Genomic DNA, 115,343 nt, shown 5'->3' with positions numbered 1-115,343 from the left:
CCGGCCCTGATCCGGTGCCCGAACAGCCGCCACGCCCATATCTGTCCCGTCACGATCGGGAGGGTGAGCGCGAGGATCGCCGGCACGAGCCATTCCAGTGTCGATACCGCCGCGACGGCCCCGCGCACCGGCATCTGCGTGCCGGTGGCGACTACCAGGCCCGCCATCACGCCTGATGTGAGCGCGAACGTCCGCGCCTCCCCGGCCATGCCGAACCACCCGATCGCGCGCCGCCGCAGCTCGCCGTCGAGACGCAAGGCGGCGAAGGCGAGCCCGTGCAGGGCGAACAGTGTCAACACGGCGGCGATCGCGACCAGCACCACCGGATCCGTTACCACGCGGTCCGTGACGCCCGCGATCGCGCTCGCGAAGATCCATGCCCAGCTGCCGGCGACGAGCCAGCTTCCGGCCGTGACAGCCACGTCACACCCGGACAGCCACCCGCGAGCACCGCGGCCGTCGCCGTCGACGCGCCCCCGGAGCCACACTCCGGCATCGCGGGCGACCCATCCGCTCACCAAAGCGACGATCAATGGAAACCAGCCACTGAAGAGCTCGCCCTCCAGCGCGGGGAACAGGCCGATGATGACGCCGGCGGTGGCGATCAGCCACACTTCGCTGGTGAGGAAGAACGGCACGATGGCGGCCACGACCAGCCGCCGCTCCCCGCGAGCGCGCGCGAGCACCGGCAGGATCATGCCGGTTCCGATGTCCGCTCCACCCAGGACGAAGTAGCCGATCGCGTAGAACGCCAGAATGACGACGGCCAGTGTTTCCACGGACCTCACCTCCCCACGAACGTCAGCACCGCGCCGGACGTGTCCTCCGGCGCGGTGCGTCATCGGGTGCCTAGCGGGGTCCGCGCCGGCGCCGCCGGATCAGCCCGAATTCCACGAGCACGGCTACCCCTGCGCCGGCAGCGACGACGAACAGCTCGTCCATCCCGAGACCCGTATCCCGGTCGAAGAGCGGTGTGGCGACGATGTTGGCGACAACGATTCCCGCAACGATCAAGATCGCCAACCGGACGTTCGCTCGTCCTCCCGGGGACCGCCAGCCGTCCCCGGAACCCGTTTCCTGCTGCTCCCAGCTCATCGCGTTTACTCCGTTCCGGACGCGGCTGCCGGCTCCGGCGATTCCCGGGAGTCGGCACGCTCCAGCGGCACGACCGGCAAGACGCGATCCATCCAGCGCGGCAGCCACCACGCCTTGGCGCCGAACAGCCGCATCGTCGCGGGGACGACGAGACAGCGCACGACGACGGCGTCCAGGAACACGGCGACGGCCAGGCCGAGACCGAACTGCTGCAGCATCCGGTCGGGGCTCAACATGAACGCGCCGAACACCACGATCATGATGGCGGCAGCGGCCGTGATGACGCCGCCGGTGGCGGCCAGCCCTTCCCGCATCGCGCGGATGGCGTCGCCGCTGCGGTGCCATTCCTCGTGCATCCGGGAGACGAGAAAGACCTCGTAATCCATCGACAACCCGAAGACGATCGCGAAGATCATCACGGGGATGAAGGCCTCGACCGGACCCGCGGGCACGCCGAACATGCCCTCGCCGAAGACGAGTGTCACGACGCCGAGCGAGGCACCGATGCTCAGCAGGTTGAGGATCGCCGCCTTGACCGGGATGAGCACGGAGCGGAACACCGCCATGAGGAGGATCGACGAGAGTCCCACCACGACGAGGAGAAACAGCGGCAACCGGTCACTGACCGCCCCGGAGAAGTCGTCGGCTGCCGCCGTGCTGCCGCCGACGAGATACCGCCCGCCCGTCTGGTCGGCCAGGCCGGGCAGCGTGTCGTCGCGCAGGGTGTCGACCAGCTCGCTGGTGTCCTCGTCCTGCGGTGCACTACCCGGGAACACCATGGACATCGCCAGCTCGTCGGCCCCCAGGGGCTGTGGCGGTGTGGCGTCCGCGACTCCGGGAGCCGACATCAGCGCCTGGTGCAGCCGTTCCCCGGCCGGTTCTCCGGTCCCGTCGGCCACCACGATCAGCGGCCCGTTGACGCCCGGCCCGAAGCCTTCGGCCAGCAGGTCATACGCCTGTCGGCTGGTGGTGTCTTCCGGATCGTTGCCAGCGTCGGCGAAGCCGAGCCGCATCCCGAACGCGGGAATCGCCAGAACCGCGATGAGCAGTACGGAGATCGTCAGCGGCGCCCACGGCCGGCGCGCCACACCGTCGGCGAGCCGGCGCCACCGCTGGCCGTGCTCCCTGCCCGTTCGCCCGGCGTGCCGGGTGATCCGGCGCTCGATCCGCCCGCCGAACACGGTGAGCAGCGACGGTAGCAAGGTCAACGACGCGACCATCGTGACCAGCACCGTCAATGCCACGGCCAGGGCGACACCCTGCAACGCCCCGAGCCCCAGAACGAACAGGCCGAGCAGGGCGACGACGACGGTGAAGCCGGCGAAGATGACCGAGCGGCCGGCCGTGTCCAGCGCGGTTCGGGCGGCTTGCTGCCGGTCGTGGCCCGAGAGCAGTTCGGATCGGTACCGGGCGAAGATCAGCAACGCGTAGTCGATGCCGACGCCCAGGCCGACCATCATCATCAACGGGGGCGTGTAGCTGGCGATGGTCGCGACGTTGGACATCACGACGATGACGCCGAGCGTGCTGCCCACAGCGAAAATCGCGGTGATGATGGGAAGGCTCGCGCTCAGGAACGAGCCGAACATGAACACGAGAATGACCAGGGCAGCCAGCAGGCCCGCGGCCTCGGCCGGGAACCCCTCGGCCTCCTCCACGGCACGGATCGATTCACCGCCCAGCTCGACCTGCAGGCCATCTCCATCGGCTTCCTGCGCGGTGTCGATGAGCTCCTCCACGGCCTCCGATGGCACGTCGGTGGCGGAGGCGTCCAGTGTGATCGTCGCGTAGCCGATGGTGCCGTCGTCGGAGACCGCCTGCGCATCGTCGTACGGGCTGGTCACGTCCGCGACATGCGGCAGTTCGGCGACATCGCCGAGCATGTCCTCCACGCGCTGCCGCGTCGCGGAGTCCGCGACACCCCCGGCGTCGTGGAGCACGATCCGGACCGTGTCACCGGAGCGTGCGGGCACGTGCTCGGCGAGCAGATCGTTCAGCTCCTGAGACTCCGTTCCGGGCAGCGTGTGATCATCGTGGTACTCGTCGCCGATCGCCTGCGCTGCGGCGGTCACGCCGACCAGCACCAGGACCCACACGATGAGGGCCAGCCACCGGTGCCGCTGCGACCACGCGGCCAGCCGGTGCATCCGGCTCGGCCGTACCGCCACCGGCGGCGGCATCGTCATCGTCACTGTCGATCAACCTCCTGAACGCTTCGATACAGCCAGGCACGAGTCGCCTGGACATGCGACCGTCGTTCAGGATCGCTCACCGCCTGCCCCGGTGTCGTCGGCTTGGCGATGACACCTGGCGTACATCGTGTACATCCCCGGTTGTGGGCCGGCATCGCGCTCTACAACCGCAGTTGCGGGTCTCCGCGCTGCCCTACCGGCCGGTCAAATCACGGGCCGGTCAGTCACGGGGCGGATCAGTCGAGCCAGCCCGGTGCGATCAATCCCGATTCGTATGCCTGCACCACCAGCTGGGCGCGGTCACGCGCCCCGAGTTTGGTCATGATGCGGCTCACGTGTGTCTTGGCGGTGGCCGGACTCACGACGAGCCGCTCGGCGATCTCGTCGTTCGACAGCCCCGTGGCCACGAGGACCAGCACTTCGCGCTCGCGTTCGGTCAGCTCCCCGAGGTGGATGTCGGGGGCGGGCCGGGACGCCTGGCTGGCGATCTGGGCGATCAGGCGCCGGGTCACCGACGGCGCGATCAGCCCGTCGCCGCGGGCCACCACCCGTACCGCGTGAATCAGCTCCACCGGTTCGGTGTCCTTGACCAGGAACCCGCTCGCTCCGGCCCGCAGCGCCTTGTAGACGTAATCGTCGAGGTCGAAGGTCGTGAGGATGACGACTTTGACGCTGGCCAGTTTCCCATCCCGAGCGATCCGCGTCGTCGCTTCGAGCCCGTCCATTTCAGGCATGCGGATGTCCATCAAGATGACGTCCGGCCGCAGCTCCTCGGTGAGCCGGAGAGCCTCGACGCCGTCCGCTGCCTCCCCAACCACCGAGATCCCGTCTTCACCGGCAAGGATCGAGGCGAATCCGGCACGGATCAGACGCTGATCGTCGGCCAGCACCACGCGTATCATTCCCGCTCCACCGAGCCGCGTCCCGTCTCATCGCGACGCAGCGGCAGCCGCGCGCTCACCCGGAATCCACCATCGGGGCGGGGCCCGGCGACGAGCTCGCCACCCAGCGTCCGGGCACGCTCGCGCATACCGAACACGCCACTGCCGTGCCCGCCAGCATCGCCCGCGGGATCCGGCGGGCCGTCGATGGGTTCCGTGCCGGGATCGTCGTTGACGATCTCCAGCCGGACCTCATCCTCGTAGCGGATGCGTACCGTGGCAGACGTTGCCCGGGAATGTCCCGAGTGCCGGGTCACGTTGGTCAATGCCTCCTGCACGATCCGGTATCCTGCCAGATCCACGGCCGGAGGAAGCGGGTTCTCCGGATAGTCGTCGATCTCCGAGTACACCGTCACTCCCGCCGCCTCACAGCCGGCGATCAGCTCGTCGACATGGGCCAAGCTCGGCGGTGGCCCGGTCGGTGCCTCGTCGTCGACCTGCCGGAGAACACCGAGCGTCGCCCGCATCTCGCGTAGCGCCTGCCGGCTGTTTTCCTTGATGGTCCGCAACGCCGCGCTGGCCTGCTCCTGGTCGTGATCGATCCGGTGCACGGCGGCGCCTGCCTGGACGTTGATCAGCGACAGGTGGTGGCCGAGGACGTCATGCAACTCGCGGGCGATCCGCAGCCGCTCCTCCGTCGTCCGCCGCCGCACTTCCTCCTCCCGGCCCCGCTCGACATCCCGGAGCCGCCGGGCAGCCTCGCGCAGGTAGCTGCGCCGGTTGTACACGGCGCCGCCCACCGCCATGATCGCGATGAGCCACCCGGCGAAGAACAGCACGCCCAGATCACCGAGGTGTTCGGCATCCGTGCTGTATTCCCCGTAGAAGGAGCCGATCACGGCGACGGCGCCGAGAATCATCGCGGGAGCGAAGAAACCCTGCGCCATCGCCGTGTACAGGGCGATGGCGAACGAGGCGATGATCGGCCCATCGGGATCGAGCGCGATGAGATAGGTGATCGATGCCGCGAGGGTGACGGCGGCCACGAGCACCGGGTACGAGCGCCGGAAGTACACCGCCCCGACACCGACGATCAGAATCAGGATCCCCACCGGGGAGAGGCTGTCCGCGTCGCCGCCGACGGCTACCGCGATACTCCATCCAAACACCAGCGCCGCCACGAGACCGGTCAGGACGGCGTCCGCCGCCCGTCCACGCGGCCACCAGCTCCGTTCGCTCCGCCCGTCGTCCATGCTGTTGCACAGCATATGCCGTCTCGCGTGCTGTCTCGGAGATCAACCCGCCTCTAGACAGCACGGGCATTCCGGCCATTAGATGACCAGATGCCGCAGACGGACTTCGGCGAGCTGCTCCGCCAGCACCGATTCGCCGCAGGCCTGTCTCAGGAGGAGCTCGCCCGGCGTGCCGGGCTCAGTGGCGACGCGATCGCCGCATTGGAGCGCGGCCGTCGGCGCACTCCCCGCCCTCTCACCGTCCGGCTGCTCGCCGAGGCGCTCGCGCTCCCCGACCACGAGCGCGCACATTTCATCGACACCGCCCGGGGTCTCCCACGCCGTACCACCGCAGGCGACCGTCCCATCCCCGCGGCCACTCCGGTTCCGGCCGGCCAGCTCATCGGCCGGCGTGCCGAACTCGCCGCTGCGGCACAGGTGCTTACCGCGACTCCGGTCCGCCTGCTGACGCTCAGCGGCCCCGGCGGCGTCGGCAAGAGCAGGCTTGCCATCGCCGCGGCCGACGCCGTGGGAGACAGCTTTCCCGGTGGGCACTTCTGGATCTCCCTCTCGCCCCCGGACCGCGCACCCGCCGCCGGCGTCGCCGCGGCCACAGGGCTGCCGCGGCCGTCCGCGCACCGGGACCTCACCGACGTGCTCGACCTCGTGGCCGAGCAGCTCGGCGACCGCCGGGCACTCCTGGTCCTCGACGATTGCGAGCGCGTGGTCCACGACGCCGCCACGATCTGCGAAGAGCTCCTGCAACGCTGCCCACACCTGCACGTGCTCGCCACGAGCCGGGAACCGCTGCACGTCTCCGGGGAACGAGTCACCCCGATACGGCCGCTGCCCATCGACGATGCCGTCACGATGTTCCACACCCGGGCCATCGCCCACGGCGTGCAACCGACCGCGGATGAACACGGCGACGTCCGCCAGATCTGCCGGCACGTCGACGGCATACCCCTGGCCGTCGAACTCGCCGCGAGCCGGCTCAACATCCTCACCGTGAAGCAGGTCGTCATGGAGCTGGCGCGGTCATCGGCGATACTCGCCGGCACGGATCGCACCGCGCCGCACCGGCACCAGACGTGGCACGCCAGCCTGCAATGGAGCTACGACCTGCTCACGGCCGACGAGCGGACCTTCTTCGCAGCGATGTCGATCTTCTCGGGCGGGTGGACCATCGCCGCGGCACGGGCGGTGAGCGCCGGACTTGCCATGACGACAGAGCGCCACGACGTCGTCGTCGAGCTGACCAGCAAGCTCGTCGACGCCTCCCTGTGCCTCGTGCGCCGCGAGCGGGGATTCGCCCGCTACGACATGCTGGGCCTCGTCCGGGAATATGCCGCCCGCCAGCTCACCCGCCACCCGGCCCGCGCCCACGTGGAGCGCGAGCACCTGCGCCATTTCACGGCGCTGGCCGCTGCCGCCGAGCCGCACCTGCTCGGACCGGACGGCGCGCGATGGATCTCCATGCTCGATGCCGAGCTCGCCAACCTGCGCGCCGCCATGCTCCGCGCTCTCACCCGCGGATACATCACCGCTGCACTGAGATTGCTCGACTCCCTCGCCACCTACTGCCACCTGCGCGGTTTGGACACCGAATGGCAGGCCTGGCGCGAGTCGCTGTGGACCTGAGGACGTCAAGGCCGGCTCGTTCGGCCCGGTCCCTCGCCGGTCCAGCCGATGTTCGCCGGTGAGTCGAGCGCGTGTATTCACCGGCCGGTCGCGCCCATGCCCCCCGAATGGGCGCGGCCGACCGGGCTCGGCGCTGGAATCGGATCATCCGACTGAGGACAAACCCTGACCGGAACCAGACTCGTGCGCCTCGTTCCCCGCGCACCCAAGGTTGCTTCATGATCGCTTCACAGCCCAGCGACAGCTCCCTGACGAATCCCTGACATCGCCCTGACAGCCCGCGCGCGGGCCGCCGGTGTGCCCGGGATCGGCCAGATCATCGGTGGACCTCCACCGGTACCGGAACCCGGATCGTCCACTCGTCCGCACGAACCTCCACGGACAGCGGATGGGTCGCGTCCGCCGCGTCGTCCGGCACGTTCACGGTGAACTCGGCCGTGGCCGAGCCGCGCGGCGGGACGGCTCGCATCCGGACCGACTCCGGCTCGGCGCTCCACCCGTCGGGTACCTCCACGGATGCCCCGGTTGCCGGCACCGCACGCCGATCCGGCGCGCTCAGCTCGACGGACACGGGGACGGACGAGCCCGGGCGCCGCGCGTCGTCCGGCCGCTCGATGTCGACCCGCACCTGGGGCACGATCCGGTAGTTCGCCCCGGCACTGGTGGCGAACGTCAGCACGTCGCCGTCGGTGGAATGCTCCACCGGGCGGCCGTTCTCGCGGTACACGCGCACCGGCGCGGTGAACATCTCGCTGCGCAAGCTGACCTCGCCGGACTCGTCGGACGAGAGCCGCACCTCCGTCGGCATGCCCGCACGCCAGCTCGCACCCACGGTGAACCCGCCGCGCGCCCGCAGCCCGTCCACGGAGCCGCCGGCCCAGGCCGAGGGCAGGGCAGGCAAGACGTCGATCACGCCCACGTGGCTTTGCACGAGCATCTCCCCGACGCCCGCGGTTCCCCCGAAGTTGCCGTCGATCTGGAACGGCGGGTGCGTGTCCCACAGGTTCGGCAAGGTGGAGCCGGTCAATTGCTCCCGGAGCATCGTGTGCGCGCGGTCACCGTCCAACAGCCGCGCCCAGAAGTTGATCTTCCATGCCTTGCTCCACCCGGTGCCGCCGTCGCCGCGGGCGTTCAGCGACACCTCCGCCGCCTCGGCGTACTCCGGGGTGGTCTCCGGCGCGATCTGGTTACCGGGATGCAGCGCGTACAGATGCGACACGTGGCGGTGCCGGTCGCCCGGATCGTCGATGTCTTCCTTCCACTCCTGCAGTTGCCCCCACGAGCCGATGCGCAGCCCCGGGTCGAGCTGGTCGAGCGTTTCCCGCAGCGTCGCCCGGAACTCCTCGTCGACGTCCAGCTCCTCGGCGGCCGCGGTCGTCGTCGTCAGGAGATCCCAGACGACCTGCTGCGACATCGCCGCACCGGCGGTGTAGGGGCCGTGCTCCGGCGAATAGCTGGGGCTGACCACCAGCGTGCCGTCACGCGGATCCTCCACCAGGAAATCGAGCCAGAATTCGGATGCCCCTTTCATGATCGGATACGCGGTGTCCGCGAGGAACTCGTCATCCTGGGTGAAGAGGTAGTGTTCCCACAGGTGCCGGCTCAGCCAGCCGTTGGCCTCGGGAAACCAGAAGGCCGTGGGCCAGTCGTGCACGCCGGTGTAGCCGTACGGGTTCGTCTCGTTGTGCACCACCCAGCCGGACGCGTCGAACATCTCGCCGGCACTGACCCGCCCGGGCGCGCGCAGGGCGTCGATGAACTCGTGCAGTGGTCCGGCGGTCTCGGCCAGGTTCATCACCTCGGCCGGCCAGTAGTTCATCTGCAGGTTGATGTTCACGTGGTAATCGGCGCTCCACGGGTTGGACGTACCCTCGGCCCAGACGCCTTGCAAGTTGGCCGGCAGCGAACCGGGGCGTGACGACGCGACGAGCAGGTACCGGCCGTACTGCGTGTACAGCGTTTCCAGATAGCGGGCGTGCGGCGCCTCAAGCGTGCCGGATGCGTAGCCGTCCAGCAGCTGATCCGTGGGGATGCCCGGCAGTTCCTGGCCGATGTCCAGGGCGACCCGGTCGAACAGGTCCCGGTGATCGGCGACGTGTGCGTCACGCAGCTGCTGATACGACGAGTCCGCGGCCGCATCGACGACGTCCGTGACCCGCTCGTGTGGATCGTCACCCCGATACTCCGGATACTCGTCCGAATAGTCCGTGCCCGCTCCCAGCACGATGGTGACGGCGTCGGCGTTCTCGACCATCACCGCCTCCTCGCCCGCACCGACCGTGCCACCGTCCGCCGTGACATGCACCTGGGACTCGAAGCGCAAACCGTTGTCGTCGAGATTGCCGGCCACGGTCAGCCGCGCGCCGTCGACGGTGACTTCGGTGTTGGAACGCCCGTCCGGGATCGTCTGTGATACGTCCACGGAGAGCGCGCCGGGCTCGTCGGCGCTGAGCCGCGCGACGAGAACGCCATCGGGGTAGCTGGCGAAGAACTCGCGGGTGTAGCGGACGCCATCGGCGGTATAGGCGACGGAGGCCACGCCGTCGTCGATGTCGAGATCCCGGACGTAATCGTCGACAGCTCCGACGTCACCGACGTCGAGCCGCAGCTCCCCGAACGTAGAGTACGAGCCGTAACCGGTCTTGCTCTGACCGAGCAGCTCCGCGATCGCTTCCGGCTCGACCTCGCCGTTCTCCTCGATCAGCCGGCGAGCGTCTGCCAACGCGTCCGGGCGGGGGCTCGTCCAGTTGCCGTTGGTGTAATCGCGCCCGGGTGCCGGGCCACCCGTCCATAGGGTTTTCTCGTTGAACTGGACCCGCTCGACGTCCACCGTACCGAAGACCACACCGCCGAGATGGCCGTTGCCGATGGGCAACCCTTCGTCTTCCCAGCTGGTTGCCGGTTCCTCGTACCACAAGCGGTGTGGTGGCAGTTCCCGCTCGTGTGCAGGCGTAGCTGAAACGGGATCGTCGGCTGAAGCCGGCACCATCCCGGACAGCCCGAGCGCTGCGCACAAGACCGCGACACCGGCATACGCACGAGTTCGACGAGCCATGACGCCCTCCCATGCCAGGGGATACATCGGATGTGTTAACGGACACTATCGGCATGCGACGCACCTGACAAGATCAATGGCGCCTTGAGATCCGATGTCTATGCGGACAGCCGCCATCCACGCTCGCCTACATGGACATGCACACAGCCGTCGACGATCACACCGGCAGCTCAACGTGGCCGCGCAAGCTGGGGAGATCACTCCAGCAGGCCCCGGGCCGTTGCCGTATCGATCACGAGAGTGGTGACGAAGCCGCTGCGTACGGCCGCACGCACGGCATCCGCCCGCGGTACGCCGTACCCGATCGCCACCACCTCCGGCGTCGCCCGCAAGCGATCGAGGGTGACGCCGACGACGCGGTCGTCGAACCCGCCAGCAACGTCGCGGCCTTCCGCGTCGAACAGCCGGCCGCTGCACTCACCGAGCGCGCCGTGTGCCAGGCCAGCTTCGCGCTCGCTCTCACCGACCACGTCCCAGACCGTCGACAAACCCGGCGCCCAGCGCCCGAGCGCCACCACGGCGACGTCGAGCGACTCGGCCTGCTGCAACGCGCGCGCGATCTCCGGCTGGCGACGCAACGCGGCCGCCGTCGCCGCGTCCTCGACCACGAGGGGTGCATAGATCGGCAGCGACTCGCCGCCCGCGACCGCCGCCACCGATCGCACCAGCTCGACCGTCCCGGCCGAGGCACCCGGCAGGGCGATCGATCCGGCCAGCTGTACCACCGTGCACGGTGCCAGGCGGTCGAGCCTCTCGACCATGCGCGTGATGGTGCGACTCCACGTCAGGCCCACCACATTCCCCGGCCGGATCTGCTCGGTCAGCAACTCGGCCGTCACCGCGGCGAGCTCCTCACGTACCGCTGCATCCGACTGCTCGGGCACGTCCACGACGATGGCCCGGCCCACCCCAAGCTGGCGCTGCACCGCGAGCGAGGCCTCGTCGTCGATGTTGCCGGGAAGGGAGATCTCCACCCGGACCCAGCCGTTGCGCCGGGCATCGGCCAGGATCCGGGCCACCTGGAACCGGGATAGCCCGAACTCCTCGGCGAGCTCCACCTTCGACCAGCCGTCGACATAGTGCCGGCGCGCTATCGCGCCGGCGAGCACGAGCTGCGACGGACCCTGGCGGTGGCCCTCCTTCGGTGGCCGCCCCCGTTGCGCCACGACTCCTCCCCTCGCGTCTGGCCCCGGCGAAATCTTGTCACGGCTCCACGCTTGACGCGATAGCCAGATCGACCATACTCGTAATGTACACATCTGAGAAAAAATCTCGCTCATTTGAGCACAGGAGGAGATGTGAAGGCCGTCGTCATCGAGCAGCCCGGGTCGCTGTCCGTCCAGGACGTCCCCGAACCGGTTCCCGGTCCCGGCCAGGTCGTCGTCGCCGTCGGCGCGTGCGGCATCTGCGGCACCGACGTGCACATCGCCGCGGGCGAGTTTCCACCCAGCCCGTACCCGCTCGTCCCCGGCCACGAGTTCGCCGGCACCGTCACAGCCGTAGGGCCACAGGTCGCTCCGGGCATCGACGTCGGGGACCGCGTGGCCGTCGACCCGTCGCTGTTTTGCGGGCATTGCCGCCAGTGCCGCCGCGGCCGGGGAAACCTCTGCGCGAACTGGGGCGCCATCGGCGACACCGTCGACGGCGCCTTCGCCGAGCGCGTCGCCGTACCCGCCGCAACCTGCTACCTGCTTCCCGAGCACCTGAGCTTCGCCGCTGGCGCCCTCGCCGAGCCCGTTTCATGTGCGGTGCACGGCGTCCGGCGGCTCGGCGTGGAGGCAGGTGAGCGGATTCTCGTCCTGGGTGCCGGGACGATGGGCCTGATCATGCTCCAGTTGCTCACCCGCGCCGGCGCCCGCGTCAGCGTGGTCGACCGGATGCCGGGCAAGCTGCCCCTGGCCGAGCGTCTCGGCGCCGCCGAGGTCGCGACCGGCGTCGACGAGCTCCCACGACGCGCCTTCGACGCCGCCGTCGACGTCACCGGCTCGCCCGCCGCTATCGAAGGCGCTTTCCGGTCCCTCGACCGGGGCGGCCGGCTCGAGATCTTCGGCGTGGCCGCCGAGGACGCTCTCGTGCGGCTGTCCCCGTTTCGCATCTACAACGACGAGATCACCCTTGTCGGATCGATGGCCGTGCTGCACAGCTACGGCGCTGCCCTGGATCTCATCTCCGCCGGGCAGATCGACGTCGAACCTCTCGTCTCGCACACCGTCGGTCTGGACGATTTCGCCCAGGCGCTCGACCTGGTGCGAGCGAGCGAAGCGGTGAAGATCCACGTGACACCCGCCGGCGACGCCACGGCCCTCGAGGCCCCACACGTCTCAGGAGCGCACGCATGACGCGGGCGGTGGTGCGCTGCGCGTGGAGCCTGATCGGGGCCGCCACCCTCACCGCCTGCGCGGGCTTCGGCGGATTCTCCCTGGACTCGTCCGAGCGCACCACGATCGTCGTCGCGGTCGTCTCCAACCCGCAGATGAACGACGCGGTCGCCCTGTCGCACTACTTCCAGGAGGCCAACCCGGACATCGACGTGCAGTTCGTGTCACTGCCGGAGAACGAGGCCCGGGCGAAGATCACCGCGTCGGTAGCCACCGGTGGGGGCGAGTTCGACGTCGTGATGATCAGCAACTACGAGACGGCCATGTGGGCGGAGAACGGGTGGCTGGTCAACCTGCAGCCCTACGCGGACGCCACGGACAACTACGACACCGGGGACTTCATCGAGCCCGTCCGCGAGTCGCTGTCCGTGGACGGAGACATGTACTCGGTGCCGTTCTACGGCGAATCGTCGTTCCTGGTTTATCGCACCGACCTGTTCGACGAGGCGGGCCTCGAAATGCCCGAGCAGCCGACCTGGGAGGACGTGCGCGAGTTCGCCGCCACGATCGACGCCGAGTACGACGACGTCGACGGAATCTGCCTGCGCGGCCTGGCCGGCTGGGGCGAGAACCTCGCACCGCTGAACACGGTGATCCACACCTTTGGCGGCCGCTGGTTCGACAAGGACTGGAACGCCCAGCTCACCTCGCCGGAGGTGAGCCGCGCCGTCGAGTTCTACGTCGACCTGCTCCGTGACCACGGCCAGGCCGGTGCTGCCACCAGCGGCTACGCCGACTGCGGCACCCGATACGCGCAGGGACGCGCGGGCATGTGGTACGACGCGACGGCCATGGTCAACATCGTGGAGAATCCCACCGACTCCAACGTCGTCGGCGACAACGGATACGCGCCCGCACCCGTCATGGAGACCGAATCCGCCGGCTGGCTCTACGCCTGGTCCCTGGGCATTCCGGCCAGCTCCGAGCACCCGGAAGAGGCCTGGCGGTTCATCGCGTGGATGACCGACAAGGAGTATCCGCATCTGGTCGGCGCCGAGCTCGGATGGGATCAGGTGCCGCCGGGCAGCCGGACCTCCACGTACGCCATTCCCGAGTACGCCGAGGTAGCCGAGGCCTACGCGGAGCCGACGCTGCGCGCGATGGAGAGGGCCGACCAGGACCTCACCATCGCCGCTCCGGTCCCCTACGACGGCATCCAGTTCCTCGCCATTCCCGAGTTCCAGGACCTCGGCACCCGGGTCGCCCAGCAGGTCTCCGCCGCCGTGGCCGATCAGATCAGTGTCGGAGAGGCGCTCGAGCAGGCGCAGCGCTTCGCCGAAACCGTCGGCGAGTCCTACCAGTCCGAGGAGGAAGGCCGATGACCACCGACGTCATACCGGCACCGGGAGGGCAACGGCCGAGCCGGCCGTTGGCGCCATCCTTCCCCGCGGCCAGGAACACTCGCCGGGAAGGATGGCGGCGGCGCGCTCCCCTGCTGCCTGCGCTCATATTCACGATCATCGTCACCCAGGTCCCGTTCCTCGTGACGATCTGGTACTCGCTGAACTCGTGGAATCTGGTCCGGCCCGGTTCCGAACGGTTCGTCGGCCTGGCCAACTACGCCGACGTGTTCGCCGATCGCGTCTTCCGCCAGGCTGCCCTGAACACCGTTGCCATCACAGCCGGATGCGTCATCGCGTCGATGATCCTCGGAGTCGCGCTGGCGCTGCTGCTCGACCGCACCTTCGTCGGCCGATCCGTGGTGCGCACGCTGATCATCACGCCGTTCCTCGTCATGCCCGTCGCCGGAGCCCTGGTGTGGAAGACCACCATGCTGGACCCGCTGTTCGGGGTCGTGAACGCCGTCCTCTCCCCGTTCGGCGTCGGCGACATGGACTGGGCCAGCTCGTTGCCGCTGCTGTCGGTCATCACCGCGCTCGTGTGGCAGTGGACACCGTTCATGGCCCTGCTCGTGCTAGCCGGGCTGCAGAGTCAGGAACGCGAGGTGATCGAGGCCGCCCAGGTCGACGGCGCGAGCCCGAGCCGCATCTTCCGCTCGATGACGCTGCCGCACTTGCGCCGCTACATCGAACTCGGCGTCCTGCTCGGCGCCATCTACGTGGTGAACACGTTCGACCAGATCTACATCATGACCCAGGGCGGCCCGGGAACGGCCAGCGCCAACCTGCCCTTCTACATCTACCAGCGCGCCTTCCTCGGCTTCGACGTCGGCCAGGCCGCCGCCATGGGCGTCCTGGTCGTCGCCGGGACGATCGTCGTCGCGCTGTTCGCCCTGCGCATGTTGTTCCGCACCTTCGCAGAGGAGAGCTGATGGCCGCCCGCTTCCTGACCACCCTCACCTGGTTCGCCGGCCTGCTGTTTTTCTTCCCCGTGTTCTGGATGATCATCACCGGGTTCAAACACGAAGGCGACGCCCAGACCGACCCGCCGTCGCTGGTGTTCACGCCCACGCTCGACCAGTTCCGGACCTTGTTCGACGCCGGGGCCGGGCCGTACTTCCTGAACTCGCTCCTTGCCGCGGGCATGTCCACCCTTCTCGTCCTCGGCCTGGCCGTCCCCGCCGCGTACGCGCTGGCCATCCGGTCCTTGCCACGCGCCAAAGACGTCCTGTTCTTCTTCATCTCGACGAAGATGCTGCCGGTCGTGGCGGTGATCGTGCCGATCTATGTCATTGCGGGCCGGCTCGGGGTACTCGACAACGTCTGGACGCTGGTGGTGCTCTACACGGCGATGAACCTGCCCATCGCGGTGTGGATGATGCGCTCGTTCCTGATGGAGGTGCCGCGCGAGGTCCTCGAGGCCGCCGCCATGGACGGCGCATCGCTCGTTCAGACGATGCGGCGGGTCCTGCTGCCCATGGTGGCGCCGGGCCTGGCCGCGACGGCGCTGATCTGCCTGATCTTCGCCTGGAACGAGTTCTTCTTCTCCATCAACGTCACCGCCTCGCAGGCGGCGACCGTGCCCGTGTTCCTCGTCGGGTTCATGACCAGTGAGGGCCTGTTCTGGGCCCAGATGTCCGCAGCCGCGACCCTGGCCTCACTGCCGGTCGTGCTCGCCGGCTGGGCGGCGCAGAAACAGCTGGTCCGCGGGCTGTCCATGGGGGCGGTCAAGTAGGCGGTGACCTACCCCCACGGCGGGGCGAACGTCACGCCCCGGCCAGACTCGAACGGTGCTCGCTCGTCGGCGGATTCAGACACACACTGACTCACGCCAGCGGGTGCTACCCCACTAGACTCGTCGTACCTACTATGCGAGTCCCCGATTCCGGCGCCACCACCCCGCCAGACCGTGAGCCCGAGTCCCTGGCCACGCTGCTTGGCGGGCGTCGTGGTGCCATCGATGCGAGCCTGCCTCCCGTGGCGTTCGCCGCGGGATGGGCGCTGGCCGGACGGTCGATTCCCCTCGGTGTCGTCGCCGCGCTGGTGGCGGCAGCCGCGATCGCCGCATGGCGGCTGTGGCGTGGCGCCCGCCCGCGCGCCGCTCTCGTCGGCGTGCTCGGCGTCGGGGTCGCTGCCTTGATCGTGCTCCACACCGGACGCGCCGCCGACTTCTTCCTCGTCCAGTTGCTCAGCAACGCCACGAGCGCACTGGCCTGGACGGTCAGCATCATCGTGCGCTGGCCGCTGCTGGGCGTCGTCGTCGGGACCGTGCTCGGGCAGAAGGCCCGATGGCGGCGCGATCCCGCCCTGTTGCGCGCCTACAGCCTGGGCAGCATCATCTGGGTCTTCCAGTACCTCGTCCGGCTGGCCGTCTTCACCCCGCTGTGGGCGGCCGGTAGCGTCGTCGCGCTCGGCACCATGCGCGCCCTGCTCAGCTGGCCACTCGTCGCGGCGTGCCTGGCGGTGTCGTGGTGGGTGATCCGCCGCTCGCTGCCCGCCGGGCACCCTGGCCTGCGCCACCCCTCCCCCGGCACCCCACCTTCCGCTCCTCCCGCTGATCATGAACACTAGCCGGCCACGTGTGGCCGGCTAGTGTTCATGATCAGCGGGAGGAGCGGAAGGAGCGGGAGGTGGTGAGGTGTTCGATCACGCTCGTGAGTTCGTGCACGATTCCGGGAGCCGCGGCCACCACCATGCTCTGGCTCGCCGCGGCGCCGTGCAGCCCGGTGACCACGCCGCCCGCCTCCTCGGCGATCAACGCGCCGGCGGCGCTATCCCACAGCTTCAGCCCGCTCTCGTAAAACGCATCCAGCCGCCCGCATGCCACCGCGCACAGGTCGAGCGACGCCACGCCGGCGCGGCGGATATCGCGCACCTGCGGCAACAGGCCCGCCACGATCTCTGCCTGCTGAGCTCGCTGCTGCGAATCGTACGAGAACCCGGTGCCGACGAGTGCCAGTGAAAGGTCCGTGCACTGCGACGTGCGGATCGGCTCGTCGTCGAGCATAGCCCCCGAGCCCCGGATGGCCGCCCATGTCTCTCCGGTCGCCGGATTGTGCACCACGCCACCTTCGACCGTGCCCTCGACCTGGATACCTATGGACACGGCGTAGTGCGGGAAACCGTAGAGATAGTTCACGGTGCCGTCGATCGGATCGACCACCCACACGACCCCGGACTCACCGTCGCTGTGCCCGCCTTCCTCGCCGTGAATCGCGTCGCCCGGCCGGGCCTGCAAGACACGTTCACGGATCAACCGTTCGGCCGCGGTGTCGGACTCGGTAACGATGTCCGTGGGTGTCGATTTGGTCGACGCGACGGCCATCTGTTCCACCGCACCCCGGCGCTCGCGGGCCAATGCCCCGGCCTCGTGAGCCACACTCACGGCGAGCTCGACGAGACCAGCGAGGCTCCACGTGTCCGCATCTCGGGTCACGTTTCCGGTCATGGCAGGTCAGCTCCAGGGTTCGTTGGGTCGTCCCGGCCGCACAGGGCTGGAAGCGGGCCACGCGGATTGGGGCAGCAGTGTGCGGGACACGTGTCCCAGCTCGGTCCCGGCGCGCCGATGCTTGCCCGGGTCACCGACTCGCCACGTTCGGCGGCGGCACGCTCGAACAGCAGGCCCACGATCGCCGAGACGAAGTCCGGATGGGTCCCCACGGTTGCCGCGCGAGCCGCGGGCAGCCCCAGCCGCTTCGTGGTGGCCAGCGCCTCGGTGTCGAGGTCGTAGGCGACCTCCATGTGGTCCGACAGGAAGCCGATGGGGGCCAGCACCACGGCGGGCGCCCCCTCCGCGGCGAGCGTCTCGAGATGATCGTTGACATCCGGCTCGAGCCAGGGCACCTCCGGGGGTCCGCTGCGCGAGCAGAAGACGAGGTCGTGGTCGTACGAGACACCCGTGCGCTCGGCCACCTGCTGCACCACCGAGCTGGCGACGGCCTCGTGCTGGGCGACGTAGGCATCGCCGTGCGGACCGGACTCGCGCGCCATGGTGACCGGGATCGAATGCGTGACGAACACCAGCCGGGCGCCGTCCGCGGCCGCCCGGGGAAGTTCTCCGAGCGCTCCCACCACGCTGTCGGTGTTCGCCGAGATGAAACCGGGATGGTCGAAGCAATGGCGCAGGCGATCGATGCGCGGGGCACTCGCACCCACGTCGGTGACCGCGCGCGCGAGATCTTCGCGGTACTGCCGGCAGCCCGAGTACGACGAGTAGGCGCTCGTGACGAATGCGGCCGCACGGCGGATCCCGTCCGCGGCCATGCGGTTCACTTCATCGGTCAGGTAGGGATGCCAGTTGCGATTACCCCAGTAGACGGGGACGGACACACCGACCCTCGCGAGCTCGTCTCGCACCCGGGCAATCAGCTCCCGGTTCTGATCGTTGATCGGGCTCTTGCCCCCGAAGGCACGGTAATGCTCACCGACCTCTTCGAGCCGCTCACGTGGCACGCCCTTGCCTCGGGTGACGTTCTCCAGAAACGGGATGACGTCTTCCTGGCCTTCCGGGCCTCCGAAAGACACCACCAGCAAGGCGTCGTATGGCTCCACCTGGGAACCGGTGGTCAACGAACTACTCACGTCCTTCATCCTCCCAAGCACCGGCTCGCCACCGGCACGGAGGGTGGTGCTGTCCGGGATTCCGCACCTTCGCGACGTGCCCGGCGACGTCTCGGACTCCGGCTGGATCCGGCGTTGCTACGCTCGCTACCCGCCGACCATCATCCGATCAGCAGAGGGAACGCACACGTGTACCGCGAGATCATCTGGATCCCCGTCGCTGCGCTCCTCGTGACGGCGGCCGCATGCAGCAGTTCCGGCGACGGCCAGGCCGACGAGCGCGCGGCATCCGGGGACTGCCCGGACACGTGGGGTGTCACCGTGAACGATCCTGGCGACGAGCCCCACGAGGTGATCGAATTCACACCTTCCGCGGGCGACAGCGTCGAGTTCGACATCCGCATGTCCATCGACGAGGAGCTGGTTGTCGACGGCGCGGACGAGAACATCGTCTCCCCGCCCGAACGGTATTTCGGGTTGGTCGTCACCGTCGACGAGGTCGGCGACGACGAGATCGCCATGTCATTTCGCTACGACGACGCCAGCCACGCCGGCGGCACGCACGTGGCGATGGACGAGGCGATCAGCAATACGGCCGGGCTCGAAGGCACCGTGACAACCTCGCGGCACGGAACTGTCGTCGATGCCGAGATAGCCGGGCGGGATCAGATCGAAGCGGATGCCGGCCACGAGGTGCAGGTCGTGCTCGGCGAGCTCGAATGGCAGCTGCGCGAGATGGCCGTGCCGTTCCCGGAGGAACCCATCGGGGTCGGCGCCGAGTGGAGCACCACCGGCCCCATCGAGCAAGCCGGGACCGAGTACTGCGACGACACCTCCTACACGCTGACCTCCTTCGACGGGCAGTCCTACGAGGTCGATGTCGCGTGGCAGAACCACATCCAGGAGAGCGACGAACCCGGGAGCGAAAACGTCGACGAAACCACCGTGTCCAGTGCGACCGCGAGCGGAACCGTCACCTTTCCGCTTCCGCGCTCGTCCGACATCGAGATCACCACCGAGTCCGTTCGCCGAGTCGAGGAGGATGGCACGACCGAGAGGCGCGAGTACACCGGCCGCCGGGAATGGGAAGTGAAACCACGTGGCGAGATCGACCCCATGCCCTGACCCGGATTCCGTGGCATACTCAAGATCACTCGTGCTTTATTGGCGTGTCCGGTAACTACGCCTTTCCTGCGGCGTGGCGGCTTGGTAGGGAGGGGTTCAGGCGCGACCATGGGTGAGAGTCACTTGTGGGGAGGTGAGCGATGCGTGAGCTTCGCCTGACCGCGGTCAGTGCGGACGGGGCGCATCTGATCCTCACCGACGGTGATCAACAGTTCGCGCTGCGGGCCGATGAGCGCTTGCAGGCCGCGATCCAGGGCGACCGAGCGAGGTTGGGACAGTTGGAGATTCAGCTCGAGAACCAACTGCGTCCGCGGGACATCCAGGCCCGGGTCCGGGCCGGCGAGTCGGTGGAGTCCGTTGCCGCGGACGCGACCATCCCGGTGGAGAAGATCCGCCGGTTCGCGGAACCCGTGCTCGCCGAGCGTCAGCATGTCGCCGATCGTGCCCGGGAAGCCACCGTACGCCGGCTCGCCGGCGAAGGTCCCGTCCGCACGCTCGAAACCGCCGCGGCCGACTACGCCGTCTCGATCGGTGTCCAGCCGGACACGGTGGCCTGGGACGCCTGGCGCGCCGACGACGGCCGCTGGCGAGTCCAGTGTTCCTGGCCCTCCGGCCACGGCGCCGGCACCAACGATGCCGCGTTCTCGGCGGTGTTCACGTTCGATCCGAGCGGCCGCTCCGCGACACCCGTCGACCCGACCGCGCGTATCGTCGCCGGCGAGCCACGCTCCGAGGTCGAGCCCGAGCCCGAGCCCGCACCGCAAGAGCCCGAGGCCGGCCCGGCGCGGCTGTCGGTGGTGCCGCCGCCAGAAGAGCCGGAACCCGAGGCACCAGCAGCGCGAGACCGGCACGATACCGAGCAGGAGCCGCACGCACCGGTCACGGCGCTGGTCCCTCCCGAGCATCCGGCCCAGCCTGCTGACGATGACGATGCGGCGCAGGTCGAGCCCATGGAACCGGCGGCCCGGCGATCCCGGCGCTCCAACCGGTACTCCCGGCCCGAGCGCCGCCGCCGCGATCCGGAATTGTGGTCCCACGAGCCGGCCGAGCAAGAGACCACGTCGTCGGCGGACGAGTCCGCCGACGACACCGCGACCGACCGGCTGCGGCTCAGCGACATCGCCAACCATGTCGAGACCGAGGACGCGTCCGAGAAGTCCACGAAGGACGACGATCTGGCTCCCACGGCCCAGGACGCGCCCCCGGCGTCCAAGCCTCGCTCGTCACGTTCGCGCCGCCCCAGCGTGCCCAGCTGGGACGAGATCATGTTCGGCCGCAAGCGCAACGAGTAAGCCCCGGGTGAGCAGGTCGCCACGAACGTGGGTGAGCCGCTCAGAAAAAAGTTCGCCTGCGGATGTATCAGGGCTGCGGCTACGTGCTCTGTATGGGTGAAGCGCCGTTGGCCACCTTGCGGCGCTTCGCGGTCCGATTCCCCGGACACGCCCTGATTTAGCAGGGCTGGACACCATCGGACCATCGGCAGCCGGGATCGAGCTGGTCATGAAGGCTGCCGCACCGTCGGGATCCTGACGATCGAACGGCGCGTTTGGTGGGGACGGCCAACCGCCGTCCGGAGGGGGCGAAGCGCGGGGGGCTTTGCTCGCAGGATCGAGATTCACGGGGGTGACGGGCGCGTGGGTGTCGCGCGATCTGATGTGCCTGGGGCACGCGCCCGTCACCGGCGGTGTGTCATAAGCGAGCGCGTCCACGCGATAATGTCGATCCGCACGTTCCCGGATGAACCCGGGACAGCAGACCGACACACCCGGGGGCACGAATGGCCGACCGCTCGATCAGCGAGCTCGTGCGTGCGGCATGTGCCGGAGACGAACAGGCGTGGCACGAGATCGTCGATCGTCATGCCCGCCTGGTCTGGTCGATCGCACGCAGCCATCGGCTGGATGATGCCGACGCCGGCGACGTCTTCCAGTCAACCTGGCTCCGGCTCGTCGAGAATCTGCACCGCCTCGAGCAACCCGACCAGCTCGCGTCCTGGCTGGTCACCACGGCACGCCGGGAGTGTCTGCGGCTCATCAAGCGGCGCGATCGCGAAATACCGGGAGCGGACGCCACCCAGGGCGAGGACCGTATCGATCCGACGGCGACGCCACCCGATGCGGCCGTCGTGCGGCAGGAAGAGCACGCGCAGGTCGCCGCCGCTTACCATCGCCTTCCACCGCGCTGCCAGTCCCTGCTGCGGCTGTGCCTCGCCGATCCGCCCCTGCCCTACGCGCAGATCGCGGAGATCCTCGAAATACCTCTCGGCAGCATCGGGCCACAACGTCAACGTTGCCTTGCGCGCCTGCGCCAGCTGCTTTCTTCGGATGACCACACGGACATACGGGCGGGAGACGTGTGATGGCTGACGAGACCGGTGCCGACGACGCCCTGCTCGCCGAGCTGCGGACGGTGATCGACATGGATGATCCGCCGCCACCCGCGCTCGTCGAGGCGATCAAGAACAGTCTCGACTGGCTCGACGCGGACCATCAGATCGCCGAGCTGGTCTCCGATTCCCATCTGGCCGGCGCCGCCGCGTTGCGAGCGGCGCACGAACCCCGCGTCCTCACCTTCACCGCTGACGAGTCCACCCTCGTCGTCGAGGTGGTGGAACCGCCGGCAGCCGCACCTCCGGACGGCAGACGCGTGATCGGCCAGATCGTTCCGCCCGCGCCCGCGGGCGTCGACGTACGCACGGCAGATGGCGTCACCACCCACGTGCGAGCCGACGAGCACGGCCGGTTCCGGGCCACCGGCGTGTCGCCCGGCCCGGTCACCATCTCCGTGCGGTACGACGACGCGTCCCGCCCGCCCTTCGTCACCACGTGGATCAGCTAGCGACGGCCGGCACGGCCTACGACGGAAGCAGCAGGGGCACGAGCATCTCATCCTCGCTGCCACCACCGTGCAGCCCCACCAGCTTCTTCTCCATGGGGAACGCGCTGCCATGCTCCACCGCGCCGGGCCCGTGAAAGCTGACCAGGACGTCGCCGATCCGGTCGAGCACCCGGTTCTCCACGGCCCCGAACCATCCCGCCTCGATGGCATCCGACCGGCGCAGCACGGCCGCGCGATGCTCGCCGAGCATCTCCTGCCATGCCGCCGCGACATCGTCCGCGGCGCCGTCGATGGTGTAGACGTGCCGGAACCGGGCCTCGCCCGCGATCAGGGACACCCCGTCTCGCAGCCGTGGATGCTCGTCCACATCGATCCGGTCCTGGGAAGGCACATCCACCATGCCGTGATCTCCGGTCACCACGAGCTCGGTGCCCTCCGGCAGCGCCTCGTAGAGTTCCTCGGCGAACCGGTCCACCATGACCAGCTGATGCCGCCACGCGGCCGACCCGCAGCCATGCACGTGGCCGGTCATGTCGAGGTCGGGGTCGTAGACATACACCAGCGCGGACTCGCCCTCGCCGGCCCGCCCGGCAGCGGCCGCCACGCGTTCACCGAAGGTGTCGACCGCGTGGAACGGACCCCGCAACGCGGCGTTTGTCAATCCGGTGTCGCGGAAGCGCCGCATGCCGAGCACGCAGGCAGCGATCCCGTCACGGTGCGCTCGTTCGAAGAGTGTGGGGTGCGGCTGGTAGGTCACTGGATCGATCGCGGGTTCCCACTTCAACGCGTTGAAGATCTCGTTTCCGCCCGGAACTCGCGTGGTGTAGCCGAGCACGCCGTGCCGGCCCGGCGCCAGCCCGGTGCCCAGGCTCGTGATGCTCGTGGCGGTGGTGCTCGGTGTCGCGCAGGTGATCGCGCGTCCCGGTAACGACGACAGAAACGGCGCATACGCCCGGTGCGCGCGCAACAGGTTCCAGCCGAGACCGTCGATCAGCAGGATGCAGTAGCGCCGGGCGTCCGGCAGCCCGAGCGGATTCTGCTCGCCGGGGACGCCGAGTGCCCCCAGAATCGACGGGACGATATCGGGCAGGGAGTTGTGGCCGTACTCGGGGACGAGTGTCAATCCGTCACCGTTCCCTGGCCCGGACGGTAGCCGCCGACAGGGAACGGGCGAACTCCAGCATGTGATCCACCCGGTTGGTGCCGTCGCCGGCCTCGCTCACCCGCAGCGTGAAGTCATCCGACGTCACGGTTCCGGTGTAGCCGTGGTCGGCCTCGCACTCCGGGTCGCCGCACGTGGCCGGTTCCACGTCCACTCGGCTCATGGCACCCCAGCCGATGGTGAGCACGACCTCCAGCGGGCGATCGCCCATCTGGTGCGCCGCAGGGGTGGGCACCGTACGGCTCACCACGACCGACGACACACCCGTCAGCGGTACCGACTCCGTTGACGTCGTGGCATACGGGACCTCGTGAGTATCGTCAGCCGGGTAGTCGTCGGAGTGGCCGACGATCAGCCTCGTCGGCGTCACCACCAGCACACTGATGTGGCGGCGCAGCTCGTCGCGATCGAAGTGCGGCTCGTGGTGGACGAAGAACGACTCCACCGGTTCCCCGGCTAGCGCGGTCTCCAGAGTGTCCGCTACGAGATCCGGATAGTATCCGGCCTGCTGGATCGCGAGCCGGAGCCCTTCACGCGTTCCTGTCTCCACCATGGTTCCATCCTTACATGCCGGACGAGCTTCCTGCGTGCAGGCAGGGTCGCGGCATCACAACCTGCGGGCGTACCAGTCCGACCGGAGGGCAGGCCGTGCCAGGCGCGCTGTGGCGTTGACCACGGACAAGCCCTGTTCGCCCACGAGTACCGGGTCGAGCTCGAGCAGTTCGAGCTCCGGGAGATCATCCGACATCCGCGAGACTCGATGCAACAGGTCCTCGACAGCAGTCACGTCGACCATCATGCCGCCGCGATAGCCGAACAGCAACGGAGCGGCCTTCACCGCGCGCACCATTTCCGCGGCGTCCACGTCAGTGAGCGGCGGGATCCGGTACGCGCGATCGTCCAGCAGCTCGGTGGCCAGCCCCGAAACACCGAAGGAGAGCACCGGACCGAACATGGCGTCCTCCCGTGCCCACACGCCCACCGGAACTCCTCCCGGGGCCATCGGCTGCACGACGAACGCCGCTTCGGCCGGGTTGGCCAGGGTTTGCGACATCGTCTCCCACGCGTCCCGCAGTTCCCCTTCGGTGTCGATGTTGCGCCAGACATCTGCCAGGTCGGGCCGGTGCCGCAGGTGCATCGCGGTGGCTTTCAACACGACTTCGGTGCCGAACCGCTCCATCGCCGCGATCGCCTCGTCCAGCGTGCGCGCGGGCGCCATGGGCAGCAGGTCGATGCCGTACTCCGCGACCAGCTCCGTCACCTGGGCATGGGTGAGCTCGACCGACGCGCCGCCGCCGAGGAACCGCTCGGCGCGTTCCCGGGCCGCGTTCGAGCGCACGTTCGCCAGTTCGGGCACCTGGCCGTGGCGCCGGCGCTGCCACCTGGCATGCCACGTGGCGTGCGTGAGGGCCCGGACGGCCTCTTCCACCGACGGGTACGAGGGGACCGAGCCTCGCTGCGGCACTCCCTGCTCGTCGAGGCTGCGCATCGCTTCGGGGACGCCGCGGCTGCCCAGAAACGTGGTCACGATCGGTTTGGCGCCGCTGGCCGACACGCCGGCCAGGACCCGGGCGACGTCCTCCGTGCTCGACGATTCGACTGCCGGGGCGAACAGCACCAGCAGCGAGTCCACCCCGGGATCGTCTCGCAGGTCGGCCAGCGCCTCCGCGTAGGCCTCGGCGGAGGCGGCACTTCCCAGATCCACCGGTTCCCTTCCGAGGTCGAGCCCGGCAGCCACCACCGCGTCGTTGGCCAGCAGGCACAACGCGCTGGAATTGCCGACGACGCCGACCCGGCCGCCAGCCGGCGGCGGCTGATACGCCAGCACCTGACCGGCGTCGAGCATCTCCGACACCGTTTCCACCTGGATCACGCCGGACTGCTGGAACATCGCATCCAGGGCCGCCTGCGGCACGCCGATGGGCCGCACCGCGTGCCCCAACGGCACGCTCTGCGTCGTGCGGCCACTCTTGACCACCACCACCGGTTTCACCTCGGCCACCCGGCGGGATATCCGGGAGAACTTGCGCGGATTGCCCAGCGACTCCAGGTACAGCAGCACCACCTCCGTCGCCGGGTCGTCGCGCCAGTACTGCAGCAGGTCGTTGCCGGAGACGTCGGCCCGGTTTCCGGCGGAGACGAACGTCGACAGTCCCAGCCCGCGGGCGGCCGCGTCGCCGAGTATCGCCGTGCCCAGCGCCCCGGACTGCGCGAACAGCCCCACCCGGCCGGGCGGCGGCAGCACACCGGCGAGCGAGGCGTTCAGCCGATAGGCGGGGTCGGTATTGACGATGCCCAGGCAATTCGGGCCGACCACACGCATACCGTTGGCGCGCGCGGCTCGTACCAGTTCTGCCTGCCGCTCCCGGCCTTCCTCATCGCCCCGCTCGGCGAATCCCTCGGCCACCACGACCAGGGCGTGCACCCCCTTGGCCGCGCAGTCCGAGACCACCTCGTTCACCGCTCGCGCCGGTACGGCGAGCACCGCGAGATCGACGTCGCCGGGGATGTCGCGTACCGACGGGTAGGCCGGGACCCCGCACACGCTGCTCGCCTCGGGATGCACGGCATAGATCGCTCCGCTGAATCCGTCGCCCGTACCACCGGCCTGGATGTTCCGGATGAGCTCCTGGCCCGCCTTGCCTGCCGTCCGGCTGGCCCCGACGACGGCGACCGAGCCCGGCGTGAGCAGCCGCTCGATGGATCGTGCCTCGGCCCGGTGCTCGCGGGCCGTCATGACCCGCAGCGAGTGATCCGTCGGCAGGATCTCGAATTCGACGTGCACCACGCCATCCTCGAATCGATCGTCCACCGAGTACCCGGCCTCCGCGAAGACGCCAATCATCTTGCGGTTGTCAGGCAGCACGTCGGCGACGAACCGGTACACGCCGCGCTCCCGGGCAGCCTGAGCGAGGTGTTCGAGCAGGATGGTCGCCACACCGCGTCCCTGGTGACCGTCCTCGACGAGGAACGACACTTCGGCCTCGCCCGTCGTGATCCGGTCATAGCGTGCCACGGCGATCATCGCGTCGCCGACCGTCATGATCAACGCTACCCGCTGGTCGTGGTCGACCCTGGTGAAACGGTCGACGTCACGCTCGCTGAGGCGCGGGTACGGCGCGAAGAAGCGGAAGTACTTGGATTCGTCGCTGACCCGGGAGTAGAAGTCGACCAGGAGTTCGGCATCGCCGGGCTGGATCGGGCGCACATGGGCCGTGGCGCCGTCCGAGAGCACCACGTCGGCTTCCCAATGGGCCGGATACGTCGGATCGGACTGCACGCTTCGAGGCTAGCGCGCCAGCCCTGGCCGAGTTGGCCCAACACGTCGAACCAGACACGGCGCGGAAATCTTGACAAGTCAGCCACATTCCCGCAAGAGTCCAACTGCACGATTTGCCCGTAAAGGGTACGAGGGGTCGCGCGATCGTTGCGCGGAGGCTCGCCGACCGTGAGCATCCGGGCGGGGGACGCGGCCACTCAGCCGCTCACGACGTGCCGCGCGCGGGAGCGCCGTCCGCGATCCGGACGGAGCCGTTCGTTGCGCTTCGAGAGCGGGCGTGTTAATGCCAAGCAAACTCAAGGGGAATTCATGCGTGTGAAACGCCTCGTGACCGCATCCGCAATCGGCGGGCTGTTCGCCCTCGGCATCGCCGCACCTTCACAAGCCAGCCTGACAACTTTCTGTGACGGCGTCGCAGAAGACGTCTCCGTACCCGGCGATCTCGTCGTCGCGTCCGGGGACAACTGCGAACTCACCAACGTCACCATCGACGGCGACGTCACCGTACGCGCCGATGCCACCATCCTCCTCGAGGATTCCTCCGTTGCCGGCGCGCTGCGCGTGCGCGACAACGGCTTTGCCAACGTAGTCGAAACGGATATCCAGGGCGCCACCCGCCTCAACGAGGCTTTCGGTGTCTACTCGGAGAACAGCGCGCACGAGCGCAACGTCGTGGGAAATGATTCCGAGTTCTACTACACGCTCGGCTCGTCGCACAGCCGCAACGTCAACGTCACCAACGTCGAGACCTTCCTCGAAACCAGCTGGGTCGAGCGCGGTGTCGAGGCGGACGGCGGCCTGCTCGTCGATGTCTACGACTCGGTGATCGAAGGCGCGGTGTCCATTGCCGGCACGGAGATGGGCAGCGTCTTCTGCCTCTCCGAGGTCGACGGCGACGCCACGTTCACGGGCAACGACGAGCTGCTGCAGATCGGCGGCGATTCGCCGGTTAGCGATTGCGGGTTCAACGTGTTCGGCGGCTCGCTCACCATGACGGGCAACACCGCCGACGCGAGTATCACCGGCAACGTGATCCGTGGTGATCTCGTATGCAGCGACAACTCGCCCGCGCCGATCATCGAGGACAACCGGGTCCGGGGCGAGCGGAACTGCGAAACGGGCAATCCGGTCGTTCTGAGCTCGCCCATGCGCTCCGGCGACGTCGAAGCCTTCGAGACGCGCAAGGACGAGGTGCTCGACGAGATCGACGATCGTATCGCCGACGGCGAGAAGTCGGCGGCCGCCGCCGGCCACGCCTTCGACTGACCGTCGAGATTCGTCACGAACGAGTGGTGCGAGCAGGGGCCCTCATCGCGGCCCCTACTCGCACTCCTTTCTCGCCCTCGATCATCGAGCGGCGGCAGCCTTTTCGAGGGTCTCCAGGCTGACCGCTCCCGCCAGGAGCCGGCCGTCGTCGACGTACAGCACCGACCACAGCCGGGTCTCGAAGGCGAGGCCTTCCCCGTAAGGGCCGGAGACCTCCTCCATCTCGTCCATGGCATCCGCCAGATCGCCAACCTCGTGGGGCGTCCCGGCCACGCTGTCCTCGAACGCGGCCAGCAGCTCGTCGAAATCTACACCCGAGACGACCAGGACCGAGCTCCACCCGGACCCGGCGACGTCGGCGTCCAGGTCTGCTCCCAGCTTCTCGTCGAACCCGTCTCCGAGATGCCAGTGCCCGAGGCCCGGGCTCGTGGCTTCCCACGCCAGCCAACTGCCAGCCCCCATCTCCTCGACCTCGGCATCGGGCGGGGGGCTGAACTCGAATGCGGAACGGTCGGGTTCGTCGAACGAGATCGACGTGTATCCCACTTCGGCAGCCGGGTCGCCGCCAGCGGTGTCGTGGAGCTGGACACGCAACGGCACACCGTGGGCAGCATCGATCGCCACCCGCACCGAGTCCACCAGCGACGTGTCGTCCCGTGGGCGGAACACCAGCTCGTATGCAGCGCGCCCGGCGACCGTGACCGTCCCGTCGGCTTCGACCTCCGTGGACGGTTCGAGTAGCTGGAGCACGTATTCGGCCAGCATGTCAGCCGATGCCTCGGGCATCGGCGACGTCGACTCGGCGCCCTTCCCCTCGGGCGCGTCCCCGGCCGCACCCTCGCCCGAATCCTGCCCGGACGATTCCGGCGCTGTTTGCGAGCCGGCCCCGGAACCGGCCGCTGCCGCGGTGTCCGACATGGCGTAGTGCAGGACCCGGTTCTCCTCGCTGTTCCAGTACCAGATGTCCTCGCCATCCCGGACGAGATCCGTCTCGGACAGCTCGCCATACACCGCCACCCGATATGTATCCGGCGCCGCGTACCACACCCGCGCCGTCGTCGCACCGGTCAGCAACGACAGCGGCGATCCCGACTGGGCGGTCAGGTCGGGAGCCTCGGGCAGGCCGAGGTCGGCGGAATGGACGATCGTTCCGGCCAGGGGCACGTCATCTGCCCGCGTCAACGCCGCGATCAGCTCGCTGGCGTCGCGTTCGGGCAGCTCGGCATCGGCGTCCGCCATCAGCGCCACGCCGACGGCCGTCACGGTTGCCAGCACCGCCACGGAGGCCGGAACCGCCCACATCATCGTCCTCGAACTGAAGACACCCGCTCTCGTGCGTCTCATGCGTTCTCTCCTTTGCACGCCGACCCCGCTACCCCCGACTGTGCGCTCCGGGCACTGTGAAAAGTCTGAGAGGTCCACCACGCTCGCCCGCTGACACGAGAGACTGGGCGCGTGCGGATCCTGGTAGTCGAGGACGAACGCGGGCTGGCGCGAGCCTTGCGCCGCGGCCTGTCCGCCGAGGGCTTCTCCGTCGAGCTGGCCTACGACGGCCTCGAGGGCCTGCACATGGCCCGCGAGAAGACCTACGATGCCGTCGTCCTCGACATCATGCTGCCATCGCTGTCGGGGTATCGCATCTGCCGGGCACTGCGGGAGGAGGGCAATTGGGTGCCGATCCTCATGCTCACGGCCAAGGACGGCGAGTACGACGAGGCCGACGGGCTCGACGTCGGCGCCGACGACTACCTCACCAAGCCCTTCTCGTACGTCGTGCTCGTCGCCCGCTTGCGCGCCCTGATCCGGCGTGGTGCGCCCGAGCGCCCCTCCGTCCTCAGCACCGGCGATCTGTCCCTCGATCCGGCGACCCGTACGGTACGCCGGGGCGAGCACCCAATCGATCTCACGCCTCGCGAGTTCGGCCTGCTGCAGTACCTGATGCACCGGCGCGACGAGGTGGTGTCGAAGATGGAGCTGCTCGAACACGTGTGGGACCCGCACTACGACGGCGATCCCAACATCGTCGAGGTCTACGTCGGTTACCTGCGCCGCAAGATCGATATCCCGTTCGACCGGCACAGCCTGCGCACGATCCGCGGTGCGGGTTACCGGCTAGTGGATGATCAAGAATCATGAATGCGCCGGGACGGTGGGCGCGCCGGCTGTGGACGCACCGCCGCAGACGTACCCTCTCGTTGCGGGCCCGGCTGACGCTCGTGGCCACGGTCGTCGCCACGCTCGGGCTCGGCGTCGGTGGCCTCGTCACCCAGACACTGCTCGAGCGGACACTGCTCAACGCGCTCGACGAATCGGCGCGCAGCCACGCCACCGACATCGCCGCCCTCGTCGAAGCGGACCGGCTCACCAACCCGCTGCCGAGTTCCGGCGCGGCGATCGCCCAGGTCGTCGACGCCGAGAACCGGGTACTCGCCTCCACACCCGGCGGTGACCAGCTGGCACCGATCGTCACCGGGGCCAACATGGCGGCCGCGCGCGCCGGCGAGGCGATCGAGATGCCCGGCACCCGGCTGGGCCAGACGCACACGTTCCGGGTCGTCGCCGCGCGGGCCGATTCGCCGGACGGGCCGCACACCGTCATCGTCGCCGTCTCCCTGGCCGAACAGCGGCGCACGGCCGACCTGCTCAAGCTCGCCGCCGTCAGCGTCACGGCCGGATGCGCCGTCGCCGTAGGAGGGTTGACGTGGTTCATCACCGGCCGGACACTGCGCCCCGTCGAGGAACTGCGGCACGGTGCCGCGGAGATCACCGGCACTGGTGAGGGCCGGCTCCTGCCCGTTCCGGCTGCCCGTGACGAGCTGCACCGGCTCGCTGTCACCCTGAACGACATGCTCCGCCGGCTCGGAGCGGCTTCCGCTCGCCAGCGCGCCTTCGTCGCCGACGCCGCTCACGAGCTGCGCAGCCCGCTCGCGACACTGCGCACCGAGCTGGAGGTCGCCCTCGCCCACCCGGACCGGATCGACCCGCACGAGACCGCCAGCGAAGCGCTTGAGGAGGTCGAACGCATGGCGCGGCTGGTCGACGATCTGCTGATGCTCGCCCGCCTCGACGAGCGCACGGTCGAGGCCACCGGTACAGGTGACCTGCGCGAGATCGCCGACAGCGCGGCGCGGTCAATCCCCGAGCCCCGCGTCCCGGTCACCGTCGAGACCGGTGACCCCGTGACGGTCCGCGGCGATCCGGAGGCACTCCACCGGATGATCCGCAATCTCGTCGACAACGGCGTCCGCCACGCGTCCACCCGGGTACGCGTCGCGGTCTGGCCGGGCGACGACCAGGACGGGCTGGCCGAGCTGCGCGTCTCCAACGACGGGCCGCCCGTTCCCGCGGGCGATCGGGAACGGATCTTCGAGCGGTTCACCCGGCTCGACGACGCCCGCAGCCGGGACGCCGGAGGCGCGGGACTGGGACTGGCTATCGTCCGGGAGATCGCGCGGGCGCACGGCGGGGACGTCAGCGTGGAGAACGCCGATCGGGACGTATGCTTCGCCGTCCGGCTGCCGCGCGCCCGGATATAACCTCACGGCTGGCTCCCGCCGGCATCGATACCGTCCCGTCCTCGCGATGGCGATGATGCTCGGACGCGGGTCGCTGTCCGCTCCCGTCGGGGCGAGGCGTAAGAATAGGCGGCATGGCACGCCGAACCACTACTCCCCCGCCCGAGGATTTCGAAGAGACGATCACCGACGTCGACGTCTCCGAGGAGATGCGCGGAAGCTTCCTCGAGTACGCCTACTCGGTCATATACTCCCGCGCCATTCCCGATGCCCGTGACGGCCTCAAGCCGGTGCAGCGGCGCATCATGTTCCAGATGCACGAGATGGGCCTGCGGCCCGACCGCGCCCACGTCAAGTGCGGGCGCGTGGTCGGCGACGTCATGGGGAAGCTACACCCGCACGGCGACACCGCCATCTACGACACGCTGGTTCGCATGGCCCAGCCGTGGGCGATGCGTGTCCCGCTCGTGGACGGGCACGGCAACTTCGGGTCCCTGGACGCCGGCCCCGCGGCATATCGATACACCGAATGCCGGATGGCGGAGCCGGCGACACTGCTCACGAGCACGCTCGACGAGAACGTCGTCGACATGGTGCCGAACTACGACGGCCAGTTCGAGCAGCCCGAAGTGCTACCGGCGGCATTCCCGAACTTGCTGGTCAACGGGGCAAGCGGGATCGCGGTTGGTATGGCTACCAACATGGCGCCGCACAACCTCGGTGAAGTGATCGAGGCCACCCGGCACCTGATCGCCCATCCCGACGCCACCCTGGACGACCTCATGCGCTTCGTGCCGGGGCCGGACCTGCCCACGGGCGGTCGCATCGTGGGCCTGGACGGCATCCGCGACGCCTACGAGACCGGCCGCGGTGCCTTCAAGACACGGGCGACGGCGCGCATCGAGAACATCACCGCACGCCGCAAGGGAATCGTCATCACCGAGCTTCCGTACATGGTGGGACCCGAGCGGATCCGCGAGCGCATCGTCGACCTGGTGAAGAACAAGAAGCTGTCCGGCGTGGCCGACGTCGTCGACTACACCGACCGCAACACCAGCCTGCGGCTGGTCGTCGAGCTCAAGAGCGGCTTCGTGCCCGAGGCGGTACTGGAGGAGCTCTACCGGCTCACGCCGCTGGAGGACTCGTTCTCCATGAACAACGTCGCGCTGGTCAACGGCCAGCCGCGGACCATGGGCCTCAGAGAGCTGCTCCAAGTCTTCATCGACCATCGTCTCGACGTCGTGCGGCGACGCAGCGAGTTCCGGCGAAAGAAGGCCGCCGACCGGCTGCATCTCGTCGACGGCCTGCTCGTCGCGCTGCTCGACATCGACGAAGTCATCGCCGTCATCCGCTCGTCGGACGACTCCACCGCCGCGCGTGACCGGCTGATGCAGATCTTCGATCTCTCCGAGATCCAGGCCCGGTACATCCTGGACACCCCGCTTCGCCGGCTTACCAAGTACGATCGCCTGGAACTCGACAAGGAAGCCGAGGACCTGCGCCGCACCATCGCCGAGCTCACCGAGATGCTCGACGACCCGCAGCGGATGCGCGAGGTCGTGTCGAACGAGCTCGCCGAGGTCGCCGCGGCACACGCCACGCCCCGCCGCACGGTCCTGCTGGAAGACTCCGGCACGCCCGCCACCCGCCAGCCCGCCTCGGCGCTGGAAGTCGCGGACGACCCGTGCCAGGTGCTGCTCTCCTCCACCGGCCTGCTGGCCCGCACCGCCGGGGACGATCCGCTGGTGCCGGGCGACAAACGAGCCAAGCACGACCTCATCGTTTCCAGCGTTCCCGGGACCGCTCGTGGCGAGGTCGCCGCCGTGACGAACGCGGGACGGGTCATCCGGATCTCCGCGCTCGAACTGCCGGCGCTGCCACCCACCGCGTCACCCACGCTGGCCGGAGGCGCGCCGGTGAAGGAGTTCATCGAGCTGGACGAAGGCGAACGCATCTTGTGCCTGGCCACGCTCGACCCCGACTCCCCCGGCCTGGCCCTGGGTACCGAACGTGGTGTGGTCAAGCGGGTGGCACCGGAACACCCGTCCAACAAGGACTCCTGGGACGTCATCCGCCTGGATGACGGCGACCGCGTCGTCGGCGCCGTGCAGTTGCGCACCGGCGAGGAAGATCTCGTGTTCATCTCGTCCGAGGCGCAGCTGCTGCATTTCTCCGCCAGCCTGGTGCGCGCGCAGGGGCGCTCCGGTGCGGGTGTGGCCGGCATCAAGCTCAACCAGGAGGCGCGGGTCGTGTACTTCGGAGCCGTGGATCCGCAGGTCGAGGCCAGCGTGGTGACGGTGGCTGGTTCGTCGTCGGCGTTGCCCGGCACGCAGACCGGAACGGTCAAGGTCACTCCCTATTCGGAGTACCCGGCGAAGGGCCGCGCCACCGGCGGCGTACGCTGCCATCGGTTCCTCAAAGGTGAGGACTCTCTGATCGTCGCGTGGGCCGGTCCGGCCCCGCCACGAGCCGCCGCCCCGAGTGGCGTTCCCGTCGACCTGCCGGACGAGCCAGGCCGCCGGGACGGTTCGGGGACACCGGCGGCGCAACCGATCGCCTGCATCAGTGGTCCCGTCACGCCGTCTGGAGGGTCCGGTGAATAACGAGCACACATCGTTCGACGACGTCCTTGCCGCCAACGACGCCTACGCGCAAACATTCGATCTGCACGGCCTCCAGGCGCGTGCCGCGCGCGGCCTGGCGGTCGTGACGTGCATGGATTCGCGCATCGATCCGCTGGCCATGCTGGGACTGAATCCTGGCGACGCCAAGATCATCCGCAATGCGGGCGCGCGTGTCACCGAGGACGTGCTGCGCACCCTGGTGCTCGGAGCCCATCTCCTCGGCGTGGAGCGGATCATGGTGGTGGCACACACCAACTGCAAGATGGCCAGCGCGACCCGTGATCAGGTGATCGAGACCATCGAAACCGCGTCCGGCGTCGATGTCCGCAGCCTCGATTTCGGCCTGGTTGCCGACCAACGTCAGACACTGGAGAACGACACGCAGAAGATCCGGTCATGGCCGTTCCTGCCGCCCGGAATCGCCGTTGGCGGGTTCATCTACGATGTCGCCACGGGTCGGCTGGAACCTGCGGCCTGACCACGATCGAGGGGGCGAGCACGGGCTCGTCTCGCGCGCCCTGCGCTCGCCCCTCGGTCACCTGGGCGAGCGCAGGGGCCTCCGCCACCTGGCGAGGTCAAGGATCACCGCGACGCGGCCACACGCTCCAGCGCTGCTGCGACGTCGCCGGGCCGGCGCACGATGTCCAGATGAAGGCCCGGCAGCTTCGTCACGGTCCAGCCGCGTTCGGCCGCCATCGCCGCGTCCTCGTCGTACGCGGGACTGAGCTGCACGTAATGGACGTCGCTACCCCACTCGTCGGGCACGGGCACGTCCTCGTCATAGAAGTTCGCCGGCAGCCGCACCTGTTCGGCCTCGATCGCCTGGCGGGTGTCCTGGTCCGGTACGAGCTCTTCCATCACGCCCCGGCCCCACCACCGCGACCATGGCGGCAGCTGGCCGTCCCCGGCTGCCAGCGAACGGATGAGCTCGCGCATCTGCTCCGACGGCCGCGTCACGCCGGACTCGGCGGGGATCGCCGCATCGGCGAACACCACCCGACGCGCGCCCGCCCGGTGAGCGACGAGTGGCAGCACGGTGCCCGCGCCCGAGTGACCGACGACGACGTCGGGAGGCTCCGGCACGTCGCGCACGGCCGCATCCGCGGCCCGATCCCACCATCCCTGCGGCGGAATCAGGCACCCGCGCAGGTCCGGGACCACCACCGTGTGACCCGCCCGGCCGAGCTCGCGGCGAACGAGTTCCCACGTGGCCGGGCCGAGCAGCGGCGCGTGCACGAGCAGGAAGATCTTCGACACCATCGGGGTCAGCTTAACTGAACCCTCGCTCGACGAAGCCGCCCTGCCTATGCGTCGATGCGATCGCGGTCGAGCTCGGCCGCCCCGGCGATGATGAACTCCTTGCGCGGCGCCACATCGTTACCCATCAGCAGCTCGAACATCCGCTCCGCGGCTTCAGCGTCCGTCGCCGTGATCCGGCGCAACCGCCGGTGGCGCGGATCCATCGTCGTCTCGGCCAGCTGATCCGGATCCATCTCACCCAGCCCCTTGTAGCGTTGCGGCGGTTCCTTCCACCGTACGCCCTTGCGCTGCAGGTCGAGCGTGACCCGGTGCAGCTCGGCATCGGTGTAGGTGTAGATGTACTTCTCCTGGCCCTTCTTCGGGTTGATCAGCTCGATCCGGTGCAGTGGTGGCACGGCGGCGAACAACCGCCCTGCCTCGACGAAGGGCCGCATGTACCGGAAGAACAGCGTGATCAACAAGGTACGGATGTGCGCGCCGTCGACGTCGGCATCCACCATCAAGATCACCTTGCCGTAACGGGCCTGTTCGATATCGAACGTGCGGCCCGAACCCGCGCCGACCACCTGGATGATCGAGGCACACTCGGCGTTCTTGAGCATGTCGCCGACCGACGCCTTCTGCACGTTCAGGATCTTGCCCCGGATCGGCAGCAGCGCCTGATACTCCGCGTCCCGCGCGGACCGGCCAGTACCGAGCGCCGAATCACCCTCGACGATGAAAAGCTCGGACCGATCGAGGCTAGTGGACCGGCAATCGACCAGCTTGGTGGGCATGGTGCTCGTTTCGAGGGCATTCTTGCGGCGCACGGTCTCCTTGTGCAGCCGCGCGGCCACCCTCGCCTTGGCGGCGGAGACCACCTTCTCCAGCACGGCCGACGCCTGCGGCTTCGTCGCGCGTTTGGTGGACGTGAGAAAGGCCTTCATCTCCCGCTCCACCACACCGGCCACGATCGTGCGCACCGCCGAGGTCCCCAAGACCTCCTTCGTCTGGCCCTCGAACTGTGGCTCGTCCAGCCGTACGGTGACGACGGAAGTCAGCCCTTCGAGGACGTCATCCTTTTCGATCTTGTCATTGCCCGCCTTCAACCGCCGCGCGTTGGCCTTCACCTGCTCCCGCAGCGCCTTGACCAGACCCTGCTCGAAGCCCGTGACATGCGTGCCGCCCTTGGGCGTGGCGATGACATTGACGAACGATCGCGAGACGGTGTCGTAGCCGCCATCCCAGCGCAAAGCGATGTCGACCTCGCAGGTGCGCTCGGTGTCCTTGGAGATAAGCTGACCGTCCTCGTCCAGCACCGGCACCGTCTCACGAAACGTGTCCTGCCCGGTCAACCGCAAGACGTCCGTGACGGGAGCGCCCGGACTCAAGTACTCCACGAACTCGCTGATGCCGCCGTCGTGGCGGAACTTCTCCTCCACGGCGGCCTCGCCACGCTCGTCGCGGATCACCAGCTCCAGACCCGGGATCAGGTACGACGTCTGCCGGGCCCGCGAGAGCAGCTCGTCCCAGGCATATTCGGCCTCGTCGAGGAAGATCTGCGGATCGGCCCAGAACTTCACACGCGTGCCCGACGCGCGCTTCGCCGTCTTGCCGATCACGCGCAGTTCGGAATGGTCGGTGAACGGTTCGAAGCCGGCGTCCGGGCCGTCACCGGAGAACGTTCCCGGTTCACCGCGACGAAACGACATCGCGTGGGTCCGGCCGTCCCGGTCCACCTCGACGTCGAGCCGTGCCGAGAGCGCGTTGACCACGCTGGCCCCGACACCGTGCAGGCCGCCAGTGGCCGCGTAGGAGCCGCCGCCGAACTTGCCGCCGGCATGCAGCTTGGTGAAGACCACCTCGACGCCCGACAGGCCAGAACGGCTGTGCCGGTCGATCGGAATGCCGCGCCCGTTGTCGCGGATCTCCGCGGCGCCGTCGGCGCGCAAGAGCACCTCGACCCGGTCACAATGACCAGCCAGCGCCTCGTCCACCGCGTTGTCGATGATCTCCCAGAGGCAATGCATCAGCCCACGTGAGTCGGTGGACCCGATGTACATACCCGGCCGCTTGCGCACCGCCTCCAAGCCTTCCAGGACCGATAGGTGGCGTGCGGTGTAATCACTGCCCTGGCTACGGGTACCGGCTGGTTGAGCCGTCACTGCGTGAGCCCTCCTCACCTGGACTGTTCCGGATGCATCCGACCATGCATCAGCGCCGCCAGCATAGTCGGCCACACCGACGAGGTTCACGTGCCACGCCCGATCCGACGGAGGCATAACGTGATCGACGTGCCATATCAGACGAACGATGTCACAATGCGGGGCGCCGGGATTCTCGTTGATCCCGGCCTCGGCTCGGCAATGACGCCTGATCCGTGTGACCAGAGTCACCGGGCATCCTGTACGCGTAGAGCGAACCCGGCCCGTTGCGTGATGGCGGGAACGGATTCCGATGGTGAGATGTTTGTACGGATGCACGACATGACCATCGCTCGGCGGTGGCCCATCGATCAGGAAGGTGCGCGAAAGTGACAGCTAGTCTCGCGACCAAGCCGTTGAACGTTGCTGACCGCTGCGACAGCTGCGGCGCCCAGGCCTACATCCGTGCGGTTCTCGATCAAGGTGAGCTGTTGTTCTGTGGTCACCATGGCCGGAAGCACGAGCCCAAGCTCCGGCCGATGGCCATCGAGTGGCACGACGAGACGGCCCGCCTCAACGAGACCGAGCCGCCCGGGTGACAGCCTCGCCGTGAGGCGGGCCGCCAGCTGGAGGTGTCAGCTGGCGGTCGGCTCCCCGGTTCTCCGGCAGCTGCCCGGCGGAACGACGCGGGACGAGCTGGCTCCCACAGCCGAGAAGCGCACGCACCCACACTCCACAGCTGAGAAGTGGACGCATCACCCAGACGGGACTTATATCCCTGACGGGCTCACACCCGTATCCGTCGACGGGCCCTACACCCGTCGTGCCACGGCGGCCGTACCGTGGCGCTGGCGCATGACGTACGCCATCACCACACCAGCCACCGCTCCGAACAGGTGGCCCTGCCACGAGATTCCGGGCTGGCCGGGTAACAAACCCACAACGATGCCGCCGTACATGATCACCACGACGACGGCCACCAGGATGTTCACGACCTTGCGTGTCAGCAGGCCCCAGGCCACGAGGAACGCGGCGAAACCGTAAACCAGCCCGCTGGCACCGATGTGGTTCGTATTCGACGCCGCCGTCAACCACGTGGCCAGGCCCCCGAGCAGCGTCACGCCGATCGTTACCGGCCAGAACATCCTCGTCGTCACCGCGACGAGCGATCCCAGCAGCAGGAACGCACCCGTGTTCGCGATCAGATGATCGAAGCCGCCGTGCAGCACGGGCGCGGCAACCACGCCCACCAGACCCTCGGCGCTGCGTGGCTGGATGCCATATCGATCGAGATCCAGCCCGGGTAACGCGTCGACGATCTCGAGGACCCACATCGACGCGGCAAGCACCAGCACCGGGATCACCAAACCGATGAGACCGGGCGTCCGTCGCCGCTCGATGTCACCAGGCGAACTCATCCTCACCACCTACGGCCGTGCCGGCCATGACGGCGTCCCGAGCACGCCCCGTCCCGTCTCGTCGGCTCCGATCAGCCCAGGTAGTCGCGCAAGACCTGCGAACGCGACGGGTGCCGAAGCTTGCTCATCGTCTTGCTCTCGATCTGGCGGATCCGCTCCCGGGTCACGCCGTAAACCTTGCCAATCTCGTCCAGCGTCTTCGGCTGTCCGTCGGTGAGCCCAAACCTCATCGACACCACACCGGCCTCGCGCTCGGACAGCGTGTCCAGCACCGCGTGCAGCTGCTCTTGCAGCAACGTGAACGACACGGCCTCTGCCGGCACGATCGCTTCGGAGTCTTCGATGAGATCCCCGAACTCGCTGTCGCCGTCCTCGCCCAGCGGCGTGTGCAAGGAGATCGGTTCCCGGCCGTACTTTTGAACCTCGACGACCTTCTCCGGGGTCATGTCGAGCTCTTTCGCCAGCTCCTCAGGCGTCGGTTCGCGGCCTAGGTCCTGCAGCATCTGCCGCTGCACCCGGGCGAGCTTGTTGATGACCTCGACCATGTGCACCGGAATCCGGATGGTGCGCGCCTGATCCGCCATCGCCCGCGTGATCGCCTGGCGAATCCACCACGTCGCATACGTGGAGAACTTGTAGCCCTTGGTGTAGTCGAACTTCTCGACCGCCCGGATCAAGCCGAGGTTTCCCTCTTGGATCAGGTCCAGGAACAACATGCCCCGGCCGGTGTAGCGCTTCGCCAGCGACACCACCAGCCGCAGGTTCGCCTCGAGGAGGTGACTCTTGGCTCGCCGGCCGTCCTCGGCGATCCACTTCATCTCGCTCTTGAGCTTGCCGTCCATGTCCGAGGACTCGTTGGCCAGCTTCTCTTCGGCGAACAGCCCCGCCTCGATTCGCTTGGCGAGCTCCACCTCCTGCTCGGCGTTGAGCAGCGGGACCTTACCGATCTGCTTGAGGTAATCCTTGACCGGATCCGCCGTGGCGCCCGCGACGGCCACCTGCTGCTCGGGCTCGTCCGTGTCGTCTTCCTCGGACAGGACGAAGCCCTCGTCCGTGAGCTCGCTGGGCTCCGGGCCGTCGGGGAGCGCGGGAGAAACGGTCAGCTCGACCTCGTCCTCTACCTCGTCGTCTTCGGCGACGACCTCCGGATCCGGATCTTCCACGTCTTCGTCGGGAACCACGAGATCCTCTGCCTCGACCTCGGCAACCGGATCCGGGTCCTTCTTGCGGGCCGACTTCTTCGCGGTGCCTGCGTCCTTCGGCGCGGCGACCGCTTCGTCCAGCACATCGGCCTCCGCCGCGTCAGAGGGCTCGTCATCAACTGCTGCCGTCGGGGTATTCTTCACCGCAGTCTTCACAGATCCCTCGCTCTTCTTCGCTGGCTGCTTGGGTTCCTTGTCCGCTGGTGCGGTCGCCGTCGTCGACACTCGCCGAGACGCAGCAGCCATGACCCGCTTGCCATTGCCCCGCGAATCCTCGGCCGCTATCTCGACAGTAATACCTGAAGTCTTCAAATGCTCAACGACGAGGCGGCTCTCCTTCATCGGAAGGTTCGCCGCCTCGCATGCGGCACGTACCTCCTGTGCATGCACCGAGCCGGTTTCACGACCTCGCATCACAAGCTCTTGTACGGGCGGCAGCTCGAAGATCCGGGCGTACTTGGAACGGGACGAGCTTCGCGACACGAACAACCTCTCGCTAACTGGCTTCGACTGGCTTCAGGGACATTCAGGATGGGGCAACACATCATTCTGACATGGCGCAGGCTCTCCGCACTCCTCCCGGACCGTGAGAAATGAAACGTGGCGTGGCTCACGACGGCCGTCTCCACCGTAGCGCGAGAATGGTGAGATCGTCGGATGGGCCCACCGTGCGTAGTCGCTCGACCACCGCGTCGAGCATAGGTTCCAAGGGGTCCTTGCGGTGATCCTCGAGGCACGAAAGGAGCTCACCCACACCTTCCTCAACACCACGGCTGCGATTCTCCACCAATCCGTCGGTGAACGCGACGAGAACCTCGCCGGGAGTCAGGTCGATCCTGCGCGTGTGCCGCGGCTCGGCTACACCGATGGGCGTGGTGTCGGTCCCGCTGTCGATCAACTCCAGACGGCCCTCCGGCGGTATACGCACCAGCGGAAGATGGCCGGCGTCGCCGAGACGGACCACGCCTTCGGCCGGATCGAGCAGCAGATACACGACCGTCGCCATCTCGACCGATCCCCCGCCCTCGACCAGCCGGTCTAGACCGGACAGCACCGCGCTCGGCTCCGGATTCGCCAGGGCTAGCGCGCGCAGGGCAGCGCGCAGCTGACCCATGCCGGACGCCGCCGGCAGCCCGTGCCCCATCACGTCACCGACGACGACGGTCACCTGTCCATCCGGCAGCTCGATCGCGTCGTACCAATCACCGCCGACGGTCTGTACCACTCCCCCCGGCACGTTGCGGGCGCGCAGGTCGAGCCCGTCGATACGGGGCAGTACCGGCGGTTTCAGGCTCTCTGTCAGCGACTCGGTGGCACTGCGCTCCTGCTCGAACATCCGGGCACGCTCGAGCGCCACCGAACATTGCTGGGCGACCGCCCGCAGGAAGCGGCAGGCCTCGGACTGGAACTCCTGTTCATGATCGAATGCGAACCGGATGGCTCCGATCCGGCCGGAATCCGTCGACAAGGGCAGCACGGCCCAGGACCGTTCATCGGTCGTGTCGAGGAATTCCTGGAAACGGCCGTCCGGAAAATCCTGGCGTGCCCGCTCGCGGTTGGGCAGGAAGAGCGGCCACCCGGTCCGCACCACCTCGGTCATGGGCGTCACGGCATCGTCCGGCCAGCGCGAGACGAACGGGCCCTGACCACTCTCGCGGTCCTCACCCACCAGCGTGATCGCCGTCCAGCGTGCGCCCACCGTCGCCCGGCCGATCACCGATGCGGCCGCGATGACCTCGCTGACCGTCATCGCATCGGCGAGCTCCTCGGCGACTTCCAGCAACCGGGCGTTGCGGGCCCGGCTGTGCCGAAGCGCCGAGAGAGCACTGCGCTGCGACGTGTCGTCCACGACGAACATCGCGACCTCTTGGCGCGGCCCCTCGTCGACGAGATACCAGGTTGACCGCAGATAGGCCACCGAGCCGTCGGCGGCAGGCGACGGCGGCTCGTCCGCCTTCACCGTCTCGCCGGTGCGCAGCACCCGGTCCACCATCGTCTCGGTGTGCCTGGCCAGTTCCGGCGGCAGCACATCGCCCGGCCGCCGGCCCAGGTGCTCGGCGACCGTCTTACCCGATCTGTCGGCGAGAAAAGCATTGACGGCCAGGTAGCGGCACTCGTCGTCGAAGACAGCGAACCCGACGGGTGCGTCGGCGCCGGCTAGCGCTCCCAGTAGCCGCTGCGCATCCGCTGGCCGCACGGCACCTACCCCTTCGCCGCGCGCTTGGCTTGCCGCTTGAATTCGCGGACTTCGAGCAGCGAATCGGCATCGACGACGTCGGCGACGGACCGCTTGGCGCCCTGCTCACCATAGGGGCCAGCGGCCTCGCGCCACCCCTCCGGCTGCACGCCGAACTGCTTGCCCAAGAGCGCCAGGAGAATACGAGCCTTCTGTTCGCCGTATCCGGGCAGCGCTCGCAGCCGGGCCAGAAGCTTCTCGCCCGTCTCGGCGTCCCGCCAGATCGCTCCGGCATCGCCACCCCAGTTCTCCGTGACATAGGCAGCGAGTTTCTGCACCTTTCCGGCCATCGAGCCGGGAAACCGGTGCACGGCGGGTTTCTCCGCCAGCACGCTCGCGAACTCCTCGGGATCGTACGCCGCGATCGCACCGGGATCCAGCGACCTGGTGCCCAGCCGGGCCGCGATCGTCGCCGGACCCGCGAACGCGCGTTCCATCGGCACCTGCTGGTCCAGCAGCATCCCCACCAACAACGCGAAAGGATCGCGGGCCAGCAGCTCGTCGGCGGCCGGCTCCCCGACCAGGTGTAGTTCGACCATCACGTTGCGCCTTCCACCTTCGTGGCATCCTCTGCCTTAACGGCCAGCACCGGGCACGGCGCGTCCAGAAGGATACGCTGCGCGTTGCTACCCAGGATCAACTTTCCCACAGGACTGCGCTTGCGTAGCCCGATGACGATGAAATCCGCCGACGACTCTTCGGCGACCGCGATTAGATCGTCAGCGACATCCATGCCGCGCACCAGCTGCCGCACGTCGGCCTCCACGCCGGCCTCGGCAAGCTGCGTACGCACATCTTCCAGTTCCGCGTCATGCTGGAGGCTCTCCTCGGGCTCGAGGTCCCGTCCGCCCCGCTCCGAGTGGATGACCACCAGGCGCGCACCGCGGAGCTTCGCCTCTTCGGCAGCACGGCGCAACGCGGCGCGTCCCTCTGGCTTGGCAACATAGCCCACAACGATCGCCGTCATCGCATCCAGCCTTCTCTCGCTCGTTTCTCGTCGGCGCTGGTCTCGGCGTCACCCGAGACTAGCGTGTGCGCGTTCGCCACCGACATCCTCCATCCCGCCCCGTATAGCGGATCGTCAACGAGTCTTCCCGGGTTCTGACAGGATATGGTGCATCGATGACCGCCCGGACCGACCCGAGCGTGCTCCATCTCGACCTCGACGCCTTCTTCGCCGCGGTCGAACAGCGCGACAAGCCGTCCCTGCGTGGCCGGCCGGTCATCGTCGGAGGACTCGGCCCCCGCGGCGTCGTGTCCACTGCATCCTACGAGGCCCGTGATTTCGGCGTCCGCTCCGCGATGCCCATGTCGGAAGCCCGATCGCGATGCCCGAACGCCGCCTTCCTGGCTGGCCGGTTCGGCGCATACCGTGCGGTGAGCCGCACCGTGATGGAGCAGTTGCACACACTCTCCCCGCTGGTGGAGCCCCTGTCGCTGGACGAGGCCTTCGTCGATCTCGCCGCCGGTGAGCACGACGATCTCTCCGCCACTGCGGTGCGTGGCATCGGCGAGCGGTTGCGCTCCAACATCCACGCGGCCACCAGCGTCACCGCCAGTGTCGGCGCCGCGACATCTAAAACGCTCGCCAAGATCGCGTCGGAGAAGGCCAAGCCCGACGGCCTCGTCGTCATCGAGCCGGGAACGGAGCTCGATGTCTTGCATCCCATGTCGGTCCGGGTGCTGCCGGGCGTCGGGCCCGCCACAGCCGATCGCGTCGCCCGCCTCGGCATCAAGACCGTGGGCGATCTGGCGACCATGTCCGAACACGAACTCGTCGATCTCCTGGGCGAAGCGCACGGGCGCTCGCTGTCCCGTCTCGCCCGAGGATACGACGATCGGCCGGTCAGCTCGGAGCGCGCGTCGAAATCCATCAGTGTCGAGGACACGTTCGACCACGACATCACCGAGCCGGCGCTGCTCACCGCCCTGGTGAACCGCATGGCAAGCAAGGTGGCCGAGCGACTCGCCGCGTCGGGCCACTCCGGCCGGACCGTCACGCTGAAGGCGCGGCTGCACGATTTCACCACCCTGTCCCGTTCGGTCACGTTGCCCGGACCCACCGACGCCGCCCGCGAGATCTCGCGGCTGGCGGTACAACTCCTCGACGAGATCGACACCTCGAGCGGAATCCGGCTCCTCGGTGTCGGCGTGTCCGGCCTGTCGGACTGGGTGCAGCATGACCTGCTCAGCTCCGTCGACACGGATGACGCCGGCCGTTCGGATGACGTGAGCGGTAACGGTGAGGCGGGCGAGCGCGAACCCGGCGAGCATGTGGCCGGTGAACGTCGGCCGGGCGTGGGTGAACCCGGCGTGGGTGGGTCCGGCGAGCGTGGCGCCCGTGAACGTGACATCGACATCGACGCGGCGCTGCACCGCCAGCACCCGTGGGTGCCCGGAATGGACGTCGTTCACACGCAGTATGGCCCCGGTTGGGTGTGGGGCAGCGGCCTCGGCCGCGTCACGGTGCGCTTCGAGACTGCCGACACCCCTCCTGGGCCGGTCCGTACCTTCGCCGCCGACGACCCCGACCTCGCCGCCCCCGACAACTCCACCACGTCAGAATGATCATGTTTGGTACGTTTCCTCGGGCCGTAACACGGCTGTAGACGTGTTACGGCCCGAGGAAACGTACCAAACATGATCATTCTGAATCTGGGGTGGGGCTGGTGGGCACGTCTCAGGCGTTTTTCACGTCGACGCGGCACACTGAGCGTCATGGACGTTCTCGTCGTCGACGACGACCCCGCAGTACGGGAGTCACTACGCCGATCGCTAGCGTTCAACGGCTACGGCGTGGAGCTCGCCAGCGACGGCGAAGAGGCGCTGCGATATGTCAGCCAGGCACAACCTGACGCCGTCGTCCTCGACGTCATGATGCCCCGCCTCGACGGCTTGGCCACCTGCCGCGCCCTGCGCGCCGCTGGCAACGACGTGCCGATCCTCATGCTGACCGCACGAGACGAGGTATCCGACCGGGTCTCTGGACTCGATGCCGGCGCCGACGATTACCTTCCCAAGCCGTTCGCCCTCGAAGAGCTCCTGGCCCGCCTGCGGGCGCTGCTGCGCCGATCCGCGCCGGCCGGATCGCCAGAATCCGAGAGACTCCAGCTCGCCGACCTCACCCTCGATCCCGCCACCCGCGAGGTCACCCGCGGTGACCGGCATCTGCGGCTCACGCGCACCGAATTCTCCCTGCTGGAGCTGTTGATGCGGCATCCCCGGCACGTACTCACGCGCGAGCGCATCCTCGAAGAGGTCTGGGGCTACGACTTCCCCACCACGGCGAACTCTCTGGAGGTGTACATCGGCTATCTCCGACGCAAGACCGAGGCCGAAGGCGAACCGCGGTTGATCCACACCGTCCGGGGTGTCGGCTACGTCGCCCGGGAGGATCCACCGTGAGTGGCCACACACCCGCGCCTTCCCCACCGCCACCTCCGCAGCATCCACCGCCACCTCCGCAGCCGAGCAACTCGCACGCGTCGCGGGCATGGCAGGCGTTGCAACGACGGCTGCGCCGGCTGTCGCTGCGGGTACGTATCGGGGCGCTCGCAGCGCTCAGCGTCGGGCTGGCCGTCACGCTCACCGCACTCGCGACATACCTCACCGTCTCCAGCCAGCTCACCCAGAGCGTCGACGATAACCTGATCGAACGTGCGCAAGAGGCGGTGTCCACACCTCTAGGGGAGCCGTCCACCCTGGTGCAGGTACCCGCCGAGGCCATCCTCGCTGCCGACCTGCGGATCGCGATCGTCGGTTTCGACGACACGGGCTCCAACGCCTGGAGCGCCCAGGGAGAGGAGAGCGCGCCACCACTGGGCGAGCCAGAACTCGCTGTCGCACGCGGCTCGACCCCGCACAGCGTACGTACGGCAGAACTGCAGGGCGATTCCTATCGCGTCGTCGCCGTCCCCGCAGGACCCGGGCTCGCCCTGGTGCTCGCACAGTCCACCGAGCCGACCGAGCGTACTCTCGACCGTCTGCAGGTCGTCTCGTTCGTCGTCGGTGGTCTCGGCATCCTCGTCGCCGCCTGGGCCGGTGTCTCCATCACCCAAGCCGGCCTGCGGCCCGTCCGGAGGCTCACCGACGCCGCCGAGCACGTAGCCCGCACGCAGCGTCTCGACCCCATCGACGTCGACGGCAACGACGAGATAGCCCGCCTGGCGCACGCGTTCAACGCCATGCTCGCCGCACTCAACGACGCGCGGTTGCGTCAGGCACGCCTGGTTGCCGACGCTGGGCACGAGCTGCGCACGCCGCTGACCAGCATGCGCACCAACCTCGATCTGCTGGAACAAAGTGATCGCCAAGGCGGGCTCGACGCCGACGAGCGGGCACAGCTCATCGCCGACGTCCGGGCACAAGCCGAAGAGCTGTCCCAGCTCATGGGAGATCTTGTCGAACTCTCCCGGGAAGATCGTCCGCAGTCGGCATCGAGCCGCGTCGATCTGGCCGACGTCGTCCGCGATGCCCTGTCCCGGGTGCAGCGACGCGCTCCCGGCGTGACCTTCTCGGCGGATCTGCACTCGTGGATGGTCGACGGTGACGCTCAACTGCTCGGCCGGGCCATCACGAACCTCCTGGACAATGCCGCCAAGTACAGTCCGGCCAATGGCACCGTGACGGTCACCTTGCGCGATGGGACCATCGACGTCTGTGACGAAGGGCCCGGCATCGCCGATGAGGACCTCCCACACGTTTTCGAACGCTTCTATCGTTCGTCCGAAGCCCGCGGTCGTCCCGGTTCGGGGCTGGGACTCGCGATCGTGCGTACCGCCGCCGAGCGTCATGGAGGGCACGTCTATGCCGGCCGCGCACCCTCGGGAGGTGCCCGCCTCACCATGTCGCTACCATCGCCTTCTTCGCGTTCTTTAGCCTGAATCTCAGCAGGATTTCAGAGTTTCGGGTAACGGTTGGAACTATGAACGAGTCGCGTCACCAAGAATCCAGTCAACATGACTCCGCCGAGCAGCACGGCTCCTCGCCGCCGCCTCCTCCGGTGCCCGGGGCGGGCTGGTCCGGGCCGTCGGGTACGCAGGATCGACCCGACCCGTGGAACGTCACCGGCGGGGCCCAGGGCCACCAAACCCACTCCGGCAACTCATCCGCGTCTCAGCCTGGCGCCGCACCCCACGGGGCGGGTTCCGGGCCGCATGCCACTCCCGCTGCCTCCACGGCCAACGCCGGGTCAGGGGCAGCAGACACGACCGTGCTGGCCGCACCCGGTTCCGCACCCCAGCAGCCGAAGAAGAACCGGGGGCGGGTGCTCGTTGCCGGGCTCGTCATCGGCGCACTCATCGGTGGTGGCGCGGGCGCCGCGGTGTACGGCGTGCTCGACGCATCGGACGAGCAGCAGTCGACACGAGAGCCTGTCGAGAGCAGCTTGGCAAGCAACGACAACACGGCCGCCGACACCTCCGCACCGTCCGGATCCGTGGAAGACGTGGCCAACGAGATCCTGCCGAGCGTCGTATCGATCACGGTGCCCGGACAGTTCGGGCAAGACAATGCCACCGGTTCCGGCGTGATCATCTCCTCTGACGGTCAGATCCTCACCAACAACCACGTCGTCGAGGCCGCCGGTGCTCGCGGGCAGCTCCAGGTAACCTTCGAGGACGGCACCTCCACCGACGTGGTAGTCGTCGGGACCGATCCGATGACCGACCTGGCCGTGATCGAGGCACAAGGCGTCTCCGATCTGCCTGCCGCACCGTTCGGCAGCTCCGGGGAGCTCAGTGTCGGCGAGCAGGTCATCGCGATCGGCTCGCCGCTGGGCCTCCAGGGGACGGTCACGACGGGCATCGTGTCCGCGCTGCAACGGCCGGTAGCCGTCGGCGAGGAGCGTACTGCGCAGACGGTGATCGACGCCGTGCAGACGGACGCGCCGATCAACCAGGGCAACTCCGGCGGTCCGCTGGTGAACATGTCGGGTGAGGTCATCGGGATCAACAGCGCGATCGCGACCTTGGGGCCGCAATCCGGCTCGATCGGGCTGGGCTTCTCCATCCCCATCGACCAGGCGAGCCGTATCGCCGAGGAGCTGATCCAGAACGGCAACGCGACACACGCCCAGATCGGGATCGGTGTCGACACCCCGCAGGACACCCAGGGTGCTCGCGTCGTGGAGGTCGCCCGGGACGGCGCCGCTGCTGATTCTGACCTGCAGCAAGGTGACGTCATCACCCAGATCGATGATCGCGTGATTCAGGACCACATCACGCTCATCGCCGCTGTTCGTTCCTACGATCCCGGCGACGAGGTCACACTCACGGTCGTGCGCGACGGTGAGGAGACCACCGTCGACGTGGTCCTCGGCAGCGACGCGCAGACCACCTGAGGCCCCTCCCCAGGTCGCAGGTCCAGCTCCGGGTCCCCGGTCCGGTCCCTGGTCCCACGACTCCGGAGCCTACGGCCCGGCACACCCGACGAGGCGGGTTCGTGCCGGGCTCGTTGTCGGTAGCACCCGGCAGACTGGGCAGTATGCGCTTCGTCGACGTTGCCGAAACCTCGCGTGCCGTGGCGGGCACCAGCGCCCGCTCAGAGAAGATCCGGCTGCTCTCGAACTGCCTGCGCCGTGCCAGCGCGGGCGAGGCCGACGTGGTCGCCAGCTATCTTGCGGGTGAGCTACGGCAGCGACGTACCGGGCTGGGCTATGCGGCGTTGCGGTCCATACCCCCGGCAGCCGGCCATCCGGAACTCACACTCTCCGAGGTCGACGCCGAGTTCGCGCGTATCGCCGAGCTGTCCGGAAAGGGTTCGACGACGGCGAAGCGCGCGGCCTTTCACGAGCTGCTCGCCCGGGTCACGGAGCCCGAGCAGCGGCTGCTGGCCGGGCTCGTCACCGGTGAGGTCCGCCAGGGAGCACTCGATGGCCTGCTCACCGAGGCCGTCGCCACCGCCACCGACCTTCCGGCCGCAGACGTGCGCCGTGCGGTCACGGTCGCCGGAGCACTCGTGCCCGTTGCCGCGGCCGCACTGGCCGACGGCGCGGACGGCTTGGAACGGTTCCGGCTGACCGTAGGATCGCCCGTGCGTCCCATGCTCGCGTCCCCGGCGTCCACCATCGGTGAGGCGATCGAACAGCTCGGCGAGGCGGGCATCGAATGGAAGCTCGACGGGGTCCGGGTGCAGGTCCATCGCGACGGCACTGACGTCCGGATCTTCTCGCGCACGCTCGACGACATCACCGACCGGGTTCCCGAGATCGTCGACGCGGCCCGCGCGCTTCCGGCTCGTTCACTGGTCCTCGACGCGGAGGCACTCGCCCTCGACCCTTCCGGGCGTCCCCTGCCGTTCCAGCGCACGTCGTCACGGATCGGACATCGTACCGACGTCGCGCGTGCCCGCGAGCAGCTCCCGCTGGCGGTGTATTTCTTCGACTGCCTGCATCTCGATGGCGCCGATCTGCTCGCCGAGCCCGGACAGCGCCGATGGGAGGCGTTGGCCGGTGTCGTTCCCGCGCACCAGCGCATCCCGCACATCGTGACCGACGATGCCGGCGTCGCCGAGAACTTCTTCGCCGACGCCATCCGGCAGGGCCACGAGGGAATCATCGCGAAATCCGTCACGGCTCCGTACGAAGCCGGACGCCGCGGCTCGGGCTGGTTGAAGGTGAAGCCCCGGCACACCCTCGATCTGGTGATCCTCGCCGCCGAGTGGGGCAGCGGGCGCCGCCGGGGCTGGCTGTCCAACCTTCACCTCGGCGCCCGCGATCCGCAAGGCCGGTTCGGTCCCGCCGGCGGGTTCGTCATGCTGGGCAAGACCTTCAAGGGGCTGACGGATCAGATGCTCACCTGGCAGACGGACCGGTTGCGGGCTCTGGCAGACGGCCCGACGGAGCACTGGGTGGTGCACGTGCGGCCCGAGCTACTCGCCGAGATCGCCTTTGACGGCGTGCAGGCTTCGCCGCGCTACCCGGCCGGAGTCACCCTGCGCTTCGCTCGCGTGCTGCATCACCGCCCGGATAAGCCCGCCGCCGAGGCCGACACCATCGAGTCGGTGCTCGCGCTGCATCACCAGGGCTGAGATCGACCCACGGGGCACTGCCGGCGCCCGTTACTTCCGCCGCTGCACACGGCGTCCTGCCGTTATGTCGCCGCCCGCAGCTCACATCCGCGCCGGCGGCGCGCGTCTGCCGATCAGCGGCCGATCCCACGCCGGTGGGCTCGTTCGAGGCGCTCCACTCCTTCGGCCAGCACATCCATGCCCGTGTGATCGGACGATGTGAGCAGCAACCCGGCCGCTTCCCACATGGCGATCTGAATGGCCTCGACGGTCTGCGCGTCCGGGTCGCCCTCGGCCGTGCTCGCACCCCGCGGGAGGACGCTCTCCAGCGCCGAGGCCGCCTCGACCAGGCGCAGCCACGACTTCGGCGCGTAGCGGCCGAGGATGAGCCGCAGGTGCTGGTCGTCGCGCAGCACGGCCTGGCGCTGACGCTCGGCGAAGAATTGCGCGGTCACCGATCCGCCGATCGCTCCGCCCACCAAGCCCAGGAGCACGACGAGCACGATGCCGAACAGCCCCGCGCCGATCGCAGCCGCGCCCGCGGCGAGGAGAGCCGCGGCGCCGACTGCTCCGGCCGCCATGCCGATCAGATGGTGTCGATGCAGCCCGAAACCGAGGATGCGCATCATCGGTGCCGGCTCGTCCAGCGCGTGGACCACCCGCTGCATGGCGTTCTCATCGACGCCATCGGGGCGGATGACGACGAACTTCTCCGCTACGGCGCGGCCGGACGTTGCGGCGTGACCGGGACGTCCGGACGTCCATCGCAGAGCACCCCACAGACGACGCTCGACGACGTTGGGAAGCCAGCTTCCTCGCTGCGAGTTGAGCTGCTCCTCAACAACCCGCTGCTGCTCCTCCCAAGATTCCGCCCACTCCCGCTCCTTCAAGGCAGTCAACGGGTGCGGTCGAGTCATCGGTGCTCTTCTCTCCATCGTGGTCATATCCGCTGGCCCACCCATGTCGTCTGACCATTATCGTGACGGGACGAAGCCTACTCGTCAGCGTCTCGTTTCTCAGCACATCCACCAACATGTCCGTACTCTCACGGGTCACTCGACCCGTCCGTCCCGCTACCCGGCTACGGTGGTGAACATGCTCCGGTTCCTGGTGACTCCGCGGTGGCTGGCCGTCCACCTCGCGCTCGTCGTGGCGCTGGCCATCTGTGTGATCGCGGGCTGGTGGCAGCTGAACGTGTTCCAGGACACCACCTCCCGCCAGGACGAGCGCGACCAGCCGCCCACGGCGATCGACCAGCTCGTGACCCCCGGACACGACATCGGCACGGCCGCTGACCGTCCGGTGCGTGCCGAAGGGCAGTATCTCAACGAGCACCAATTCATCATCCCAGGCCGCATCCATGACAGCACCCTGGGATGGTTCGTCCTGATTCCTCTCGAAACGGCCGATGGCACCATCGTGCCGGTACTACGCGGATGGGTCGAGGAACCCGACGACGTCACCGAGCCGGCGTCGTCCGAGGTCACGGTGCACGGCTATCTGCTACCGCCGGAGACCCCCCAGCATGCCACGGTGCGCAGCGATCAAGAACTCGGTGACTCAGAACTCGGCTATATCGCGCCCGAACCGTTCAGCACGGCCACGGGTCTCCCCGGCGATCACATCGTTCACGGATACGTGCTCCGCACGACGGAACGCCCTGACACGCCGGGCGTCACTCCCGTCGATGTCGATGAGTTAGCTCCCATCCGGAACGTGAGTCCGTGGCAGAACCTCTCCTACACAGCCCAATGGTGGATCTTTGGCCTAGCGGCGATCGCCTTCTGGGCTTCGGCCGTACGCTCTGGTGTGCGCTCGCGTCGCACGGCCGAAGGCCCCGATCCCGACGATCCGGACCATCCGGGCGAGACCGAACAGGTCAGCGAATCCGCTCGCCCTCACGTGCCTTCTTGACGACGAAACGCTCGGCCACGAATGACGCAAACGGCACGGTGCCGGCCAGAGCGATCAGCAGGACGTGTAAGCCACGCCATCCACGCTGATAGACCAGCAATCCCACCGCGACCAGATAGACGACGTACAACCAGCCGTGAATCGGCGAGACCACCGCACTCATACCCGGCTCGTCTGGCGGACCGTACCGCAGGTAGATCGCCACACAGAGCAACAGCAAGAAGACTCCGGTGACGTAGGCCATGACACGGTAGAACGGAAGGGCATCACGCTGCACGTCTACGAGCGTAGCCCCATGCCGGGTCACGTCATGCGACGGGCCACCCACGGCGACAGCCGCGGCGGGTCATTCATCGGGGCGATCGTCCCCCACATCGAGCTCGGCAAGGAAGCGCTCGAAGTCGGCGCCGATCTCGTCGGCGGTCGGCAGCGTCTTGGGTTCGGCAAGCAGGTTGCCTCGCGAGGTGCCACCTTCGAAAGCGTCGTACTGCGACTCCAGAGCCTGGACCACGCGCGCGACCTGTTCGTTGTTCTCCACCTGCTCCTGCACCTGCTGCTCCGCCTCTTCGGATGCCTCCAGAAGGTCGTTTACCGGCAACAACAGCCCGGTTGCCGAGCTCAACGAGCGCAGCAGGCTCACCGAGGACTGCGGATAGTGCGCCTCGGACAGGTAGTGGGGCACGCGTGCCACCAGGCCGACGGCATCTTGTCCCCACTCACCCAGCCGGTACTGGAGCAACGATGACGCGCTACCCGGCACCTCCAGCTCGGCATCGATCAGCAGATCAGCGGGGAGCAAACCCGGACGGGTGGCATGGGCGGTGACGCCAATCGGCCGTGTATGCGGCGTCGGCGCGGGGATCCCGTGGAATCCCGCTACCAGCCGGACACCGAAATGCTCGATCAGCTCCTTCACGGCAGCGACGAACGCCTCCCAGCGCACGTCCGGTTCCGGCCCATATAGCAGGAGGAACGGCGAACCACCGTCGTCACGCATGGCCTGCAGGGTCAGTTGCGGCGCGGCATAGCTGGTGAACATACCGCCGGACAGCCGCATCTCGGGACGCCGCGACCGGTAGTCGACCAGCTGATCCGTGTCGAACCGCGCCACCTCGGTATGCTCCAGGTTCTCGAGCAGGTGCTCAGCGATTCCACCGCCGGCGTGACCGGCATCGATGAAGCCGCTGAAGTGATACAGGAGGACCGGATTCTCGAATTCCGGCGCTTCTCCGTTCACCAGCTCGTACAGAGCTTCCGGCATCGTCTACTCACATCCTCGGTTCGATCACAAATCGCGATCAGTGTGGGATTCTCCCCCCTATAACACAACTGCCCGCCGGTACCTTCCTGACCCTCTCATCTCGACACCATCTCATCTCGGCCGCAGCGGGACCGCCAAACCGCCAGCGCCGCCGTCGATGGGCTCCTGGTAAGGCAATCCCAGCAGCAGGCACACCAGACCAAGAAACGCCTCGGCTTCGCGCATCAGATCATCAGCTTCCCGCGTGCTCGCCGCACCGCGCAGGCCAGCCTGCGCGGCCGCGCGCTTGCCAGCGTTCGAGGCGAAGAAGGCAGCCCATTCGGTCAGCTCCGGCGCCACCGACGGCAAGAGCTCCCACACGTTACGCGGGCCGTGTCCCCGCCGGCGGCCCGACCCCCCGCCGTGCCGGCGGCGCGCCGGCTGCGCCCGGGCGGCCAGCACCGCCGCAGCGGCCCGCAGCGCCGCTAGATGGGCCGCGGCGAATCGATCGTTGGCCGTACTGGCCTCGGCGGCGTCCACCAGGCACGAGCGAGCTTGTTCAACCAGCTCCAGAGTGGCGTGCCCGGCCGGTGGGCGTACCCGCGTGCCCACCCCACGCCGCGCCCCGTGTGTGCCGTTGACCTGGCCATACGATGCTGTCATCGGTCCCTCCTTCACATTGCCATCGAACCTTTGTTCGACCAGATCTTGAGAGTAACACCCCCGACCGACAGACCGTCAAGCTTCGTCATAGGCTCACCCACCGTGGCACGAACAGTGGTCATCGGCGCCGGCGTCGCCGGGCTGGCCGCCGCCTTGCGGCTCGTCGACTTCGGACACGAGGTCACCGTGCTCGAACAGAATTCCCGAGCCGGAGGCCAGGTCAGCGCAGACGTCATCGACGGCATCTGCGTGGAAACCGGCCCGACGGCATTCACCCTTCCCGCCGTGTTCCGCGACCTGTTCCGCAAGACGGGCCGTCCCCTCGAACGCGAGCTCGAGCTGGTGCCGCTCGATCCGTCCGTACGCTACGTCTTCCCTGATGGCGGCCAGCTGGATATGCCCAATGCCAGCCGCGCGCGGATCACGGCCGCCCTCGACGACGCGTTCGGTCCTGGAGCCGGTGCCCAGTGGGAAGCGCTGATCCGCGATGCCGAGTGCATGTGGGGCCAGCTCCGCCCGCGGCTCCTCGATCACCCGCCAGGCTGGCGCGACCTGCTCTGGTTTCGCGTACATCCACGCTCCAAGCAGTATCTGCGGCGCGCGAACAGTCTGCGTGAGCTGGGCATGCTGCACCTGCAGGAGCCTAACCTGCGGCTGATTCTCGACAGCTACGCCACACTGTACGGTGCGACACCCACCAAGGCTCCCGCCGCTCTTGCCAGCCTCGCCTACATCGAACAGACCTTCGGAACGTGGACCGTTCGCGGCGGCCTGACGGCGCTGATCGAGGCATTAGAGCGCCGTCTACTGCAGCAGGGCGCCACGATGCGCTTCGGTACGCCAGCCATCCAGGTGAAGAGCAAGTACCGGCAGGTCACCGGCGTCCAGGTCGCCGACGGCGAGACCATCCCCGCCGACGTCGTAGTGTCCACCGCGCCGCCCGGGCAGCTCGGATTCGACAGTTTACGCGCCCGGCACGAGTCGACCGTACCGAGCGACGGGCACTCCGTGTTTAGCCTCGTGCTTTCGGTGCGTCATCCACTCGACCTTCCGCAGCGCACCATCCTGCTCACCGAGGACGGGCCAAACGTCGCCGTCACCTACCGCAGCGGAGATGACCCGTCCGGGCCGTGCGCGCTGGCCCTGCACGCCGATTGCCCCTCCCACGGTGACGGTGCCGACCAGACGGACTGGTCGGATCCGGACACGGCGGAGACGCACGCCCAGCAGCTGCTGGGCCTGGCCGCCTCACGTGGCGTCCAGGTCAAGGACGACGTGCTCAACATGCACATCCGATCGCCGTACGACCTCGAACGGGAGTACGGCGCCACCGGCGGCCGGATATTCGGCCAGGCCTGGCACGGAAACAGCTGCATACGGCAACGCAGGAAGAACCGTTCGTTCCTGCGGGGCCTGTTCTACGCCGGAGCCAGCACCCATCCGGGCGCTGGGATTCCGGCGGTAGCGATCTCGGCAGCTCTTGCCGTCGACGCCATCGGCCGCGCCTGATTCCCGGCGCACCGCGCCGTCGCCGTCATCGCCGTCCCGGTTACCCGCCTGCCGGCGGCTGCCTCCGGGAGGTCACGCGGGAACGAGACTCGCTCCGAGGCCGAGGTTCTGGTAGATCTCGCGGGTGGCCGTCGACTTGTTCAACGTGATGAAGTGCAGCCCCGGGGCACCCTCCTCCAGGAGGCGCTCGCTCATCTCCGTCGCTACCTCGACACCGATGGCACGCACCGCCTCGGGGTCATCCTGAACCGCGCGCAGGCGCTTGGCCAGCCACTCGGGGAACTCGGCACCCGACAGCTCGGCAAAACGCTCGATCTGCTTCACGTTGGTGACCGGCATGATGCCGGCGATGATCGGTTTGTCCTCACCCGCCGCGGCCACGCGATCCCGCAACCGCAAGTAGTCCTCGACGTTGAAGAACATCTGGGTGATCGCGAAATCCGCGCCAGCGCGGAACTTGCGTACCAGGAAGTCGACGTCGGTCTGCAGATCCGGGGAGCGCGGGTGCTTCTCCGGGAATGCCGCGACACCCACACAGAAGTCACCCACCGACTTGATGAGCCGGACCAGCTCCTCGGAATAGTTCAACCCCTCCGGATGCGGCACCCACTCGCCTTGCGGATTGCCGGGCGGGTCCCCCCGCAGGGCCAAGATGTTCCGGATACCGGCATCGGCATACGAGCCTATGACGTGCCGCAGCTCGGCAACCGAGTGGTTCACGGCGGTGAGGTGACCCATGGCGGTCAGCGTGGTGTCGGTGGCGACCTGTCCGGTGACCCGAACGGTCGACTCCCGCGACGTTCCGCCGGCGCCGTAGGTCACGGAAATGAAGGTCGGCCGCAGCCGCTCCAGTTCCCGAATCGTGCGCCAGAAGAGCTCTTCGGCCTGCTCGCTCTTGGGAGCGAAGAACTCGAACGAGTACGACCGCTCGCCGGCGGCCAGCAGCTCCCGGATAGTTGTTCCGTTTTCTGGTGTGGTCGTCGGCAATCCTAGAGACATAGCGTTCACCATAGCCGCACCAGGAATGTCCAGAAAATTGCATCTCATGCTCTGGGATTCGCCCTCTCATGAGCTGGCCGGTTGCGTATTTCGCTGCTCGTTGCGCAAAAAGAAATGCATACTGCGGAAGCACTCACGACAACGTGACGAATTCTTGTGGGACGGGAGCGTGCAATGCCGTGTGAATCACGGCCGCGTCGTCGTGCGGTCAGAAATGTCACGACCAGGACCACAACTGCCGGGCAGATTATCGTGTGAAAACCGCGCACCGTGCTGACCCGGAAACCTCGATCGCCGGAACGATCAGGTCGAGAAACCGGGCCCGGCGGCGCGCCCGCGTCGTCGGCCTCATAGCCTGACGGCGTGATCGAGTCTCCTGCCGACCCGGTCGGCCCACTGCGGCCACGGGTCCAGCATGCCCTCGACGAGTTCCTGAACCTTCAGCGCGCGGCCCTCGAACCGGTTAGCGCCGACCTGCTTCCCCTCCTCGATGCCGCCACCGGTCTCCTCCGCGGAGGCAAACGCCTGCGCCCCGCGTTCTGCTACTGGGGCTGGGTGGCCGCGGGCGGCTCCAGCGACGACGAACCGATCGTCACCGCGGCGTCGGCGCTCGAACTCTTTCAGGCCGCCGCGCTGGTCCATGACGACGTGATCGATGAATCGGACACGCGTCGCGGCGAGCCATCGGTACACCAGCGGTTCGCCGCGCGCCATCGCGAGCACGGCTGGCGCGGCGACCCGGACAAGTTTGGCCGCGCCGCGGCCATTCTCCTCGGCGATCTGCTGCTGGGATGGAGCGACGAGCTTCTGTGCCAGGCCGGGCTCGACGAGACGGCGCTCCAGCGTGCCCGGCCGGTCTTCGAATTGATGCGTACCGAGGTCGGCGCCGGGCAGTATCTCGACATCCTCGCTCAAGCCGATGTCGACAGCGCCGCGCCCGAGCAGGTGAAGCGCGCCCACCAGGTCATCGTGCACAAAGCCGCCCGCTACACCGTCGTGCATCCACTCGCGCTCGGTGGCCAGCTGGCCCGTGGATCCGGCGAGGTCCTCGGGGCGTTCAGCACGTACGGTTCCGCCCTCGGTGAGGCCTTCCAGCTACGAGACGACATCCTCGGTGTCTTCGGCGACCCTGCGGTCACCGGCAAACCGGCCGGCGACGACCTGCGTGAAGGAAAGCGCACCATGCTGGTCGCCTACGCCCTGGAACGCGCGGACACCGTGCAAGCCCGTATCATCGCCGAGCTGCTCGGGAATCCCCACCTGGACGACGCAGGCGTGCACAGGCTCCAGGAAATCCTCTCCGACACCGGGGCACTCGGTCGCGTCGAGGCGCGTATCGACTCCCTCGTCGAAGACGCCATCGCGGCGATTGACCAGGCAACGGTCACCGACGATGGCCGCACCGCCCTCTCCCACCTCGTCGCGCTCACGACTGCCCGTAGCCACTGAGCCCGCGACCGACGTCGAGTCACCGGTTCGCTATGCGCCGATGGCGTGGAAACCCCCGTCGACGTGAACGATTTCACCAGTGGTCTTCGGGAACCAGTCCGAGAGCAGGGCAACGACACCGCGAGCGGCCGGTTCAGGATCGTTAAGGTCCCACCCCAGTGGCGCGCGCGTATCCCAGGCGCTCTCGAACTCGTCGAAACCCGGGATGGAACGAGCCGCCATCGTCTTGACCGGTCCGGCCGAGACGAGATTGACCCGAATACGCCGCTCACCGAGGTACTTCGCCAGGTAACGTGCGGTCGACTCCAGACCTGCCTTGGCCACGCCCATCCAGTCGTAGCCCGACCACGCCACCTGCGCGTCGAAGTCCATGCCGACCACCGAACCCCCGTCAGGCATGAGCGGCAAGGTGGCCATCGTCAGAGACTTCAGCGAGTACGCGGAGACGTGCACTGCCGTCGAGACATCCTCGAAGCTCGTGTCAAGGAATGCACCGCCCAGCGCGGACTGCGGGGCGAACGCGATGCTGTGCACCACGCCGTCGAGCCCGTCGACTTCCTCGCGAACCCGGCCGGCCAGCGTGTCGAGATGCTCGTCGTTCTGCACGTCCAGCTCGAGCACCGGTGCCGGCTTGGGAAGCCGGTTCGCGACCCGTTCCACCAGGCTCATCCGGCCGAACCCGGTGAGCACCACGGTGGCGCCTTCGTTCTGCGCCAGTTTCGCCGCGTGGAAGGCGAACGACGCCTCGGTCAGCACCCCGGTTACCAGGATGCGCTTGCCGTCGAGAATTCCCATCGTTGTCAGTGCCCCATTCCCAATCCGCCGTCGACCGGGATTACCGCACCGGTCACGTATGCTGCTTCCGCGCTGGCCACCCACCGGACGACGCCAGCCACCTCATCGGCGCTCGCGTACCGGCCGAGCGGGATCTCGCTGAGGATCTGATCGCGCCGTTCCGCGGAGAGATCCGCCGTCAAATCGGACTCCACGAAGCCCGGAGCCACGATGTTCGCGGTGATCGAACGGCTCCCGACCTCGCGAGCCAGCGACCGTGCCATGCCGACCAGGCCCGCCTTGCTCGCGGCGTAATTCACCTGACCTGCCGAACCGAGCAAGCCGACCACGCTGGAGATGAACACGATCCGACCGGAGTGGGCGCGCAACATCTTCCGCAGTGCCCGCTTGGCCACACGGTAGGCACCGGTCAGATTGGTGTCGATCACGTCGGTGAAGTCCTGCTCGCTCATGCGCAGCAGCAGCGTGTCCCGCGTGATGCCGGCATTGGCGATCAGCACCTCCACCGGACCCTGTTCCTTCTCCACCTGTTCGAAGGCCGCCTCGACCGATGAACCGTCGGTGACGTCACACCGCACGCTGCCCAGCCCTTCTGGAGGATCTCCAGAACGGTACGTGACCGTGACGGCATCGCCGGCACTGGCGAACGATCGCGCGATCGCCAGACCGATACCACGGTTGCCACCGGTAACCAGAACGGACCGACTCACGTTGATGCTCCTCTCACATCCAGACCGCGACGACGCTACCTGATGGCGTCACGACGACGCAGCGCCCGGATGCACCAACCCGCGCGTCCGCTCCCCTGGCCGGACCGCACAATTGCCAGCCGTGCCCGAACGCCGCTGGCACGCCCGTATAACGCTCGGTCGGGGCGCCCTGGTGGGGCGTGCCGGGCACGGCCAGCGGGGCGACGCTCGCGGCCCGCCCGGCGCCGCGAGCTGTCCGGCTCAGGCGTCTTCGAGCCGGAAGCCAACCTTCATCGCCACCTGGAAGTGCTCGACCTGACCGTCGACGATCTGCCCGCGAATCTCGGTGACCTCGAACCAGTCCAGATGCCGCAGGGTCTGGCCCGCACGGTCGACGCCGTTGCGGACCGCCTGCTCGACACCCTCGGGCGACGTCCCCACGATCTCGGTGACTCGATAGGTGCGGTTCACGTTGTCCTCCTCGTTCGCTGCCCGTGGCCCACGTGGCAAGTACCGGTGTAGCCCTCCTGCGGATTCTGCCCCTACCGTGGCAGATGTGACCCGTTTTCGCGCCATGTCACGCCGACGCGACACCGAGGTGCAGTCGGTGACGACCGCTGCGGATGCCCGCAGCACCGACCGGCGCTCCCGGCAGAACCGCTACCTGTGGATGATGGGCATCCGCCTGGCGTGCCTTCCGCTCGCGGTGGTGACGGAAGGGTGGATTCGATGGGTCTTCATCGTGGGCGCGGTGGTGCTCCCGTACATCGCCGTGGTGATCGCCAATGCCGCGGCTCAACCCAGCAGCGGCACTATTCAATCCATCTCTCCATCTGGACGACCCGAGTTACCAGGGACAACGCACAGCGATGATCCACGAGATCAAAATCCCTCCGCGTAGCTCTTCCGATGAACTGCACTCCCGTGCAATACTCCCCATCGCGCACGTTCCGCATTCCCCCGTCGGTGCGCTGCGTAGCGTCGGCGTCGGGCGGCTTCCCCCGTGGCTGCCCGGCGCCGCCGCAATCTGGGGAATCGCCGCATTGACCCGTTCATGCGGATCATGACCCGCATTCGCCGTCGAAAGCTCCGGCTCGTGGGACACTCACGGGGATATCCGTGGGACACTCACGGACGCGCTCCCGCTGGGCCACGGCCAACGCACCGCGGACTACGGCAGCGCACAGCTAGCGCTGACTCGGTCGAATGCCAGGCATCGACCAACACCGCCGGGCGTCGACGGCGTCGACGATGACCTCGACAGCCCTGGTCCCGGCGACTCGACAGCCCTGCCGAGGTGGTTACCCGCCGATCGAAGACATCGGCCGGTCCGGCTGCAAGAAACCCGGGTCGTCGATACCGTGGCCGGCCGCCTTGCCGGCCATCGCGATCTCCCAGCGCTCGGCGAGCTCGGCGTCACTCGCTCCCGCACGCATCGGCGTGCGCAAATCCGATTCCTCACGCGCGAACAAGCAGGTACGTACCTGGCCGTCCGCGGTTAGCCGCGTCCGGTCACACGTTCCACAGAAGGGGCGCGTCACCGATGCGATGATGCCGACCCGGGCAGGGCCACCGTTGACGAGCCACCGTTCAGCCGGGGCGCTCCCCCGCTCCTCGGGATCATCCGGCGTGAGCTCGAAGTGCTCCTGCAACGACGCGAGGATGTCTCCAGCGGTAACCATCGTTTCCCGGTTCCACCCGTGCTGCGCGTCGAGCGGCATCTGCTCGATGAACCGCAGCTCGTAGCCGTTTTCCAGGGCCCAGGACAGGAGGTCGGGAGCTTCGTCGTCGTTCACGTCACGCATGAGGACGGCATTCACCTTCACCGGCGCCAGTCCTGCGGCGTCTGCCGCGGCCAGGCCATTGAGGACGTCGTCCAAGCGGTTACGGCGCGTCAGCGCCTCGAAACGGTCGGGGCGCAACGTGTCGAGTGAACCGTTCACCCGGTGCAGGCCCGCCGCCGCCAGCGCGTCTGCCGTCTTGGTCAGCCCGACCGCGTTGGTCGTCAGTGAGAGGTCGGGCTGTGGGCGCAATGCGGCGCACTCGGCGACGATGTCAACCAGACCACGACGCAATAAGGGCTCGCCGCCGGTGAAACGGACCTCGCGGATCCCGAGCCGTTCCACCCCGATCCGGACGAGGCGGACGACCTCGTCGTTGGTCAAGATCTCGGGCTTGGGTAGCCACTCCAGCCCTTCCTCCGGCATGCAGTACGTGCATCGGAGATTGCAGCGGTCGGTCAGCGACAACCGCAAATCGGTGGCTATGCGCCCATACCGGTCAACGAGCATAGTACCCAGGCTATGGTCTACGGTCGATTCGTGTACAGGTTCCTGGCAACTCGCCGGTGGCTGATCCGCATCCTCGCGGGAATCGTCCTCATCGTCGCATGCGTCCGGCTGGGCATGTGGCAGCTGGATCGTGACGACGAGCGTTCGGCACGCAACGACGTGATCGAGGACAACGCGAGTGCAGCAGCCGTTCACCCCGGCGAGCTGCTCGACCCGGCCGAGCCCTTCGACCCCGAGGACGAATGGCGCCAGGTCGAAGTACGGGGACAGTACGACGCCGAACACGAGCTGGTGCTTCGATTGCGTCCGCTGGAGGGCGAGCGCGGCGTCCGGGTCATCACCCCCCTGATCACCGAGACCGGCACCGCGCTGCTGGTGAACCGGGGGTTTTACCCGTCAGCCGAGCAGATCCCCGAAGCACCCCCACCACCCGACGGCGACGTCGAGGTCGTCGCCCGGCTGCGGGCGAGCGAGGACGGCGAGGACGTCGGCGGCGATCTCGCGGCCGGCCACATCCGGTACGTGAACGTCGCCGACATCGCCGAGGCCCTGCCATATCCCGTCTATCCGGCCTGGGCCGAGGCGGTCAGCCCGATCGACGACGAGCTCGTCGCGCTGCCACCCCCCGAGGTCGATCCGGGACCGCACCTGTCGTACGCGATCCAATGGTTCATCTTCGCCGTCATCGGTGTGGGGGGCTTCGTCCTGCTGGTTCGCGCCGAGGCCAGAGAACGCCGCGCCGTCACTACCGCAGCCGCGGAGGACAGCGACAAGCTCACGAATTCTGCCCACCTGACACCAACCGAGGATGTAGACAGGGTTTCATGACGGGACGCATCGAAGATCACGGACTGATCGGCGACCTGCACACGGCGGCGCTGGTCGACCGTGACGGCACCATCGACTGGCTCTGCCTGCCTCGTTTCGACTCGGCGGCGTGCTTCGCCGCCCTGCTCGGAGAGCCACGCAACGGCTTCTGGCAGATCGCTCCCACCGGCGCGGGGCGCGCCACGCGGCGTCGCTACCGGCGTGACACGCTCATCCTCGAACAGGAATGGGACACGCCGGACGGCAGCGTGCGGCTGATCGACTTCATGCCGCCGAGCAATGGCTTCCACGACCTGGTTCGTATCGTCGAAGGATTGTCCGGCCGCGTCACCCTGCACAGCGAACTGCGCTTGCGCTTCGACTACGGCAGATCGGTGCCGTGGGTGCACCGGACCCGCGGCACCGTCGCGGGTATCGCCGGGCCGGACGCGGTGACCCTGCGCTCGGACGCCCCAACGTACGGCCGGTTCCTCGCCACGCACGCGGACACCACCGTCGAGGCCGGCCAGCGGGTCTCGTTCGTGCTCAGCTGGCATCCGTCGCACATGCCGCCCCCGGAACCGACCGATCCACTGGACGAACTCGAACAGACCGAGAAGTTCTGGACCGACTGGTCGTCGAGTTGCACCTACGACGGTCCGTACCGCGAGGCGGTCATGCGTTCGCTGCTGACCTTGAAAGCCCTCACGTACCAGCCCACCGGCGGGATCGTCGCGGCTCCGACGACGTCACTGCCCGAAACCCTCGGCGGCGTGCGGAACTGGGATTATCGCTACTGCTGGCTTCGAGACTCCGCCTTCACCCTCGACGCGCTGATCCGCAGCGGGTACACCGAGGAGGCCCGCGCCTGGCGGGATTGGCTGCTGCGCGCCATCGGCGGGAATCCGGGCGACCTGCAGATCATGTACGGCGTCGCTGGTGAGCGACGGCTGCCCGAGCACGAGCTCGGCTGGCTGAGCGGCTACGAGGACTCGCTTCCCGTGCGCATCGGCAATGCGGCAGCGGAGCAGCTTCAGGTCGACGTCTACGGCGAGATCATGGACACCCTGGCCCGCGGCCGGGCACACGGGCTGCCGTTCGAATCGGACGCGTGGTCGGTGCAAGAACACCTGCTCCGGCACCTGGAGCAACGCTGGCAGGAGCCCGACGAAGGGCTCTGGGAAGTGCGCGGGCCACGCCGGCACTTCGTGCATTCCAAGGTGATGGCCTGGGTCGCCGCCGACCGCGCCGTACAGACCATCCAACAGGGCATCGCACCCGGCGACGTCGACCGCTGGCGGGCGCTGCGTGCCAGCATCCACGCCGACGTGCTCAAACACGGCTACGACCCGGTACGCAACACGTTCACGCAGTACTACGGCAGCTCGACCCTGGACGCGTCGCTGTTGCAGATTCCCCTGGTCGGATTCCTGCCGCCCGATGACCCGCGGATCGTCGGCACCGTCGACGCCGTGGCCAAGGAGCTGTCCACGGACACTGGCCTGATCATGCGCTACGACCCCCGCGTCGAGGTCGACGGCCTGCCCGGCATCGAAGGTGCCTTCCTCGCCTGCACGTTCTGGCTGGTCGAGGCCCTGTACCTGACGGGCCGGCAGGAACGCGCTCGTGAGCTGTACGAGTATCTGCTGTCCCTGCGCAACGACCTCGGCTTGCTCGCCGAAGAGTACGATGTGACGAACCAGCGCATGGTGGGCAATTTCCCGCAGGCGTTCAGCCACATACCGCTGGTGACGGCCGCGTACCTGATGTCCGACATGCCCGGTCCGGCGACCGGCCGCGCCTGAAACACCCGCCGCGCCCGGTCTCACTCCAGGGCTTCGACGGCCGCCCCAGCCAAGTCGAGCATGTCTTCGTCGTCGACGTCCTCCATGTCGATCGCGCCGCCGGTGACGTACACCCCGTCGATGTCGAACTGGAACATGCTGACCTGGGACTCGTCCGCCCGCAGGAGATAGCCGTCGGCGTCGGCGACGCTCACCTCGTCGGCCGCGTCGAGCTCCGACAGATCGGTGCCGATCAGCTCCACCGAGTAGTTGACCTCGACACTGGCCACCGAATCGTCCACCGCGCTCCAGTCGCACGTGAGCATGGCCAGCTCGTTGCTCGACGGCGCCACCTCCCGGTGCGTGAACCCCGCAGCTATGCTGTCACCCGCGTCGACCACCTCCTCCGGACATGCGTCCGGCAGATCGTCGACACTCGCCCGGGATTCAGCACCGGCGTGCCCGTCCGGCCCGCGGCCCGAGCCGTCTTCCGCGCCAGGGGCGTTCTCGCCCCGTCCGGCCCCGCTGCCGTCGTCCCGCCCCGCTTCGCCGATCCCGGGTTCGTGCCCGGTGTCCTCGTTTCCGGTGTCCTCGTTTCCGGAATCGTTCCCGGCATCGTCACCGGGGTCGTGCCCGGCATCGCTCTCCACATCGTTGCCGGGAGACTCCTCGTCCGCGCGGGGCTCCTGGTCACCGCTCTGGCTCCCACCCACGGTGCCGTTGTGCTCCACGTCGTCGCCGGTCTCATCGCCACAAGCAGAGAGCAGGATCACACCGGCGAGGATCGCGGCACGAACCGAGCGGCCGGCGGCGGACGGAGCGCACATGACCTCCACGATACAAACGGCGGGCGCGCCCGGTGGCGTGATTCGTCGTTCATGCCGTCGTCGTTCATGCCGTCAACGCCCGTGCCGTCGGCACCCGTGCCGTGGCCGCCGGCACCACTCGCCGATCATCTGCCCCGATCACCTCATCGGGGCATGTTGCTGGTCGGCGAACTGGGTGCGGTACAGCTCGGCATACAGGCCACCGTGGGCGAGCAGCGTCTCGTGGGTGCCACGCTCGACGACCCGCCCCTCGTCGATGGCGACAATCATGTCGGCGTCGCGGATCGTGGAGAGCCGATGCGCAATCACCAGGGAGGTCCGCCCGGACAGCGCCGTCCTCAGCGCCCGCTGTACGGCCGCCTCCGACTCCGAGTCCAGATGGGCCGTCGCCTCATCCAGCACGACGACAGGCGGCGCCTTGAGCAGCAACCGGGCGATGGCGAACCGCTGCTTCTCACCCCCCGACAACCGGTAGCCCCGATCGCCGACGATCGTGTCCAATCCCTCCGGCAACGACGCCACGAGAGCGCTGATCTGCGCGGCGTCGAGCACGCGCATGAGTTCGTCGTCGGTGGCGCCGGGACGGGCATAGAGCAGGTTTTCGCGGATCGTGTCATGGAACATGTGCGCATCCTGCGTGACCACGCCCACGGCGTCGTGCAGGGAGTCCAATGTCACGTCCCGCACGTCGCGTTCGCCCACGCGCACGACTCCCGCCGTCGGGTCGTAGAGGCGTGCGACCAGATGGGTGATGGTGGTCTTTCCCGCCCCCGACGGACCCACCAACGCCACCATCTGTCCCGGCTCGACCCGGAACGACACCCCGCGCAGGACCTGCTCGCCCGCGCCGTCGGCGGTCTCCTTCGCCGCCGACTCCAGTGACGCCAGCGAGATCTCCTCCGACGACGGGTACCGGAACCACACGTCGTCGAACTCCACCGCGAGCTGGCTTCCGCCGCCGGACGCGGACGTCGCAGCTGGCCGGGCTTCCAGGGGCCGTGCATGTGGAGCATCGCGCACCATGGGCTCCAGGTCGAGGACCTCGAAGACGCGCTCGAAACTCACCAGCGCAGTCATGATGTCGACCTGGACGTTCGCCAGTGCCGTCAGCGGCCCGTACAGCCGCGTCAGCAACGCCGCGAGCGCGACGAGGGTGCCGACCTGAAGCATGCCATCGATGGCGAGCCAGCCACCGACCCCGTAGACCACGGCGGTCGCGAAGGACGCCAGGAACGTCAGGCCGATGAAGAAGTACCGCGCGTACAGGGCCTGCACGACCCCGACATCGCGAACCCGGCGTGCCGCCTCGCCAAACGTCTCGTTCTCCTGCTGATACCGGCCGAAGATCTTCACCAGTAACGCGCCGGCGACGTTGAAGCGCTCCGTCATCGTCTGGCTGAGCCCCGCGTTCAGCTCCATCGACTCGCGGGAGATGTCAGCCAGCTTGCGGCCGACGAAACGAGCCGGCAGCAAGAACAGGGGCACCAGAACGAGCACCACCAGCGTGATCTGCCACGACAGCACCACCATCGCACCCAGCGCGAGGACCAGGGTGACGGCGTTGCTCACCACTTGCGACAAGGTGCCGGTGAACGCTTGCTGCGCGCCCACGACGTCGGAGTTGAGCCGTGACACCAGCGAACCGGTCTGCGTGCGTGTGAAGAAGGCGATCGGCTGGCGCTGGACGTGATCGAAGACCTGACGCCGCAGATCGTAGATCAGCCCTTCACCCACCCGAGCCGACATCCACCGGCCGATCAGGTTGAGCCCGGCGTCCAGCACCGCCAGCAGCGCGACGGCCGAGGCGCCGACGATCACCACGGTTCGTTCGCCCGGCGCCACGCCATCGTCGATCACGACCTTGAGCAGCAACGGCACTGCCGCGGCGCTCGCCGCCGACAGCACCGTCGTGATCAAGAAGACGGCGATCTGAGCGGAATACGGCCGGGCGTAGGCGAGAATGCGCTTCGTGGTGCCGCGAGCCAGCCGGCGATGAGCGACACTTCGATCGCGGGAGAAGGACTTCGACGCCATCCACGCGCCGCCCATCGAGCCGCCCATCGACACGTGCGCTGACCTCCTTGCGCGCGAAGGTCACGGAAATGCGGCCGGAGTCGGCCGGCGTGACCCCTTCAGCTTCGACCAGGTTACAGGTCAGACAACGTCGCGACGGGCCCGATTTCTTCCGAGCTGTTGATCTTGAACTTTCCGGGGGGCCACACGTCATTATCGCGAAACCCGAACCCCGGAAAGTTCAAGATCAAATTTACTCCAATGTTATTCAGTTCTCTGTCAGGACTTCTTGCGCGCCTTTCCGCGGGTCGCGCCACCACGCCCACGGAGCTGCACCCCGGACTCGGAGAGCAAGCGATGGATGAAGCCGTACGAGCGGCCCGTCTCCGTCGCCAGTTCGCGAATGCTCTTACCGCCTTCGTACTGCTTCTTCAGATCGCTGGCCAGCTTGTCGCGCTGTCCCCCGCTGATCCGCGCGCCTTTTACCAGTTTCTCGGCCACGCTTCCTCCCCGTTTTACGTTGGTCATCATGACAGAGGACCATGATCCGTCCCATTACAGTTTTTCGCCACCCGAACGCAAGATCAATCCCATATTGCGAGGTGATCCTAGCGTCTCATGCGAGTGCCACAAGGTCCGAATAGTCCGAATTCCATAGATCTTCAGCTCCATCAGGAAGCAGGAGTACGCGCTCCGGGTCTAATGCTTCGACAGCTCCTTCATCGTGTGTGACGAGCACGATAGCACCCTTAAACGAACGAAGCGCGCCGAGAATCTCGTTTCGTGATGCTGGATCGAGATTGTTCGTCGGTTCGTCCAACAACAGCACGTTCGCACTCGATACAACAAGTGTCGCCAATGCCAACCGAGTCTTCTCGCCGCCAGACAGTACCGATGCCGGCTTGTCCACCGCATCGCCGGAAAACAAGAAGGATCCCAATACTCGCCGCATCTCGACATCCGGCATCTCCGGAGCCACCATGCTCATGTTCTCCAGCACGGTGCGCGATGTGTCGAGAGTCTCATGTTCTTGCGCGTAATAACCGAGACGTAATCCGTGTCCCGGTTCGACCGATCCGGTATCCGGAAGCTCGACGCCGCCCAGCAGACGGAGCAATGTCGTCTTGCCCGCACCGTTGAGACCCAGGACCACCACCCGGCTCCCGCGGTCGATGGCGAGATCGACGTCGGTAAAGACCTCCAGAGAGCCGTAGGATTTCGACAATCCACTCGCGCGCAGCGGTGTCTTTCCACACGGCGCGGGATCGGGAAAGCGCAATTTGGCGACTTTCTCCGTGCGCCGCTCGTCCTCCAGATCGGCGAGCATGCGATCGGCGCGGCGTTCCATGTTCTTCGCGGCCACGGCCTTCGTCGCCTTATACCGCATCCGATCGGCCTGCGCCTTGAGCGCCGACGCCTTCTTCTCCGCATTCGCTCGCTCCCGGTGACGACGCCGCTCGTCGGTCTCGCGCTGCTCCAGATAGGCATTCCAGCCGACGTTGTAAACGTCCAGAACCGCCCGGGTCGCGTCCAGATGGAAGACCCGGTTCACGGTCTTCTCCAGCAGTGCGACGTCGTGACTGATCACCACCAGCCCGCCGGTGTAGGCCCGGAGGAAGTCACGCAACCAGCTAATGGAATCCGCGTCGAGATGGTTGGTGGGCTCGTCGAGCAGCAACGTCTGCGCCTGGGAGAACAGGATTCTGGCCAGCTCGACGCGGCGTCGCTGGCCACCCGACAACGTCCGCAGCGGCTGACCCAGCGCCCGCTCCGGCAGGCCGAGGCTGGCCGCGATCGTCGCCGCCTCGCTCTCGCTGGCGTAACCACCCAGGGCGAGAAACTCGGCTTCCAGGCGTGCATAGCGCCGCATCCCGCGATCGTGCTCGCCCTGGTCCTGCGAGGCGATCTGCTGCTCGGCTCGCCGCATCTGGGCCGAGACCTGGTCCAGCCCGCGGGCACTGAGGATCCGGTCCCGCGCCAGCACGTCCAGGTCGCCGGTGCGGGGATCTTGTGGCAGATACCCCACATCTCCGGAGCGCGTCACCGCGCCTCCGAACGGCTGCGTCTCGCCGGACAGGATCCGGGTCAACGTCGTCTTGCCGGCCCCGTTACGCCCGACGAGGCCCACCTTGTCGCCCGGGCCGATCCGGAAGCTGGCCTCCGTCAGCAGGACCTGCGTACCCGCGCGGACGTCCAGTTCACTGGCCGTGATCATCTGTGTGAAACTCTCCGTGGCATCGACATGAACAGGTGCACCGTACAGTTGTGTGCGTGATCGAGATACGCGGCGTCAGCCACGCCTATGGCGACCGCCGGGTGCTGCGAGAGATCGACGTCACACTGCCCGAGCGCCGCATCGGGGTCATCGGAGCAAACGGTTCCGGCAAGTCTACCTTTGCCCGGCTACTGAACGGCCTGATCGTCCCTGACGAGGGTGAGGTACGCGTCGACGGCCTCGACACCCGGTCCGACGCCCCCACCATCCGCCAGCGCGTCGGATTCGTCTTCACCGACCCCGACGCGCAGATCGTCATGCCGACCGTGGCCGAAGACGTCGCTTTCGGTTTGCGCCGGCAGAAGCTCAGCCGGGAGGAGACCGACCAGGTCGTCGCCAAGCAGCTGGCCTCGTTCGGACTCAGCGAGCACGCCGACCATCCGGCCCACCTCCTGTCCGGTGGCCAGAAGCAACTGCTGGCGCTGTGCTCGGTGCTGGTCACCGACCCCAAGATTCTCGTGTGTGACGAGCCGACCACCCTGCTCGACCTTCCCAACACGCGCCGTGTCCTCGACCTGCTGTCCACGGTGTCCCAGCGGGTCGTGCTGGTCACCCATGACCTGGACGCCGTACTGGCGTATGAGCGAGTCCTCGTCTTTCACGAGGGCACCATCGTGTTCGACGGCCCTCCCGCCGACGCCGTCGATCACTACGTGTCGCTCGTGACCTAACTCATTCCACCCCCCGCTGATCATGAACACTAATCGTTCTATGTAGTCGCTTTGTGTTCACGATCACTGGTGTCAACGCGTGGCATCGGGGCGTGAATCGGGGCGTGACATGCCGGGCGATGACCCGTGTCCGACATGGCGTGACCTCCGGGCGCCGTGGGTGACCCCTTGGTAGTGGCAGGTGCCGGCCGATGGTCGAGCCAGCAGGGTGGCGCCGGCAAGGAACCGACATTGTCGAGGTCATGACCTTGATGATGTCGGTTTCTTACCGGACACCGGGACCGGAAAAGCTCACTGTCGCTGTCGTGGCCACGAGGAAAGCATGGTCGTAGCTCCCTGGCCAGCGTGCTGCCCCGATGCTTGGCTCCCTGGGCAGCGTGCTGCCCTGATGCTCAGCTGCGTCGAGGTTCCGCTGCCGTCGAGGTTCGATGTCGCAAATGTTCGCTGCCTCGATGCTCAGCTGCGTCGATGTTCCGCTGCCCGATGCTCGCCGCCCGGTGATCGATGCGGAGTTTCGGCTGGGACTGTGTAGTACACGGGTCGTGATAGCGGCCCATTCTCTACGCACGACGGGCGGAAACTCCACATCGATCACTCACGGGCCCGGCTCGCCAGTCGTGAAGATCGCATGCTCCTGAAGATCGATGCTCCTATTGATGTCACGTGTGCTGGTTGTGTGTGAGCGGCTCGCCAACGTGCTCACCACCAGGTCGGCACAACCCCGCGGGTGAAGCGGAGCACGGGTGAAGCGGAGCACGGGTGAAGCGGAGCACGGGTGAAGCGGAGCACGGGTAGAGCGGTGCACGGGTGAAGCGGAGCACGGGTAGAGCGGAGCACAGGTAGAGCGGAGCACAGGTAGAGCGGAGCACAGGTAGAGCGATCAGCGGGTGGGGCGGGGCGAGGTGCGGGTGGAGCGGGGCGGGAGTTGGGGTGGCGGCTAGGCGATGTCGACCGGATCGATTCGGATCCGCACCGCGCCGCCCGAGCGGCGCGCGCTGCGCACGCCCGCCGCAGCGCGCAGTGCGGCCGCGAGCTGCGTTCCGGACGCGCGGGGCACCCGGATGATCAGCTCAGTCGTGCCGTCGACGGTGCGCGGGCCCAGAACTTCCGAGATGGGGGGCAGCTCAGTCAACGATCGGAGCTCGTCGACGTCGTCGGCCGCGCCACGCAGCTCGGCGAGCCGGGCGGCCGGCGGGAAGTGCAGCTCGGCCCGCTCCCCCAGTTCGCGTATAGCGAACCCGCCGGGATCCCAGCGCACGAGCGCCTGCACGGCCGGGATCGAGGGCTCCGCGACGATGACGATCTCACCGCCGGCGGTACCGGGCCGCACCAGTGCCGCTGCCCGAAGCCAGCGGCGCAGCGCCTCCTCGCTCGCGCGCAGCCCGGGCCGGGAGCACAGGGACGTCCCGTCCAGCAACAGCGCCGCTGCATACCCGCCGCTGGCCACCGGCTCCGCGCCGTGCGTGGCAACGACCAACTTCGGCTCCGTGCCCACGTCGTCGACCGTTCCCGCACCGGCCGCGACCTGCTCTGTTGCGCCGGCGTCACCGTCCGTTCCCGTGCCGGTACCCGTACCCGCGCGCGCATCCGTACCCGCGCCAGCGATCGCATCGGTACCCGCGTCTGCGCGCGCCTCGGCGGCGCTGGACCGCACGACGGCCACGCCGGGAAACGCGCGCCCCAGCTCCTCCGCGGTCCGCCGGACGCCGACGACGGCCGCACGCAGCCGGTCATGACCACATTCGGCGCACCGCCACCCCGGCGCCGCCGTACCACACGCGGAACATCGCGGGACACCGGCCGCGTCGTCGAGTTCAAGCGCCGCCCCGCACGCGCCGCACCGTGCTGGTGCCCGGCACCGGGCACACGCCAGCGCGGCCACGTAGCCGGCCCGGGCCACCTGGACCAGCACGGGGCCGCGTTCCAGCCCTGCCCGGGCCACCCGCCACGCCAGCGACGGCAGCCGGGCACTGCGCGCCGCCTCGTCGCGGCTCTGCTCCGTCTCGTCACCGACGGTGTGGATCGACGGTGCCCGCTCGCGCACCGTCGCCCGTTCCTGCTCCACGGAGCGCGCCCACCCCGTGTCGAGTAGCAGCTGGGCCTCGGCACTGCGCGCGAATCCGCCGACGACGGCGGCCACGCCGGCGATGTGCGCGCGCAGCAGCAGCACCTCACGCATGTGCGGGTAGGGGGCTCGTGGTTCGGCGTGGAGGTCGTCGCCGTCGTCCCAGATCCCCACCAGCCCGAGATCGGCTACCGGTGCGAAGGCGGCGGATCGCGTCCCGATCACCGCGCGCACCGATCCGCGCAGGACGCGAAGCCACCGGCGGTAGCGTTCCGCCGGCCCGGCCTCGGCCCCCAAGACGACGTGGTGATCCGGTCCCAGCAGCTCCCGCATGGCGGCGTCCAGGCGAGCGACGTCGCGCCCGTCGGGCAGCACGATCACCGCACCTCGCCCGGCCGACAGTGCCGTCGCCACCAGTCTGGCCAGCGAGTCGGCCCAGTCGACTCCCGGACCCGGGTTCCACACCGCGCGCGGGACCGGGCGCGGAGCGCGCTCGCCGGCGGCGTCTCGCGGCTGCGGCGCGGCTGGATCGTCGCCTGGCTCCCCCGCTTGACTGCCGTCGCCGGCCGCCCGCCCCGCCGGGCCCATGCGGTGCACGGCGTCGAGCAGCGCCACGCCGTGCACGTGCTCGCGCCACGCACCGGCGTCCGGACGCGGTGGCGGCTCCGGGGCCGGCGGGCTCGGCTTCTTCTCCGTGGCGGCGTGCCGCGGCGGGATGGCCAGACGCAGGACGTCGGGCATGGTGCCGGCGTAGCGATCGGCGACCATCCGGGCGAGCCGCGCCACGTGCGAGGTCAGGACCGGCTCCGACGAGACCACGCGCCGCAGCGTGGCCAGCTTGCCTTCGTGCGCGCTCGCGTCGGCTCGCTCGAGGACGAAGCCGTCGTGATCCACTCCCGCGAACCGGACTCGCACCCGCGCGCCCGGCACGGCCGTGGCGGCCATCGACTCGGGTACCAGGTAGTCGAACGGCCGGTCGAGGTGTGGCAGGCCAATGTCGACCACGACGCGCGCGACGGGCTGAGCCTGCGCCACGGGTCGCGCCCGAGCGGTCTCGGCCATCAGGCCACTGCGTCCTTCAATGCTTCGGCGCGGTCGGTGCGCTCCCAGGTGAATTCCGGCAGCTCGCGGCCGAAGTGACCATAGGCCGCGGTACGCATGTAGATCGGGCGCAACAGGTCGAGATCCTGAATGATCGCCGCCGGGCGCAGGTCGAAGACCTCCCGCACCGCCCGTGCGATCCGCTCCTCCGGCACCCGCTCGGTACCGAAGCATTCGACGAAGAGCCCGACCGGTTCGGCCTTGCCGATGGCGTAGGCGACCTGCAGCTCGCACCGGCGCGCCAGCCCGGCGGCAACCACGTTCTTGGCCGCCCACCGCATCGCGTAGGCCGCCGAGCGATCCACCTTGGAGGGATCCTTGCCGCTGAACGCTCCGCCGCCGTGGCGGGCCATGCCACCGTACGTATCGATGATGATCTTCCGACCGGTCAGGCCGGCATCGCCCATCGGTCCACCGACCTCGAACCGTCCGGTGGGGTTCACGAGCAACCGGTATCCGTCCGTCTCGACGTCGAGCGGTTCGAGCACCGGGCCGATAACGCGTGCCAGCAGATCCGGCGTGAGCAGCGCCTCCAGATCGATACCGGGCGCGTGCTGCGTGGAGATCACGATGGTCTCCACGCGGACCGGTCGGTCGCCGTCGTACTCGATGGTGACCTGGGTCTTGCCGTCCGGCCGCAGGTACGGCAGCGCGCCCTCGTGCCGGACGTGGGCGAGACGCTGCGCGAGCCGGTGCGCGAGCGTGATCGGCAACGGCATGAGCTCCGGCGTCTCGTCACACGCGTAGCCGAACATCAGGCCCTGATCGCCGGCACCTTGCAGGTCGAGGGGGTCGATGTCACCGCCGACGCGATGCTCGTACGCGTCGGCCACACCCTGCGCGATGTCCGGCGACTGCGCTCCCAGCGCCACGTTGACGCCGCACGACGCGCCATCGAAGCCCTTGGTGGACGAGTCGTAGCCGATACCGAGGATGGTGTCGCGCACCACCTGCGGGATGTCAACGTACGTCCGGGTCGTGACCTCGCCGGCCACGTGCACCTGGCCCGTCGTGACCAGGGTTTCCACGGCTACCCGGCTGTCCGGATCGTCGGCGAGCATCGCGTCGAGCACGGCGTCGCTGATCTGGTCACAGATCTTGTCTGGATGTCCTTCGGTGACGGACTCGGAGGTGAACAATCGCACCGGCACCGCTCTCCCCCTCGCTTCGCGCAGGATTCGGCTGGACCTCGACCAGCCCTCGTGATCCAAGTCTGTCAGGTCATCGTCTCGCGGGGATGCCTCACGCGGGCAGGCGTTCGACGACGTGGTCCCAGAGCGCGTGTGCCAGTGCCGACTTGGAGCCCCGGGGCACCTCGGTGCTGCCGCCGTCGTGGTCGAGGATCACGCCCTGATTCTGCTCGGACTCGAAGCCGCGATCGGCGCCCACCTCGTTCACCACCAGCAAGTCGCAACCCTTGGAAGCGAGTTTCGCCCGGCCGTGGTCGAGTACGCTGGCCCCGGCGTCGCCGGTCTCGGCAGCAAAGCCGACAATGATCTGCCCGGCACGGACGCGGTTGGCGCTCAGCTCGGCGAGGATGTCGGCGGTGCGTTCGAGTTCGATGACGGGAGCATCGTCGGGATCGGACGTCTTCTTGATCTTCGCGTCGCGGTAACCACGCGGGCGGAAATCGGCCACCGCCGCCGCCATGACGACGGCATCGGCGTCTGCCGCCGCGTCGACCACGGCATCACGCAGCTCGGCGGCCGAACCCACACGTACGGTCTTCGCGCCGGCGACGTCGTCGAGCGCGACGTTCGCGGCCACCAGCGTGACCTGCGCGCCACGGCTCAGCGCCGCGCGCGCCAGGGCGTATCCCTGCCGCCCCGACGAACGGTTCCCCAGAAACCGCACCGGGTCGAGAGCTTCTCGGGTACCGCCCGCAGACACGACGACGTGCCGCCCGGCCAGATCCGGTGCCCGGCCCGGCGACCTCGGGGCCCGTCCCGAGTGCAGGATCTCGTATCCGACCTCGACGATCGCCGCAGGATCGGGCAGCCGCCCCTTGCCGGAATCGGCACCGGTCAGCCGTCCCTCCGCAGGCTCGATGACGATCGCGCCGCGCGCCCGCAGGGTCTCGACGTTGGCGACGGTCGCCGGGTGTTCCCACATCTCGGTGTGCATCGCGGGGGCATAGATCACCGGGCAACGCGCGGTCAGCAACGTCGACGTGAGCAGGTCGTCGGCACGTCCGCTCGCCGCCCGCGCGAGCAGGTCGGCGGTTGCCGGCACGACGAGCACCAGGTCGGCTTGCTGGCCGATGGCGACGTGCGGAACCTCGTGGACGTCGTCGAAGACACCCGTGTGCACCGGTTGGCCGGACAGCGCCGCCCACGTCGCCTCGCCGACGAAACGCAGCGCAGCATCGGTGGGCACGACCCGGACATCATGGCCATCCTCGGCCAGCGTCCGGACGACCTCGCAGGCCTTGTATGCCGCGATACCACCGCTGACACCCAGGACGATCCGGAAGGCGGCCTGGTGCCCGGCCGCTCGGCTCATTCCTCGCTGGAGTCGGAGTCACCGGTGACGGGAATGTCACCCGCGGTGACGTCGATCGCCGCTACCTCGGCCGCGGCCGCACGCGCGGCTGCCGCCTCGGCACGCAGCTCGGCCGGGTCGACTTCCTCGGCCCGAAGCAGACCCGCGTCGATCTCGCGCAGCGCGATCGACAGCGGCTTCTCCTGCACGCGAGTCTCGACCAGAGGGCCTACGTACTCCAGGAGGCCCTCACCCAGCTGCGAATAGTAGGCATTGATCTGTCGAGCCCGCTTGGCAGCGTAGATGACCAGGCTGTATTTCGAATCGGTCTTGGATAGGAGGTCGTCAATGGGCGGATGTGTGATGCCATTGCCGACGTCATGAGCTCCAGACACGCTGATGCCTCCGGGCTTAGTACTTCAGGGGGTCAACTCATCAAGCTTACCAGCTGCTGACAGACGCTGGAGACGTCGTGATTGGTCACCGTCATGTCGAACTCCGCCTCAGCAGCCAGCTCCTGCCGGGCGGTCTCCAGCCGCCGTTCGCGTTCAGCTTCGGTCTCGGTCCCGCGGCCCACCAGGCGCCGCACCAGCTCTTCCCAGCTGGGTGGTGCCAGAAAGACGAAGAATGCCTCCGGCATGGTCTGGCGGATCTGACGGGCACCTTGCAGATCGACCTCGACCAGGACCGAGTGGCCCGCGGCTGCGGCCTCCTCGACCGCAGCCCTCGGCGTTCCGTATTTGGCCTTCTGGTGCACAACGGCCCACTCGAGGAACTCGCCTGCGTCGATCTTGCGATCGAAGGTCTCGTCGTCGACAAAGAAGTACGGCGAGCCATCGACCTCTCCGGGACGCATGGGCCGGGTCGTCACCGTCGGCGCCACGGACAGGTCCGGGTACGTCGCCCGGAGCTGACGCATGACCGTCGTCTTGCCGACCGCCGTCGGCCCCGACAGGACAACCACTCTGGCGTTGCCCATCGGGGCCGGCGAAGGCGTCGGTGAGAGTCCCTGGCTCAACCGCTGAAGCGCTCGATGAGCGCCGCCACCTGGTTGGCCCCCAGTCCACGGACCCGGCGCGTCTCGGCGATGCCGATCTCTTCCATGATCTGCTTCGCACGAACCTTGCCGACTCCGGGCAGGGACTCGAGGAGGGCCGAGACCTTCATCTTGCCGATGACCTCGTTGGTCTCGCCTTCCTTGAGGATGTCGCTGAGTTTTGCACCGGCGTTCTTGAGCCGGTTTTTGACTTCTGCCCGCTCCCGACGGGCTTGAGCAGCCTTCTCGAGAGCGGCCGCGCGCTGTTCTGGAGTCAAGTTTGGGAGCGCCACGAGCGGGTCACCTCTGTTGTGTCGATCGGACAAACGGACGAACAACTGGAACCTAGCGGCTGAACCACCAGGTCAGCAACGTAATCCACCGTACCCGCCCGGATCTTTTCTGCACGCACCGACACCCGAATTTCCTCTTACGTGTCGTGGTCATTCCCGCGCTCACCAGCATCTTCGCCGATCAACAAGTCTGTGACCTGCGAATTCATCGCTCGCGCCGCAGACACCAAGGTGGTTCGGTCCGGGCCGTGCCGCAGGATGTCCCGCGACACATTCGGCAACACGGAGGGCAGCGCGGCGCCGAAGACGCCCGCCAGATCCGCGACCGTCGCCCCCTGGGCCCCGACGCCCGGGGCCAGCAACGGCCCGCCGATCTGCAGATCCTCCCCGGCGGGCAGGGTCACCGTCGCGCCCACCACGCAGCCGATACTGCCCCACGTGGTGGCACCGGCATTCACCGCGCGGGCGTGGTCGAGCACCGCGCCCGCGACGCTGCGCCCGTCCGCCGTGCGCGCCCCCTGCACCTCGTCCCCTTCCGGGTTCGACGTACGGGCCAGGACGAACACGCCGTTGCCGTGTTCCAGCGCGGTATCGATCAGCGGCCGCAGGGCGCCGAAACCCAGATACGGCGACGCGGTCACGGCGTCTGAGCACAGCGGCGAGGACGGGCGGAGAAAGGCGTCGGCGTAGGCCTGCATGGTGGAACCGATGTCGCCGCGCTTGGCGTCCACGAGCACGAGCGCGCCCGCGTCCCGGGCCTCGGCAATCACCCGCTCCAGGACCGCGATGCCGCGCGAGCCGTGCCGCTCGAAGAACGCCGCCTGCGGCTTGAGGACCGCGACGTCTGCGGCCAGCGCCTCCACGACCGTACGCGCGAACGTCTCGAGGCCGTTCACGTCGTCGGCGAGCCTCCAGGCATCCAGCAGTGCCGCATGCGGGTCGATCCCCACGCACAAGGGACCCCGGTCCCGCATCGCCCGGTGCAGCCGCTCCCCGAATGTCATCTCCACCACCGCTCCCCCACGCTGATCATGAACACTAGGCGACTACATGGAACGACGAGCGTTCATGATCATGGAATCGAGGCGGTGCTGGACTCGCGACGGCCAGGACGGCCCGCCGTACACGAACGCCGTGTACGCCTGCACCAGCGTCGCGCCGGCGCGCAGCCGCTCGTAGGCGTCCTCGGCGGTTTCGATCCCACCGGCCGAGATCAGCACCGGGCGGCGGGTCGCGTCCGGGTCCGCCGCACTCGCCTCGTCGACCACCGCATCCAGGTGGCGCGACAGCAGCAACAGCACCTCCAACGACCGTTTCGCCAGCGGCGCACCGGACACGCCGCCCGCGCCCGCCGCGTCGACCTCCTCCGGCGACGACGACAACCCGTCCCGCGAGATGGTGGTGTTCGTGGCAATGATGCCGTCCAGGCCCACCTCCACCGCCAGATCGGCCACGGCCAGCACGTCATCGTCACTGAGATCCGGGGCGATCTTCACCAGCAGCGGCACCCGCCGCGAGCTCACCGCGTCGGCTTGCGCCCGCACGGCCGTCACCAACGGGCGTAACTGCGCGACGGCCTGCAGGTCGCGCAAGCCGGGCGTGTTGGGTGAGCTGACGTTCACCACGAGGTAATCCGCGTACGGCGCCAGCATCCGGGTGCTGGCCTCGTAGTCGGCGACCGCCTCGTCTTCGGGTACCGCCTTCGTCTTGCCGATGTTCACGCCGACTACGACCGGAAGGGCGCGCCGCCTCCGACGACGACGCGCCAGCCGGGCCGCCACGACGGCCGCGCCGTCGTTGTTGAATCCCATCCGGTTGACGATTGCCCGATCGCGCATCAGCCGGTGCAGCCGGGGCCGGGGATTCCCCGGCTGCGCGCGGCCCGTGACCGTCCCGACCTCGACGAACGCGAAACCCAGCGCGGCGAGGGCGTCCACGCCCACGGCGTTCTTGTCGAAGCCGGCGGCCAGCCCGAGCCGGCCAGGAAACCGCAGGCCGAACACCTCCACCCCGGTGTCGGGATCGTGGCGGATGGTCTTGCGCCAGGCCACCGGCGCCACGCCCGGCACGCGCGAGACCACGCGCAGCGCGCCCACCGCCACGCGGTGCACCCGCTCCGCGTCGAGGCGCGACAGCACCGTGTCGAAGAGCCGCCGGTATCGCCTACTCACGGGGTTGCCTGCCGCTCCGCGCGAATGACGCTACGCCGCGCCCAGGATTGCAGGCAGCGCACCCCCACCGAGCCCGCCAGCTGCGCCTCGATGCCCTGCACGGCGGCAGCCAGGCCCTGCACGGTGGTGACGCAGGGGACGTTGGCCTGGATGGCGGCGGTGCGGATCTCGTAGCCGTCGGCGCGGGGGTTCCCGGAGACGGTGGTGCCGCTGGGCGTGTTGATGATGAGGTCGACGTCACCGGCCAGGATGCGCCCGATGATGGTGGGGGTGCCGTCGGGCTCGCTGCCCACCCAGCGTTTGCGGACAACGTCGGCGGTGACGCCGTTGCGGCGCAGCACTTCGGCCGTGCCGGCCGTGGCCAGGATGTCGAAGCCGAGATCGGCCAGGCGTTTGACCGGGAAGATCATGTGCCGTTTGTCGCGGTTGGCCAGGGAGACGAACACCGTTCCCCGGACCGGCAGCGCACCGAACGCGGCCACCTGGGATTTCGCGAACGCGGTGCCGAACAGCTCGTCGATGCCCATAACCTCGCCGGTGGAGCGCATCTCCGGTCCGAGCAGCGTGTCGACGGTGCGCCCGTCGGGCATGCGGAAGCGGTTGAACGGCATCACCGCCTCCTTGACCGCCACCGGGGCGTCGGCAGGCAGGTCGACGGCATCCCCGGAGGCGGGCAGCATCCCCTCGCCGCGCAGCTCGGCGATCGTGCTCCCCAGCATCAGCCGGGACGCCGCCTTGGCCAGCGGCACCGCCGTCGCCTTGGACACGAACGGGACGGTACGCGACGCGCGCGGGTTGGCCTCCAGCACGTACAGCACGTCCCCGGCCAGTGCGTACTGCACGTTCAGCAGGCCACGCACGCCGACGCCACGCGCGATCGCCTCGGTGGACTCGCGGATGCGCAGCAGCTCCTCCGGGCCCAGCGTGGTCGGCGGCAGCGCGCACGCGGAATCGCCGGAATGGACGCCGGCCTCCTCGATGTGCTCCATCACGCCACCCAGGTACAGCTCGTGCCCGTCGTAGAGGGCATCCACGTCGATCTCGACCGCGTCGTCGAGGAAGCGGTCCACCAGCACGGGGTGCTCCGGGCTGGCATCGGTGGCCCGGGAGATGTACTCGGACAGCGACGCGTCGTCGTAGACGATCTCCATGCCGCGCCCGCCCAGCACGTAGGAGGGGCGCACCAGCACGGGGTAGCCGATGTCGGCGGCGATCTCGCGCGCCTCGGTGTACGAGGAGGCCGTACCGTGCTTGGGCGCGGGCAGCCCGGCCGCGTGCAGCACCCGGCCGAACGCGCCGCGCTCCTCCGCCAGGTTGATCGCTCCCGGTGTGGTGCCGACGATCGGCACCCCCGCCTGCTCAAGCTCGCGGGCGAGTTTGAGCGGCGTCTGCCCGCCGAGCTGCACGATCACACCGGCCACCGGACCGGCCTGCTGCTCGGCATGGACGACTTCCAGCACGTCTTCCAGGGTCAGCGGCTCGAAATACAACCGGTCGGAGGTGTCGTAGTCGGTGGACACGGTCTCCGGGTTGCAGTTGACCATGACCGTCTCGTAGCCGGCGTCACCCAGCGCCATGGCCGCATGCACGCAGGAATAGTCGAACTCGATGCCCTGCCCGATCCGGTTCGGCCCGCTGCCCAAGATGATCACCGCCGGGCGCTCCCGCGCGCTCACCTCGGTCTCCTCGTCGTAGGACGAGTAGTGATACGGCGTGCGCGCGGCGAACTCGGCGGCGCAGGTGTCCACGGTCTTGAAGACCGGCCGCACCCCCAGCGCCTCCCGCACGCCCCGGATGACGTCGGCGCGGGTGCCACGCAGCGCCGCGAGCTGCGCGTCGGAGAAGCCGTGCCGCTTGGCGTGGCGCAGCAGCTCCGGCGTCACGTGATCGATCGCGCGGACGTCGTCGGCGACCTCGCACAGCAGCGCCAGCTGATCCACGAACCAGGGGTCGATGCCCGTCGCCTTGCTCACCTGTTCCACGTCGGCGCCCGCGCGCAGCGCGTCGACCGTGTCCCGCAACCGGCCGTCGTACGGCCGGGCGATCGCGCGGAGCAACTCGCCCATCTCGCCAGGCTCGGCAGCGAACTCGAACGGTGCTTCCGGCTTCTCGGCGGAGCGCAACGCCTTCTGCAGCGCTTCAGTGAAGTTCCGGCCGATCGCCATCGCCTCCCCCACGCTCTTCATGTGCGTGGTCAGGCTGGTCTCGGCCGCGGGGAATTTCTCGAACGCGAACCGCGGCACCTTGACGACGACGTAGTCCAGTGTCGGCTCGAACGACGCCGGGGTCTCGCCGGTGATGTCGTTCGGGATCTCATCCAGCGTGTAGCCGAGCGCGACCTTCGCGGCGATCTTCGCGATGGGAAAACCCGTGGCCTTCGACGCCAGCGCCGACGACCGCGACACCCGGGGATTCATCTCGATGATGATCATCCGCCCGGTGGCCGGATCGACCGCGAACTGGATGTTGCACCCGCCGGTGTCCACACCGACCGCCCGGATGACGGCGATCGCCTGATCCCGCATCACCTGGTACTCGCGGTCAGTCAACGTCATCGCCGGGGCCACCGTCACGGAATCGCCGGTGTGCACCCCCATCGGATCGACGTTCTCGATGGAGCACACGATCACCACGTTGTCCGCGTGATCGCGCATGACCTCCAGCTCGTACTCCTTCCACCCGAGGATGGACTCCTCCAGCAGCACCTCGGTACTCGGAGACAACGCCAGGCCAGTCCCCGCGATGCGGTGCAGGTCGTCCTCGTCGAAGGCCATGCCCGAACCGGCACCACCCATGGTGTACGAGGGACGCACCACCACCGGATAGCCCAGCTTCTCCACGGCCTCCAGGCACTCCTGCATCGAATGGCAGATCGCCGAACGCGCCGTCTGCCCGCCGATCTCGTCGACGATCCGCTTGAACGAATCCCGGTTCTCACCCCGCTCGATGGCCTCGATCGACGCCCCGATCAGCTCGACACCGTAACGCTCCAGCGCGCCCGACCGGTGCAGCGCCACCGCCGCGTTCAACGCCGTCTGCCCGCCCAGCGTGGCCAACAGCGCGTCCGGGCGCTCGTACTCGATGACCTGCTCGACGAACTCCGGAGTGATCGGCTCCACATACGTCGCATCCGCCATCTCCGGATCCGTCATGATCGTCGCCGGGTTGCTGTTCACCAGGATCACCCGCAGGCCCTCGGCCTTGAGCACCCGGCACGCCTGCGTGCCCGAGTAATCGAACTCGCACGCCTGCCCGATCACGATCGGACCCGAACCGATCACCAGAACGCTCGAAATATCAGTTCTACGCGGCATGTGCTGTCTCCTCAACGAGACGGCGCAGGCCGTCCCGGAACTGCTGGAAGCTGACCGAACGGTTATTCTCAACATCCATGTACGCGGCGATGTCCTGCGCAGCCCGCAATTTCTGCAATCCGCCCCGGTGGTGACCCGCCTCGTTCAAGATCGTCTGCAACCGTTCCCAGGCATGGGCGATGGAGTCGGGATCGCGGAAACCCCGCCGCTGCCCGAGCGTCGAAGGCACACCCGGATATGCGTTGACCAGAGCTGAGACGTCTCCGATGAACCATGCCTCAAGCTCATGTACGGCAATTCGGTTCAGGACACGCGTGGGCTCATATCCACGTGTCGACGGCGTGGCCAGACCGGCATTTTGTGCCGCAGCCTCCAGTTGCCCTTTGAGCTCATGACAGTTCTCGCTGTCCCGGTCGACGACCACGACAACGGCGGCGCTGGCGTCGGAAATCCAATGCCGGTAACCCGCCAGGTAGCGATCCAGCTTGCCCAAAAGATCTGGCTTGCCTTGGAAAGCGTGGATTTCTGCCGGTACTCCCGGGACTATTTTTTTCAACAGGACCGTCAACGCGACCTTCATGGACCGCTCCTCGACGAGGAACTCGAGATGTTCAATGGCCATCAGACGTCCGCGGGGTCGGCCGACGTCAGGTACCCCTCATTCCACAGCCAACCCAGCTGTGCACCCTGTTTGACCATGGCCAAAACCTTCTCGTCATCGCTCGCTCGGCGCACTCCGGCATAACCGTCCGCGCCGCGGGAAATTGTCCAGAGCTCCTTCGGTCGGATCTCATTGACGAACTCCGGCGAATGGGTCGTCACCAGGACCTGAGAGCGTGACGACACCTGCCGGATCTCCTCGGCGAGGATCGGAAGGAGCTTCGGATGAAGCTGGTTCTCCGGCTCCTCGATACCGATCACAGTGGGGGGTTCGGGATCGTACAGAACGATGAGGTAGGCCAGGAGCTTCAACGTTCCATCACTGACGTAGCGCGACAGGACCGGTTCGGAGAACGGGGCGTCCTTGAGGCGAAGCAAGAGCCGACCGTCGGCGAGAGTCTCCGACTCAACCCGCTCCAGCCACGGAACACGCCGAGCGAGCACCTCGAAGATCTCGTTCAGCCGGTCAGGATGGTTCTCTTGGAGGTATTGAACGACGTTCGGGAGATTGTCACCGGTTTGGCTCAACCGACGAGCTGGTCCTGCCGTGGGAATATTGCGGGTATCATCGACCGAAAGATAAGACAGGTACCAGCCCGTGATGAAGTCCCGCAGGACCTTCACCCTGGGATGACTTTGAAACTGTCCCAGGGCCGACACCGCCAGCAGATCAGGACTCGCCAACTCTTCGGTCGTGGCCTCACCCGTCTCCTCGTCCCACGTCGTGCCTCGGCCGTTTTCGAAACTCAGGATGTCGCGCGGCCGACCCGAACCCAGAGCCGTCGTCCACTGCAGTTTCTCCTCGACGACCACTGGAACTCCGGCGCGTTCGTCCACGGCGAGCCGGTAGGTCACGAGCCGTGGATTGCCGCCACTGATCGACGCCCGGTACTTCAGCTCGAAGGTCACCGGACCGGTCGACCCTCGGCTACGGATCTCGCTGATGCGGTTCCGGCGATCCCACGACGCCCGCAGCCCCGAGGTGAACGCGTCGTACAAGAACGCGAATACGTCGAACACGGTGGACTTCCCGCTGCCGTTGGGACCACACAACACGGTCAGCGGCGCGAGTTCCTTGAACGTCACATCCCGCAGCGTCCGGTAGTTCTGGATACGCAGCTGGTTGATCCGCATCGGCTGGGACTCATGAGCCATCGCGATCTCCTCGCTGGGCTTGCTTTAACAACGCGACAAACCTGTCGAAGAGGTAGGCCGCGTCGTGCGGACCGGCAGCCGCCTCCGGGTGGTACTGCACCGAGAAGCCGCGCAGCGAGCCGTCGTCGCCGGTCAACGTCAGCCCTTCCACGACGTCGTCGTTCAGGCACACGTGGCTGACCTCGGCGCGTCCGTACGGCGTGCCGGTGGGCCGGTCCAGTGGCGCGTCGACGGCGAACCCGTGATTGTGCGCGGTGACCTCCACCTTGCCGGTCACGCGGTCCTGCACCGGCTGATTGATTCCGCGGTGTCCGTAGTCGAGCTTGTACGTGCCGAACCCGAGTGCCCGGCCGAACACCTGATTGCCGAAGCAGATCCCGAAGTACGGCAGCCGCCGCTCCAGCGCCTGTTGCAACACCCGCACCGGCCCGTCGGCGGTCTCGGGATCGCCGGGCCCGTTCGAGTAGAACAGCCCGTCCGGCTCCACAGCCAGCACATCGTCGATCGTCGACGACGCGGGCAGCACGTGGACCTCGATGCCGCGTTCGGCCATCCGCCGCGGCGTCATCGTCTTGATCCCCAGATCCAGCGCGGCCACCCGGAACCGCCGCTGCCCCTGCGCCGGCACCACGTAGGCGGCTGAGGTGGACACGTCCCCGGCCAGGTCGGCGCCGTGCATCGGCGGGCTGTCCAGGACCCGGCGCAGCAGCGCCTGCGGGTCGGTCTCGGTGGTGGACACGCCCACCCGCATGGCCCCGCGCTCGCGCAGGTGCCGGGTCAATGCGCGGGTATCCACCTCGCAAATTCCGACCACGCCCTGCGCTTCCAGCTCCTCCTCGAGGCCGCGGCGGGAACGCCACGACGACGCCCGCCGCGCCGGATCGCGGACCACATAACCGGACACCCAGATGCGCCCGGACTCGGGGTCGTCGTCGTTCACCCCGGTATTGCCGATGTGCGGCGCGGTCTGCACCACCACCTGTTTGTGGTAGGACGGATCGGTGAGGGTCTCCTGGTAGCCCGTCATGCCGGTGGCGAAGACCGCCTCACCGAACGTCTCGCCCCGGGCACCGTAGGACTCTCCCCGAAACGTCCGCCCGTCTTCGAGAACCAGCAGCGCTGGGCTGCGTGTCGTCATCTCATGCCCTTCTGGATCGAGCTCTGCGTGAGTTCCCCGTTCTCCACCACCGGAAACCCACGCAGGAACGTGGCCACGACGCTGCCGGGCAGCTTGCGGCCCTCATACGGATTGTTCCGGGAAAGCGACACCGACGCGGCGGGATCGACGGTACGCGATGCGGATGGGTCGACGAGGACGACGTTCGCCGGCTCGCCAGCCGCCAGGGGGCGTGCCTGGGCGAAATCCCCGCCGTCGCACTTCCCGATCCGCCCGGGAGCGAACGACATCCGGTCTGCGACGCCGGCCCAGTCCAGCAGGCCGGTGTCCACCATGGTGTGCTGCACCACCGACAGTGCCGTCTCCAGGCCGAGCATCCCGAACGCCGCCGCGTCCCACTCGCATTCCTTGTCCTCCACCGGATGCGGCGCGTGGTCGGTGGCCACGGCGTCGATGGTGCCGTCGGCCAGCCCCTCGCGGACGGCGGCGACGTCGTCGGCACTGCGCAGCGGCGGGTTCACCTTGTAGCGGGCGTCGTATCCGGCCACCAGGTCCTCGGTCAGCAACAGGTGATGCGGGGTGACCTCGGCCGTCACCGGCAGGCCGCGCTGCTTGGCCAGCCGGACGATCTCCACCGATCCGCGGGTCGAGAGGTGACAGATATGCAGCCGCGAACCCACATGCGCGGCGAGCATGACGTCTCTCGCGATGATCGCTTCCTCGGCGACGCGCGGCCAGCCGCGCAGGCCCAGCCGTCCCGACAGCTCGCTCTCGTTCATCTGCGCGCCCTCGGTCAGCCTCGGCTCCTGGGCATGCTGGGCGATCACGCCACCGAACGCCTTGACGTACTCCAGGGCCCGCCGCATCAGCAACGCATCGGCGACGCACCGTCCGTCGTCGGAGAACACCCGGACGCCGGCCGCCGAGTCCGCCATCGCCCCCAGCTCGGCCAGCCGCTGCCCGTCCAGTCCGACCGTGACCGCCCCGACCGGCCGGACGTCGGCATACCCGATCTCGCGGCCCAGCCGCCAGACCTGTTCGACCACACCGGCGGTGTCGGCCACCGGATCGGTGTTCGCCATGGCGTGCACGGCGGTGAATCCGCCCAGTGCGGCGGCCCGGGTTCCCGACGCTATGGTCTCGGCGTCCTCGCGCCCGGGCTCGCGCAGGTGCGTGTGCAGGTCGACGAGACCGGGCAGCGCGACGAGACCGCCGGCGTCGATCACCGTCGCGCCCGTGCCGTCCAGCCCGGAACCGATTTCGGCGATCACGCCGTCGCGCAGCAGCAGATCGGTCGGTTCGGCGCCCAGGAGCCGGGCACCTTTGATCAGCACGATCATGCCGCGCCCTCCTGTCCGGTCGTCCCGTCTCCGGCCCCCGCGAGCATCAGGTACAGCACCGCCATCCGGACGTAGACACCGTTGGTCACCTGTTCCACGATCACTGACCGCTCGCTGTCCGCGACCTCGGCGGTGATCTCCATGCCGCGATTCATCGGCCCGGGGTGCAGCACGATCGCGTCGTCGGAGAGCCGGCCGAAGCGCTGCGTGTCGAGCCCGTAGCGACGGCTGTATTCGCGGGCCGAGGGAAAGAACGCGGCGTTCATCCGCTCCTGCTGCACTCGCAACATCATCACGGCCGAGGCTCCGGGAAGCGCGGCGTCCAGATCGTACGAGACCTCGCACGGCCAGTGCTCGACACCGAGTGGCAGGAGAGTGGGCGGCGCCACCACCGTCACCCGGGCACCGAGGGTGGCCAGCAAGGAGACGTTGCTGCGCGCGACCCGGCCGTGCAGCACGTCGCCGACGATCACGATGTGGCGGCCGTCCAGGTCACCGAGATGGTGCCGCATCGTGAAGGCATCGAGCAGCGCCTGGGTCGGGTGTTCGTGGGTGCCGTCGCCGGCGTTGAGCACGTTGGCGTCGATCCATCCGGAGTCGGCGAGCCGATACGGGGCACCGCTCGCGGAATGGCGGACGACGACGGCGTCCGCGCCCATCGCCGCGAGCGTGAGGGCCGTGTCCTTGAGGCTCTCACCCTTGGAGACGCTGGATCCCTTCGCCGAGAAGTTGATGACATCTGCCGAGAGCCGCTTCGCCGCCAGCTCGAATGACGTCCGGGTCCGGGTGGAGTCCTCGAAGAACAGATTGACGACGGTACGCCCGCGCAAGGTGGGCAGCTTCTTCACCGAGCGTCCCTCGGTGAGCCGTGCCATCTCCTCGGCGGTATCGAGGATCGTCGTCGCCTGTTCGCGCGTGAGGTCGGAGGACGAGAGCAGGTGGCGGATCATCGGGCGTCCTCCAGGTCGACGTGGGCCACCGGATCTTCGGCGGCGCCGATGAGGACCGCATCGCGGCCGTCGACCTCCTCGACCAGCACCTTGACGCTCTCGCGCACCGAGGTGGGCAGGTTCTTTCCCACGTGATCCGCCCGGATCGGCAGCTCGCGGTGGCCGCGATCGACCAGGACGGCCAGCCGGACCGCCTGGGGCCGTCCGACGTCGTCGAGTGCCGTCAACGCGGCCCGGATGGTGCGGCCGGAGTACAAGACGTCGTCGACCAATACCACGATCTTGCCGTCGACGCCGCCGGTGGGAATATCGGTGGGCTCCAGCGCGCGCGCCGGGCGCAGGCGGAGGTCGTCGCGATACATGGTGACGTCGATGGCACCCACCGGAACGTCGATGTCCTCGACCGAGGAGATACTCCGGGCAAGGCGCTGGGCGAGTGGAACGCCCCGGGAAGGAATACCGAGCACGACGAGATCGGATGCGCCCTTGCTGCGCTCCACGACCTCGTGGGCCATCCGGGTCAGTGCCCGCGCGATCTCGTCGTCGCTGAGCACCGGCCGGAAGCCGGATAGGTCACGAGACATGCTGTGTGGGACCCCCTTTCCCGCCTCGCCGGACGGGACTTAAAGGACGTCAGTTCGAAGAAAGGCTACCAGCACGGGCCGCCGGAGCTGCCATCGACACGGCCGCCGGTGGCGTGTGCTTGCTCACGCGCGTATGCACATTCCTCCCGCGCGTGCGCGCGGTTCACACGCACGTTCATATTCTCCCGCGCGTGCGCACAGACCTTGACTTCCATGACACCTGCGCGGCCTTTCTTTGACGCCCGAGCGTCGTTCCAGCCGGATTGCTGCTGGTCTCGGGCCGCGCGTCCGGGACCGGTCCCCGGTCTGGCCCCGGACGCGTCCGTGGCGTCAGCGCGGCCGGCGCTCTCCGTGCGATTCAACGGCACTGCGCGCGGCACGGCCACGTCGCCGCACCACGAGGTCGGCCACCATCCAAAACGCGATGATCAGCCCCATGAGCAGGAAAAAAGCTAGGTCCATGACCGCGTCCCGTGATCCTTCGTGCCGCACAACTCCCCATCCAGATGTCCGCACCGTGGCGTGGCATGGCAACCGCGACTCACCCGAGCCACGCCACGGTGCGTCCACCCGTTCACTCGACGACATGGACAGCGATCGACATGCCATCGAGGAGCCAAGGGTCTTCCTACCCGCCCCGCGTGCAGGTGCATATGCGCTATCATGCTCGCCATGCCGTGCGAATGCAAGAGCTTCTGCACGTGCAGGCGCACATTTTTGTTGTCCGACCTGGCGTCACGGCAGGGCGAGGGAGCCAGAGGTCTCGCACCGTCGGCGGCGCCACCGCCTACACGGGGAAAGGGTTTCCCATGACCGAGCCGTACAACGGCATTCCTGCGGACGAGTTGACGACAGCCACCTGGCAGAAGAGTCACTTCAGCAATCCGAGCGGCAACTGTGTGGAACTCGCGACGGTCCCGGGTGGCGGTATCGCAGTACGGAACTCCAGAGATCCCGGCGGGCCCGCCCTGGTCTACACGCCCGACGAGGTCGCCGCCTTCATCCGTGGCGCGAAGAACGGTGACTTCGATAGCCTCATCCATTGACAGACCTGGGCCCTGGAGGTAACACGAGGTCACACTTCCGTTGCAAAACGCGGGGCCATTAGAATCCAACCTGGGGCAATGGGGGATTGCCATTGTTGGGCGACGAGCACCTGGGGGGCTCCGTGACAGCGGCACCACCGGAAAGCGGATCGGCTGGTGGGCCGACCGTTTTGCGCATGCTATTGGGCGCGCACTTGCGTCGGCTCCGAGAGGCGCAAGGCATCACTCGCGAGACCGCGGGCTGGGAGATACGTGCGTCCGAATCGAAAATCAGCCGCATGGAGCTCGGCCGGGTCGGGTTCAAGGTCCGAGACATCGAAGACCTGCTGACCCTCTACGGTGTCGAGGACGCGAAGGAACGGGCCGAGCTGCTGAAGCTCGCCAAGGGAGCCAACACGCCCGGGTGGTGGCACCACGACGGAGACATCCTGCCGAGCTGGTTCCAGTCCTACCTTGGGCTAGAGGCAGCAGCGTCCATGATCCGGACGTATGAGGTGCAATTCATTCCCGGCCTGCTCCAAACACCCGACTATGCCCGAGCGGTGATCCTGCTCGGGCACAGCCACGTTCCCGCACATGAGATCGAGCGCCGGGTGACGCTTCGCATGACCAGGCAGAAGCTGCTCACCTCCGAAGAGCCTCCACAACTGTGGGCGGTCATCGACGAGGGAGCGCTGCGGCGGCCGATCGGTGGCGTTGCCGTCATGTGCGCCCAGCTCGAAGCCCTGATCGCCGCAACCGAGCGGCCGAACATCCGGATCCAGGTGATCCCGTTCCGCTTCGGTGGGCATGCCGCGGCCGGCGGCGCGTTCAACATCTTGCGGTTTCCGCATCAGGATCTGCCCGACGTCGTCTACGTCGAGCAGTTGACCAGCGCTCTGTACCTGGACAAGCGAGAAGACGTCGAGCACTACATCGGAACGATGGAGCGATTGTGCATCCAGGCCGAGCCGCCGGACGAAACGCCGGCGATCCTCGACGACATCTTGCGCGATTTCAAGTCGTGACAGTACCGGTGGACACGTCGGGGTGGCGATACCGGGCAGACAGGGTGTGGAGACACTCATTCATGAACACATGCGGACAACTCTCGCCAGGTGGCCCGGTCTTCTGCTTACATGGGTTTCACCCCATACGATCTTGAGACAGGAGCTACTCATCAGATGAACGACACACCAACGTGGATGAAGGACACATCCGATCAGCCACCCGCTCCGGAGATCGACACCAGCGTTCCACATTCGGCACGAATCTGGAACTACTGGATGGGCGGCAAGGACAACTTCCAAGCCGATCGCGATGCCGGCGACGCGGTCGCGGAGGCCTATCCCGACATCGTGCTCATGGCGAAGGAATCCCGCCAGTTCCTCATCCGTGTCGTCAGCTTCCTCGCCGGGGAGGTCGGCATCAACCAGTTCCTCGATGTCGGCACCGGGCTGCCTACCATGCAGAACACGCACGAGGTCGCCCAGCGCATTGCTCCTGACTCCAGGATCGTCTACGTCGACAACGATCCCTTGGTGCTCGCTCACGCCCGCGCGTTGCTGGCCGACACCACGCCGGACGGGGTAACCGCGTACGTGGATGCCGACTATCACAATCCGGATGTCATCCTCGCCGATGCTCGCAACGTCCTGAACTTCAACCGGCCCGTGGCAGTCATGTTCATGGGCGTTCTCGGGTACGTGTCGGATTTCGAGGAGATGCGATCCATCGTGTCCCGGCTGATTGATCCCTTCCCGTCCGGCAGCTACCTCGTGCTGTGGGATGGCACCGACACCGGCCCAGCCGTGGTCGAAGGGGGCGAGAAGCTCGCCGAAGCCGGCGGGGTGCCCTACCACCTGCGCAGCCCGGAACAACTGGCCCAGTGCTTCGAGGGTCTGGAGATGGTCGAGCCCGGACTCGTGCCGATCACCACCTGGCGAGCCGAATCCGACGACGTCACCCACATCGACGCGTACGGCGCGGTGGCGCGCAAGCCCTGACCTCCTCGATTATGCATCCTCACCACGGCGACGCGACCATGGTCGCGGCCCGCCGATAGGTATGCATCGATTCGAGGAGCGCAACTGCCGTGACCGAGCCAGACAACGCCCTGCTCGCCCGCGCGTACTCCCTGAGCGGACCGGGGGAAGCTGAGAAGGTGTACGACGAGTGGGCTCAAACCTACGATCACGACACCATCGCCGACATGGGCTATGTCGCTCCGCGACTGGCCGCGGAGCGACTTGCCGATCTCGTCGACGCCCCCGCGAGCGTGCTCGACGCGGGCTGTGGCACGGGGCTGGCCGGGATAGAGCTGGCGAAGCTGACCGATCTCACCATCGACGGCGTCGATCTCTCGACCGGAATGCTCGCCCGGGCTCGGGAGTCTGGCGTCTACCGCCAGCTCACGAAGGCCGATCTCACCCGGCCACTGGACCTCGCGGCCGCCAGCTACGACGCGCTCCTCTGCGTCGGCACGCTCACCGGAGGGCACGTGGGGCCGGACGCGCTCGACGAATTCGTCCGCGTCGTCCGGCCCGGCGGTCATGTCGTCGTCACCGTCCAGGCGATGGTGTGGGAATCCGGTGGCTACCGAGCCCACCTCCAGCACCTGCACGATTCGGGGGTGGCCACGCTTCGCGAGGCCGAGGAGCGGCCCTACCACGAACACGAGGGGATCACCGGATACCTCTGCGTCCTCGACGTTCGATGACGGCGCGGGCACCGGGTGATCCCCCGTGCAGCCGTTTCCGGCCCTATTCGAAGGGGAATGCGGTGGCGCCCAGGGCGGGCTTGAGATCGTCCAGCCAGGCCGCGTTCTCGTCGTAGGCCGCGAAGAACGGCCGGCCCACCAGGTCGGGGTTGCGGGCCTGGATCATGTGCAACACGAACACTTTCTCGCCGGCCACCTCGGTCACGCCGTCGACACACACCTTCCCGGGTGTCGCCGACATCGACGGGCCGCGCACCGTACGAGCCAGCCCGGACACCTGCTGATATGCCTGCCGGAAGATCTCGTATCCGCGCGCCAGCGGCACCGCGAAGTAGTCCTGGGGGCCGGTGTCGCGCTCCACGAACATGTAGTACGGCACCATGCCCTGGCGCACCTGAGTGCGCCACATGGTGGCCCACGTGTCCGCGTCGTCATTGATCATGCGGATCAGCGGCGCCTGTGTACGGATCACCGCGCCGGTATCCCTGATCCGGCGCACCGCCTCCGTCGCTAGCTGGGGCATCATCTCGCGCGGATGCGAGAAGTGCGCCATGAACGCGAGGTTCTTGCCCGACTCGACCACGCGCTCGAACAGCCGCAACGTGTCATCCGCATCCGGGTCCGTGACCCAACGCTGCGGCCAGTACCCCAGAGCTTTGGTCCCGATCCGGATCGACTCCAGCTGGTCCAGCTCCAGCAACGGCTCGATATACCGGTTCAGCACCCCCTCACCCATGATCATGGGATCTCCACCTGTAAACAGCACGCTGGTCACCTCGGGATGCGCCCGCAGGTACTGGACCAGCAGATCGATGTCGCCAGACGACATCTTCAGATCGGGCTCGCCGACGAACTGCGCCCACCGGAAGCAATAAGTGCAGTACGCGTGGCAGGTCTGGCCCTGCTTCGGAAAGAACAGCACCGTCTCGTCGTACTTGTGCTGCACCCCGTTGAGCGGCTCCTCCCCCGTCGACGGAATGTTCAACTCCATCTGTCCGGCGGGATGCGGGTTCAGCTTCGCGCGGACCTCGTTCGCGGCCGCTGTGAGTTCCTGGCGCGACGCTCCCGAGGTCAGCAATTCCGCGATCCGCGACACATCGCGTTCGGGCAGCATGTCGGACTGCGGAAACACGAGCCGATACATCGGATCGTCGGGTGCGGCCGACCAATCGATCAGCTCGTCGACCACGTAGTCGTTCACCCGGAACGGCAGCACCTCGGCCACCGCACGCACCCGTAACCGCTCTGCCTCGTCAAGCCCCGCGCGGGCCGTCAGATCATCCAGATGCCTCGCCGTATAAGCCCGGAAACGGCGGCCAGCGGACGGGGACACAGCAGCGTCGAACGTCACACTCATACGCATCCTCTCGAGCAACGAACGGCCCTCGCCCACGCGCGGTGGTAAGCGGGCATTTCCGACAACGAAGATTCGACCATACGTCGACCGCACCTGGGGCGTGCAATACCCCGTGAGGGTCAGCAGTCTCACACCCAACCGGCGTCGTGAGCCAAGATCGCTGCCTGCACGCGGTTGGCCATGTCAAGCTTGGTCAAGATGCGGCTGACGTGGGCCTTCACCGTCGCTTCCCGCATGCCCAAGGCGTTGCCAGCCTCGGCGTTCGACATCCCGCGGGCCACGGCCACCAACACGGCGCGCTCCCGCTCGCTCAGCACGTCCAGCCGCCGCGCAGCCGCGTCGACATCACGCGAGGCGGCGCTCGCGAACTGCTGCAGCAGCCGCTTTGTCACGCTCGGCGCGATCAGCGCATCACCGTCCTGGATAGTGCGCACGGCGGCAATGAGATCGCGTGGTGGCGTGTCCTTCAGCAGGAAGCCCGTGGCTCCGGCGCGCAGCGCCTTGTGGACGTAGTCGTCGAGGTCGAACGTCGTGAGGATCAACACCTTCGGCGGATTCGGCAACGCCGCCAGCTCGGCCGCGGCGGTGAGCCCGTCGACACCGGGCATCCGGATGTCCAGCAGTAAGACGTCGGGCACGAGGTCACGCGCCACGTCAACCGCCCCGGCCCCGTCGGATGCCTCCCCCGCCACCTCGATGTCGTCGGCAGCATCGAGGATCATCTCCAGCCCCGAACGGACCAGCTGCTCGTCGTCCACGATCACCACTCGGATCATTACGCAACCTCTCTGAGCGTGGCCCGAATCTGCCAGGAACCGTCACCCAATGGGCCTGCCGTCAGTTCGCCGCCGGCCAGAGCCGTCCGCTCCCGGAGCCCGGCGAGACCGTAACCACCCGACGTCAGCGGCATGCCCGGCGGGTGGGCCGGCCCGGCAGGAACGCGACGGCGTTCGCCATCCTCCTCCCCGGCCGGTTCGCTGCCCCGGGGCGGTGGGCCGTTGACGACCGTGACGCCCAGCTGATCGCGACCGTAGTCGAGCCGGACCCGAACCGAAGCGCCGGCGGCGTGCTTGGCGGCGTTGGTCAACCCCTCCTGGACTACCCGGTACGCGGTGCGCTCGACCTGCACTGGAAACGCCCGCTCCTCCCCCGCCCGCTCGTAATCCACGCGCATGCCGGCGGAACGCCATCCGGCGACGAGATGTTCGAGATCGGCGATCACCGGTTGCGGAGCCGTCGGCGCCTCCGCATTCCCGTCGGAGGCGTCCCGCAGGATGCCCAGGACCTCGCGGAGTTCGCTCAAGGCATCCCGCCCGGTCTGGCGGATCTGGCCCGCCGTCGCCGCCACATCCGGCTCCGCCGCGTTGACCTCCAGCCCACCCGCGTGCACGACCATCAGGCTGACCCGGTGCGCGACCACGTCGTGCATCTCCCCCGCGATCCGGGTGCGCTCCGCCGCCGCTGCCCGCTCGGCCATGAGCTGCTGCTCACGTTCGAGACGCGCGGCCCGCTCGCGCAGGTTGGCCACGAGCTGGCGCCGGGTGCCGATCCACAACCCCAGCGTCAGCGGGATGCCGATCGCCACGGGCGCCAGCACGACGGTGGTGGAGTCGAACCAGAATCCGACGACGAGCGCGGCCACGGCAGCCACCGACCAGGCGACCAGCCGCCGGCGGTCAGTGAACCAGGCGGCATAGGTGTACAGCGCCAGCGCGATCGGCACGATGTTGCCCAGCAGCAAGAGCAGTGCGGTGGCCACCGTGAGGAGCCGGCGCGGACGTGTTCGCCGGTACATGATGCCCCACACGGTCAGGCCGGGCGCCACCACGATGACCGTGGCCGCGAACGGGGCCGTCATCGGATCCCCGAGCAGCTGAGCGAGATCCGGTTCGGGATCGTCCGGCAACGCCTCGGGGACGAGCCGGAAGGCCAGGCTCGGCGTCGAGCTCGGCTCGTCGTCCTGGTACGCGCCCGGGATCACGGTGAAGATAACCACGGGTACGTACGCGACGACGGCCAGGATCCAGTCCGCCAGCCGGTGCTGGCGGACCACATACCAGCCCCACACCCGGCGAATCCAGCCCGGGATCGGGCTATCCACACTCATACGCGGGAGTCTAGGGATCGATCCACGATGTCACCCGTCACGCCGACGCAACACGACGAATGCGGCCGCGACCAGAACCGCAGCGAACGCGCACATGAGCCCGAAACCGGCCCACGGTCCCAATCCGGCTGGATGGTCGATGACGAACTGTGCGCCGGCAAGGGTGGGATAGTACTTCTGTACCGGCTCGGCCCACGTCTCCGGCAGCGTGCCGGTGAGGCTCGGCGCGAGGAGCAGCCCCGCCACCAGTGTGGCCACACCACCGGCGGTCGAGCGCAGCAGCGTGCCGACGGACACCGCGATGGGACCGAGGGCGGTGAAGTACAGCCCGGCTCCCACGACGGTCTCCAGCACACCGTCATCGATCAGCGCGGCCGAGGGGGCACCTTGCATGTCCAGGATGACCTGGCCGGTGAGGAACATCGCGAACGCGGTGGGAATCCCGGCAAGGCCAGCGAGCAACGTGTATGCGATCGTCTTGGCGGCCAGCAGGTGACCGCGTCGCGGTACGGCCATGAGGCTGGGGCCGATCATCCCGGTGGCGTACTCGTTGGTCATCACCAGGACTCCAAGCACCGCGACAGCGAGCTGGGCGAAGATCAGGCTGAACATCGAGAGTTCGAGCGGGTCGAACGCGGCTCGCTCCTCGGCTGCCATCTCCGCGTACTCGCCACCCGAGCCCACCGTAATGACCGCCGTCATTCCTACCGCAAGCACGACGAAGACCGCGAGGGTGTAGAACGTGGAACGCAACGTCCGGATCTTCGTCCACTCCGAATGCAGGACGCGGAGGAATCTCGCGCTCTCCGATGCCGGTTCCGGATCGCCCCGGAGATGCCCGGCCGGTGTCGTCGTGATCGTGCTCATCGCTGCGCCTGCCCTTCGCCCCCGTGATACTCCACGTACTCCTCGGTCAGCTCCATGAATGCTTCCTCCAGCGACACGCGCTGGGGCGTGAGCTCGGACAGCACCGCGCCGCTGCCGGTGGCCAAGCCACCGATGTGGGCACTGTCCAGCCCGGATACCAGCAGGGCATCGTCCTCCCGCTCCGTGACCTCGGCGCCCGCCTCGGTCAGCCGCTGCAGAAACGACTCATCGGGCGATTCGGCCACGCGTACCAGGACGGCCCGCGCCTCCGCGTTGCCGAGGACGTCGGCGGTCGGCATGTCGGCGACGAGCTCGCCGCGGCCGATGACGAGCAGGTGATCGGCCGTCTGTGCCATCTCACTGAGGAGGTGGCTGGACACCAGGACGGTGCGGCCCTCAGCAGCCAGGTCCCGCATCAGCGTGCGAATCCACCGGATGCCCTCCGGGTCCAGCCCGTTGACCGGTTCGTCGAACATGAGCACCGGTGGGTCGCCGAGCAGGGCCGCCGCGATCCCCAGCCGCTGCGCCATGCCGAGCGAGAACGTACCGGCATGCTTGTCACCGACGGTGTCGAGACCCACAAGATGCAAGACCTCCTTCACCCGATCGCGGCCGATGCCGTTGCTCTGCGCCAGGCAAAGCAGGTGATTCAGGGCCTTGCGCCGGCCGTGCATCGCCTTGGCGTCCAGCAGCGCCCCGACCTCGCGCAGCGGGGCGCCCAGCTCGGCATACCGGCGCCCGCCCACCGTGACGTCCCCGGACGTGGGCCGGTCGAGCCCGAGGATCATCCGCATCGTCGTAGTCTTCCCGGCGCCGTTCGGCCCGAGGAACCCCGTGACGATCCCCGGTTTGACGGTGAAGCTCAGGTCGGTCACCGCTTGTACGTCGCCGTAGCGCTTCGTCAGCGCCCGCACCTCGATCATCTGGATCGTCCTCTCAACCGTGGTCGATGTCGTTGGCCGGACCCGGCCGTGCCGGAAGGCACCCGGCCGACCGGGCCCGTACATCCACGCTAGAGCCGCCAGACCTGCGAAAACGTCGTACTGGGCGCGGATATCCGGGACCGTCGAAGGACCACGGTGAGCTGTCGACATACGCCACCTTCGGCGGTCCGCACATCGACTTTCGTCGGTGCTCTCGTCGGTGCCGATACGCTGGTGGCACCCGGCGCCGCTCGACCGCGGCCGACTTCGATACCCACACACGCGGAAACAGCGCCAGATCGGCGAATAGTTGCACGTTTCGGCATCGAAGTCGGCGCGCCGCGCGCCGGCTCCGGCACCACCCGGGACAACACGAGGACAACGTCCAAGGAATCAATCATCGGGGCCGATCGCTAGATCCAGCCGTGGCGACGGGCGATGTGCACCGCCTCGTGCCGGTTCGCCGCGCCGAGCTTGGCCGCGATCGAGGACAGGTAGTTGCGTACCGTTCCCGGCGAGAGCGCCACGCGAGGGGCGATCTCTTCGATCGGTGCGCCGTCGGCGGCGAGTTCGAGCACATCCGCCTCACGCGGCGTGAGCGGGCTGTCACCGGCCGCGATCGCCTCGGCGGCTAGCTCCGGGTCGACATAGCGCCCGCCGCCGTGCAGCGTGCGCACGACGTCGGCCAGCACTTGACCGGAAACGGTCTTGGGCACGAACCCCCGCACCCCGGCGGAGAGCGCGCGCTTCAGATACCCCGGGCGGCCGTGGCTGGTCACGATCATCGTCGAGCAGGACTCCAGCTCCTCGTGCAGCGTCTCGGCCACCGCGATGCCATCCATGTCCGGCATCTGCAAGTCGAGCACCGCCACGTCGGGCCGGTGTGCCCGCGCCATCGCGAGCGCCTCGTCGCCCGAAGCGGCCTCGGCGACGACATCGATGTCGTCCTCCAGCGCCAGCAGCGCTCGCATGGCTGTACGGACCAGATTCTCGTCGTCGGCCAGCAACACGCGCACCGTGGACGGCACATCCTCGTGGAGCTGCCGTTCCGGGTCCGCTCGCCCGCCGCTCGGCCCGTCCGCACTCATCCCGCGTCCATCCCTTCCACGCCGGACCCGCCCCCGTGCACGCTGGACTCGCCGCCGGAGATCGGGCGCACCTCCCGCGGAACCCGCGCGCGCAACACGAACCGGTCCCCGCTCACCCGGCGCGCCTCGAGCGACCCGTTCACCTCGCCCAGCCGTTCGGCCAGGCCACGTAGCCCGCTGCCCAGGTCAGCCACGGCCTCAGAGTGCCAGGCGGCCACGCCGTCGTTCTCCATCGTCACTATCGCCGTCCCAGCCGGTGCCCCCGTGTTCGCCCCCGCATCCGACGCGTCGCCGGCATCGCGCGCTCGGCTCTCCGCGCTGCCCGCCGGATCGTCGATGTCGACGGTGATCGTGCATTCGCTCGCATCGCTGTGCCGCAAGATGTTGGTCGTCCCCTCCCGCACCACCCACGCCAGCGCCGCCTGCGCGCCAGCCGGCAGGTCCGCTCCGTCCCCGAGCACACGGGTGCGTACACCGGCCGAGCGCAACACGGCACGGGCCCCGTCCAGCTCGGCGGGCAAGTCGGCGCTGCGGTACCCGCGGACCACCTCCCGTACCTCACGCAGCGACTCCTGAGCGATCCGGTGAACCTCCAGCATCTCGTCGGCCGCCTCGTCCCTCCCGCGACGAGCGAGCTGCGCCCCCAGCTCGCTCTTCAACGCGATCACCGCCAGGTTGCGCCCGATGACGTCGTGCAGATCCCGGGCGATTCGCAGGCGCTCCTCCGCCACGGCCAGCCGTGCTTGCGCCCCGCGCGAGCGTTCCAGCTCCCAGACGATGCCCAGGATCCAGATCGACGTCCGGAATCCGAACCCGCCGGCGATCCCGCCGATCACGCATGCCAGCGCCACGCCCGCTGCGGCGCGTACCGGCGAACCCGTGAGCAACATCGCCACACCAACCACCGCCGCCAGCGCGCCGGTCGGCAGCAGGAGCCACCGCATCGACAGCCGTGGCGTGAGCATGACGAGAAAGAAGATCGTGACCAGCGCCAGGGCGTCGCCCTGGCCGGGATTGTCGGCACCACCCGCGGTGAAGGGAAAGGCGATGATTCCCGCCAGCGCCCCGGCGACGGCGAGGATGCCGCTCACCGCGACCATCCGCACCGGCCACGTGCGCGTACCCAGGAACCAGCCCAGGCCCCGGCGAAGGACGACGACGCCGGTCACCGCCTGTGCTCCGGCCAGGCACGCGAACGTGATCGCCGCCGCGTCGTCGGCCCGGTCGGCGGCGTTGACGATCATGAGCGCCAACGGCAGTTCGAGGGCGTACAGCGCGTAGAGCGACAGGCGCGTGTAAAGGTCAACTCGTTCGGCACTGCCGCGCTCGTGCCAGCGCGCCACCAACCCCGTCATCGCCATCATGTCACCGAGCCTCTCAGGATACTCTCCGCTGATCATGAACACTTGTCGACCTATGAGGTCGACAAGTGTTCATGATCAGCGGAGGGGGCGGGGTCAGCGGCGGGGCTCCCAGCGGAACCAGCGGCGCGTCGCCGCGTATCCGATCGCGATCCACAGCGCCAGTATCGCCGCCGGCGTGACTGCCTCGGCGAAACTCTCGGTGAATCCCACCGCGGGTTCGGTGCCAGTGGTACCCAGAAGCCCGAGCCGCGTCAGATCGATCACCGGAGTCAGCGGGACGAACTGCGCGATGTCGGCCACCCGGTCGCTGAACGCGTCGAGGGGCGCCACCATGCCCGAAAAGATCAGACAGACGATGAAGACGGGCATGGTACTCATCTGGGCCATCTCCGCATTCCGCGTGATCTTGGTCGTCGCCGCCGCGAGAAGCGCGAACAGCACGACTCCGCCGACGACCGCACCGGCGACGAGCACGACGTTGACCGGCGCCTCCAGATCCAAGAACGTCAACGCTGCCCCGACCGCCACGGCGATCTGCCCCGCGGCGAGCAGCACCGCCGGCATGGCCGCTCCTGCAAGGATCTCCGGGTCCGAGAGCTCGCCGGTACGCAGCCGCTTCAGGACCAGGTCCTCGCGCCGGGCGACGTAGGTGCTGACCAGGTTGTAGTACACGATGTACAGCAAGGCCACACCGACGAACATGATGACGGTCAGCGCTCCGGTACCGGCCGCATCACCTTCCTCGAGGTCGAAGGTCAGCAGCGCCAGAACGGAGAGCACGGGAAAGACCAGCGCCACGAGCAACGCCGTGCGGTTCCGCGACAGCAGCGTCACCTCGGCACGTGTCAGCGACCAGACGCGGCGGAACGTGCCCCGAAGCCGGCCCGCCCGGCCGTCGACGTCGCGAGGTGCGCCGTCCGTGCCATGGAATGCCTGTGTGCTCATCGTCGTCACCTCCCCGTCCCGGGAGATGTCCCGGGCGCGCCCGTCAGCGTCTCGGCCCGCAGCTCGGCATCCCCGGAACCGGCCGGCGGCGATCCGTCACCATGCTCGGCCACGGCCAGGAAAACCTGCTCGAGTGAGGCCGGACGCGCCGCGAGCTCGGGCAGCTCGACCCGATGCTCCTCCGCCCACACCAGCAGGCGGGTCAGGGTCTGTTGCAGGTGCTCCGTCTCGATGACGGTCCGCCCGCCGGACATGACGATGCGCGCCCCGTCGAGCGGCGGTAGCTGCGGATCGCCGCCGCTCCCGCCCGACGCGAACGAGATCGTCGCCGGCTGGGAGGCAACCACCTCGGATACCGTTCCTTCCCGGACGATCCGCCCCTCGTGCATGATGGCCAGCCGATCGGCGAGCGTCTCGGCCTCGTCGAGGTAGTGCGTGGTCAGCAAGACGCTCGTACCACCCTCCAGCAGCCGGCGGACCAGCCGCCAGGTGTTCTGCCGGCTCTCCGGGTCCAGGCCGGTGGTCGGCTCGTCGAGGAACAACACCTCCGGGCGGCCGAGCACGGCCAGCGCCAGATCCAGCCGTCGCCGTTCCCCACCGGAAAGCTGCGCGACCGCGACCTTCGAGCGATGGGCGAGCTCGACCATCTCCAACGCCTCGCCGACCGGCCGGCTCGACGTCAACGTGCCCGCCCACATGCGTGCGGTCTCGTCAACCGTCAAGTCACCCGGAAATCCGCCCTCCTGGAGCATGATCCCGATCCGGGGGCGCACGCTCGCGCGCGCCCTGCCAGGATCGAAACCGAGTACGCGCACCCGGCCTCCGCTCGGTTCGGCGAGCCCTTCGAGGACTTCCAGGGTGGACGTCTTTCCCGCCCCGTTGGTCCCCAGTAGCGCGAACAGCTCACCCCGCCGAACCGAGAAGGAAACCTCGCGCACGGCTTCGAAACCGCCGGCGTAGCGGCGGCTCAGATCTTCGACGTCGATGACGTTGCTCACCGCGCCTCCCTCCCGTGAGCGTCTTTCGTTTTGCGGACATCTCCATCGTGGGGCGTGCGCGCCCACCTCGCTGGTTTCTTCCGGCATCGGTTCCGATGGATTCCGCACGCCGTCGCCATGACAAATGTCATCGGTGCACCCCAGGACGCTTCTCGCAGAACGTGCCCACCGTCGGGGCCCACGGGGAACCGGATATGCATACGATGGCTCGTATGGCCACAACGCCCGATCGCACCCGTGTCCGGTTCCCCGACATCAGCGCCCGCGCGTACGAGCATCCTGCGGATCGCGGTGCTCTTGTCGCGTTGCGGTCACTGCGCGGATTCGACACCGTGCTCAAGAAGATGGCCGGGCTCTTCAGCGAGCGCGCCCTGCGGCTGCACTTCCTCTCCGGTACCGTACGCGTCGGCGAGACCCAGTTCGCCGACGTGCATCAAGATGTCGTCGACGCAGCGCACATCCTGGATCTTTCTCAGGTCCCCGACCTTTACGTCATGCTCGATCCGCAGCCCCGCGCGATGGCCATCGGCAAGGACCGGCCGTTCATCGTGGTCAGTACGGGAATGTTCGACATGCTCGACGCCGAGGAGCGGCGTTTCGTCGTGGGACACGAGGTGGGGCACATCCTCTCCGGCCACGCGATCTACCGCACGCTGCTGCTCGCCTTGACCAATCTCGCGACGCGGGTGGCCTGGCTGCCCCTCGGATACTTCGGATTGCGGGCGATCGTGCTGGCGCTCGAGGAGTGGCAACGCAAATCCGAACTCTCGTGCGACCGTGCGGGCCTGCTCACCCTGCAAGATCCCGACGCCGCCAAGCGCACGCTGATGAAGCTGGCCGGTGGTTCCCGGCTGGCGCAGATGGACGTCGACGCGTTCCACGAACAGGCCCGCGAGTACGATGCCGCCGAGGACGCCCGGGACGGTTTGCTCAAGCTGCTCAGCTTGATCGGCCGCAGCCATCCGCAAGCGGTGGTCCGGCTCGCGGAGCTCGACCATTGGGCGAGCTCCGGCGAGTACAGCCGCATCCTCGCCGGCGACTACCCGCGGCGCAGCGAGGACCAGGACGCGTCCATCAGCCAGGAGGCGCGCAACGCGGCGAAGTCGTACCAGGAATCGTGGAATCGCAGCGCCGATCCGCTGATCAAAGTGTTGCGCGATGTCGCCGGGGGCGCTCAGGATGCCGGCAGCAAGATCTTCGACTCGGTCTTCGGCCGCCGCTCCTCCTGACCACCCGTTCTCCCCGTCCTCCTCTCGCTGATCATGAACACTTGTCGACCTCATAGGTCGACAAGTGTTCATGATCAGCGGGAGGAGGGACGGGATCAGCGGGAAGAGTCAGCCGGAAGGGGTGGACGGCTTGATGGACGCCAGGCGGGCGAGCAGGCCGTTGACGAACGTGGGAGATTCGTCGGTTGACAGGTCGCGCGCCAGTGCCACCGCCTCGCTGATCGCCACGGGGTCGGGAACGTCGTCACAGTACAGAACCTCGTACGCACCGATCCGCAACACATTGCGGTCCACTGCCGGCATCCGCTCCAGGCTCCAGCCTTCGGCATACGTCGCCAGCAGCTCGTCGATACGCTCCCGGTGCGCGATCACGCCTTCGACGAGGGTGACGGTGTACTCGTTCAGCGGGCGCTCGGGGGTGTCCCGGTGCCGGGACAAGGTCGAGCCGAGCGGCCGCCCTTGCTGCTCCGACTCGAACAGGATGTCAAGCGCCCGCTTACGGGCACGGCTGCGGGCTGGCATGACGTCGCCGCGTCAGGACGCGCGGCCGAGGTACGAGCCGTCGCGCGTGTCCACCTTGACCTTCTCGCCGGTCGTGATGAACAGCGGAACCGAGATCTCGTATCCGGTCTCCAGCTGCGCTGGCTTGCTGCCTCCGGTCGAGCGATCACCCTGAACCCCGGGCTCGGTGTAGTCGATCGTCAGCACCACCGATGGCGGCATCTCGACGAACAGCGGATCGCCCTCGTGCAGCCCGACGACGACCTCGTGGTTGTCCAGCAGGAAATTCTGCGCGTTCCCGACGGTCGGTTCGGGGACGTGGACCTGCTCGTAGGTCTCGGTGTCCATGAAAACGAAGTCGTCGCCGTCACGGTAGAGGTAGGTCATCTCACGCTTGTCGACATTGGCGGTGTCGATCTTCACGCCCGCGTTGAACGTCTTGTCGACCACCTTGCCGGAGAGGACATGCTTGAGCTTGGTGCGCACGAACGCGCCACCCTTGCCGGGCTTGACGTGCTGGAACTCCAGTACGGTCCACAGCTGGCCGTCCAGGTTGAGTACCATGCCGTTCTTCAGGTCGTTGGTCGTCGCCACGTCTTCTCGTGCCTCTTCGTCGTCGTGAGCCCGCCCGCAACTCGCTAAGCGTCGAGGACGAGCAATTCCTTCGTCACAGGTGTCAGCAACTCCGGACCGTCGTCGCCCACCACCAGGGTGTCCTCGATGCGGACACCACCGTAACCTGGCAGATAGATGCCGGGCTCGACAGTCACCGTCATGCGCCCGGCAAGTGTACCTGCTGCCGAGTACCCGAGGCTCGGCGCCTCGTGCACCTCGAGCCCGACGCCGTGGCCGGTGCCGTGACCGAAGTTCTCCCCGTAGCCAGCCTCGTCGATCACGGATCGTGCGGCATTGTCGACACCGATGCGTTCGGCCCCGGCAATCAGGGCCGCGCGTCCGGCCCGTTGCGCCGCTGCCACGATGTCATAGATCTCGCGCTGCCAGGCAGCGGGTTCGGCGCCGACGACGCAGGTGCGAGTGCAGTCCGCATGGTATCCCTGGTAGACCGCACCAAAATCGATCTTGAGCAGATCGCCACGCTCGACGAGGCGTTCCCCGGCCCGATGGTGCGGTATCGCGCTGTTCGGCCCCGAGGCGACGATGGTGTCGAACGCGATCGCTTCGGCGCCGTGATCGTACATGCGCCATTCCAGATCACGTGCGATCGCCTTCTCGGTGCGCCCCACGAAACCCCCGGCGGCGAACAGTTCCTCCAACGCGACCGACGAGATCCGGCATGCCTCGCGCAGGGCATCGAGCTCGGCGTCGTCCTTGGTGGCACGCAGGTCCTCGACGACGCGGCCGAGGTGGACCAGCTCGACATCGCCCGCCGCCTCGCCGTGCTCGCCCCGGTCGCCGTGCTCGCCGGGCTCATCGTGCTCGCCGCCCTCGTCGAGCTCCGCGAGAGCGGAACGGATCGTCGAGGACTGTTCGAGCGTGACGTCGTGCGCCTCAAGGGCGAGCCGGCGCACCCGGGCTCCTCCGGACGTCGCCCCGTTGCTCGGTGCGATCGTCTTGGTCGCGGCACGCTTGGCCAGCTCCACGGCAACCGGCCGGGTCACGACGAGCTCGACATCGGGCGCCACGGCCCCGGCCGCCGTCGCGTACCGGGCGTCCGTCGCCAGCACCGTCGTACCGTCGGCTGCGAGCAGCACCGCCGCGTTGCTGCTGTTCAAGCCCGTCAGGTAGCAGACGTTGACCAGGCGGGTGACGAGCGCGGCGTCGATGTCGTGACGTGCGAGGTGTGCCGCGAGTCGGGCACGACGGCTGGCATGGCGTTCCGGCATGCATCAAACTCTACGTGGTACCGGAGACGGCATTCTCACCCACAGAAGACCCGTGTTCGGCTACCATTTTGATCATGCTCGAGGTTGGCATCGTCGTCGTCATCATCCTCGCTGTCGTCGTCAGTTTCATCATCATCCGCCGCAGCGGTGATCGCCGTAACCAACCGGTCGAGCACACCGAACTGCCCGAGGTGGAGCTCAGTCTCAAACTCCAGGAAGACGTGCGTGCCCTGGCCTCCCGGGGGCATACCGAACATGCGATCAAGATGCTGCGCAAGGCCACCAAGCTGGCACCCCACGAGGCGACGCTCGTCGTGCAAGCCTTGATGGTCGGCCAGAGCTTCCCCGCCCCCGAAACGCCGACCACCCGTGAAGAGACACCGAGCGCGTTGATCGACGACGACTTGCTCGAGCGGCTTCACACGCTCGTCGCGCAAGATCCGGTCAAGCGCACCGCCGCCATGCAGCTCCTGCGCGACCGCACCGGGATGAGTGCCCGCGAAGCCCGCCGCTTCATCAACGCGCTCTGATGTATAGCAGACCTACGTGACGTTGCGAGCCGTGTGCTCGTACGAGCCGGTGTCGATGCCCCACGTCAGGATTCGCCGTGGTCGGATCCGGATCCATGCCGCGTCGAACGGAAACGGCGCGTCCAGCCGCTTGCCGATGTCCTCACCACCCTCTGTGAAGGCCTCCGCGCGGCCGCGGATCTCGATGCCGCGCGGAGTCCACGGGTCAACGGCCGCGAGATCGTCGACGACGAACGCCACGTCAGGTCGATTCCGGACATCGCGAAACTTCTTGCTGGCAGTCATGTCCCCGGCGCTGCCAATCACGATGGTTTCGGTCTCGGGATCGTAGAAGACGCCGACGGGTAAGACATGAGGCGCACCGTCCGCGCCGACGGTGGCGAGGCGTCCGAGGTGCTGGCTTCGCACGTACTCGATCTCGGCTGCGGTGAACGTGCTCATCCGATCTCCTTCGTTCGTTGACTCTAGAAAGAGCAGCATGATCGGCCGCGATATTCCGGCCGGACCGGATTTCGCATGGCCACGGTGAGCCATGTCCGGTGCGCCGGTGCCGTGCGCGCCGGAGCGTCGGGCACGGGTGCACGTCGTCGATTGTGACGAAGCCGTCGCGTTTCCGTTCTCGCAGCACCTCGTCAGCAAGCGCTATCGTGATCACGTAACCGATAGTTAGCGGGAGGCCGTATGCGTCAGTTGCTCGTTCGCATTCCTGATGATCTCCATACGCGGCTCACCGTGCGAGCCCGGCGGGAAGGTATGTCGGTGAACGCGTTCGCGAACCGAGTGCTCCAGGCCGCGGCACCACCCGAGGGCGCGTCCAGCGGCCTCACCACGCGGCGCCATCGCCTCCGGGAACGGGCACGAGAGCTCGGTCTTCTCGTCGAGACCCCAGCGCCGCCCGTGCCATCGGAACGGTTCGCCACGGCGTTACAGGAGACCGAAGAGGCAGGGCCCATCGTCGACGATCTCTGGTCCGACGGACGTTGACGAGCGGGCTCCGCATCTGACGCACAGAGGGGGATCGATGGATGAACCGGCGCTTGTGTATCTCGACTCATCGGTACTGGTTCGTTCGTACCTGGCCGGAGAACCGGGGCACGCGCGAGCGCGCGAGCTCGTCGAGAGCGACCGGCTGCTGCTGACCGCATCGTTCAGCCTGGTGGAGGTCACGTCGACGCTCTTTCGCGTGCGGCAAACCAAACAGCTGAGCAATGTGGACGTGCTGATCGAGAAACTCTACGAGGACGTCTCCCCCGACGGGCCGGTCAAACTCACCCGTCCCGATCCTGCTGCCACCGAGAATGCCGCGCTCACCATCACGCGCCACTACTCCTTGCACACCCTGGAGGCCATGCACCTGGCCGTGGCCGATCTCGCCGCCCGGCCGCTCGTCGAACCCGGCGAGGAGATCGGCTTCGCCACTCACAGCGCCGACCAGCGACACGCGGCCGAGGCCCTCGGGTTCATCCCCGTCTGATCCAATCGGACTGCCGTACCCGGGCGACCCACGGGCGCCTCATGGGCACCCGTTCACGGCAGGACGCGGCGTCGACGACTCACGCGGCCCGATGCCGGACGAGCCATGTACGGCAGCCCAGGTCACCGTACACGCGTTGCCCATGGGTGCCATGCACGGTGACTCCACGCCAATTGATGGCGGAAACCGCTTTCTGACGTGGACCCGGCGCGCACGGCACGTGGACTCAGCGTGCATGGCGACGTGGACTCAGCGTGCATGGCGGCGCGGGCACCGCGCGCATGGCTTCGTGGTCGGCAGGTGTGCCCGGATGGTGACGCGGGGGTGCGGGGCTCGACGCGCGCCCACACCCCCGCGAGCACAGGAGGGTTGTTCAGCTTATTGCAGGAGGACCCACAGCTCGGGCGAGACATCAGGGGTGGCATCTGCCTGCGCGATGTGCGGGACCTTGGCGCGGAACAGCTCGCCCTCGTAATTGACGACCGACCACGCGTGGTAGGCGGCGCCCGCTTCCCAGTTCGCCACGTCCACCGGGGCGATCCGGCTGGTACGCCCGTCGGGAGCGACCGTGCGCACCAGGGCGGAGTCGCCGACAGCCGTTGGCCCGTGATACGTCGACCAGTGCACGCCGCCGGTGCTGGAGTACTCGATCGTCAGTCCGGGGTTGCGCACGTTGGCCGTGAGCACGCCGTCGTCGTCGATCTCGGCGCCGGGCAGCGGAATGCGGTAGTTGACGCCGACGTCCGGCAGGCCGACCACGGGATAGTGCGACAGCAACGGCAAGGTCACCTGGCCGAGCGTGTTGACCCACACGTCCCAGTGCTCGGGCATCTCTTCGGGGGTGGGAGTGTCTCGCACCCACGCCCGCTCGGCGACCCCCAGTAGCCGCGGAAACGCCTGGTACTCCCGGATCTCCGGGGTCTTGCCGTTCTCGCCCCACATCTGGGCTTCGAGACCGAGGATGTTCTCCTTGCCCTCCTCGGTGAGCTCTTCCCAGTCGGGGTCGGGCTCGAACGGGTTGCCGAACCGGTCCTCGGTGGCGTTGGCGTACACGTCGAACGGCTGGTACGTGAAGGTGCTTTCCTCGTCCACGTAGGTGGCCCAGTAATAGCCGGGCTCGTCCGGATCCTTGTTGTAGGCCAGGTCCAGGTAGAGATTCGTGGCGTGCGCGAGGATCACGTCCTGCCCGTCGTTCGCGAGCTGGTAGGCCAGTTCCTCCAGCCCCCAGCCCCACACGTTCTGCCAGGCCATCGGGGCGAAGTCGTCCAGTTCGTCGACGTCTTGACCGGTGAGGAGGACGTCTTCCCATCCGGCCGTGGTATCCGCGACCTCCAGGGCGATGTCGTTCCACTTCTGCACGAACATGTCCCACAGCTCGGCGTCGCTCTTGCCGGAGGTCTCCGGGTTCTCCTGGCAGATCGGCGACTCCTGCCACCGGTCCGGCCCCGGTGGCTCGTCTCCACCGAGGTGGATCCTGGTCAGCGGCACATCTGCCGCGTCATACATCGCCGCGACCTCGTCCACCACCTTCTCCAGGAAGTCGTACGTGCTCTGCCGGCACACGTTGATCAGGTTGTCGTTGTACAGCTGTACGCTGCGGTACTCTGCCTCGTCATCGGGATCGAGGAGGCGGTAGCGTTCGGCTTCCTCGGGGTCCTCGTCCTTCAGGCGCTCGTAGCGGCGTTCCATGGCCTGCACCGACGAGCGGGCATGCCCGGGGAAGTTCAATTCCGGGTAGACGTCGATGTGGCGTTCGGCGGCGTACTCGAGCAGGTCGATGAACTCCTCCGTCGTGTAGTAGCCACTCCCCTTGCCGACCAGGTTCACCGTTGCCTGCTCCATGCCCTGGTACGCGGGTGGGCGGCCCAGGTTGGCTTCCGTCTCGTCGGCCGCCTTGTTCTCGATGTGGTCTCCGGGCTCCAGGTCGCTTCCCGAGCCCATACCCATGTGCAGCATCTCGTCCTCATCGAGATCGTGGCCGCGCTGCGCCCCGAACTCGGTGAGTTCCGGAAGGCCGGGAATCTCCACGCGCCAGCCCTCGTCGTTCGTCAGGCCGAAGTGCAGCTTGTTGAGCTTGGTGAAGGACATCAGGTCGAGGAATTTCTTGACCGTCTCCGGGGTCTCGAAGTGCCGTCCCACGTCCAGGTGAAGGCCGCGGTGCTCGAACTTCGGCGCGTCGGCGATGCTGGCCCGCGGCACGCGCGCACGCGTGGCCCGATCGCCGTCGGCAGCACTCTCGTAGACGTCGACGGGAATGAGCTGGCGCAGCGTCTGGATGCCGTACAGGACGCCGGCGGCGTCGGCGCCGACGATGTCGATGCCACGCTTGCCAACGTCGAGGGTATATCCCTCCGCGTCGGGAGTGCCGCTGCCGTCCACGTCGAGCTCGGGGTCGATGGACAGGCTGATGGTGCGTTTGGCCCGGCCGTCGTTCGGTGCGAACTCGCCGTCCAGCACGTCACGCAGCGCCGAGCGGAGGTAATCGGCTTCGCCACTGAGCTCGTCCGGGTACTCGATCGCGAACCTGCCGTCGAGCTTGAGCGCGCCGGAGCGCTCGGTAACGTCGAGCGGGCGTGGCTGGATCCGATCGGCCAGGTCGAGATCGACGAGCTCGGCAGTGTTCTCCTCGAACCGGGTAGCCGCGGACTCCACCGGGCGCGCGTCGCCCTCGAAGGCCGTGGTCTGCTTCGGATCGGTGGGGTCGATCAGTGCCTTGCCCGGCACCCACTGGGCCGGCCCGTCGTCATAGGAGATGTGATAACCGGCGGGTGCATCGGTCTTGTGCGTCGCCCAGAACTGGACCTGCAGCGTGATCTCCCGGCTGCCTTCCGGGTCGACCTGCTCGAACTCGTCGGTCGGCCGCAGCACGTAGTAGTCGCCGCTTTCGGCGGCATCGGCGCGGGTGATCGCAAGGTCCTGCTCGTCGAGCTGCTGGCGGGCATCCTCCCCATCGTCACCGGGCAGCACGGCGACGGGCTGGCGGACGAAGGTGAAGAACAGCTCCCAGTTGTCGTCCAGGGCGCACGTGGTGTCGTGGTTGTCGATGGTGAGGGATGCGAGGTGGTAGGCGGATCCGCCGACGGAGTGGTCGACGGGCTGGTACGTGACCCGTAGATCCTGTGGATTCGGATCGCAGGTGTCGTCACCGTGGTCGCCGTCGTCACCGGCATTGGCGGGAGCACCGGTGACGATCAGCGCTCCCGTGAGCGCGGCGGCTGCTAAGAGACGTGAGGATGGCGGTCTGACCGGGGATTTCATGCAAGGCCTCCAAGGAAACCAGGGGTTCTTGGGCATCGGTCAGGACAGGCGGCGCGGCCACGACGACATCGGTGCACGAATTCGGTGGTGGGCAGGTTCGGAGTGCGCGGCCGTCACCGTCAGCGGCAGAGTTCTGGTCACCCCCTCCCTGCTCGAACTCACCGCTCAAACTGTTAGGAAACAAACCTACCAATTTCTAATGACGCATCTTTGGGGTTTTTCTCGCCGTTGTCAACACTGTGGATCTCCCGTCCGGCCCCGCCCTCAGGGAATCCCCAGCAGGCGCAATCCCGCCGCCGTCGCCGCCGCAGCCACCACCACGGCGATGAACGGCGCCCTCCTCCACGCCAGCACGCCACCCACGACGACACCGGCCGGGCGCGCGAACCCGGCGAACTCGCCACCTTCCAACAGCGCCGTGGTCGCCACCAGAGCGGTGAGCAGGACGACGGCAGCAACGGCCATCAACGTTTCCACGCGTGGCGCGAGCTCCACCCGGGAACGCAGCAGCGGGCCGGCAAAGCGGAAAGCGAACGTGCCGAGCCCCAGCACCACGGCGGCCAGCACGAACCCCATCGACGATGTCATGACTCAGCCTCCGAACTATCGCGGTAATCGTTGCCGTCAGTGGCGTCGGCGTCGTTGCCGTTGCCGGTCGCACCGGCGTCCCCGCTGCCGTCGGCGTCACCGGCGTCCCCGCTGCCGTCGCGTTGCCCCCGTGCAGCCCGCGAACGCCGCACCCCCGGCGAGCGCGCTCCATCGGCAAAGGCGGCGAGCACTCCCGCCAGGGCGAGCAGCACCGGAAGCCCCGCCGGCGAGAATGGCGCCGTCGCGAGCGCGATCGCGGCGCCGGCCAGCGCGGCGCGGCGGGTGGCGCGATCCCGCAACGACGGCAGGACGAGGGCCAGCAGCACGGCCGGGAACGCGGCATCCAGGCCGAACGCGTCCGTGTCCGTCACCAGCGTGCCGCCCAGCACGCCCGCCACCACACCGACGTTCCACGACACGAAGATGCCGGCGCCACACGCCCAGTACGCTTTCCGTCGGCGACCCGCGTCATCCTGCGCGAGCGCGAACGCCACGGACTCGTCGACCATCAGGTGAGTTCCGGCGATCCTGCGGATCCAGCCCGTCCCGAGTGCGTCGCCGACGGCGAACCCGAACGGCACGTGCCGGGCGTTGACGAGCAGGCCCGCCACGACGGCGGCGAGGATGCTCCCGCCGGATGCGATGATCCCGACGAACACGAACTGGGACGCACCGGCGAAGACCACGATGGACAGCAGCACGGGCAGCCACGCCGGCAGTCCCGAGCTCGCCGCGATGGCCCCGAACGAGACGCCGACGAGCGACACGGCAGCGCAGACCAGGCCGACATCGCGCACCAGGTCCCGATCGATTGTTCGCTTGACCGAACGCATGGGATGCTATTGTGAACGCACGTGCGAGTGTTCGTCAATCCGAACAAACCGACTTCTGGAGCGAACGATGGCGGAGCACGACGGCGCACCACTGGCGGTGATCGCCGCATCCTTGCAGCGTGAGCGGCATCGCGCCGGGCTGTCCCTCACCGAGGTGGCACGGCGCGCCCGGATCGCGAAGTCGACCCTCTCCCAGCTCGAAGCCGGGCAGGGAAATCCGAGCGTGGAGACGCTCTGGGCACTGAGCGTCGCCCTCGACGTCCCCTTCGCCCGCCTCGTCGAACCGTCCCGCCCGAAAGTCCAGGTGATCCGCGCCGGAGAGGGACCCGCGGTGGCATCCGAGCACGCCGACTACGTCGCCACCCTTCTCTCTTCCTGCCCGCCGAACGCACGCCGCGACATCTTCCGCATCTCCGCCGAGCCGGGCACCGCACGCCGTTCCGAGCCACACATGCCGGGCGTCGTCGAGCACGTCGTCCTCAGCCAGGGCCGCGCGCTCGTCGGCGTCACCGACGACCCCGTGGAGCTGAAGCCCGGCGACTACGTCGCCTATCCCGGAGACGCCCCGCACGTGTTCGAAGCCCTCGAACCCGACACCTTCGCCGTCCTGGTCTCCGAACACGTCTGAGACCTCGGCTCCACAACCCGCGACACCACCGGTATCGCTCCCGGCCCGCGATGCCGACAATGGGCAGGTGAGCACCGAGCACGGGCGAGGATCCACCGACGGCAGCGAACACGCCCGCCCAGCCGGGACGCAGCTGGACGCCGTGCTCGAACGGATCACGTACGCCAACGAGGAGACCGGCTACACCGTCGCCCGCGTCGCCACCGACCGCTCGGGACCCGATCTGCTCACCGTCGTCGGCAACCTGCCCGGTGCCCAGCCCGGCGAATCGCTGCGGCTCACGGGGCGCTGGACGGTGCACCCGCAATACGGCAAGCAGTTCGAAGTGTGGAACTACACGACCGTGCTGCCCGCCACGCTCCAGGGCATCCAGCGGTACCTGGGCTCCGGGCTCGTCAAAGGCATCGGCCCGGTCATGGCCGAACGCATCGTCGAGCATTTCGGCCTCGACACGCTCGACATCATCGAGAACGCCCCGCACCGGCTCGTCGAGGTCGACGGCCTCGGCCCCAAACGGACCGCCCTGATCACCTCGGCGTGGGAAGAGCAGAAGGCCATCAAGGAAGTGATGGTCTTCCTGCAAAGCGTCGGAGTCAGCACCTCGATCGCGGTAAAGATCTACCGCCGGTACGGCGACGCCGCCATCCAGACCGTCAGAGACAATCCCTACCAGCTGGCAACCGACGTCTGGGGTATCGGCTTCAAGACCGCCGACGCCATCGCCAAGGCCGTCGGGATCCCTCACGACGCTCCGCAGCGCCTGCAAGCCGGCCTGCAATACACGCTCAGCGAGGCTGCCGACTCCGGGCACTGCTACCTGCCCGACGACGCGCTCGTCGACGCCGCCGCCACGATCCTCGACGCACCGGCCGAGCCCATCAGGGTCGCGCTCGCCGACCTCGTCGCGGCCGAGGGCGTCGTGCGCGAACCCGGCGACGATCCGGGCGACCCGTCGGCGGTGTATCTGGTGCCGTTCCACCGCGCCGAGCAAGGACTCGCCGACGGCGTCCGCTCCCTCCTCACGGCGCCTGCCGACCGGCTCGCCTCGTTCGGCACGGTCAACTGGTCACGGGCATTCAGCTGGCTACGCGAACGCACCGGGACGGATCTGGCCCCGGAACAGGTCGAGGCGGCACAACTGGCGCTCACCCGCAAGGTCGCCGTGCTGACCGGTGGACCGGGCTGCGGCAAGAGCTTCACGGTCCGCTCGATCGTCGAGCTCGCCCGGGCCAAACGGGCCAAGGTCGTCCTGGTCGCTCCCACCGGGCGGGCCGCCAAGCGGCTCGCCGAGCTCACCGGGCACGAGGCCGCCACCATCCACCGGCTGCTCCAGCTGCGACCCGGAGGTGAGGCCGCCTACGATCGCGACAACCCGCTCGACGCCGACCTCGTCGTCGCCGACGAAGCCTCCATGATCGACACGCTGCTGGCCAACCGTCTTGTCAAGGCCGTCCCTCCCGGTGCCCACCTCCTGCTCGTCGGAGATGTCGACCAGCTACCCAGCGTCGGTGCCGGGCAAGTCCTGCGCGACCTGCTCACCTCCGACACCATTCCCCGCGTGCGGCTCACGACGATCTTCCGGCAGGCGCAGCAATCCGGCGTCGTCGTCAACGCGCACCGGATCAACGCCGGCGAGCGTCCGGAGCTGCGCGGATTCGATGACTTCTACTGGTTCGGCTGCGAGGACACCGACCAGGCAGCAGAACTCACCGTCGACGTCGCCGCCCGCCGCATCCCCCGCACGTTCGGCCTGGACCCGCGCCGCGACGTACAGGTACTCACACCCATGCACCGCGGCCCGGCCGGCGCGAGCAACCTCAACGACCAGCTCCAGCAGATCCTCACCCCCGCCCGCGACGGCGCGCCCGAACGCCGCCACGGCGGACGCGCCTTCCGCCCCGGCGACAAGGTCACCCAGATCCGCAACAACTACGACAAGGGAACGGCCGGCGTGTTCAACGGCACCGTCGGCGTCGTCACCGGCATCTCGCCCGAACAGCAGGCACTGACCGTACGCACCGACGAAGACGAGGACATCGAGTACGACTTCGCCGAGCTCGACGAGCTCCAGCACGCCTACGCCATGACCATCCACCGCTCGCAGGGCAGCGAGTACCCCGCCGTCGTCGTCCCCCTCACCACCAGCGCGTGGATCATGCTCCAGCGCAACCTGCTCTACACCGCGATCACGCGGGCCAAGCAGCTCGTCGTCCTCGTCGGCTCCCGGCGTGCGCTGGCCATAGCCGTGCGCAACGCGAACGCGGGACGCCGGCACACCGGACTCACGCGCCGGCTCGACCCGAGCTGCGAGGGGCCGTGACAGCGGCCGGTTCTTCACGCTCGACGTGCCATGCCAGATGGGCTAGGCGCGGCCCGATGGGCTAGGGCATGTCTGACAAATATGGAGCGCTCGTCCTGCGAGACTGATCAGATGTCGAGGTT

103 protein-coding genes (2 of these 103 only partly in view) are annotated in these 115,343 nt (G+C 68.0%); 39 read left to right on the top strand and 64 right to left on the bottom strand.

Features of this window, described 5'->3' with window-relative positions; genetic code table 11:
- Window positions 1-10 carry the 3' end of a sensor histidine kinase gene (locus DPM12_RS14990; protein WP_123788492.1) on the top strand. It extends 1,331 nt beyond the left edge of the window, so only the last 10 of its 1,341 coding nucleotides appear in the window; its start codon lies beyond the left edge, outside the window; the stop codon is at window positions 8-10.
- Here DPM12_RS14990 and DPM12_RS14985 read toward each other — a convergent pair.
- The 5 genes from DPM12_RS14985 to DPM12_RS14965 all read right to left on the bottom strand — a co-directional run.
- A protein-coding gene (locus DPM12_RS14985) for a cytochrome d ubiquinol oxidase subunit II (RefSeq protein ID WP_112259141.1) crosses the window boundary here: on the bottom strand, window positions 1-779 show its 5' portion. Its footprint begins 28 nt before the window's first position; the window shows 779 of its 807 coding nt (coding positions 1-779); its start codon is at window positions 777-779; its stop codon lies beyond the left edge, outside the window. The two genes, DPM12_RS14990 and DPM12_RS14985, sit on opposite strands and share 38 nt — an antisense overlap.
- A 70-nt stretch (window positions 780-849) precedes the next feature.
- A complete protein-coding gene (locus tag DPM12_RS14980) occupies window positions 850-1,095 on the bottom strand; it encodes a hypothetical protein (RefSeq protein ID WP_112259140.1) in 246 nt (81 codons plus the stop codon).
- Window positions 1,096-1,100: 5 nt separating this feature from the next.
- Window positions 1,101-3,281 carry an MMPL family transporter gene (locus DPM12_RS14975; RefSeq protein WP_112259155.1) on the bottom strand — a complete coding sequence of 727 codons (2,181 nt, stop codon included), beginning with the start codon at window positions 3,279-3,281 and terminating at the stop codon, window positions 1,101-1,103.
- Between the two features lie 242 nt (window positions 3,282-3,523).
- The gene (locus DPM12_RS14970) at window positions 3,524-4,189 is read right to left on the bottom strand and encodes a response regulator (RefSeq protein ID WP_112259139.1); all 666 of its coding nucleotides are present in this window, start codon (window positions 4,187-4,189) and stop codon (window positions 3,524-3,526) included.
- Window positions 4,186-5,421 (bottom strand): sensor histidine kinase, encoded by a 1,236-nt coding sequence (locus DPM12_RS14965; RefSeq protein ID WP_112259154.1) that lies wholly within the window; start codon window positions 5,419-5,421, stop codon window positions 4,186-4,188. The genes DPM12_RS14970 and DPM12_RS14965 overlap by 4 nt, the downstream gene beginning before the upstream one ends.
- Before the next feature lie 90 nt (window positions 5,422-5,511).
- On the opposite strand from DPM12_RS14965, the gene DPM12_RS14960 reads away from it, so the two are divergent.
- Window positions 5,512-7,041 (top strand): ATP-binding protein, encoded by a 1,530-nt coding sequence (locus DPM12_RS14960; protein WP_112259138.1) that lies wholly within the window; start codon window positions 5,512-5,514, stop codon window positions 7,039-7,041.
- A gap of 316 nt (window positions 7,042-7,357) precedes the next feature.
- Here DPM12_RS14960 and DPM12_RS14955 read toward each other — a convergent pair whose 3' ends face one another.
- Together DPM12_RS14955 and DPM12_RS14950 are read right to left on the bottom strand one after the other, a co-directional pair.
- Window positions 7,358-10,096, bottom strand: a complete 2,739-nt coding sequence (locus tag DPM12_RS14955; RefSeq protein ID WP_158542901.1) for a glycosyl hydrolase family 95 catalytic domain-containing protein — start codon at window positions 10,094-10,096, stop codon at window positions 7,358-7,360.
- Between the two features lie 197 nt (window positions 10,097-10,293).
- The gene (locus tag DPM12_RS14950) at window positions 10,294-11,262 is read right to left on the bottom strand and encodes a sugar-binding transcriptional regulator (RefSeq protein WP_158542900.1); all 969 of its coding nucleotides are present in this window, start codon (window positions 11,260-11,262) and stop codon (window positions 10,294-10,296) included.
- Between the two features lie 132 nt (window positions 11,263-11,394).
- On the opposite strand from DPM12_RS14950, the gene DPM12_RS14945 reads away from it, so the two are divergent.
- The 5 genes from DPM12_RS14945 to DPM12_RS14925 all read left to right on the top strand — a co-directional run bounded on the left by DPM12_RS14945 (window position 11,395) and on the right by DPM12_RS14925 (window position 16,385).
- Complete coding sequence (locus DPM12_RS14945) at window positions 11,395-12,435, top strand: zinc-dependent alcohol dehydrogenase family protein (protein ID WP_112259135.1); 1,041 nt, start codon at window positions 11,395-11,397, stop codon at window positions 12,433-12,435.
- Window positions 12,432-13,796, top strand: coding sequence for an ABC transporter substrate-binding protein (locus DPM12_RS14940; protein ID WP_112259134.1), 1,365 nt, complete (start codon window positions 12,432-12,434; stop codon window positions 13,794-13,796). The genes DPM12_RS14945 and DPM12_RS14940 overlap by 4 nt, the downstream gene beginning before the upstream one ends.
- A complete protein-coding gene (locus DPM12_RS14935; protein ID WP_112259133.1) occupies window positions 13,793-14,746 on the top strand; it encodes a carbohydrate ABC transporter permease in 954 nt (317 codons plus the stop codon). Before DPM12_RS14940 ends, DPM12_RS14935 begins: the two co-directional genes overlap by 4 nt.
- On the top strand, window positions 14,746-15,549 hold the full coding sequence (locus tag DPM12_RS14930) for a carbohydrate ABC transporter permease (protein ID WP_112259132.1): 804 nt from the start codon (window positions 14,746-14,748) through the stop codon (window positions 15,547-15,549). The genes DPM12_RS14935 and DPM12_RS14930 overlap by 1 nt, the downstream gene beginning before the upstream one ends.
- Before the next feature lie 134 nt (window positions 15,550-15,683).
- Window positions 15,684-16,385: a DUF3159 domain-containing protein gene (locus DPM12_RS14925; RefSeq protein ID WP_112259131.1), complete on the top strand. Its 702-nt coding sequence runs from the start codon at window positions 15,684-15,686 to the stop codon at window positions 16,383-16,385.
- A 31-nt stretch (window positions 16,386-16,416) separates the two neighbouring features.
- Here the strand turns inward: DPM12_RS14925 and DPM12_RS14920 are convergent, their stop codons facing one another.
- Entirely contained in the window at window positions 16,417-17,262 is an 846-nt protein-coding gene (locus DPM12_RS14920; protein ID WP_112259130.1) for an inositol monophosphatase family protein, read from the bottom strand.
- Window positions 17,259-18,383 (bottom strand): ferrochelatase, encoded by a 1,125-nt coding sequence (locus tag DPM12_RS14915; protein WP_425467601.1) that lies wholly within the window; start codon window positions 18,381-18,383, stop codon window positions 17,259-17,261. Before DPM12_RS14915 ends, DPM12_RS14920 begins: the two co-directional genes overlap by 4 nt.
- A gap of 180 nt (window positions 18,384-18,563) precedes the next feature.
- On the opposite strand from DPM12_RS14915, the gene DPM12_RS14910 reads away from it, so the two are divergent.
- The 4 genes from DPM12_RS14910 (at window position 18,564) to DPM12_RS14895 (ending at window position 22,337) form a co-directional block, all read left to right on the top strand.
- Complete coding sequence (locus DPM12_RS14910) at window positions 18,564-19,499, top strand: hypothetical protein (RefSeq protein ID WP_112259128.1); 936 nt, start codon at window positions 18,564-18,566, stop codon at window positions 19,497-19,499.
- 140 nt (window positions 19,500-19,639) lie between these two features.
- Window positions 19,640-20,791 (top strand): septation protein SepH, encoded by a 1,152-nt coding sequence (gene sepH, locus DPM12_RS14905; protein ID WP_112259127.1) that lies wholly within the window; start codon window positions 19,640-19,642, stop codon window positions 20,789-20,791.
- A 485-nt stretch (window positions 20,792-21,276) separates the two neighbouring features.
- Window positions 21,277-21,858 (top strand): RNA polymerase sigma factor, encoded by a 582-nt coding sequence (locus DPM12_RS14900; protein WP_112259126.1) that lies wholly within the window; start codon window positions 21,277-21,279, stop codon window positions 21,856-21,858.
- Complete coding sequence (locus tag DPM12_RS14895) at window positions 21,858-22,337, top strand: carboxypeptidase regulatory-like domain-containing protein (RefSeq protein WP_112259125.1); 480 nt, start codon at window positions 21,858-21,860, stop codon at window positions 22,335-22,337. The genes DPM12_RS14900 and DPM12_RS14895 overlap by 1 nt, the downstream gene beginning before the upstream one ends.
- Window positions 22,338-22,353: 16 nt before the next feature.
- Here the strand turns inward: DPM12_RS14895 and DPM12_RS14890 are convergent, their stop codons facing one another.
- Genes DPM12_RS14890 through DPM12_RS14880 form a run of 3 tightly spaced genes read right to left on the bottom strand, consistent with a single transcriptional unit; the run spans window position 22,354 to window position 26,779 of the window.
- Window positions 22,354-23,460 carry an alkaline phosphatase family protein gene (locus tag DPM12_RS14890; RefSeq protein WP_112259124.1) on the bottom strand — a complete coding sequence of 369 codons (1,107 nt, stop codon included), beginning with the start codon at window positions 23,458-23,460 and terminating at the stop codon, window positions 22,354-22,356.
- A gap of 4 nt (window positions 23,461-23,464) precedes the next feature.
- A complete protein-coding gene (locus tag DPM12_RS14885; RefSeq protein WP_112259123.1) occupies window positions 23,465-24,052 on the bottom strand; it encodes a DUF5998 family protein in 588 nt (195 codons plus the stop codon).
- Between the two features lie 54 nt (window positions 24,053-24,106).
- Window positions 24,107-26,779, bottom strand: coding sequence for a bifunctional acetate--CoA ligase family protein/GNAT family N-acetyltransferase (locus DPM12_RS14880; RefSeq protein WP_112259122.1), 2,673 nt, complete (start codon window positions 26,777-26,779; stop codon window positions 24,107-24,109).
- A gap of 309 nt (window positions 26,780-27,088) precedes the next feature.
- On the opposite strand from DPM12_RS14880, the gene DPM12_RS14875 reads away from it, so the two are divergent.
- Window positions 27,089-28,045, top strand: coding sequence for a hypothetical protein (locus DPM12_RS14875; RefSeq protein ID WP_112259121.1), 957 nt, complete (start codon window positions 27,089-27,091; stop codon window positions 28,043-28,045).
- Between the two features lie 81 nt (window positions 28,046-28,126).
- Here the strand turns inward: DPM12_RS14875 and DPM12_RS14870 are convergent, their stop codons facing one another.
- Complete coding sequence (locus DPM12_RS14870; RefSeq protein ID WP_123788493.1) at window positions 28,127-29,389, bottom strand: LolA family protein; 1,263 nt, start codon at window positions 29,387-29,389, stop codon at window positions 28,127-28,129.
- A gap of 111 nt (window positions 29,390-29,500) precedes the next feature.
- On the opposite strand from DPM12_RS14870, the gene DPM12_RS14865 reads away from it, so the two are divergent.
- The 4 genes from DPM12_RS14865 (at window position 29,501) to DPM12_RS14850 (ending at window position 34,662) form a co-directional block, all read left to right on the top strand.
- Window positions 29,501-30,181 (top strand): response regulator transcription factor, encoded by a 681-nt coding sequence (locus tag DPM12_RS14865; RefSeq protein ID WP_112259119.1) that lies wholly within the window; start codon window positions 29,501-29,503, stop codon window positions 30,179-30,181.
- Window positions 30,178-31,581, top strand: coding sequence for a sensor histidine kinase (locus tag DPM12_RS14860; RefSeq protein WP_112259118.1), 1,404 nt, complete (start codon window positions 30,178-30,180; stop codon window positions 31,579-31,581). Before DPM12_RS14865 ends, DPM12_RS14860 begins: the two co-directional genes overlap by 4 nt.
- A 113-nt stretch (window positions 31,582-31,694) precedes the next feature.
- Entirely contained in the window at window positions 31,695-34,163 is a 2,469-nt protein-coding gene (locus DPM12_RS14855; protein WP_112259117.1) for a DNA gyrase/topoisomerase IV subunit A, read from the top strand.
- On the top strand, window positions 34,156-34,662 hold the full coding sequence (locus DPM12_RS14850; RefSeq protein ID WP_112259116.1) for a beta-class carbonic anhydrase: 507 nt from the start codon (window positions 34,156-34,158) through the stop codon (window positions 34,660-34,662). The genes DPM12_RS14855 and DPM12_RS14850 overlap by 8 nt, the downstream gene beginning before the upstream one ends.
- Window positions 34,663-34,766: 104 nt before the next feature.
- On the opposite strand, the gene DPM12_RS14845 is transcribed toward DPM12_RS14850, so the two are convergent.
- The gene (locus DPM12_RS14845; RefSeq protein ID WP_112259115.1) at window positions 34,767-35,444 is read right to left on the bottom strand and encodes an alpha/beta fold hydrolase; all 678 of its coding nucleotides are present in this window, start codon (window positions 35,442-35,444) and stop codon (window positions 34,767-34,769) included.
- Window positions 35,445-35,488: 44 nt separating this feature from the next.
- The gene (locus DPM12_RS14840) at window positions 35,489-37,588 is read right to left on the bottom strand and encodes a DNA gyrase/topoisomerase IV subunit B (RefSeq protein ID WP_245951282.1); all 2,100 of its coding nucleotides are present in this window, start codon (window positions 37,586-37,588) and stop codon (window positions 35,489-35,491) included.
- A 368-nt stretch (window positions 37,589-37,956) separates the two neighbouring features.
- On the opposite strand from DPM12_RS14840, the gene DPM12_RS14835 reads away from it, so the two are divergent.
- Window positions 37,957-38,166, top strand: a complete 210-nt coding sequence (locus tag DPM12_RS14835) for a DUF7455 domain-containing protein (RefSeq protein WP_112259113.1) — start codon at window positions 37,957-37,959, stop codon at window positions 38,164-38,166.
- 213 nt (window positions 38,167-38,379) lie between these two features.
- Here DPM12_RS14835 and DPM12_RS14830 read toward each other — a convergent pair whose 3' ends face one another.
- From DPM12_RS14830 to DPM12_RS14810, 5 genes are all read right to left on the bottom strand, one after another.
- Window positions 38,380-38,985 carry a rhomboid family intramembrane serine protease gene (locus tag DPM12_RS14830; RefSeq protein ID WP_112259112.1) on the bottom strand — a complete coding sequence of 202 codons (606 nt, stop codon included), beginning with the start codon at window positions 38,983-38,985 and terminating at the stop codon, window positions 38,380-38,382.
- A gap of 71 nt (window positions 38,986-39,056) precedes the next feature.
- Window positions 39,057-40,670: an RNA polymerase sigma factor gene (locus tag DPM12_RS14825; protein ID WP_425467599.1), complete on the bottom strand. Its 1,614-nt coding sequence runs from the start codon at window positions 40,668-40,670 to the stop codon at window positions 39,057-39,059.
- Between the two features lie 127 nt (window positions 40,671-40,797).
- On the bottom strand, window positions 40,798-42,384 hold the full coding sequence (locus tag DPM12_RS14820) for a SpoIIE family protein phosphatase (protein WP_112259111.1): 1,587 nt from the start codon (window positions 42,382-42,384) through the stop codon (window positions 40,798-40,800).
- Window positions 42,385-42,389: 5 nt separating this feature from the next.
- Window positions 42,390-42,962, bottom strand: coding sequence for an HhH-GPD-type base excision DNA repair protein (locus DPM12_RS14815; protein WP_112259110.1), 573 nt, complete (start codon window positions 42,960-42,962; stop codon window positions 42,390-42,392).
- Window positions 42,962-43,390: a universal stress protein gene (locus DPM12_RS14810; RefSeq protein WP_112259109.1), complete on the bottom strand. Its 429-nt coding sequence runs from the start codon at window positions 43,388-43,390 to the stop codon at window positions 42,962-42,964. The genes DPM12_RS14815 and DPM12_RS14810 overlap by 1 nt, the downstream gene beginning before the upstream one ends.
- A gap of 155 nt (window positions 43,391-43,545) precedes the next feature.
- On the opposite strand from DPM12_RS14810, the gene DPM12_RS14805 reads away from it, so the two are divergent.
- From DPM12_RS14805 to DPM12_RS14785, 5 genes are all read left to right on the top strand, one after another.
- Window positions 43,546-44,991: a DNA polymerase IV gene (locus DPM12_RS14805; protein WP_112259108.1), complete on the top strand. Its 1,446-nt coding sequence runs from the start codon at window positions 43,546-43,548 to the stop codon at window positions 44,989-44,991.
- Window positions 44,992-45,141: 150 nt separating this feature from the next.
- Window positions 45,142-45,828: a response regulator transcription factor gene (locus DPM12_RS14800; RefSeq protein ID WP_112259107.1), complete on the top strand. Its 687-nt coding sequence runs from the start codon at window positions 45,142-45,144 to the stop codon at window positions 45,826-45,828.
- A complete protein-coding gene (locus DPM12_RS14795) occupies window positions 45,825-47,306 on the top strand; it encodes a sensor histidine kinase (RefSeq protein ID WP_211659006.1) in 1,482 nt (493 codons plus the stop codon). The genes DPM12_RS14800 and DPM12_RS14795 overlap by 4 nt, the downstream gene beginning before the upstream one ends.
- 41 nt (window positions 47,307-47,347) lie before the next feature.
- Window positions 47,348-48,763: a S1C family serine protease gene (locus DPM12_RS14790; RefSeq protein WP_112259105.1), complete on the top strand. Its 1,416-nt coding sequence runs from the start codon at window positions 47,348-47,350 to the stop codon at window positions 48,761-48,763.
- A 143-nt stretch (window positions 48,764-48,906) separates the two neighbouring features.
- Window positions 48,907-50,451, top strand: coding sequence for an ATP-dependent DNA ligase (locus DPM12_RS14785; RefSeq protein ID WP_112259104.1), 1,545 nt, complete (start codon window positions 48,907-48,909; stop codon window positions 50,449-50,451).
- Window positions 50,452-50,564: 113 nt separating this feature from the next.
- On the opposite strand, the gene DPM12_RS14780 is transcribed toward DPM12_RS14785, so the two are convergent.
- Window positions 50,565-51,347 (bottom strand): hypothetical protein, encoded by a 783-nt coding sequence (locus DPM12_RS14780; protein WP_112259103.1) that lies wholly within the window; start codon window positions 51,345-51,347, stop codon window positions 50,565-50,567.
- Window positions 51,348-51,525: 178 nt separating this feature from the next.
- Between DPM12_RS14780 and DPM12_RS14775 the strand changes: the two genes are divergently transcribed.
- A complete protein-coding gene (locus tag DPM12_RS14775; RefSeq protein ID WP_158542899.1) occupies window positions 51,526-52,344 on the top strand; it encodes an SURF1 family protein in 819 nt (272 codons plus the stop codon).
- Here DPM12_RS14775 and DPM12_RS14770 read toward each other — a convergent pair.
- The 3 genes from DPM12_RS14770 to DPM12_RS14760 form a co-directional block, all read right to left on the bottom strand.
- Entirely contained in the window at window positions 52,310-52,621 is a 312-nt protein-coding gene (locus tag DPM12_RS14770; protein WP_211659005.1) for a DUF3817 domain-containing protein, read from the bottom strand. The genes DPM12_RS14775 and DPM12_RS14770 overlap by 35 nt on opposite strands.
- Window positions 52,622-52,690: 69 nt before the next feature.
- The gene (locus DPM12_RS14765) at window positions 52,691-53,605 is read right to left on the bottom strand and encodes a proteasome assembly chaperone family protein (protein ID WP_112259101.1); all 915 of its coding nucleotides are present in this window, start codon (window positions 53,603-53,605) and stop codon (window positions 52,691-52,693) included.
- A 111-nt stretch (window positions 53,606-53,716) separates the two neighbouring features.
- The gene (locus DPM12_RS14760) at window positions 53,717-54,247 is read right to left on the bottom strand and encodes an SAV_6107 family HEPN domain-containing protein (RefSeq protein WP_158542898.1); all 531 of its coding nucleotides are present in this window, start codon (window positions 54,245-54,247) and stop codon (window positions 53,717-53,719) included.
- A gap of 102 nt (window positions 54,248-54,349) precedes the next feature.
- Here DPM12_RS14760 and DPM12_RS14755 point away from each other — a divergent pair, with 102 nt between their 5' ends.
- Window positions 54,350-55,756, top strand: coding sequence for a phytoene desaturase family protein (locus tag DPM12_RS14755; RefSeq protein ID WP_158542897.1), 1,407 nt, complete (start codon window positions 54,350-54,352; stop codon window positions 55,754-55,756).
- Window positions 55,757-55,828: 72 nt separating this feature from the next.
- On the opposite strand, the gene metF is transcribed toward DPM12_RS14755, so the two are convergent.
- Entirely contained in the window at window positions 55,829-56,755 is a 927-nt protein-coding gene (gene metF, locus DPM12_RS14750) for a methylenetetrahydrofolate reductase [NAD(P)H] (protein WP_112259150.1), read from the bottom strand.
- A 363-nt stretch (window positions 56,756-57,118) separates the two neighbouring features.
- On the opposite strand from metF, the gene DPM12_RS14745 reads away from it, so the two are divergent.
- Window positions 57,119-58,204, top strand: a complete 1,086-nt coding sequence (locus DPM12_RS14745; RefSeq protein ID WP_211659004.1) for a polyprenyl synthetase family protein — start codon at window positions 57,119-57,121, stop codon at window positions 58,202-58,204.
- 30 nt (window positions 58,205-58,234) lie between these two features.
- Here the strand turns inward: DPM12_RS14745 and fabI are convergent, their stop codons facing one another.
- From fabI to DPM12_RS14730, 3 genes are all read right to left on the bottom strand, one after another.
- A complete protein-coding gene (gene fabI / locus DPM12_RS14740; RefSeq protein WP_112259099.1) occupies window positions 58,235-58,999 on the bottom strand; it encodes an enoyl-ACP reductase FabI in 765 nt (254 codons plus the stop codon).
- 5 nt (window positions 59,000-59,004) lie between these two features.
- On the bottom strand, window positions 59,005-59,709 hold the full coding sequence (gene fabG / locus DPM12_RS14735) for a 3-oxoacyl-ACP reductase FabG (protein WP_112259098.1): 705 nt from the start codon (window positions 59,707-59,709) through the stop codon (window positions 59,005-59,007).
- A 240-nt stretch (window positions 59,710-59,949) separates the two neighbouring features.
- Window positions 59,950-60,159, bottom strand: a complete 210-nt coding sequence (locus tag DPM12_RS14730; protein ID WP_245951281.1) for a dodecin — start codon at window positions 60,157-60,159, stop codon at window positions 59,950-59,952.
- Between the two features lie 136 nt (window positions 60,160-60,295).
- On the opposite strand from DPM12_RS14730, the gene DPM12_RS14725 reads away from it, so the two are divergent.
- Window positions 60,296-60,589, top strand: a complete 294-nt coding sequence (locus DPM12_RS14725) for a DUF3099 domain-containing protein (RefSeq protein ID WP_211659003.1) — start codon at window positions 60,296-60,298, stop codon at window positions 60,587-60,589.
- A 400-nt stretch (window positions 60,590-60,989) separates the two neighbouring features.
- Here DPM12_RS14725 and moaA read toward each other — a convergent pair whose 3' ends face one another.
- Window positions 60,990-61,979, bottom strand: a complete 990-nt coding sequence (moaA, locus tag DPM12_RS14720; protein WP_112259095.1) for a GTP 3',8-cyclase MoaA — start codon at window positions 61,977-61,979, stop codon at window positions 60,990-60,992.
- 30 nt (window positions 61,980-62,009) lie between these two features.
- Between moaA and DPM12_RS14715 the strand changes: the two genes are divergently transcribed.
- Window positions 62,010-62,807 (top strand): SURF1 family cytochrome oxidase biogenesis protein, encoded by a 798-nt coding sequence (locus tag DPM12_RS14715; RefSeq protein WP_158542896.1) that lies wholly within the window; start codon window positions 62,010-62,012, stop codon window positions 62,805-62,807.
- Window positions 62,804-64,591 carry a glycoside hydrolase family 15 protein gene (locus DPM12_RS14710; RefSeq protein ID WP_112259093.1) on the top strand — a complete coding sequence of 596 codons (1,788 nt, stop codon included), beginning with the start codon at window positions 62,804-62,806 and terminating at the stop codon, window positions 64,589-64,591. The genes DPM12_RS14715 and DPM12_RS14710 overlap by 4 nt, the downstream gene beginning before the upstream one ends.
- A 20-nt stretch (window positions 64,592-64,611) precedes the next feature.
- On the opposite strand, the gene DPM12_RS14705 is transcribed toward DPM12_RS14710, so the two are convergent.
- From DPM12_RS14705 to DPM12_RS14690, 4 genes are all read right to left on the bottom strand, one after another.
- The gene (locus DPM12_RS14705; protein WP_123788494.1) at window positions 64,612-65,397 is read right to left on the bottom strand and encodes a hypothetical protein; all 786 of its coding nucleotides are present in this window, start codon (window positions 65,395-65,397) and stop codon (window positions 64,612-64,614) included.
- A gap of 138 nt (window positions 65,398-65,535) precedes the next feature.
- The gene (locus DPM12_RS14700; protein WP_245951283.1) at window positions 65,536-67,458 is read right to left on the bottom strand and encodes an ABC transporter ATP-binding protein; all 1,923 of its coding nucleotides are present in this window, start codon (window positions 67,456-67,458) and stop codon (window positions 65,536-65,538) included.
- A gap of 231 nt (window positions 67,459-67,689) precedes the next feature.
- On the bottom strand, window positions 67,690-67,911 hold the full coding sequence (locus tag DPM12_RS14695) for a helix-turn-helix domain-containing protein (RefSeq protein WP_112259091.1): 222 nt from the start codon (window positions 67,909-67,911) through the stop codon (window positions 67,690-67,692).
- A gap of 115 nt (window positions 67,912-68,026) precedes the next feature.
- Window positions 68,027-69,625: an ABC-F family ATP-binding cassette domain-containing protein gene (locus DPM12_RS14690; RefSeq protein ID WP_112259090.1), complete on the bottom strand. Its 1,599-nt coding sequence runs from the start codon at window positions 69,623-69,625 to the stop codon at window positions 68,027-68,029.
- A gap of 56 nt (window positions 69,626-69,681) precedes the next feature.
- On the opposite strand from DPM12_RS14690, the gene DPM12_RS14685 reads away from it, so the two are divergent.
- On the top strand, window positions 69,682-70,356 hold the full coding sequence (locus tag DPM12_RS14685; RefSeq protein WP_112259089.1) for an energy-coupling factor ABC transporter ATP-binding protein: 675 nt from the start codon (window positions 69,682-69,684) through the stop codon (window positions 70,354-70,356).
- 937 nt (window positions 70,357-71,293) lie between these two features.
- Here DPM12_RS14685 and DPM12_RS14680 read toward each other — a convergent pair.
- From DPM12_RS14680 to pyrR, 15 genes are all read right to left on the bottom strand, one after another.
- The gene (locus DPM12_RS14680) at window positions 71,294-73,483 is read right to left on the bottom strand and encodes a primosomal protein N' (RefSeq protein WP_112259088.1); all 2,190 of its coding nucleotides are present in this window, start codon (window positions 73,481-73,483) and stop codon (window positions 71,294-71,296) included.
- On the bottom strand, window positions 73,483-74,673 hold the full coding sequence (metK, locus tag DPM12_RS14675; RefSeq protein WP_112259087.1) for a methionine adenosyltransferase: 1,191 nt from the start codon (window positions 74,671-74,673) through the stop codon (window positions 73,483-73,485). Before metK ends, DPM12_RS14680 begins: the two co-directional genes overlap by 1 nt.
- A gap of 91 nt (window positions 74,674-74,764) precedes the next feature.
- Window positions 74,765-76,024 carry a bifunctional phosphopantothenoylcysteine decarboxylase/phosphopantothenate--cysteine ligase CoaBC gene (gene coaBC, locus DPM12_RS14670; RefSeq protein ID WP_112259086.1) on the bottom strand — a complete coding sequence of 420 codons (1,260 nt, stop codon included), beginning with the start codon at window positions 76,022-76,024 and terminating at the stop codon, window positions 74,765-74,767.
- Complete coding sequence (rpoZ, locus tag DPM12_RS24145) at window positions 76,021-76,404, bottom strand: DNA-directed RNA polymerase subunit omega (protein WP_425467600.1); 384 nt, start codon at window positions 76,402-76,404, stop codon at window positions 76,021-76,023. Before rpoZ ends, coaBC begins: the two co-directional genes overlap by 4 nt.
- Window positions 76,405-76,430: 26 nt before the next feature.
- Entirely contained in the window at window positions 76,431-76,982 is a 552-nt protein-coding gene (gene gmk, locus DPM12_RS23445; protein WP_112259084.1) for a guanylate kinase, read from the bottom strand.
- Between the two features lie 35 nt (window positions 76,983-77,017).
- A complete protein-coding gene (gene mihF, locus DPM12_RS23440) occupies window positions 77,018-77,332 on the bottom strand; it encodes an integration host factor, actinobacterial type (protein WP_112259083.1) in 315 nt (104 codons plus the stop codon).
- 137 nt (window positions 77,333-77,469) lie between these two features.
- A complete protein-coding gene (gene pyrF / locus DPM12_RS14650) occupies window positions 77,470-78,336 on the bottom strand; it encodes an orotidine-5'-phosphate decarboxylase (protein WP_112259147.1) in 867 nt (288 codons plus the stop codon).
- Between the two features lie 42 nt (window positions 78,337-78,378).
- Window positions 78,379-79,503, bottom strand: a complete 1,125-nt coding sequence (locus tag DPM12_RS14645; RefSeq protein ID WP_112259082.1) for a quinone-dependent dihydroorotate dehydrogenase — start codon at window positions 79,501-79,503, stop codon at window positions 78,379-78,381.
- A complete protein-coding gene (gene carB / locus DPM12_RS14640; RefSeq protein ID WP_112259081.1) occupies window positions 79,500-82,817 on the bottom strand; it encodes a carbamoyl-phosphate synthase large subunit in 3,318 nt (1,105 codons plus the stop codon). The genes DPM12_RS14645 and carB overlap by 4 nt, the downstream gene beginning before the upstream one ends.
- A complete protein-coding gene (locus DPM12_RS14635) occupies window positions 82,807-83,439 on the bottom strand; it encodes a DUF4276 family protein (protein WP_112259080.1) in 633 nt (210 codons plus the stop codon). Before DPM12_RS14635 ends, carB begins: the two co-directional genes overlap by 11 nt.
- Complete coding sequence (locus DPM12_RS14630; protein WP_112259079.1) at window positions 83,439-84,632, bottom strand: AAA family ATPase; 1,194 nt, start codon at window positions 84,630-84,632, stop codon at window positions 83,439-83,441. Before DPM12_RS14630 ends, DPM12_RS14635 begins: the two co-directional genes overlap by 1 nt.
- Window positions 84,622-85,770 carry a glutamine-hydrolyzing carbamoyl-phosphate synthase small subunit gene (gene carA, locus DPM12_RS14625; RefSeq protein WP_112259078.1) on the bottom strand — a complete coding sequence of 383 codons (1,149 nt, stop codon included), beginning with the start codon at window positions 85,768-85,770 and terminating at the stop codon, window positions 84,622-84,624. Before carA ends, DPM12_RS14630 begins: the two co-directional genes overlap by 11 nt.
- Entirely contained in the window at window positions 85,767-87,089 is a 1,323-nt protein-coding gene (locus tag DPM12_RS14620; protein ID WP_112259077.1) for a dihydroorotase, read from the bottom strand. Before DPM12_RS14620 ends, carA begins: the two co-directional genes overlap by 4 nt.
- Window positions 87,086-88,039, bottom strand: a complete 954-nt coding sequence (locus DPM12_RS14615) for an aspartate carbamoyltransferase catalytic subunit (protein ID WP_112259076.1) — start codon at window positions 88,037-88,039, stop codon at window positions 87,086-87,088. Before DPM12_RS14615 ends, DPM12_RS14620 begins: the two co-directional genes overlap by 4 nt.
- Window positions 88,036-88,623 carry a bifunctional pyr operon transcriptional regulator/uracil phosphoribosyltransferase PyrR gene (gene pyrR, locus DPM12_RS14610; protein WP_112259075.1) on the bottom strand — a complete coding sequence of 196 codons (588 nt, stop codon included), beginning with the start codon at window positions 88,621-88,623 and terminating at the stop codon, window positions 88,036-88,038. The genes DPM12_RS14615 and pyrR overlap by 4 nt, the downstream gene beginning before the upstream one ends.
- A gap of 809 nt (window positions 88,624-89,432) precedes the next feature.
- On the opposite strand from pyrR, the gene DPM12_RS14605 reads away from it, so the two are divergent.
- From DPM12_RS14605 to DPM12_RS14590, 4 genes are all read left to right on the top strand, one after another.
- Window positions 89,433-89,669: a DUF397 domain-containing protein gene (locus tag DPM12_RS14605; RefSeq protein WP_112259074.1), complete on the top strand. Its 237-nt coding sequence runs from the start codon at window positions 89,433-89,435 to the stop codon at window positions 89,667-89,669.
- Between the two features lie 176 nt (window positions 89,670-89,845).
- Window positions 89,846-90,676: a helix-turn-helix domain-containing protein gene (locus DPM12_RS14600; protein ID WP_112259073.1), complete on the top strand. Its 831-nt coding sequence runs from the start codon at window positions 89,846-89,848 to the stop codon at window positions 90,674-90,676.
- A gap of 156 nt (window positions 90,677-90,832) precedes the next feature.
- On the top strand, window positions 90,833-91,654 hold the full coding sequence (locus DPM12_RS14595; RefSeq protein ID WP_211658999.1) for an SAM-dependent methyltransferase: 822 nt from the start codon (window positions 90,833-90,835) through the stop codon (window positions 91,652-91,654).
- A gap of 89 nt (window positions 91,655-91,743) precedes the next feature.
- On the top strand, window positions 91,744-92,367 hold the full coding sequence (locus tag DPM12_RS14590) for a class I SAM-dependent DNA methyltransferase (RefSeq protein WP_112259072.1): 624 nt from the start codon (window positions 91,744-91,746) through the stop codon (window positions 92,365-92,367).
- 43 nt (window positions 92,368-92,410) lie between these two features.
- Here the strand turns inward: DPM12_RS14590 and DPM12_RS14585 are convergent, their stop codons facing one another.
- The 9 genes from DPM12_RS14585 to DPM12_RS14545 all read right to left on the bottom strand — a co-directional run bounded on the left by DPM12_RS14585 (window position 92,411) and on the right by DPM12_RS14545 (window position 102,016).
- Complete coding sequence (locus tag DPM12_RS14585; RefSeq protein ID WP_112259071.1) at window positions 92,411-93,724, bottom strand: KamA family radical SAM protein; 1,314 nt, start codon at window positions 93,722-93,724, stop codon at window positions 92,411-92,413.
- Between the two features lie 128 nt (window positions 93,725-93,852).
- Complete coding sequence (locus DPM12_RS14580) at window positions 93,853-94,500, bottom strand: response regulator (RefSeq protein WP_112259070.1); 648 nt, start codon at window positions 94,498-94,500, stop codon at window positions 93,853-93,855.
- Window positions 94,500-95,831, bottom strand: a complete 1,332-nt coding sequence (locus DPM12_RS14575; protein WP_112259069.1) for a sensor histidine kinase — start codon at window positions 95,829-95,831, stop codon at window positions 94,500-94,502. Before DPM12_RS14575 ends, DPM12_RS14580 begins: the two co-directional genes overlap by 1 nt.
- Before the next feature lie 30 nt (window positions 95,832-95,861).
- Window positions 95,862-96,698, bottom strand: coding sequence for an ABC transporter permease (locus DPM12_RS14570; RefSeq protein ID WP_112259068.1), 837 nt, complete (start codon window positions 96,696-96,698; stop codon window positions 95,862-95,864).
- Window positions 96,695-97,621 carry an ATP-binding cassette domain-containing protein gene (locus DPM12_RS14565; RefSeq protein ID WP_112259067.1) on the bottom strand — a complete coding sequence of 309 codons (927 nt, stop codon included), beginning with the start codon at window positions 97,619-97,621 and terminating at the stop codon, window positions 96,695-96,697. The genes DPM12_RS14570 and DPM12_RS14565 overlap by 4 nt, the downstream gene beginning before the upstream one ends.
- A 413-nt stretch (window positions 97,622-98,034) precedes the next feature.
- Window positions 98,035-98,709, bottom strand: coding sequence for a response regulator transcription factor (locus tag DPM12_RS14560; protein WP_112259066.1), 675 nt, complete (start codon window positions 98,707-98,709; stop codon window positions 98,035-98,037).
- On the bottom strand, window positions 98,706-100,073 hold the full coding sequence (locus DPM12_RS14555) for a sensor histidine kinase (RefSeq protein WP_158542895.1): 1,368 nt from the start codon (window positions 100,071-100,073) through the stop codon (window positions 98,706-98,708). Before DPM12_RS14555 ends, DPM12_RS14560 begins: the two co-directional genes overlap by 4 nt.
- 93 nt (window positions 100,074-100,166) lie before the next feature.
- Window positions 100,167-101,018 (bottom strand): ABC transporter permease, encoded by an 852-nt coding sequence (locus DPM12_RS14550; protein ID WP_112259064.1) that lies wholly within the window; start codon window positions 101,016-101,018, stop codon window positions 100,167-100,169.
- A gap of 5 nt (window positions 101,019-101,023) precedes the next feature.
- Window positions 101,024-102,016: an ABC transporter ATP-binding protein gene (locus tag DPM12_RS14545; protein ID WP_211658997.1), complete on the bottom strand. Its 993-nt coding sequence runs from the start codon at window positions 102,014-102,016 to the stop codon at window positions 101,024-101,026.
- 212 nt (window positions 102,017-102,228) lie between these two features.
- On the opposite strand from DPM12_RS14545, the gene DPM12_RS14540 reads away from it, so the two are divergent.
- Window positions 102,229-103,245: a M48 family metallopeptidase gene (locus DPM12_RS14540; RefSeq protein WP_112259063.1), complete on the top strand. Its 1,017-nt coding sequence runs from the start codon at window positions 102,229-102,231 to the stop codon at window positions 103,243-103,245.
- 108 nt (window positions 103,246-103,353) lie between these two features.
- Here the strand turns inward: DPM12_RS14540 and nusB are convergent, their stop codons facing one another.
- From nusB to DPM12_RS14525, 3 genes are read right to left on the bottom strand one after another with little or no spacing between them, the layout of a single operon-like run.
- On the bottom strand, window positions 103,354-103,767 hold the full coding sequence (nusB, locus tag DPM12_RS14535) for a transcription antitermination factor NusB (RefSeq protein WP_112259062.1): 414 nt from the start codon (window positions 103,765-103,767) through the stop codon (window positions 103,354-103,356).
- A 12-nt stretch (window positions 103,768-103,779) separates the two neighbouring features.
- On the bottom strand, window positions 103,780-104,340 hold the full coding sequence (efp, locus tag DPM12_RS14530; protein ID WP_112259061.1) for an elongation factor P: 561 nt from the start codon (window positions 104,338-104,340) through the stop codon (window positions 103,780-103,782).
- A gap of 44 nt (window positions 104,341-104,384) precedes the next feature.
- Window positions 104,385-105,590 (bottom strand): aminopeptidase P family protein, encoded by a 1,206-nt coding sequence (locus DPM12_RS14525; RefSeq protein ID WP_112259060.1) that lies wholly within the window; start codon window positions 105,588-105,590, stop codon window positions 104,385-104,387.
- Between the two features lie 74 nt (window positions 105,591-105,664).
- Here DPM12_RS14525 and DPM12_RS14520 point away from each other — a divergent pair, with 74 nt between their 5' ends.
- Window positions 105,665-106,120 (top strand): protein kinase family protein, encoded by a 456-nt coding sequence (locus DPM12_RS14520; protein WP_112259059.1) that lies wholly within the window; start codon window positions 105,665-105,667, stop codon window positions 106,118-106,120.
- Window positions 106,121-106,132: 12 nt separating this feature from the next.
- Here the strand turns inward: DPM12_RS14520 and DPM12_RS14515 are convergent, their stop codons facing one another.
- A complete protein-coding gene (locus DPM12_RS14515; RefSeq protein WP_112259058.1) occupies window positions 106,133-106,561 on the bottom strand; it encodes a PPOX class F420-dependent oxidoreductase in 429 nt (142 codons plus the stop codon).
- A 240-nt stretch (window positions 106,562-106,801) separates the two neighbouring features.
- Between DPM12_RS14515 and DPM12_RS14510 the strand changes: the two genes are divergently transcribed.
- Both DPM12_RS14510 and DPM12_RS14505 read left to right on the top strand, forming a co-directional pair.
- Window positions 106,802-107,104 carry a toxin-antitoxin system HicB family antitoxin gene (locus DPM12_RS14510; RefSeq protein ID WP_112259057.1) on the top strand — a complete coding sequence of 101 codons (303 nt, stop codon included), beginning with the start codon at window positions 106,802-106,804 and terminating at the stop codon, window positions 107,102-107,104.
- Between the two features lie 37 nt (window positions 107,105-107,141).
- Window positions 107,142-107,594, top strand: a complete 453-nt coding sequence (locus DPM12_RS14505; RefSeq protein ID WP_112259056.1) for a type II toxin-antitoxin system VapC family toxin — start codon at window positions 107,142-107,144, stop codon at window positions 107,592-107,594.
- Between the two features lie 378 nt (window positions 107,595-107,972).
- Here the strand turns inward: DPM12_RS14505 and DPM12_RS14500 are convergent, their stop codons facing one another.
- From DPM12_RS14500 to DPM12_RS14490, 3 genes are all read right to left on the bottom strand, one after another.
- A complete protein-coding gene (locus DPM12_RS14500; RefSeq protein WP_158542894.1) occupies window positions 107,973-110,852 on the bottom strand; it encodes a family 20 glycosylhydrolase in 2,880 nt (959 codons plus the stop codon).
- Window positions 110,853-111,116: 264 nt separating this feature from the next.
- A complete protein-coding gene (locus tag DPM12_RS14495) occupies window positions 111,117-111,440 on the bottom strand; it encodes an AzlD domain-containing protein (RefSeq protein ID WP_112259054.1) in 324 nt (107 codons plus the stop codon).
- On the bottom strand, window positions 111,437-112,273 hold the full coding sequence (locus DPM12_RS14490) for an AzlC family ABC transporter permease (RefSeq protein ID WP_112259053.1): 837 nt from the start codon (window positions 112,271-112,273) through the stop codon (window positions 111,437-111,439). The genes DPM12_RS14495 and DPM12_RS14490 overlap by 4 nt, the downstream gene beginning before the upstream one ends.
- A 67-nt stretch (window positions 112,274-112,340) precedes the next feature.
- On the opposite strand from DPM12_RS14490, the gene DPM12_RS14485 reads away from it, so the two are divergent.
- A complete protein-coding gene (locus tag DPM12_RS14485) occupies window positions 112,341-112,901 on the top strand; it encodes a helix-turn-helix domain-containing protein (RefSeq protein WP_112259052.1) in 561 nt (186 codons plus the stop codon).
- Between the two features lie 67 nt (window positions 112,902-112,968).
- Window positions 112,969-115,221, top strand: a complete 2,253-nt coding sequence (recD2, locus tag DPM12_RS14480; protein WP_112259051.1) for an SF1B family DNA helicase RecD2 — start codon at window positions 112,969-112,971, stop codon at window positions 115,219-115,221.
- Window positions 115,222-115,343: the final 122 nt, after the last annotated feature.

The sequence above is a fragment of the Phytoactinopolyspora halophila genome, from assembly GCF_003287285.1.
GTDB lineage: Bacteria > Actinomycetota > Actinomycetes > Jiangellales > Jiangellaceae > Phytoactinopolyspora_A > Phytoactinopolyspora_A halophila.
The sequence above is the reverse complement of the archived record's forward strand: the minus strand, read 5'-3'. Positions and strand labels throughout refer to the sequence as shown.

Bases quoted from the DNA above. Each gene is read 5' to 3' on its own strand.
- DPM12_RS14980 (WP_112259140.1), bottom strand. From the start codon at position 1,095: ATGAGCTGGGAGCAGCAGGAAACGGGTTCCGGGGACGGCTGGCGGTCC.
- DPM12_RS14975 (WP_112259155.1), bottom strand. From the start codon at position 3,281: ATGACGATGCCGCCGCCGGTGGCGGTACGGCCGAGCCGGATGCACCGG.
- DPM12_RS14970 (WP_112259139.1), bottom strand. From the start codon at position 4,189: ATGATACGCGTGGTGCTGGCCGACGATCAGCGTCTGATCCGTGCCGGA.
- DPM12_RS14965 (WP_112259154.1), bottom strand. From the start codon at position 5,421: ATGGACGACGGGCGGAGCGAACGGAGCTGGTGGCCGCGTGGACGGGCG.
- DPM12_RS14960 (WP_112259138.1), top strand. From the start codon at position 5,512: ATGCCGCAGACGGACTTCGGCGAGCTGCTCCGCCAGCACCGATTCGCC.
- DPM12_RS14955 (WP_158542901.1), bottom strand. From the start codon at position 10,096: ATGGCTCGTCGAACTCGTGCGTATGCCGGTGTCGCGGTCTTGTGCGCA.
- DPM12_RS14940 (WP_112259134.1), top strand. From the start codon at position 12,432: ATGACGCGGGCGGTGGTGCGCTGCGCGTGGAGCCTGATCGGGGCCGCC.
- DPM12_RS14935 (WP_112259133.1), top strand. From the start codon at position 13,793: ATGACCACCGACGTCATACCGGCACCGGGAGGGCAACGGCCGAGCCGG.
- DPM12_RS14930 (WP_112259132.1), top strand. From the start codon at position 14,746: ATGGCCGCCCGCTTCCTGACCACCCTCACCTGGTTCGCCGGCCTGCTG.
- DPM12_RS14925 (WP_112259131.1), top strand. From the start codon at position 15,684: ATGCGAGTCCCCGATTCCGGCGCCACCACCCCGCCAGACCGTGAGCCC.
- DPM12_RS14920 (WP_112259130.1), bottom strand. From the start codon at position 17,262: ATGACCGGAAACGTGACCCGAGATGCGGACACGTGGAGCCTCGCTGGT.
- sepH (WP_112259127.1), top strand. From the start codon at position 19,640: ATGCGTGAGCTTCGCCTGACCGCGGTCAGTGCGGACGGGGCGCATCTG.
- DPM12_RS14900 (WP_112259126.1), top strand. From the start codon at position 21,277: ATGGCCGACCGCTCGATCAGCGAGCTCGTGCGTGCGGCATGTGCCGGA.
- DPM12_RS14895 (WP_112259125.1), top strand. From the start codon at position 21,858: ATGGCTGACGAGACCGGTGCCGACGACGCCCTGCTCGCCGAGCTGCGG.
- DPM12_RS14885 (WP_112259123.1), bottom strand. From the start codon at position 24,052: ATGGTGGAGACAGGAACGCGTGAAGGGCTCCGGCTCGCGATCCAGCAG.
- DPM12_RS14875 (WP_112259121.1), top strand. From the start codon at position 27,089: ATGCGTGTGAAACGCCTCGTGACCGCATCCGCAATCGGCGGGCTGTTC.
- DPM12_RS14870 (WP_123788493.1), bottom strand. From the start codon at position 29,389: ATGAGACGCACGAGAGCGGGTGTCTTCAGTTCGAGGACGATGATGTGG.
- DPM12_RS14860 (WP_112259118.1), top strand. From the start codon at position 30,178: ATGAATGCGCCGGGACGGTGGGCGCGCCGGCTGTGGACGCACCGCCGC.
- DPM12_RS14855 (WP_112259117.1), top strand. From the start codon at position 31,695: ATGGCACGCCGAACCACTACTCCCCCGCCCGAGGATTTCGAAGAGACG.
- DPM12_RS14845 (WP_112259115.1), bottom strand. From the start codon at position 35,444: ATGGTGTCGAAGATCTTCCTGCTCGTGCACGCGCCGCTGCTCGGCCCG.
- DPM12_RS14830 (WP_112259112.1), bottom strand. From the start codon at position 38,985: ATGAGTTCGCCTGGTGACATCGAGCGGCGACGGACGCCCGGTCTCATC.
- DPM12_RS14815 (WP_112259110.1), bottom strand. From the start codon at position 42,962: ATGGTCGAACTACACCTGGTCGGGGAGCCGGCCGCCGACGAGCTGCTG.
- DPM12_RS14810 (WP_112259109.1), bottom strand. From the start codon at position 43,390: ATGACGGCGATCGTTGTGGGCTATGTTGCCAAGCCAGAGGGACGCGCC.
- DPM12_RS14805 (WP_112259108.1), top strand. From the start codon at position 43,546: ATGACCGCCCGGACCGACCCGAGCGTGCTCCATCTCGACCTCGACGCC.
- DPM12_RS14800 (WP_112259107.1), top strand. From the start codon at position 45,142: ATGGACGTTCTCGTCGTCGACGACGACCCCGCAGTACGGGAGTCACTA.
- DPM12_RS14790 (WP_112259105.1), top strand. From the start codon at position 47,348: ATGAACGAGTCGCGTCACCAAGAATCCAGTCAACATGACTCCGCCGAG.
- DPM12_RS14785 (WP_112259104.1), top strand. From the start codon at position 48,907: ATGCGCTTCGTCGACGTTGCCGAAACCTCGCGTGCCGTGGCGGGCACC.
- DPM12_RS14780 (WP_112259103.1), bottom strand. From the start codon at position 51,347: ATGACTCGACCGCACCCGTTGACTGCCTTGAAGGAGCGGGAGTGGGCG.
- DPM12_RS14775 (WP_158542899.1), top strand. From the start codon at position 51,526: ATGCTCCGGTTCCTGGTGACTCCGCGGTGGCTGGCCGTCCACCTCGCG.
- DPM12_RS14765 (WP_112259101.1), bottom strand. From the start codon at position 53,605: ATGCCGGAAGCTCTGTACGAGCTGGTGAACGGAGAAGCGCCGGAATTC.
- DPM12_RS14760 (WP_158542898.1), bottom strand. From the start codon at position 54,247: ATGACAGCATCGTATGGCCAGGTCAACGGCACACACGGGGCGCGGCGT.
- metF (WP_112259150.1), bottom strand. From the start codon at position 56,755: ATGTCTCTAGGATTGCCGACGACCACACCAGAAAACGGAACAACTATC.
- fabI (WP_112259099.1), bottom strand. From the start codon at position 58,999: ATGGGAATTCTCGACGGCAAGCGCATCCTGGTAACCGGGGTGCTGACC.
- moaA (WP_112259095.1), bottom strand. From the start codon at position 61,979: ATGCTCGTTGACCGGTATGGGCGCATAGCCACCGATTTGCGGTTGTCG.
- DPM12_RS14710 (WP_112259093.1), top strand. From the start codon at position 62,804: ATGACGGGACGCATCGAAGATCACGGACTGATCGGCGACCTGCACACG.
- DPM12_RS14705 (WP_123788494.1), bottom strand. From the start codon at position 65,397: ATGTGCGCTCCGTCCGCCGCCGGCCGCTCGGTTCGTGCCGCGATCCTC.
- DPM12_RS14700 (WP_245951283.1), bottom strand. From the start codon at position 67,458: ATGGGCGGCTCGATGGGCGGCGCGTGGATGGCGTCGAAGTCCTTCTCC.
- DPM12_RS14690 (WP_112259090.1), bottom strand. From the start codon at position 69,625: ATGATCACGGCCAGTGAACTGGACGTCCGCGCGGGTACGCAGGTCCTG.
- DPM12_RS14680 (WP_112259088.1), bottom strand. From the start codon at position 73,483: ATGGCCGAGACCGCTCGGGCGCGACCCGTGGCGCAGGCTCAGCCCGTC.
- coaBC (WP_112259086.1), bottom strand. From the start codon at position 76,024: ATGAGCCGAGCGGCCGGGCACCAGGCCGCCTTCCGGATCGTCCTGGGT.
- gmk (WP_112259084.1), bottom strand. From the start codon at position 76,982: ATGGGCAACGCCAGAGTGGTTGTCCTGTCGGGGCCGACGGCGGTCGGC.
- pyrF (WP_112259147.1), bottom strand. From the start codon at position 78,336: ATGACATTCGGGGAGCGGCTGCACCGGGCGATGCGGGACCGGGGTCCC.
- carB (WP_112259081.1), bottom strand. From the start codon at position 82,817: ATGCCGCGTAGAACTGATATTTCGAGCGTTCTGGTGATCGGTTCGGGT.
- DPM12_RS14635 (WP_112259080.1), bottom strand. From the start codon at position 83,439: ATGGCCATTGAACATCTCGAGTTCCTCGTCGAGGAGCGGTCCATGAAG.
- DPM12_RS14630 (WP_112259079.1), bottom strand. From the start codon at position 84,632: ATGGCTCATGAGTCCCAGCCGATGCGGATCAACCAGCTGCGTATCCAG.
- carA (WP_112259078.1), bottom strand. From the start codon at position 85,770: ATGACGACACGCAGCCCAGCGCTGCTGGTTCTCGAAGACGGGCGGACG.
- DPM12_RS14620 (WP_112259077.1), bottom strand. From the start codon at position 87,089: ATGATCGTGCTGATCAAAGGTGCCCGGCTCCTGGGCGCCGAACCGACC.
- DPM12_RS14615 (WP_112259076.1), bottom strand. From the start codon at position 88,039: ATGATCCGCCACCTGCTCTCGTCCTCCGACCTCACGCGCGAACAGGCG.
- pyrR (WP_112259075.1), bottom strand. From the start codon at position 88,623: ATGTCTCGTGACCTATCCGGCTTCCGGCCGGTGCTCAGCGACGACGAG.
- DPM12_RS14605 (WP_112259074.1), top strand. From the start codon at position 89,433: ATGACCGAGCCGTACAACGGCATTCCTGCGGACGAGTTGACGACAGCC.
- DPM12_RS14600 (WP_112259073.1), top strand. From the start codon at position 89,846: ATGCTATTGGGCGCGCACTTGCGTCGGCTCCGAGAGGCGCAAGGCATC.
- DPM12_RS14595 (WP_211658999.1), top strand. From the start codon at position 90,833: ATGAACGACACACCAACGTGGATGAAGGACACATCCGATCAGCCACCC.
- DPM12_RS14585 (WP_112259071.1), bottom strand. From the start codon at position 93,724: ATGAGTGTGACGTTCGACGCTGCTGTGTCCCCGTCCGCTGGCCGCCGT.
- DPM12_RS14580 (WP_112259070.1), bottom strand. From the start codon at position 94,500: ATGATCCGAGTGGTGATCGTGGACGACGAGCAGCTGGTCCGTTCGGGG.
- DPM12_RS14575 (WP_112259069.1), bottom strand. From the start codon at position 95,831: ATGAGTGTGGATAGCCCGATCCCGGGCTGGATTCGCCGGGTGTGGGGC.
- DPM12_RS14570 (WP_112259068.1), bottom strand. From the start codon at position 96,698: ATGAGCACGATCACGACGACACCGGCCGGGCATCTCCGGGGCGATCCG.
- DPM12_RS14565 (WP_112259067.1), bottom strand. From the start codon at position 97,621: ATGATCGAGGTGCGGGCGCTGACGAAGCGCTACGGCGACGTACAAGCG.
- DPM12_RS14560 (WP_112259066.1), bottom strand. From the start codon at position 98,709: ATGAGTGCGGACGGGCCGAGCGGCGGGCGAGCGGACCCGGAACGGCAG.
- DPM12_RS14555 (WP_158542895.1), bottom strand. From the start codon at position 100,073: ATGATGGCGATGACGGGGTTGGTGGCGCGCTGGCACGAGCGCGGCAGT.
- DPM12_RS14550 (WP_112259064.1), bottom strand. From the start codon at position 101,018: ATGAGCACACAGGCATTCCATGGCACGGACGGCGCACCTCGCGACGTC.
- DPM12_RS14540 (WP_112259063.1), top strand. From the start codon at position 102,229: ATGGCCACAACGCCCGATCGCACCCGTGTCCGGTTCCCCGACATCAGC.
- nusB (WP_112259062.1), bottom strand. From the start codon at position 103,767: ATGCCAGCCCGCAGCCGTGCCCGTAAGCGGGCGCTTGACATCCTGTTC.
- DPM12_RS14525 (WP_112259060.1), bottom strand. From the start codon at position 105,590: ATGCCGGAACGCCATGCCAGCCGTCGTGCCCGACTCGCGGCACACCTC.
- DPM12_RS14520 (WP_112259059.1), top strand. From the start codon at position 105,665: ATGCTCGAGGTTGGCATCGTCGTCGTCATCATCCTCGCTGTCGTCGTC.
- DPM12_RS14515 (WP_112259058.1), bottom strand. From the start codon at position 106,561: ATGAGCACGTTCACCGCAGCCGAGATCGAGTACGTGCGAAGCCAGCAC.
- DPM12_RS14510 (WP_112259057.1), top strand. From the start codon at position 106,802: ATGCGTCAGTTGCTCGTTCGCATTCCTGATGATCTCCATACGCGGCTC.
- DPM12_RS14505 (WP_112259056.1), top strand. From the start codon at position 107,142: ATGGATGAACCGGCGCTTGTGTATCTCGACTCATCGGTACTGGTTCGT.
- DPM12_RS14500 (WP_158542894.1), bottom strand. From the start codon at position 110,852: ATGAAATCCCCGGTCAGACCGCCATCCTCACGTCTCTTAGCAGCCGCC.
- DPM12_RS14495 (WP_112259054.1), bottom strand. From the start codon at position 111,440: ATGACATCGTCGATGGGGTTCGTGCTGGCCGCCGTGGTGCTGGGGCTC.
- DPM12_RS14490 (WP_112259053.1), bottom strand. From the start codon at position 112,273: ATGCGTTCGGTCAAGCGAACAATCGATCGGGACCTGGTGCGCGATGTC.
- DPM12_RS14485 (WP_112259052.1), top strand. From the start codon at position 112,341: ATGGCGGAGCACGACGGCGCACCACTGGCGGTGATCGCCGCATCCTTG.